The sequence below is a fragment of the Vibrio renipiscarius genome, assembly GCF_000827885.1.
Lineage (GTDB): Bacteria > Pseudomonadota > Gammaproteobacteria > Enterobacterales > Vibrionaceae > Vibrio > Vibrio renipiscarius.
On record NZ_JTKH01000003.1, the window covers coordinates 1 to 115343 of the forward strand.

Here is a 115343-nt window from a genome sequence, read left to right on the forward strand (position 1 = left end):
GCTCTTCGCAGTAATCGATAAGAGTTTCTAAGTACTTAATATGATCTTGTGTTGTCTTGCTGCTGCGCTTGTATTTCTTAAGACGGAGTTGCATCTCAAATGCCTTGCAGTAGAGCTTGAGCATTTCCCATGCTGAGCCTTCACCCCAGTTACAAGTCATTCCATTAGGTTTGAGAATCGCTTCACGCCCTCGCCCCATAGCTACAGAAGACATGCCACGAATAAATGAAAGCTCATTTTCACGGTCAACCATGTGGTTACGTGTCCAGTCGATAAGAGTTATTTCCGCGCCATTGCCTATGAGTGACGATGACTTACCATCCGGAGTTTGACGGTGATAAGCACGAGTGTTTTTAGTGAATGGCGGCAGGTCGTATTTTGCGAGAATGTGGTTATAAATTGCGATGCAATCATCGAGAGAAGTTAAACCAAAAAGATTATCCATGCGTTGCCAGCGGGACGGATTGCCCTCGACGCGGATACGATTGCCATTACAGCGAATAGTGAGTTTGGTACTAAATGAACCTTCAAGAATTTTTTGGTTAACGCTGGGAGGAAGCTTTTCGCCAGTTTCCATATCAACACGCTCAATAACATGAGTGCCGACGAATGGAAGCCCACCGTCGGGATGATCTTGTTGAATGAAAAGTTGGTCAATAAAGAACACTGGGAAACCCTGTCAAATACATTTTCGTACACCTTAAAAGTACATGATAGTAAGTGTCAACAGTTTTGTGTATAAAGTAGGGGTTATAATTAAATAAAGGGATACCAAAGTGGATAATGACATGCTGCAAGATGTACTTAGAAAGGCGCGTACTGAGCTTGGTTTGAAACAGAATGAAGTCGCGGAAATGGTTGGAGTAACCCAACAAACGTATTTAAAATGGGAAAATGGGAAGTCTGAACCTAAGATAAGCCAAGCAGGAAAGCTAGCATCAGCTCTTAAGGTATCTGAAAAAGAACTATGCCAAGGTGAGTTTCACAAACAAAAAATGGATACGTTAGAATTTATTAGAAAAGTAGAAACCCTATTGCAACACGTACCGCAATCTGAGTTTTTAATTGGGATACAGGAATACATACATGATGAAGAGGGTTTTATCGACTTTCTACGTAATGCATCAGATTACCCTTTTGAGCTCTTCAATATTGAAAAAATCGACAATGCTAGGTACATGTTAGAAATGGTAGAAAGCGGAGCTTTTAAGTTTGAAGACCCACGTACTAAAGAAATGTTTATTGAACAACAACAGAAAATAATCGCAGAAAAATCGAAATAGAAAACTAGTTTAAATTCCGGTTGTCCGGAGTTAGTTCGGGTGTAACAGGAACCCGAACCGCTTCGCGGTGAAATCCGGCAGCCTAGGGCGTTCATTTTTGAGTGCCCTTTTCTTCGTTTAAGCTCGTTCTTTGTCGGCAAATCGTGGCTGCGGTGTGTGCACCGTTGCTCGGGACTCGCAGCATGCCCACACACCCCATCCATGCTAATGCCAAACAATGAATTGCGCTGACTAAAACAAAAAGCATCTTTGCAGGAAGGTGGTGTGTTTTTTCTTGAAGTGATTTGGACTACTGACCGCGCCAGTTTGGAATGTCGAGGAAATGGCCTTTTGTGGGTGGCTTGGTGCCTCGTTCGCGCACGCGCTCTCTTATCCCTACGGGTTTAGATACGACGCAATAGAAAGCAAATATGAGAACCATTCCAACAAGAAGCTGAACGCAAAAGAAAAAAATCATACATCTCAAAATTGAACATGGTAATATGACACTAGAAACGCAAAAAACACCATGTCGCTAGACATAGTGCATTTATTAGCATCACAAAGGAGAATTTCGCCCTTGTAATATATATATCATATCGTCTGAGAGTTACGAGATACTCTCAATCGTTTTCAAACTGTACGCCGGCAAGCAATCTCAGTTTGAGTAAATTCACAACATTTACAGAGGTTTTCTTATGAAATACCCGTTTTTGCGCGATCTTGCAAAGTTCGCAATTAAACAGTTTATCATTCAACTGTTTAAAAATTTCCCATATAACTAGAAATTTGACCTTTATAGTTATGTTTTGATTATACACCCAATGACGTTAGAGTCAATATCGTCCTCTTAGTGGCGCATTGTGCAGTTTATGTGTAAATGCGCCCTTTGGGCGGTCGCCAGTGCTAGCGCAATGGTACTGACCACTAAACATTCAACATAAACTCATAACCATAATGCGCACTTAAATATGGTGCTTTGAAAGGTCACATTTCTTATCTTTTCATTGATTTTTCTTGGTTTAACTATTCAGTCGTTGTTTAGCTTAATGCTATCAAAGTGCTTGTCATGATCATCCGATTACGGTTTGCACAATGCTTTTCTTTTCTCATGACTCGACAAGTTCAGCCTGCTCGCTGTTCTTGCGTTGTCTCGACTCGTTAAGCCGATTTGATTTACACAAGAATATGCTTAGTTATTTTGGTCATATCGAAAACGCCAATTTTCTATCTAACTATCTAACTATCTAACTATCTAACTATCTAACTATCTAACTATCTAACTATCTAACTATCTAACTACGATGCTGATTGTTGATTCATCGTTCTCGCAAGGCATTGTTCACACATAACCAATGTCTTGCGTAGAATTTTCGCTGTGCCTTGTCGTTCAATTTAAGTTTGAATCCACTATGTCGTTTACTGATGTTGAACTGATTTTTTAGGTCTTCAATCTATGATATTTCTCGCTTTAACGGCTATCTCTATAGTTTTGTAAACTGGGTTATCTTGGTGAATCAGCCTAAACGACTCAGTTTTACTTAAAAATTGAGCTGTATGGACGCATTCATTGAGAATCCCCACCTGCTAGTGACGCTGTCACACTTTTCTAAGCTAACCAAACGAAGGTGTTCTTCTTATTCAAGGCATCATTGTGTCGCGATTTATTGGTCCGCCTGCATGAATGCACGCTATGGTCGAATGTGCAGGCGTATTAGATTTGCCGGTGAATCATAACGAAACTTACGGCCGATTTTTATGCCGCTTTTGCTGAGCTTACAAAGTTGATGATTTCCATTTGTTCTTACTGACTTAACGACTGCTGTTTTACCTTTATGCTTCATGGTAATAAAGAGATCGCAAAATCCCTCTACATCATGAGCTTTGGTGACTTTTTTCATCACTGAATGTTTGAGCTTTTTCGCGATGGGATTTCGTTCACTATCATCCATGGCAACGCTAGATGCATGAAAGAGTAATAACGAAATTAGAATTGATAGTCTCATGCGCACCTCCTCATTTAACATAATCAATATGTTTATGGATGAAAAGTTTGGTGCGCTGATCTTTGAATGCAGGATTCTTTCAATGTAATTGAGCGATAGCTAACTACGCTTTTTTGTTTCCTTTCGACGCAAATCCTTGATGAGGAAATACGTTTCTAATTCTCTGCTGTACTTTTTTAGGAACTGATTTAGAGAATGACAATTTGTGTCCTGTTCTTTGGCGATAAACTTTAAACTCACCATCAAACGGTTGATTTTCAGCAATCTCAAGCACATTGTGCTTAAACTTTGCCGGAAAATGCCCCTTACAGCTTTCAATATGCCCTGCTTTAAACGACACTTTGAGCGTGGGTCTATCAATGGCAACAAGCCAAAAAATAAGAATCGCGGCAATTATGACGACATATATCATTCACTACACTCCTTTAATCAGCAAGCAGTTTACTTAAATCTTCTTTTAAGGTTGAAACCGTTTGTGAAGCCTTTTCACTGCGTGATGCTTCCGACAATAAATATTCGATCGCATCAGACAATGTACAACCTAATTCACCCGCGCGATAAGACAGTTTTTCCCATACGCGATAATCTAAATCGATCGATTTCTTCTTAGTATGTATTTGTTCAGCATTGAAATGGCGCTTACGCTTAGCGCGAATTGCTTGCTTTAATTTGTTATCGAGATCGAACGCCATGTTCTCTTCGATCCACTCTAAAACCTTATTTGGTTCATGTTCAAGTAGGCGCAGCTCTTCTACTGCCGTTTTCTCTTCACTGCTGTCAATATGGCGCGTTATTTTGTCGCCATCTTTCCACTTTTTAATGAGATATTTCCACTTCCATCCACACTCTAGATTTTCAAGTTGTTGATATTTCATTTTTAATCATCCAATACATACTTGGGTGACAGCGTAACCCATACTCGATGATTTCTCAATTGAGAACTCTACAATTATCGACTCAGATCTATTATCGTCCATGTCGAATAGTCGCAGTAACCGCTATAACAGTCGCGACTTTTTCTATATACTTTCTACCCTTTTCTAGTAACTGAAAGTAGCTAATGATCCAAGAAAAATGGCAAGCCGTCACGCCACAATATAACGAATACAACGATTATATCGATAACGTTGCTTCTCTTCCTCTTATCAACTTTGGTGAAGCACAGCCTAGACTTTCAAAAACAGTAGAAACATTTACTCAACTCGCCGGCCTAAATAAATTTTTAGTGCTCAATGTTCCCGACAATGCATTTTATCGTTCTCTGCTAGAACAAGTCGTCATTGAAAAAACGGAAAGTAAAGTTCTACTGACAGAATCACTTGATACCAAAACCTTGTTTGGAACTTACAGTGCAGATCACGACGGGAATCTCACTGTTCGTAAACCAGGTTTACTAGAAATCGCCGACAATGGTTTTATCATCTTACCGATCAATGTCCTTTTAGCGAATCCAGCCAGTTGGCCTGCTCTAAAGGCTGCTGTGCTTACCCATACTGCGCAAGCTATCAATTCAAATCCGACGAAACCGGCGAACATCGAACCTGCATACCCGGTAGCATGCAAAATTATTCTTGTTGGCGATCGTTCTCAAATTGCGGACTTAGAATATCTTGAGCCAGACTTGTATATGGGATTAGCCCTGTACAGTGAGTTGGAACTTGAAATGGTGTTAACCGAAGACACGGTTCAACGCTACCTAGGCCACATCAGTTGGATATTGAACCATTTCGAGTTGCCACCTTTAACGCCTGAAGCCATTCACCGTTTAATGACCGCCGGTGCACGTTATTCTGAAGACCAACGTTACATGCCTTTAGATGTCATGTGGTATTTGAGTATTTTTAACGAAGCCGCGTTGAACTCGAATCAACAGGCGTTAACTGAACCCGATATTGATGGTGCGTTCGAAGCTAAATATTACCGTGAAGCTTACTTACCTGAGCGTGCTCGTTCCGACATTCTTGATGGTCAAGTGATTATTGAAACACAAGGCGAATGTGTTGGCCAAGTGAATGGACTAACGGTCATTGAAGTGTCTGGCCATCCTCTCTCATATGGCGAACCTGCGCGTATTTCATGTGTGATTCATTTTGGTGATGGCGACATTTCGGATGTTGAACGCAAAGCGGAACTGGGTGGTAACCTTCATGCCAAAGGCATGATGATTATGCAGGCATTTGTCGCTAGCGCCTTGAATCTTGAAGAGCCGTTACCCTATTCTGCTTCTGTTGTGTTTGAGCAATCGTACTGTGAAGTGGATGGCGATAGCGCCACGCTTGCCGAGCTTTGCTCATTCGTCAGCGCCCTATCAGAATATCCAATCAATCAACAAATTGCGGTAACCGGTGCTGTTGACCAATTTGGTAAAGTGCAAGCGGTCGGTGGCTTGAATGAAAAAATTGAAGGCTTCTACCATGTATGTAAGCACCAAGGTTTCACTGGAAGCCAGGGTGTCATTTTACCTAAGTCAAACCTGAAGCATTTAGCACTGCATAAAGACGTAGTAGAAAGCATCAAAAACAATGAATTTCATATTTGGTCTGTTGAAACCGTCGATCAAGCGATTCCGATTATCATGGGTCAACCTTTCCGTGGTGATGATGAAGATAGCGTGATCAGCAAAATAGCTCAACGTATTGAAAACTTTGAAAGAGATGTGCGACCGCTTTCTATACTCGAACGCATCAAAAACTGCTTCGTTTAGGACTGATCGGACTTGTTTAGCGTACACGTGTTCTCTAATATGCATGTATCAAAAATTGGAGTAATTGATAATGCAAAATAGACGTGAATCCTACAATCGCGAAGATCTTATCGCATCGAGCCAAGGTGAACTATTTGGTGAGGGCTACCCTCAACTGCCAGCACCAAATATGTTAATGATGGATCGCATCACCAAAATGTCTGAAACAGAAGGCGATTTTGGTAAAGGCTTGATCTTAGCTGAACTGGATATTACTCCGGACTTGTGGTTTTTTGATTGCCACTTCCCTGGTGACCCAGTCATGCCAGGTTGTTTAGGATTGGATGCGATGTGGCAATTAGTGGGCTTTTACCTTGGTTGGGTTGGCGGAAAAGGTAAAGGACGTGCACTGGGTGTTGGTGAAGTTAAATTCACAGGCCAAATATTACCAACAGCAAAAAAAGTGACTTATGAAATCCACATGAAACGTGTCGTAAATCGTCGCTTAGTCATGGGACTCGCGGATGGTCGCGTACTTGTTGATGGTAAAGAGATTTACGTAGCAAAAGATTTAAAAGTGGGTCTTTTCCAAGATACCTCTGCATTCTAGAGATGATGATAATGAAGAGCGGCTCACTAGAGTCGCTTTTTTGTTATGGCCAATACTAGTTATAGTGCGTTAGCTGTGCTGTATAAAGCCCCTTTCGGGGCTAGAGTCCTTGAATCGGATTTGAAGAGAGAGTGTTATTTATATAGTCCAGACATTTTGTCATCTCTGGCATCACGCCAACCGCCAAGCCAGTATGAACGTGCATCCATCTGTTGATATGGGCAATTTTCGGTTGAACGGCCATTAAGGCCAGCCTTGTATCCTTGAGATTGCGCTCGTTCTAGGCGGTCACGCTTTTGTCTCTTCATAGTGTCGTCCTCATACAATAATGGTGTTCTTAACGTACTACTATTAAAACTGTGTGGCATTTTATTTTCACCACCATTAAAGAATCGACCAAAATGCTCAGTTTCTCAAGGTATAAAAAAAGCACAGGTTCAAATTTGTGAACCTGTGCTCTCATTTACAATTTCGTTAGTTATTTTCTTCTGAAACCCAACAGAGCTAACAGACCCAGAGCAAACCAACCTAGTGAACCACCTTCGCGTTCAACTTTAGAGCTTTCTGTTGCTCGAGGTTGAATATCACTCGCTACGCTTCCTTCAATAGGAACAAGCTTAACAGCGACAATTTTTTCTGCTCCTGGTGTTCCGCCATCACAAAGCGCATTACTCGCTTCACTATCGTAGCCATTAGCACAATATAAAGCGGTACCCGAAATAACGCTAGCGTCATTGATATCCGTCGCATCTATAACGCGGAAACGGTTATTCTCCGTATCTCCCGCCGTGAGATCATCTAAGTAATAGGCGCTATTTTTAAATGGTGCCAATGACTCGCTCTTATCTCCAATAACGGTAATGAATGCACGTTTAGATCTTGGCACACCGTCACTTTCACGGTGGCGCTGAAAATCGACCTGACCTACAACTTCGTTGTTATTGTTGATAGCGCCAGCTTTGCCGTTTGCATTACTGAAGAAAATATCACCACTAAAACTATTGCCCGTTAATGACGATGCCGTTATGTCAGAAACGTAAAAAAGAATATTAGCGTATACTCCATCTGGATTTTGGCGGTTCTTAGCGGTGCCAATCGCGATATTGTTTTCGTTTACTGAAGTCAATACAGAATTGAGATAAACATCATCATCACTATAAGTATTCACAAATTTAGTGGCTATATTTGTGAGATCTGTGAGGTTAAACACCGCAGCTAAAGGAACCTCGTCTGAAGTCGAGTTATAACCAACCGCATAACGACCATCTGGTGTAATCGCACGTGCACTGCCTTGCGGCATTGACTCTTTATCTTCTCTACCTTCAGTAGGGATAGCTGTAAGGACGCTGCCATTCCATATTGCGGCTTGTGACTTGAAATATCTCTCTGGTGAATAACTCGACGGTTGAGATACGCTGCCAACAGTAATCGCCCCTGCTTTTTCCCATGCTTTACTTTGCGTAAAGGCTGTCCCCGCTATATCTAAAGGGGTATCAGAAAATGCGATGGTGCGCTTAGACAAACTGCCGCCATAATATGTACCAATTTGAGGCGTAACACTATTGATAACGACGTTATCTTGCCCTGATTCGATTTTAGTGCTTTCAACATAAGCAGTTACATTTTCAACGTCACCGTTAACCTCATTAATGTAACCATTGGTATACTCACGTAACACCCAATTATCACATTCGGCGTCAACATAACCTAGAAAACTACTGCAGTAACGTTCGAAACCATCGATGTCATCTTCTAATAATTCATAACCAAACTCATAGAAAAATGGCGCTTCATCACGATAACTAAAACCTTGCGCAAAGCGTTGCTCTTCGATGCCCATCTTATGGGCGGAGCTTTGAGTCAATTGGCAATCCGTTCCAGCCCAGCAATTATCATTTGACGTTTCCATTGCGACGCCAAATGTTTGCGAGCTAGAGGCTACCGGCTCATAAGAATAAACCTTATAAACTGCCGCTTGTGCCCCGAAGGATGCCGCGATAGTCGCGGCAACTGCTGATAATTTAAATACGTTACTTCTCATTTAAACCTTAACTTTCCTGTTGCATCGCTTCGAGCTCTTCCCATCGCTCGAAGGCGATTTCAAGCTCCTGCTCTAAAGCAGTTAGCTTATCTAAAATGGTTTGAGTTTGCTCAACGGGTTGTGCGAAGAAATCAGCACTGTTCACCGTCTGTTGCATTACCTCAATCTCTTCTTCCAACTGCTCAAGTTTTAATGGCAGAGTTTCAAGTTCGCGCTGTAGTTTATAGGATAACTTCTTAGGCTTAGCCGTTACAGGCGCGGATTTGAGACTTGCCTCAACTACTGGCTTCGCTTTTGCTGGTTTTTCAGGCGCACGAGATTTTAAAACTTGTGAACGTTGTTGCTGAGCATCATGGTAGCCACCAACAAATTCCTCAATTTTACCGTTACCTTCAAAAATCCAGCTGCTCATTACTGTGTTATCCACGAACTGACGATCGTGGCTCACTAACAATAATGTACCCTGATAGTTGGCAAGTAAATCTTCTAAAAGTTCCAACGTTTCGATATCCAAATCGTTGGTTGGTTCATCGAGGATCAGCAAGTTGTTAGGTTTTAGGAAAATACGAGCCAATAATAGACGGTTTTTCTCACCACCTGACAACGCTTTCACTGGCGTACGAGCACGGTGCGGTGCGAACAAGAAGTCTTGTAAGTAGCTTAATGCGTGACGAGGTTTACCATTGACGGTCACTTCCTGCTTGCCATCAGCCAGGTTGTCGATCACGGATTTTTCAGGATCAAGAATCTCGCGGTATTGGTCGAAGTAAGCGACTTCCAATTTAGTACCGCAATGTAAACGACCAGAGTTAACTTCAAGATTACCCAGCAGAAGATTTAACAACGTACTCTTACCGCAACCGTTAGCACCGATAAGGGCAATACGATCGCCGCGCATAATATTGAAAGAGAAATCAGAAACGATTGTCTTCCCTTCAATTGAGTAATTAATATTTTCAGCTTCGAAAACGATCTTGCCTGAACGGCTCGCGTCATCAATTTGAATGTTTGCTTTGCCCTGTACTTCACGGCGGTCTGAGCGCTCTTCACGTAAGGCTTTTAACGCACGAACACGACCTTCATTACGGGTACGACGCGCTTTGATACCTTGGCGAATCCACACTTCTTCTTGAGCAAGTTTCTTATCAAACTCAGCATTTTGCATTTCTTGAACGCGAAGCATCTCTTCTTTATCAACAAGGTACTGTTCATAGTTACCAGGGAATGAAGAAAGCTGACCACGGTCTAGATCGATTATGCGTGTCGCCATCGACTTGATGAATGCACGGTCGTGCGAGATGAAAATAATCGAACCGCGGAAATCTTTAAGGAAGTTTTCAAGCCACTCAATGGTCGTAACATCCAAGTGGTTCGTTGGTTCGTCGAGTAGCAATACATCTGGATCACGAACAAGCGCGCGAGCAAGTGCTGCTTTACGCTGCCAACCACCGGATAAATCGGTCAGTTTCGTGTGTGCATCAAGCTTAAGAGACTCCAACACGTTATTAATACGATCTTCAAAACGCCACGCATTCAAATGGTCCAATTTTTCTTGGACACGAGAAAGCTTGTTGATGTTCTTTTCACTTGGATCGATACCAATCAAATCCAAAATGTCGTGGTACTCTTTTAAATACCCACCCACTTCAGCCAATCCGCCAGACACATAGTCAAATACGGTGCCTTCTTCATTGCGCGGTGGATCTTGTTCTAAGCGAGAAACAACCACATCTTGCGTAATGGTGAGCTTACCGTCATCCATCAATACATCACCGGCAATCACCTTCATTAGGGTGGATTTACCAGCGCCATTTCGACCCACAAGACACACTCGCTCATTTTCTTGTAGGGCAAAATCTGTTTTGTCGAGTAATGGGTGGTCGCCAAATGCTAGCGAACCATTATTAATTGTAAGTAATGCCATTGTTGTCTAACCAAATCTGTAATTGTGGTAAATCGAAAGGCCAATTGAGTTCATTGCCTTGATAATTGAGGACGGGAATAGTGACCCCGTAACGTGAGAATAGCTCATCGTCGAATGCGATATCAACCACAGCAACCTCGACCTGAAGTTGCTGTGTTAACGCAAATGCCATCTCGCAGAGATGGCATCCTTCTGTACTATAAAGCGTAATCAATCCCTTGCCCTTATAGTGTTAAGCGTTTTTGTGCGTCACAAGCCAGCAGTTGTGGATGTGTTTATTACGAGAGAAATCTAAAGGCAACGTTTGCGATGAGATGTTCTTCGCTTCTAGGCCTAGCTCTTCAAGTTGTTCAAGATCCATTTTGAACTGACGCTTGTTGTTTGAGAATACGATCGTACCTTGAGCTTTTAGTAAGCGCTTAAGGTTTTTCATCAACTGAATGTGATCACGTTGAACATCAAACGATTGTTCCATACGTTTTGAGTTAGAAAACGTTGGTGGATCGATGAAGATAAGATCATAACTTGTCGTCGCTTTCTCTAACCACTGTAGACAGTCTGCTTGAACATATTGATGCTGACGACCGCCTTGGCCATTCAGCTGCATGTTCTCTTTCGCCCACTCTAAATAAGTGTTCGACATATCAACCGTTGTGGTTGAGCGAGCGCCACCGTTTGCTGCATGAACCGTCGCTGAGCCAGTGTAAGCAAATAGGTTTAGGAAATCTTTACCTGCCGCCATTTCGCCTAGACGTCGACGAGTCAGCTTGTGATCCAAGAACAAACCGGTATCTAGGTAATCATGCAAGTTAACAATCAGCTTCGCACCATACTCGTTAACTTCAAGTTTTTCAGACTGCTGAGACAGTTTCTGGTATTGCGAGCGGCCTTTTTGCTTCTCACGTGTTTTCAATACCACTTTGTTCGCGTTGGTACCGGTCACTTGGATTGATGCACGAATGATATCCGTCAGGCGACGTTTCGCTTTTTCTTCAGGCACGTCTTTCGGTGCTGCGTACTCTTGAATAACCAACTGATCAAGATAAACATCAATCGCTACGTTGTATTCCGGCAAATCGGCGTCGTAGATTCGGTAGCAATCTAATTTTTCTTTGCGAGCCCATTTAGCAATCTTGCTGATGTTCTTCTTAAGGCGGTTTGCAAAATCAGGTGCAATGACCGTCTCAGTGACATTGTCACTTCCCGCTTCCACCACACGCGCTGAGATCTGATAGTTCTTCTGGTGACACGGTAACGCACCATTATTCAGTTTGAACTGTTTATCTGCACGCATACGCAAACAGCTCAGCAACTCATCTGAACCAGAGAAGATTGACGCTTGGCATCCACCAAATTCAGATTTAAGTTGCGCACCAAACGCAGTGTAAAGCGCGATAAGACCAGGATGCGTGCCTAAACGCTCACCGTATGGAGGGTTACAGACGATAACGCCTTCACCAAACTCTTGTGGCTTTTTAAGCAACGCTGCATCGCCTAATTCAAAATTGATTAGGTCTGCAACACCCGCACGACGCGCGTTGTCACGAGCCGTTTTCAATACGCGTTCATCGTTATCGAAACCGAAGAATTTAGTGTCAATTTTGTTGACGCCACGGCGAGCTTGTACACTGGCTTCAGATTTGATTTCAATCCAAGTGTCCGCATTGAAGTCTTCTAATGACTCAAAACCCCATGTTTTACGGTTCACACCAGGCGCCATGTTCGCTGCCATCATCGCAGCTTCAATCACAAGCGTACCTGAACCACACATTGGGTCTAGGAAGTTTTTGCTTGCATCCCAGCCACTACGCAGAATAACCGCGGCAGCCAGTGTTTCACGCAATGGTGCGCGACCTGCTTCTTCACGGTAACCACGTTGATGTAGACCGCGACCAACCATATCGATACCAAGAATCGCTTTATCTTTATGAAGACGTACGTGAATACGAAGATCAGCAAAATCTTTACTGATCGACGGTCTTGGAAGGCTCTTCTTAGTAAAGCAATCCACTATCGCATCTTTTACTTTCATTGCGCCATATTGGCTGTTGCGGATTTCATTGTTGGTACCGTTGAAATCAACAACCAATTTTTTGGAGCTATGGAAATGGTTTACCCAGTTCACAGCAGACGCTGCTAGGTACAAATCCATGTCATCCTGACAGGTAAATTCAGACAAAATACGGACAAAACGAGATGCAAGGCGACTCCACAAGCAACAACGGTAAATCTGTTCGTTGGTTGCTTTGAATCTCACCCCAGCCTGCACTGGTTTTGCATTGGTTATGCCTAGTTTTGTTAGTTCTTCTACCAACAGGTTCTCTAACCCGTTTGAAGTTACCGCAAGATATTGATGCATAGTGTTCTATTGTTTGTTTGAAATGACCTCGCATTATACCCGACACAACGCACATTTCGTTAATTGATTCGCATTTTTCTCACTCAAAATCCCCTATACGCTCATCAATCCACCAGCAAAACCATCATCCGTGCATTTCCGGCTCGTCTCCACTCAATCTTCCAAAGCCCATAAGACAAAATCACACAAGAATGACGCTTAAAACCGAAGTGAATACTCATTCACCACTAAATTGGTCTACACCAGTGCCTTTATTTAGCTGTAATTTAGCAACCAAAAGGGCTTAATTGGGGAATTTAAATGATTATGGATTCATATGTGTGGGATAAACATTGAGCAAAAGGCGTGTGTTTTGTTAATTTTTGGGAGTGTTATCACGGTCGTTATAATGAGCCCCCCTCCTTTTCATTGGGTTAGTCAATGCTATTTATGCCGGTCGATGGCAAAGAAAAGGCATAAAAATTCGACACGGCTATACCCAATGAGATATGTCCGAAGAAATATAACCGATAAAATCAAGTAAATGCATGGCCTAACGAATAGCTGAAAAGGCCAAATCTCGTTAAGAGACTGCCCTGTCTAATACCAATGAGTGGTGTTGTAACCGTAAAGCGAGGCGATAGAAAAGCGTGACACTGAAATGGTGTTTTATTGGGGGCTTAATAAAGGGGTAAATGATGCGACGAGCAATATCGATATGTTATCGCAGCGCTAAGCATCTGTAGGAATGAGAGAGGTTCAAGACTGAGGCGATTTAGAGTTAGCCGCCTAGCTTAGCCCACCAGCCTCATTGGTTGAATGAGTGCCTGGTTAGACATAATTTGCATACGGTCGTGCATGACTTTAATGGCTTCGCCGTATTGAATGGATTTTGACCCATTCAAATTAAACTCGTTCAAATTAATTGACGCACAAAGGCTGGCACACGGCCCTGCTTCTAAAACAATAAACACGCCGTCACCGTAGCTATTTTCTAATCGAACAAAGTCCCCTTCTTCTGGAACGCATGAACCATCAGATAAGCAATCGAAGAACCAACTTTTCGGTTGAACCGGTTTATGGAAACGCTTAGCCGCTACGCAGTAAAGTGCAAGTTGGGCTTGTCTCGGTTCAGATAGGTCAAGATGAGCAATTTGCTCTTTATACGTTTGGTAGGCCGATGCATCATCAACAGAAAACTCGTTGACCCCAATCGCGCACTCGACCATGAGTTTACGAGAAAGGTTTGTTTTAAATACCATGTCGTTACCCAGATCAAGCATCAAGTGCTGATCCGTATCGTCATAGTACCAAGTCCATTTGTCGCTAGGTTTGAGCATCATTCCAATCTCTATGTATGGGTTAATATAGGCAAAACGCTTAATTACCTTCCTACATTTAACAAAAGTGTATGCTGAGAGAGGAAAAAAAAAAGAGGAAATGAGCTTTCACTTCCTCTTTGATAGAGTTTATGCAATTCAATAATTTAGTGTGACGCCGTCACCAAAGCTAGATGTTTTTTACGATCTCTTTAACAAGGCCTGGGCCATGATAAATAAAGCCCGTATAAACCTGCACTAACTTTGCACCCGCCATCATTTTTTCTTTCGCTGAAACATAAGAGTCGATACCACCTACTCCGATGATTGGGAGTTTATCACCCAACTCTTCATGGAGACGACGAACGACTTCTGTGCTACGCAATTGAACAGGACGACCACTTAAGCCCCCCATCTCTGTTGCGTGTTTCATGCCTTCAACGATCGAACGATCCAATGTCGTGTTCGTTGCAATCACACCATCAATATTATTCGCAATCAAAGACTGACAAATTTGAACAATTTCATCATCGCTCAGATCCGGTGCAATCTTTAATGCTATAGGAACATACTTACCGTGTTTTTCCGCAAGTTCCGATTGTTTCTCTTTTAACGAAGAAAGCAATTCATCTAATGCTTCACCGTATTGCAGAGAACGAAGTCCCGGCGTATTGGGTGAGGAAATATTCACAGCAATATAACCCGCATATTGATACACCTTATCCATACAGATAAGGTAGTCTTCTGTGCCCTTTTCAATTGGTGTGTCTTTATTTTTACCGATATTAATGCCAAGTACGCAATTGAATTTTGCTTTCTTAACATTTTCAATCAGATTATCAACACCTAGGTTATTAAAGCCCATACGGTTAATAATACCTTCTGCATCAAGCAGACGGAAAAGACGAGGTTTATCATTACCTGATTGTGGACGCGGAGTTACCGTGCCGACTTCAATGAAGCCAAAGCCCATTGCATCGAATGCTTCAATACATTCGCCATTCTTATCCAGACCCGCAGCAAGACCCACAGGGTTGCGAAAAGTCAGCCCCATGCATTCTACTGGTCGGTGTGGAAGTTGTTGACGATAAAAAAGATCGAGAGGAGTGCCGTTGAAACGTTTGAAGTTTTCGATTGCAAGATCATGTGCCTTTTCGGCATCAAGTTGAAAAAAGCCAGTCCTGGCTAGACGGTAAAGCATTGTGCCTCCGAAAGAAAAAAGCCCCGTATAAACGGGGACTTATTATTTACTCATTTGAGGAACAATTCAAATTTAAAAGCATTAATTCCCGCAATGCGACCGAGAATTTTGCAAATTCATGCACTGCGCCCACTTTAAACTCGTTCAAAATGTTTTCCCAACGATGTAAAGAGATTTCATTCGACGCGATCCAATCATTGAGTGCTTGAATTTCATCCAATCCTTGAGGGTGGCAAGCGCAACCTAAAACCTGACCGGTTAGCTGTCTTTGTTGCCAATCCAGATCTTCTCTAAATGCAGCACGAGCCAATGCTTGCCAATGATTATCAACCGCTTGTCCGTTAATTTGCTTTAAGAACCAATGCAAAGACAATCGATCCCCCAGATTGAAGTAAAGTTTCGCCGTTTGTTCAACCGTAATGCCCTTTTCACGAGACACTGTGGATATATCCAGTACTGAGTATAAACTTGTCAAACGAGCGACATAATTTGCAAGTGCAGCATCAATTCCTTGTTTAATCCAAACATTCGCTAAATCATCATGTTCTTTCACTTCATGCTCGACTAAGAGAGTATCTAAAGATGCTTTTACTTTAGCGACATCGGCTTGATACAGTTCAATAAGGGCTGTTACCGACTGTTTGGCACTGCGATTTCGGATTAACCAACGAGACAAACGACGTAGTGTTCGTCTTACCGTAAACATCATTTCATATTGAGCAGAGGTCGATGCGGTATTGTCTAACTCCCTTAGTTGTTTCAGTACATCCCCTAGTCCAAAGATTTCTCTCGCGGCGGCATAAGCATTGGCAATATCCACCACATGCGCTCCGGTTTCTTCTTGCAGACGAGTCACGAAATTACAGCCCATTTCGTTAACCATTTCATTAGCCAGACAAGTCGCGATGATTTCTCGTCGTAGAGGGTGGTTATTCATTGCATTTTGGTAGTGACGTCGTAACTTCGTTGGGAAGTATTGGACTAATTGCTGAGCGTGATACACATCATTGGCAATATCTTCATGCACCAACTCTTCTTTCAATACCATTTTTCCGTAGGCAATCAGAACAGACAGCTCTGGTCGAGTAAGGGCAAAGCCCTGCTTCTCACGCTCTAATAACGTTTCATCATCTGGAATATACTCAAGCGCACGATCCAAATGTCCCGCTTTTTCCAAAGTATGGATAAAACGTATCTGCTCTTTAACTAAAGAGACGCCTTGATACTCAGTAACCGATATCGTCTCCGCTTGGCAGTAAGCATCATCGAGAACAATCTCACCAACTTCATCTTCCATCGATTCCAAGATCGTGTTGCGCTGTTTGATCGTCATATCGCCGCTTGCAACGAGACTGTTCAAGAAGATCTTTATATTGACTTCATTATCCGAACAATCTACACCGCCAACATTGTCCACGAAATCGGTATTCACTCGTCCACCAGCGAGGGCAAACTCGATTCGCCCTAGTTGAGTCATGCCTAAGTTACCGCCCTCCCCAATAATTTTTGCTTGCAGATCTCGTCCGTTCACTCGCAGCATATCATTGGCACGATCACCGACATCGGTATGTGTTTCACTGTTTGCTTTGACATACGTGCCGATCCCGCCGTTCCATAGCAGATCCACCTTCATGGTTAAGATCATTTTAATAAGATCATTAGGGGGTAATGAGGCTTTCTTCGTTCCCAGTAGCTTTTGAATCTCAGGCGTTAAGCTGATCGATTTTGCTCGACGCAAGAAGATACCGCCTCCTTTAGAAATCAACGCCGAGTTATAATCCTCCCAGCTTGAGCGCGGCAAGTTAAATAGCCGTTCACGCTCTTGCCAACTTGTAGCGGCATCGGGGGTTGGGTCGATAAAGATATGCATGTGGTTAAACGCGGCCACCATTTGGGTATGTTTCGATAACAGCATGCCGTTACCAAAGACATCTCCGGCCATATCCCCAATACCTATCGCAGTAAAGTCTGTTGATTGGCAATCTATGCCCATTTCACGAAAATGTCGCTTAACGGATTCCCATCCGCCCTTAGCGGTAATCCCCATGGCTTTATGGTCATAACCATTAGAACCACCTGACGCAAACGCATCCCCTAACCAGAAGTTATACTCTTCGGATACAGAATTCGCTAAATCGGAGAATGTCGCCGTCCCTTTATCGGCAGCCACAACTAAATACGGATCATCTTCATCGTGTCGCACAACGTGAGGTGGCGGAATCACTTCGCCTTCAATAATGTTATCAGAGACATCGAGTAGCGCTCGAATGAAACGTTTATAGCAACGCTGCCCTTCGGCAAAGATTTCATCACGTGACGTTAAGCTCGGTTGACGTTTACAAACAAAACCGCCTTTTGCGCCGACGGGCACAATCACAGTGTTCTTAACTTGCTGTGCTTTCACTAAGCCCAATATTTCCGTACGAAAATCTTCTTGTCGATCCGACCAACGTAAACCACCACGAGCGACTTTGCCGCCACGTAGGTGCACGCCTTCAATATCAGGGGCATAGACGAAGATTTCATAAACCGGGACGGGTTGTGGGATCTCTGGAATCTCGCGCGGTTTCAGTTTGAGAGCCAGCCATGGCTTAGGCTGTTTATTCTCATCAAGCTGATAATAGTTCGTTCGTAGGGTTGCCGAAATCATCTCCATATAACGGCGAATAATACGATCATCATCCAAGCTCTCAACGGCATCGAGCTTCTTCATGATCTTATCTCTAATGTCAGCTTGTCCTTTCTCCCTATTTTTCGCTTTCGGATCAAAACGTTTTACGAATAATTTAACGAGTTCACTGGCAAGATCGGGATGGTGAGTTAAGGTATCTTCTATATATTGCTGGCTAAAAGGAAAGCCGACTTGACGCATGTAACGAGCGTAAGCGCGCAGAATTGAAATTTCACGTCCCGTTAGCGATGCGCCTAAGACCAAATGGTTAAAACCATCGCTTTCTAAGTTACCATGCCATACGGCCGAGAATGCTTGTTGGAAACGATCTCGAGCCTCACTAAGGTCAACGATCTTTTCGCTCTTATGAAGCATCGAGAAATCTAAGATCCAATAGATCTGCCCATTGGCTTTTCTCACTTCATAAGGTGATTCACCGATCACGCGTAACCCTAAATTTTCGAGCATTGGCATGACATCCGACAAATGAATCGGTTCATCACGATGATAGAGCTTTAAACGCACCGCTTTCGATTGCTTACCGAGCTCTTGAGGCCGATAAAACAACATACCTAATTTATGATCATCGCTGAGTGATTCTAAACGTTCAATATCCGCAACGGACGAACCAGGCATCACGTCTTCTTTATAAGAGCGAGGGAATGCGCGCATGTATTCTTTGGCAACCGGCAATCCCTTACTCTCGCCAAAATTGGCAATAATCGCTTGAGATAAACGGTCATCCCACGTTGAAGAGGCTTCCATTAGGTTTTGCTCGATTGTTTTAACATCTATATCCATATTATTGTTCTCGACACGAACAATATAGTGCGTTCTGGCTAGCGGGCTTTCGGAGAAATACGTGGTGAACTCCACTTCTTGCTCACAGCCAAAATACTGTTTAAAGATCCGTTGGGTTTGACGACGTAATTCGGTGTTATAGCGCTCCTTGGTGATATACACCATACAGCTAAAGAAACGACCAAAAGGATCGCGGCGCACAAACAAGCGCAACATATCTCTATCTTGCATTTGTACAACCCCCATCCCAACCTCCAGTAATTCCTCTTCTCGAGCTTGAAGCAATTCGTCGCGTGGGTAGTTCTCTAAAATGTTATGTAGGGCTTTGTAGGAGTATGATCCATGACGATAGCGACTGGCGGTTAGAATACGTTCCACTTTTTCACGTATAAGAGGAATGCCCCCGACGCTTTGGTTATATACCGCTGAGGTATACAGACCGGTAAAGCGATGCTCCCCAATCACCTTGCCATCTTTATCAAATTTCTTAATCCCAATGTAATCGGTATACGCTGGACGATGAATCCGTGATGGCGTGTTGCCCTTAGTGATAATCAGCAAAAAGGGCTTTTGTGCTTCTAAGCGAGCTGAATCCGGGAAATCGGACAGTTTAACGCTTCTTACTCTGCGCTGATCCGAAAATAGACCTAAACCTTTCTCTTTGGTTGGACACAATTCAAGTTCGCCATCACTCCGAATAAGGTCATATTCTTTATATCCCATAAAGGTAAAGTTATGATCCCCGAGCCAGCGGAGAAACTTAATGGTCTCATCATAATGATCGCGCTCGATCGCTATCGATCCTTGCTGCTGTTCCACTTGATCGGTGACGAGCTTGAGCTGATCGACCATCAACTTCCAGTCGGCCACAACCATTTGCGTATCCGTCAGTATCTTGACTAATTCTCGCTTCAGATTCCCCATTGCGTCTTTATCGCTAAGGCGGTCGACCTCTATATGAAATAAAGAAAACAATTCCCCTTCACCACTGTTAATCCCCGCGATCTCGCCTGACGTTGAATGATGAATTTGAGTAGGACCGTGGAGCATGAGATGGGAAGTTAAATCGAGACGATTTAGTGCCATTTTGACTGAATCAACTAAAAACGGACTATCGATAACCACGATCTCTACAATCGTATGGGTCGATTTCCATCCCTGTCGGCTGACCGTTGGGTTGAATACGCGCACGGAAAATTCATGAGGGGGTTTGTCATTGATATGGTGCCAAAGGCTGACGACGGCTCCATAAAGATCGGATTCGTTGCGTTCAATTAAATCGTCATGGGCAATATTACTAAAGAGATGTTGAGCAAGCTGGTTGACTAAAGGTTGTTGAGCGAGTTCCAGTTTATCCTGGATCAGCTGATACACTTTTTCGAGCAGAACCGGTATCAAAGTATCGCGCACAGTCATAATCACACTCCACTATTAGAATTTTATTTTGTAGGGATGTCGAAGAGCACCATTGTTCTAATGTCTTATGAGGCTATATTTGTCTTAAGCATAGCGTGTAAGCCAAATATAGCTGTCTTATTGTATCGGGATTGTTGATGGGCGGTTAATGCTTTGGCGGTATTGTTTGTTAAAATGTCTAATAATGTGATTACAAACCTGTTTAAATTTCTACTAAATCAGCCTCTCACAGAACTTCTAACTTAACAAATTTGTTATTTTGGTCAGTTGTTAATCTAAATCGTCCCTTTAGCCCAAGCTGTGTAAGGAAAGGTCGAAAACGTGCAGCAGGCAGCTGTAACCGCAAACCGGTTTCAGTGACAACCAATATGGTTGTTGCCACGCCACTGTAGTGTGCGAGATACGCTTGATAGGAAATATTGAGTCTGAAGTGATAATAATTCATATACTGTATAAATAAACAGTACCACGTAAAAGTGGCACTGTTTGGTTATGGGCTGTTCTATTAATGCGCAAATCCGCGATTTTTTATTCAATATCCAGCCTATTGAACAACGTTTAAGCGTCGAGTGCTTTACTCACCTTCTCAAACAAATCTTTCGCAAGGTTATCCATCGCTTTTAGCTGCTCTAACTCGGCACGAATTAGGCTCTGTCTTTGCTCATCGTACTTACCCAATTTTAATAATGGGTCAATGAGACGAGAAGCCACTTGTGGATTGCTGCTGTTCAACTCACGTAGGATTTCACCCGCAAATTGATAGCCTGAACCATCTTTAGCGTGGAAATGAACCGGGTTCATATTCAAAAATGATCCGATTAAGCTACGGGTGCGATTCGGGTTTTTCAAACTAAACGCTTCATGTTCCATCGTCTGCTTGATCACCGTCAGCACATTGTCAGCAGGATTGGTGCCTTGTAAAGCAAACCATTTATCCATCACTAAACCATCATGCTTCCATTTAGCACTGTAATCAGCCATTAACGTTTCACGACAGGCAAGTTGTGCAGAGTTCGCTGCACTCATCGCCGCCATTGTATCGGTCATATTGTTCGCGTTGGCATATTGCTGCTCGACTAAGGAGTTACCTTGGTCAGTCATCGCCAAGTAAGACAATGCCGTATTGCGTAATGAACGTTTACCAATTGCGTCATGATCGATGGTGTATTGATCTTGAGCCAAGCTAAAGTAAATCGCACTAAACTCATCTTGAAGCGCAAACGCCAATTGCTGCTTAATCGCTTTAAGCACTTGAGCAATCGCATCAACATCGACAACTTTATACCAACCCGAGACTTCATTGTGACTTGGTAATAGCAACACTTCAGCAATGAATGCGGGCTCGAGTTCTTGACTCAGCAACACGCCGCGGAAAGCATCAACCACCGCATCCGGAAGTTCCACACTGCCGCCTTGCTGCATCACTTGTACGTTATGACGAATGTATTTCGCCAACAACATTTGACCGGCATCCCAACGAGCAAATTCATTACGCGCATGAACCATAAGGAAAGTTAGCTCTTCATCAGTGTAGTCATACTCTAACTTCACTGGCGCAGAGAACTCACGCAGTAATGATGGGATTGGTTGTTCCTGAACATTTTCAAAGACAAAGGTTTGCTTGTCTTGAGTCACGTTCAAAACATGATGTACTTTTCCTCCGTTACAGCGTAACTCAACAACCTCACCTTGTGGCGTATAGAGCTCAATATCAAAAGGAATGTGCAATGCTTGCTTCTCTTTTTGATCTTGCGTTGGTTCTGTTGATTGCTCTATCGTTAAAGCATAAGTGTTTTGCGCTGAATCAAATGCACTTGAAACGCGAACGGTTGGTGTGCCTGATTGGCTGTACCATAAACGGAATTGAGTTAGGTCAACGCCTGTCGCATCTTCCATTGCCGAAACGAAATCTTCACAGGTTGCCGCGGTACCATCATGGCGCTCAAAGTACAGTTTCATGCCTTTCTGGAAACCGTCTTCACCCAATAGCGTGTGGTACATGCGGATAACTTCACTGCCCTTTTCGTATACGGTCAAGGTATAGAAATTATTCATTTCTATTACTTTGTCAGGACGAATAGGATGCGACATTGGGCTCGCATCTTCCGCAAATTGTGGACCACGAATAATACGAACGTTACCAATACGATTCACCGCACGTGAACCCAGATCGGATGAGAATTCTTGATCACGGAAAACCGTCAATCCTTCTTTTAAACTCAACTGGAACCAATCACGGCAAGTGACTCGGTTACCGGTCCAGTTATGAAAATATTCATGCCCAATGACTGCTTCAATACCTAAGTAATCGATATCGGTTGCCGTTTGGTCGTTTGCCAAAACGAATTTAGAGTTAAAGACGTTAAGACCTTTGTTCTCCATGGCGCCCATATTGAAAAAATCAACGGCAACAATCATGTAGATATCAAGATCGTATTCAAGGTTAAATCGGTCTTCATCCCACTTCATTGAATTGATCAGTGACACCATCGCATGATTCGCGCGATCTAAATTGCCTTTATCGACAAAAATTTCAAGGTCGACCAAACGGCCAGAGGTGGTGGTGTATTGATCACGCAGTACATCAAAATCGCCTGCGACTAAGGCAAACAAGTAAGAAGGTTTTGGATGAGGATCTTGCCACTGCACCCAGTGACGACCATTGTCTAACTCACCTTGGTCAACGCGGTTACCGTTGCTAAGCAAAAATGGGTAATGGCTTTTATCGGCAATTACTTTGGTGGTGTATTTCGCCAGAACGTCTGGACGATCAAGTGAATAGGTAATGCGGCGGAAACCTTCGGCTTCACATTGAGTGCAATAAGCACCCCCTGATTTGTAGAGACCTTCTAATGAAGTATTTCCTTCAGGATTCACTTCCGTCACGATTGCTAAAGAAAAAGAATCTGGCAGCTGGTGGATGTGTAGCCCATCTTCAGCTTGTTCATAATGTTCCCAAACTTGGCCATTAATTTGAACGCTCTTTAAAACAAAGCCCTCACCATCTAATACTAATGTCGTGCTCTCTTTTAATTGTTTTACTTGCGATATTGCCGTCACAATCGTTGCGGTATCGTGCAAATCAAACGTTAAATCAATATCGGTGATGGTATGAGATGGTGACTGATAGTCTTTACGGTATTTGGCTTGAGGTGTATGAGCCATGACTAAATCCTTCTAATAGATATTTTTGTTCAGTTAGCTTACAACTCTGAAAACAAAAAAACGAGGCATTCTCTATGTTTGCCTCGTTTTTTTACTAGTATTTGATTGTCATGCCAGCAGAATGTCTATTCGTTAGCCGTTCTCTAGTGTTATCGGATGCGGTTGAGTACGGCAAACATTTCGCCTTCTTCCGTTTCAATCGTCAACGTATCTTGGTTCAATTTATAACGAGTGTTGTGCTCGCCGTTTTCATATAGCAAGACCAAATGATCGCCTTCCGTATAGTAAACCCCTTGGTGAATGGCCTCATCACCTTCTTTATTACTCACTTTAAACTGGAATATAAAATCAGGTTGTAGAACGAGATCCATTCGGTTTACATCACTTTCATCGATATCGTGACCAGACAAGTGCGCACTTGACCACATGCCCGCTAAAGAATTCGAGAGTGCTTTCGTAAACATCACGCCATTCAAATTCAATAAATTGTGATTACCCGAGTATTCATAGACTTGAGGTTGATCGGTCTGAAGTCCCAAAATAATGGTTTCTTCATTCGCCGTATAAAGACCTTCCCAATGATCAACGGTGTAATCTCGTTTTTGAATATCGATGGTGAAATTATAATTTGAGTCCAACGTCAATTTAATTGCGAGGAAGTTTTCTGGTGACTCTTCTGGGTTAGGGTTAACCAAGTACCAGTCCCCGAGTAAGAAAGGATGATCGAAATAGCTTAACGCATCCGATTCTTTTGTCGTTGAACTCCATGCCGCCAAACTAAAACACGCCAGTAATATCCCTAATATCTTCATATCGCTTCCCCTTGCTTTTCAATTAAGCTTAGGTGCAACTCTCAGAGAAAGCTAAATATATTGATCTAGATCACGTTATTTATTGGCAAAAAAAAAGCGAGCTATAAAGCTCGCCTTAAATATTATGTGCTGATTAATTGATCATCTTAACCATAATGGCAACAGATTCGTCTAAATAGGCGTCTGGTGCTTCATAGTCTTTAGGAATATCATCCAACGTTTTATAAGGTTTTAACCCTGCCGCGGCTTGACGTTCATTCACACGAGTTAATCGCAATTCGTCGGCTTCATCACTGATACGTTGACGTTCTTTCTTGTTTAGTGAAATCGCGTTATCTTCTTTTTCCGCTTTATAGCGTTCAATATCTTCAGCGATGAAACTGAATTCCAAATCATTGGCAATTCGCGCTTTATGATCGGCATCTAACTTCGCAATCAATTTGTCGTTACGTTGTAACTCTTTATAATTAGCTCGGTCGATACTATCCCAAGGCAACGCATTATCTTCTACGCTCTCTCCTGTTTCAGCAGGATCAATCGGCGTTGGATAAGCAATGTCCGGCACGACGCCTCTGTTTTGTGTACTGCCACCATCAATTCGGTAAAATTTCTGAATGGTGTATTGTACATAACCCAGTTCTTTATCAAACAAATCGTAGATATGATTGAGTGAGCGGTGTTGTTGAACGGTCCCTTTACCAAAAGAGTTTTCACCCACAACAATACCACGACCATAATCTTGCATCGCTGCCGCGAAAATTTCTGACGCTGAAGCACTGTATCGGTTAACCAAAACCATTAATGGGCCTTGGTAACTGATCACGTCATCAGTATCAGAGTTCACACTGACTCGACCATAACTATCACGCACTTGAACCACGGGACCGCTGGTAATAAACAAACCCGACAATGCTGTCGCTTCTGTTAATGCGCCACCGCCGTTATTACGCAAATCCACAATAATGCCGTCAACATTTTGTGCTTTTAGATCCACAAGTAATTTGTCAGTATCTTTAGCAAGGCCAACATAAAAACTTGGGACTTCTAGTACACCAATTTTTTTGCCATCTTGTTCAATGATTTCTGATTTTACTGCTCGATCTTCTAAGCGAACTTTATCTCGGGTAATGGAAATGATTTCGCTCTTAGCATCTTTACCTTCCGGTAAGATTTCTAATTTAACCGTTGTGCCTTTTGGCCCTTTGATTAGTTGAACGACGTCATCCAGTCTCCAGCCGATAACATCCACCATATCTTCACCTTCTTGGCCAACGCTGACAATGCGATCGCCTTCGGTGATTTGCTTACTTTTCGCGGCAGGACCGCCCGCAACCAATGAACGAATAATCGTATAGTCATCCGTCATTTGAAGAACCGCACCAATACCTTCAAGTGATAAATTCATCTCTTGTTGGAATTGATCCGCACTGCGTGGTGATAAGTAGCTGGTATGAGGATCCACTTCACGAGCAAACGCATTCATGTATAGCTGGAATGCATCTTCATTGTGAGTTTGAGTGAGACGTTTCAACGCATTGTTGTAACGCTTACCAAGCACCTCTTTGATTTCATCCCAATCTTTACCCGTGAGCTTAAGATTTAACGCATCGTATTTAACGCGCTTACGCCAAAGCTCATCTAGTTCTGCTTTATCTTTCGGCCAAGACGCTTCACTACGATCAAGTTCAATCGATTCTTCCAAATCGAAATTCATTTCTTTGTCTAATAAAGACAATGCGTATTCAAAACGCTCATAGCGACGCTTGATTGACTGATTATAAATATCAAAAGCGACTTGGTTGTCACCTGACTTTAATTGATCATCAAGAGATTCTCCCCAGGTGTCGAATGTGTTGATATCCGCCTGAGTGAAGATGTTCTTGTTGTAATCGAGCAGTTCAAGATAACGATCAAAAATTGCTTGAGACAATTCATCGTTAAGAGTGAAGTGTTTGTAATGAGATCGAGTAAATCGAGAGGCAACGCGTTTACTTGCGGTCTTGTGCTGTGCTTCTGGCGCAAGAACGGGTAAATCGGTTAACTCGACGTTTGCTTCGAGAGCTTGAGCTGGATTTGCTGCTAGCAATAAGCTAGCAGCAATCAGAGAAAAGTTTAAACGGCATTTCATGCGTAGGAGGCTCTCCTTTATGCGCGAAGGTGCTCCGCTTTCACAACCATTTGTAGGCCGTTAGACAGTTGAACTCGCACATCTTCCTTATTGATTTCAACGATAGTCGCTGCCATGTTGCCTTTGCCCATGTTCACGTTTACATCGTTGCCAACACGTACTTCGTCAGCAGTCAATGCGCGTGTTTCTACTGGCGCTTGGGCTTTAGGTGCTTTATTCGCCTGTGGGCGACGAGCTTGCTGAGGCTTCTTGCCTGCAGGTTTCGCTTTTGCTTTACCTTCTTCACGAGCTTTTTGCGCTTGCTCTTTCTTACGAGCTTGCACTTTTGCCTTGCTTTCAGCTAGTGCTGTTTTAGCGTGTTCAACGTGCTCTTCTTCTAGTTCGCCACATGGGTTACCGTCTAGATCGACACGTACTGCACCTGGTTTAACACCGTGTAGGTAGCGCCATGATGAAGTGTACTGTCTTAACGCTGCACGAAGCTGAGTCTTACTTACTTTCGGATCATCTGATAGACGATCCGCAAGATCTTGAAAAATACCAATTTTGAGTGGTTTGGCTTCACCTTCTAAAGTAAAGCACTTAGGGAAACATTCAGCAACGTATGCAATGATTTCTTTGCTGTTTTTTAACTTTTCAGTGTTTTCCATGTGGGTTCCTGGTTCGTGCGGACGTTCCGCGAGTATCATTAAGATAAATATTTCAGGTATTATAGTGACCTGAAAGCGAAAAACCACACTCAAACGCGAATTTATGCCTTGATAGCGTGTGAATTGAGCAGGTTTTCTACTTCAGCCATCAAAAATGTCAAACCTTGCTCGTCTTCTTCGCTGAAACGACCAACATTTGGACTATCGATATCTAAAACTCCGGCTATTTTACCATTAATTGAGAATGGAATCACAATCTCTGAGTTACTTGCCGCATCACAAGCGATGTGTCCTTCAAACTGATGCACATCATAAACGCGCTGAACGGTGTTCGTCGCGGCAGCAGTGCCACATACACCTCGCCCTAAAGGAATTCGCACGCAAGCAGGTTTTCCTTGAAATGGCCCCAAAACGAGTTCGTCGTTGTCCATCAGATAAAAGCCAACCCAGTTTAAGTGTTCTAATTCTAGGTTGAGTAACGCACTCAAGTTCGACAAATTAGCGATAAAATTGGTTTCCGCTTCTAATAATGACAACGCTTGCTTGGTGAGTCGCTGGTAATGTTCTATTTTCATATTATCTTCCGTGTGGATTTTTCTGCTTGAAAACATGAGACTTCTGCTGAGATTCTACGTACAATTATTCTAACTCTTAATAATAAGCATTATCACTTAATGATTGCAGAAGCTACCACTATTAGCCGTTCTTGGCTTATAACTCAAGTAAAAAAGAACAAGTCAAAGTTGCTTGTGGCCAACCTTATTGCCGTTCTTGCCACGTTGATTAGCGTTCCTATTCCACTCCTTATGCCCTTGATGGTCGATGAAGTGTTGCTCAATAAGCCAGGAGAAGGTTTAGCGTTGATGAATCACGTTATGCCTGATTCGATTCAAACACCGACCGGTTACATCTTCTTTACGCTCTTTTTAATCATTGTCATGCGCAGTGTTGGGCAAGCCCTCAACATTTTACAAAGCCGCCAATTTACCTTGGTGTCAAAACTGATCACCTATCAGATGCGCAGTAAAATGATCGATAAACTGGGTCGTATCAGTATTCGCCAGTATGAAACACAAGGGAGCGGTGGGATTAACGCGCACTTAGTCACGGATATCGAGACTATTGACCAATTTATTGGATCAACCCTGAGTAAATTCATCATCAGCTTGCTCACAGTGCTTGGCACGGCCGGCATTTTATTGTGGCTCGATTGGCGACTTGGTCTCTTTATTTTACTGGTAAACCCGATTGTGATTTATTTTTCTCGCAAATTGGGCAGCAAAGTGAAGCATCTCAAAAAAAGAGAAAACCAATCTTTCGAGCGCTTCCAGAATCGCTTGGTCGAAACACTTGATGGCATTTATCAGTTGCGCGCGGCGAATCGCGAGCGCGAGTTTCTGACAGAATTAAAGATCCAAGCCAACCAGGTGCGCTTAGATTCCGACAAATACGCATGGCAGTCAGAAGCGGCAGGCCGAGTGTCGTTCCTTCTTTTCTTACTTGGTTTTGAGCTGTTTCGCGCGGTAGCTATGTTAATGGTGCTATTCAGTGATTTAACCATTGGCCAGATATTCGCGGTCTTTGGCTACCTTTGGTTTATGCTTGGCCCAGTGCAAGAATTGTTGGGCATCCAGTTTTCATGGTACAGCGCCAAAGCCGCACTTGGCCGAATCAACACCTTATTACAGCTCGAAGAAGAATATCGCCCCGTGAGCAAGGTCAATCCTTTTGTGGCTGGGCAAGAAGTCGATGTATCGATCGAAAATGTACACTTCTCCTATAATGAAGAAACTAAGGTGCTCAATGATCTGAGTCTTCATATCCCCGCGGGCAAGAAAGTGGCGCTCGTTGGCGCAAGCGGTGGCGGCAAGTCAACGTTGATCCAGCTGCTTATTGGTGTCTATCGACAAGACTCTGGCAACATTCGATTTAACCAAGAAACGACGGATGACATAAGTTTCAATGTAATCCGTGAACAAATAGCCGTGGTTTTACAGCAACCTATACTATTTAACGACAGCTTGAGGCATAATCTCACCCTTGGCAGTGTGTGCAGTGATGAACAACTTTGGCATGCGCTTGAAGTCGCGCAGATGCAAGATGTCATTTTACAGCTGAGTGATGGCTTAGATTCGCAAATTGGTCGAAATGGTATTCGTCTTTCTGGCGGGCAACGTCAACGCCTTGCTATTGCACGCATGGTATTAAGCGATCCGAAGTTTGTGATTCTTGATGAAGCCACCTCAGCACTCGACACCGCAACTGAAGCAGCATTACACCGTGCGCTAACTGAATTTTTATGTGGGCGGACAACACTGATTGTCGCGCATCGCCTATCGGCAGTTAAACAAGCTGACCTAATCTACGTACTGGAAGATGGTCAAGTTACACAGTTTGGAACTCACGGAGAGTTAGTTGAACAACAAGGCTTATATCAAACCCTTTATGGCGCAGCACAATCAAACGGTTAAACTATCGACTTTATTGACGCGAGGGCTCAAATGAGCCCTCTTGCGCATCGTTGTAAAACCAGCAAGGTCCGCCTCTGCCAAGGCTGTGAGCTTCCCGTTGACGTTGTCGAAATCAAGTTGGGCAAAAGTGCCTACTGCCCTCGCTGCCGTTCGCAACTCTACCGTGGAGGCCAGCCTTCCCTTTCCGGCAATCTTGCTATTGCTGTCACCTGTTTGCTGCTTTTTATTCCATCACATTTTTTCAATTACCTGAGCATTCGCCTATTTGGCCAAATGATCCCTGCGACACTGCCCTCTGGTGTGTTTTCTTTATTTGGTGAAGGTTTTATTTTCCTGGCATTGCTGATCTTTTTTTGCAGCTCTATTGCACCCTTGATGGTGTGCAGCTCTGTGATGTTGGCGCATGTCGCGCTCAAAACGAGTCATTTTAAATTACTCAAATGCACTTTGTGGGTTATTCAGCACTTAAAACATTGGGTGATGATTGATGTGTTTCTCATTAGTGTGGCGATTTCCTGCTTTAAGCTGCAAGACTACTCGGACATTTTTGTTGGCCCAGGCCTCTACGGACTTATCTTATTGCAGATTTTCACCGTCCTGCTGATCAGTCGAGTGAGTACTCGTCGTTACTGGGAGGCGTATCGTCAAGAAAGCCATTATGCGTTTGAAAGAAAACAGGTGCATTGTTTATGCTGCCATCTTTCTCAACCTGAAGCCTCACACTGCGTCCGTTGCCAAAGCACGATTAGCCATCGCCGGCCTAACTCAATTCAAAAGACTTGGGCGTATTTAATTGCCGCTTCTATCGCGATATTTCCTGCCAACTTAATGCCCATTTCGGTGTTACTGACCAACGGTAAACGCTTAGAAGACACCATTTTTTCGGGTGTTGCCGCATTGATTAAAAATGGTATGACCGGTATTGCCATCATTATCTTTGTCGCCAGTATTGTGGTGCCCGTCGCTAAGATCATTGGCCTGACATATATTCTTTTGGCGATTAAATTCAAACGCCAAATATTTCATCGACAACGGATGATGATCTATTTCTTTGTTAAATGGATTGGTAAATGGTCAATGATGGATCTGTTTGTTATCTCCATCATGATGACCTTAGTTGACCGGGGTCAAATCCTTGATTTTACCCCGGGTTATGGTGCTGTTGCTTTTGGTTGCGTTGTGGTATTAACCATGTTGGCCGTCGAAAGTTTCGATCCAAGATTTATATGGGATAATTATCGAGATACCCCTATCGATGCCCCTATCGATAATAGTACGCTCGAAAACTGCCCCGACAATGTGTCTAAACAAAAAGAGTCTTTGAATGAGTAATTCTACGTCTTCGCAACCTTCTTATTCTCCCGATGTGAAGCGCAATAAGGGGATCTCCCCACTTTGGATTTTGCCCATCATCACGATGTTGCTGGCTGGCTGGCTGGTGTTTAAAGCCATCCACGATTCTGGTCAAAAAGTGCAAATTCACTTCTCTGATGCGCAAGGTCTTATCGCCGGCCGAACCACGGTTCGCTACCAAGGCTTGGAAGTGGGTATGGTCCGCTCTATTAATTTGAGTGAAGATTTACAAAGTATCTATGTTGAAGCGGATATCTACCCAGATGCCACCAAGCTATTATCCGACAAAACCCGTTTTTGGATGGTCAAGCCGACCGCGACGCTGTCTGGCATTTCGGGGTTAGATGCCCTTGTGTCTGGTAACTATATTGCGATTCAACCTGGCGAGCAAAAAGGCAAGCCAGAGACCGATTTTGTCGCTCTAGAGAGCGCCCCTGTTGATCTGTTCGCCAGCGAAGGGTTGAACATTAGTCTTAAATCTCGTGATTTAGGCGGCATTTCTATCGGTTCAAAAATTCTTTACCGTAAGATTCCTATTGGTGAGGTTTATGCCTACCAATTAGATAAAGACAACAAAGACGTTATTATCCAAGCGTCGATTAAAGACGAATACCGTTCAATCATCACCGATGAGAGTCGTTTCTGGAACGTCAGTGGCATTGGCGCAAGTATCGGGTTCTCTGGTGTCGATGTTCGTTTGGAAAGTTTAGCGGCATTAATTGGTGGTTCCATAGCGGTCGATTCACCAGACCGCGGCGAACCCGTGCAAGATAGCCAGCAATTTAAACTGTATCCTGATCTTAAAACGGCCGGTCGCGGCATTCCGATTAACATTGTGTTGCCGGACGACAATAAAATCAGCCCATCGGGCGCTCCCATTATTTATCGTGGTTTGGAAATTGGTCAGATCACCGATTTACATCTAGACCAAGAACGCAAACAAATTATTGCAGCCGCAGCCGTTCAGCCTGCCTTTAGTGACATGTTGACCGATGGCAGCCGTTTCATTCTTGAAGAAGCCGAGCTATCGCTCTCTGGCGTCGAAAATTTGGGGAATCTTGTCAAAGGTAACTTCTTGACGATTGTTCCTGGTGATGGCTTACGCTCGCGCAGCTTCACCGCCATTCGTAAAGCGGAATTCAACAAACAACAAGCTAAATCGATTTCTCTGCAACTGACCGCCGATAACTCGTTTGGTTTGGAGCAAGGCACAAACATTCTATACCGCGGCATTACCGTGGGCGAAGTGACTCGAGTGCAACTCGACCAAGAACAAGTTCGTTTTGACGCGCTCATTGATGTGCGTTATCAGCATCTGATTCGTTCGCAAAACCGTTTCTTTGTCACGGGCAGTGCGAGCGCTGAGTTAACCGACACTGGCGTCAACATCACCATTCCGCCAGCGAAACAGTTACTGGCAGGATCGATCAGCTTCGTTAGTGAAGGAAGCGGTAAAACCAATCGCGAATACCAACTCTATCAGAGTCGCTCATTAGCAGAACTGGCTAAGTATCGTTTGTCCGGCTCACAAAAAATCACACTGGTTACCGATGAACTACCGCCGATATCCAAAGGCAGTCCACTACTCTACCGTAATCTACAGGTCGGCAGTGTCTCTGACTTCAAACTGAACCAAGACAGCGTCTTGGTTACTTTGAGCATCGAAAACCAATACAAACATCTTCTTGATTCACAGACTGTGTTTTGGAATCGCTCTGGGATTGAGGTTGATGCGAGCTTAGCGGGCGTCACCGTCAAGGCCGACCCAATAAAGACATTAATTAAAGGTGGTATCGCCTTTGATTCTTTGCCTGGTGTGGTTAATCGTCACAACGACCAGTGGTTGTTATACAAAGACTTTAAGAGCGCTCGAAAGTCAGGTTACGCGGTCACATTAACCGCACCGGGAAGCAGCAATGTAACCATTGGTACTGCGATCAAATACAACAATATAAAAGTAGGTGAAGTCACGGATGTGATACCCGACTTTCAGCATGACAACGTGGAAATCAAAGCACAAATTCTACCCGAATATGCATTGCAAATCGCTCGTCAAGGCGCTTACTTCTGGCTACCACAAGCTGAAGTGGGATTGAGTGGCATTAAAAACATCAACAACCTGCTAAGCCAATCTATTAGTGTGCGGGTTGGCAAGGGGGAGCTGCACAACAACTTTACTCTGCATGAAAAACCGAAATCGACGGATGGTGTCATCTTTACTATGCAAAGTGAAACTCGCGGTTCACTCGTTGAAGGAACGCCCGTTCTTTATCGCCAAATGGAGGTAGGACATGTGACTTCTGTTGAGTTAGGTGAATTTGCTGATCGCGTTATCACCACCCTTTCAATCGATGCGCAATATGCCTACTTAGTGCGTCAAAATAGCGTATTTTGGAATACCTCCGGCGTAGATGTCTCAATCGGTTTAACGGGCGCGAATATTAAATCCGGTACTTTAGAGAGTTTACTACGAGGCGGGATTACGTTTGCTACGCCAGAGCAGGCACAACTGCAGCCAATAGCAAAATCAAACCAGTCCTTTTATTTATACCCAGCGCCAGAAGAGGCATGGACGAAATGGCGAACAGCCATACCGAAACCATAATCACCTCCTCTCTCGATTAAACGCAGCATTCGCTGCGTTTTTTCTAACCATACAAAGGGAGAATTTCCTTCTCTTCTACGTCGATGCTCGCACGCCGTTATCGTAAAGGTTATAATTGAGTATAAATTATTTCGTCGAGACAGAACCTTGCATCAGAACGTGTACTTACCTGAAAATTTTCTTACTGAAATGGCCGCTATTCTTCCTAAATCATTAAACATGGAAGACTTTATTTCGGCATGCCAACGTCCCCTGCGTAAAAGCGTTCGTGTTAATACCTTAAAGCTATCTGTCGACGCATTTTTACTGCGAGCAAAAGAAAAAGGCTGGCAACTGACGCCAGTGCCTTGGTGTCAAGACGGTTTTTGGATTGAGGCTGATGAGTCAGTTGTACCGCTCGGAAATACCGCTGAACATATGGCCGGCTTATTTTACATTCAAGAAGCCAGCTCAATGATGCCAGTTTCTGCATTGTTTATGAATAACCCTAACTATGACGCCGTATTAGATATGGCGGCCGCACCGGGTTCAAAAACCACGCAAGTCGCCGCCTGTATGCAAAATAACGGCGTGTTAGTGGCCAATGAGTTTTCAGCGAGCCGCGTAAAAGTGCTTCACGCCAATATCGAGCGCTGTGGTGTTCGTAATGCCGCACTCAGTAATTATGATGGCCGTGTGTTTGGCGCGTGGCTACCTGAACATTTTGACGCCGTACTTATCGATGCGCCTTGTTCTGGTGAGGGCACCGTCCGTAAAGATGCCGATGCCATGAAAAACTGGAGCAAGAGCTCCGTACTTTCTATCTCTGAAACGCAAAAAGACTTAATTGAAAGCGCCTTCCACGCGTTAAAACCCGGCGGCGTCATGGTTTACTCAACCTGCACCTTAAGCATTGAGGAAAACCAACAAGTTTGCCATCACCTAAAAGAAACCTTTGGTGATCTGGTTGAGTTTGATAGCTTAAAAGATCTATTCCCTGAGGCAGAAAAAGCGCTTACAGAAGAAGGCTTCTTACATATCTTCCCTCAAGTTTATGATTGTGAGGGCTTTTTTGTCGCACGCATCCGTAAAACTGGCTCAGCTACCGCGCCTGAAGTGAAAAAGCGCTTAGGGAAATTCCCATTTACTAAAGCTAACGACAAAACCCAACAAGACATTGCTCAACAATTACTTGCGGCATTAAACATCGAACTGCCTGAGCAAAGTCAGGTTTGGTTACGCGATAACGATGTCTGGCTGTTCCCCGCGTCTCTTGAACCGATGCTCAGTGAGTTTAAATTTTCACGCATGGGAATTAAGATTGCGGAAGCCCACAAAAAGGGTTATCGCTGGCAGCACCAAGTGGCTACCACGCTTGCAACAGGTAATGGTACAAATAACGTAGCACTTTCGATTGAAGATGCTCGTGAATGGTTTATGGGCCGAGATGTTCGTCCAGATGTTCAACCAGGTAAAGGCGAAGTCATCGTGACTTATGCTAACGATGTGATTGGGCTTGGAAAATGGGTGGGAAATCGAGTTAAAAACGGTCTACCAAGAGAATTGGTTCGTGATAAGAACTTATTTTAGTAGGTATGAGGTTAGTTGCAAATTACTACAATATCTCGCACATCCAAAATATTGCACTATAGTTAGTCTTATAAGTAGATAGATATTGTCTCACGCCGCATAGATTAGATTAGGCTCTAAGAGAGCCATTCCCCTAGGCCTGGATCAGGATAAGATCTGGGCCTTCTTTTTATCAGGCGCGCTCTGGTTAGAAACGCACCTGAACTTAAAGAGACCTAAACGTTAGCTCAAGCGAATGCCATCTTGTTCGATAGTAATTTTGCCCTGCTTGTAAAGACCACCAATCGTTTTCTTAAACGTGCCTTTACTGGTACGGAACGCAGAGAAAATGGCTTCTGGCGTTGACTTGTCGTTTAGCGGTAAGAAACCACCTTTTTTCTCTAGTAGCTCAATCACACGAGTGCTTAGCTCGTCCATTTTTGCTACGCCAATTTTTTGCAGCGATAGATCAACCTTGCCATCCGCACGCACGGCTTTCACGTAGCCTTTCAGTTTCTTGCCTACAAACAACTTACCAAACACGTCAGAGCTGAAAATCATGCCCCAGTGCTCACCATTAACGATGGCTTTATAACCAAGCTCACTGCGTTCTGCAATAAGCAGATCCACTTGTTGGTTGCTCTCGTAACTCGCCGGGGTTTTGTCTAACCATTTATTGAACTTCGTCGTGCCCACGATACGACCAGACGCTTTATCGGTGTACACATACACCAAGATAGATTGACCAACGGCTAGGCGACCGCGTTGCTCACTGAATGGGATCAGTAGATCTTTATCTTTCACGCCCCAGCTTGCAAAAGCACCAGTGCTGTTAACACCACCGATTTCCATCAAACCCCATTCGCCCACTTGCGCGATAGGTGTTTCCGTCGTCGCAGCAATGTGATTGTCAGAATCAAAATACAAAAATGCATCAATAAACTGACCTACTTCAATCCCTTCTGGAGCCAAGCGATTAGGTAACATAGTGGTGCCGTATTCGCCTGCATCAAGAAAGACACCAAACTCTGCTTTTTTAACAACTTCTAGGTGGTTTATTTGACCAACATTTATCATCGTATTTTTTCTCAGTAACACTTAATTTAGCGCGATTATAGCGAAACTCTGATATGCTTGCGCCAGATAATTAGAACTTTTTTCCTCTTGGAGCTTTCTCTTGATTACCGTTGATAAGCTAGACGGCATCACCCTCAAGATTTCTCACTCTATGGCGTCCAGCAAGAAAGCCGATCTTGACCTCTATTTTTTCGTGCCGGGTGAGTTAGGACTTTGTCCTGATGTATTAAAAGAAACCGAATTCTATTACGAGTCGATTGTCCAAAAACGCGCTTACTACAGTGATAAAACGCTGTTGCCTCTCGTGCACAGTCGCCTAGCAAAACGTGGCCGCCTGTCTTCAACTCAATATCGTGTTAGTTTGAGTTTGTTCGCCTATCAATATGTTATTGCCTTAGACAAGGCCGTGAGTGAACTGAATAAACACGATCGTGAATTAGTCACCGATGAAGAAATCGATGCGGTGATCGAGCTTGCCATCGACATTCTAAAAAAACTGCGCCGTGCCATTCCTTATGAAGAAAATCTAAAGCGTTACTATGCCAATATTGATAACTATCTCTCTTGGTATACCGAGCAAAAGTTTCTTTCTTTAGTCGCGCACATGCCGCGTGAAGGTGAATACAAAACCTTAAAAGAACGTTTGATCACGATTGTTGAAAAAGAAAAAGCGCACCGCAAACTGAACAACTACAACTCAGCAACAACACGTGACGACGTCACGCGTATGAGTAACAAAATGCGTTTACTGCGCCGTTTAATCGAGCACCCTATCGTTCTTAAAGAGCGTACGACCTCGCTTGGTAAAAACATGAAACGTGCAGTAAAAGGGATTGCGACTGGTTTTGTGATGGTCTTCGTGACCACGACCGCGATTCTTGCTCGTGATTACTGGGGTGAAATCACCGCCTCATTTATTATTGCGATGTCGTTTGTTTACGCGCTGCGTGAGATATTTAAAGATGACTTGCGTGATGTGTTATGGCGCTGGTTCCGAAAAGGCAAACCAAAATGGCGTCGACGTTATATTGACCCAACAACCAATAAAACGGTTGGTCAAAAAACGGAATGGCTCGACTATACGCAGTTAAATAAACTGCCTGACCGCATACAATTTGTACGAAAAAAACGCACCGCACAACGTGAAGAACAGATCCTGCATTACCGTTCACACATTGAGATGGCAACATCTAAATTCATGAGCGGTTACGAAGAAACTCGCGAATCTATGATGATCAACCTGCGTTCAATTACACGTTTGATGGATAAAGGATCCAATAAAGTCTATCTACTAAACAATGGTCAAGTCAGTCGAGAATCGGTAGAGAAACGCCATTTGATAAACTTAATCGCCCAAGAAAACCGTTATGATGGAAAACCACGCTACCATCGCTGGAAAATCATCATGAACCGTTCAAAGATTGTCGCGATAGAAAAAATCGATGTCGACCCAAATATTCCACTGCCATAGAGCATGACTTGGGAACATTACTTACGTAACGTTTTTTTAATCGATAACGTTAATTGAAATACCGCCATAGGCTCATCACCATGCAATGTTGGGCATGTGGCGGTAATCGTGACGGCTTGATTGACACGTTGCCCAGTGGCAATGGTTTGATCCAGCATTTCATCAATTAATCGGCCATCTTGACAAGTAAAGACCACATCCGCTTCAGGACGTTTTAAAAAGTCAGCTTGTACGGCTTTAAACGCTAAGCTAATACGTTCTCCCCGCATTTGGCTTTTGCTCATCGCCATAAAACCCCCAGCGACATCCGCCCCAATAGCCAGCACACCAAAATAAAGACTGTTGAGATGGTTTTTGTTACGCCGCTTTAACGGAATTAACACCTCTACTTTATCATTATCGAGATGAATAATTTTTGGTCGGCAATACCAAATAAGTGGCACCTTAAACATGCCAAACAATTTAAGGTACAAGTTGGCTTTTTGTAATGGCGAAAGCAAATTTGACTTCATAACGAACTGGTCTGATGTGTTTATTGAATTTTCATTAAAGCTGAATTAAACCAACTGTCAACATACCGTTAACACTTATGAGACTTACCACCGCCCCATGAGTTACATTGTCACCTTATTTAAGCTGTTTATTTACTCGGTTATAAGTTAAATCTTAAGAATTTGTATAATTGGTTTATTCCTTATGGCGTTTCCGTTATCTTTACTGCTTCGCAATAAAAAGAATAGGCTGTGGTATGCCACTTAAAACCGACGAATTAAGAACCCAACCATTGGGCCCAATGCCAGCTCCTCTTGAGTTGAGTAACGCTTACCCAATTACGGACGACGTTGCAGAACGCATAGCTCATTCTCGTCGCCAAATTGAACGTATTCTTAGCGGCCAAGATCAACGCTTACTCGTAATTGTTGGGCCTTGCTCAGTACACGATACTGAAGCAGCGCTAGATTACGCAACCCGCCTATCAGCAATCCAAGAACAGTACAAAGATCAACTTTTTGTTGTTATGCGTACTTACTTCGAAAAACCTCGCACTGTCATAGGTTGGAAAGGATTAATTACGGATCCAAATTTAGATGGTTCGTATGCATTAGAAACCGGCCTGCATAAAGCGCGCAAATTGCTGCTTGATATCAATATGCTTGGCTTGGCAACCGCCACTGAGTTTCTAGATATGGTTACGGGACAATACATCGCAGACCTCATTACTTGGGGTGCGATTGGCGCGCGTACAACTGAATCACAAATTCACCGCGAGATGGCGTCGGCACTGTCTTGTCCTGTGGGTTTCAAAAATGGCACCAACGGTAATATTAAAATTGCCATTGATGCTATTCGAGCTTCAAAAGCGTCGCACTATTTCTACTCTCCAGATAAGAATGGCCGTATGACCGTTTATCGCACGAGTGGTAATCCTTTCGGCCACGTTATTTTACGTGGTGGCGAACAAGGTCCTAATTTCGACGCTCAATCAATTGAAGCTGCTTGCAAACAATTAGCCGAATTTGATTTACCGCAACGCTTGGTTGTTGATTTCAGTCATGCAAATTGCCAGAAAGATCACCGCAAGCAAATGGATGTGGCAAAAGACATCTGTGAGCAAATAAAAAGCGGCAGCACTTTCATCGCCGGCATTATGGCTGAAAGCTTCATTATTGAAGGCAACCAGCCAATGGACGATCTCACTTCCCTAACCTACGGCAAGTCGATTACCGATCCTTGCTTGAGCTGGGAAGACACTGCGAACATGTTGGAACTATTGGCGAACGCTGTTAAAGCTCGCCCATAAATTTACTTAGAGGATATCTACATGCCATCTTTTGATATTGTTTCTGAAATTGATAGCGTTGAACTGCGCAACTCAGTAGAAAACGCGTCTCGTGAACTTTCTACTCGTTTTGACTTCCGTAATGCGACCGCTGAATTTGAGCTACAAAAAGATGAAACAGTAAAACTCACAGCGGAAGGAGACTTCCAGCTTAAACAAATGCGCGAAATTCTTCGTGGCCACCTTGCAAAACGCGGCATTGACGCTGGTTCTCTTGAATCAAAAGAACCAGAAGCGACGGGTCGTAGCTGGCACCAAGTGATTGTGTTTAAGCAAGGCATCGATACACCAATGGCGAAAAAAGTTGTTAAGTCATTGAAAGATGCCAAGTTAAAAGTACAAGCGTCAATCCAAGGCGAAAAAGTACGTGTAACGGGCAAAAAACGCGACGATCTTCAAACGGCGATTGCACACATCCGTGGCGCAGAGTTGGGTCAACCATTCCAGTTTGAAAACTTCCGCGATTAAGTTCAAACAAGATTAAGCTCAATCAATATTGAGCCGATTAAAAAACCCGCCACTCGGCGGGTTTTGTTTTATATCCATCAGGACACGTACTGAAGCGCAATTTTATGTCAGTATGACAATGCCTGACGCTGATGAGTGTCATTGACTTGCTAGCTTTAAATGCATCGCTTGTTTGATCAGCAAACTGAACTTGGTCGAGGTTTGCGGAATAAGCACCACAACACGTAATTGTGCTTTCTGCGCCTGTGCGAGCATCGTTGATAGCGCCACTTCATCAGCGAAAGCAAGACGCTCCGCATCGCGGCGTACAGAATCGATGAATACAAACGGGCAATCTTGCGCATAAAGCACTAACTCCGCTTGTTGCATCAACCGAAGAGCTTTTAGCGATAACAGTTCAACATCATCACCAAATTCAATCCAAGTAATTTGCCCTACCTCGGTATTCGGCTGATCAATTAAGTGTCGATAACATGACTCAAGCACCTGGTGTGAAGTCGCCACCTCGACTTCGGGCAAGTCAAAAAAGCGTTCCCAAAACTTTCTTCTCGATTCAACATCAGGCAGTGCTTGTTTAATATCGTTGCGTTTCGACGCTGCAAAATCCGCTTGAATATTTAAGTTCTGTGGTAATTGAGCTTCGAGTCTTTGTCGAATATTACGCACCAAGACCGGTGATGCGCCGCCACTCGAGATCGCAACTTGAATACGGCCACGATTGATCATAGAAGGCGTGATAAAGTCACAATACGGCTGATCGTCGACCACATTCACTAACAAACCCAATTGCTTTGCGTCGTGATGAACTTGGTGATTAAGTTCTGGGTTATCCGTCGTCGCCCAAACTTGCACATAGCGCATGCTTAGCTGATCTTTTGAGTAAAAGTTTTGAATCCACTGGCATTCATTTTGCTCAACTAACGTTTTTAAGTAGCGATCAATTGTTGGCGATACAATGGTGACTATCGCCCCTGCGCGAACTAAGCTATCCACTTTTCGACACGCAACCTCTCCTCCGCCGACAACTAAAACGGACTTGGCTTTCAGATCTAAAAATATTGGAAAATACTGCATCGGACTCCCTGATACTTCGATGTTGCGCTCTCATACGCCTAAAAAGAACCTTATCAGTTCATTCGCGACACAAGCAATGTAAAGCAAACCCTATGATACTGATTTTACTTCTTAACTGCGAGAGAATCGGACAACCCTTCAATTACGACTTAAGTATTATTTACATAAAATTAACAACTAAGCATGATGATAGATGTCTAGGTTTGTGATTTCGCTCAAAATACTATTTAAATTATACATTTGAGAAACAACAATTCCTTACCTAGGCTTACAACTGGTTCAGTTAGTATGTTGTGAAATTTTACAACTATCAATAAACCAATAACAAAGTACGTAACGTTTTTTGCGTTGTTTCAGGCGCAGTCCTGATTAACATGGAACATACAGGAAGTAGACACATGGCTAAAAAACTAACACTTCTTGCTTCAGTCGCAGTTGCATCTACCGCTTTAATGTCAGCTCAAACGCTTGCAGCAGATAGCACGCTCGATAAAGTAAAGAAACAAGGATTTATCACTTGTGGCGTAAGCACTGGCTTGCCGGGATTTTCTAACCCTAACTCTAAAGGTGAATGGGAAGGTATCGATGTTGAGTACTGCCAAGCACTCGCAGCCGCCGTATTAGGCGACAAAACCAAAGTTAAATATGTACCATTAACCGCAAAAGAGCGTTTTACCGCCCTTCAATCTGGCGAGATCGATGTTCTATCACGTAATACAACGTGGACTCTCCACCGTGACACTTCTCTTGGTCTTAACTTTGTCGGCGTAAACTACTACGACGGACAAGGTTTCATGGTGAAAAAAGATCTTGGTGTTACTGGCGCAAAAGAACTTGATGGCGCCGCAGTTTGTGTTCAATCCGGCACCACGACCGAGCTGAACCTCGCCGATTACTTCCGCAACAATGGTATGAGCTATAATCCTGTCGTCTTTGATACCGCGGCTCAAACATCAAAAGGTTTTGATGCAGGGCGCTGTGATGTACTCACGACAGACCAATCTGGTCTTTATGCTCTACGTTTGAATCTGGCGGATCCAAGTTCAGCCATCGTACTGCCTGACATCATTTCTAAAGAACCTCTTGGACCAGTCGTGCGCCAAGGTGATGACAAATGGTTTAACGTTGCTAAATGGACGTTAAATACGATGGTCAATGCCGAAGAGTACGGTATTACATCAGAAAACGCGGATGAAATGCTGAAATCTTCCGATCCTAACATCAAACGTATCCTTGGTGTCGACGGCCCTAAAGGTAAAGGACTGGGGCTAAATGATGATTGGGGCTACCAAATTATCAAACAAGTGGGTAATTACGGCGAAAGTTTTGACCGTTCAGTCGGTGAAGGTTCTCCACTACAAATTTCTCGTGGTGTGAATGCACTATGGAATGCGGGTGGTTTCATGTACGCCCCACCAATCCGATAGTCACTATAACGATAATGATACAGGGCGGTTCTTCCGCCCTTTTATTACCTTTGATGGATTAGAGGTTAATGCAGTATGAAACCTACCCAGACTGGGGCGCCAAAAGAAAAAAATTCTGTGGCCAGCCTTGTTTATAATCCCACTTTTCGCTCAGTCGTTTTCCAGATCATCGCGGTCAGCGCACTTGGCTTTTTCTTTTACACCATTGTTAACAATGCACTTTCCAATCTCGAATCGCGGGGTATTGCTACGGGATTTGATTTCCTCAATCAAGAAGCTGGCTTTGGGATTGGCCTAACACTGATTGAATACGACGAAACCTACTCATACGGCCGTACCTTTATCATCGGTCTATTAAACACCGCAATGGTCTCTTTTTTAGGTGTTATCTTAGCGACCGTTCTTGGTTTTACCATCGGTATCGCCCGACTGTCGTCCAACTGGCTTGTGAGTCGACTCGCTGCCGTTTATATCGAAGTTTTCCGTAACATCCCACTGCTGCTGCAAATCTTTTTCTGGTACTTTGCCGTGCTCCAAGCACTGCCTTTGCCGAGACAAAGTTTAAACATTGGCGAAGCCGTGTTCTTAAATGTTCGTGGACTGTATTTCCCCTCTCCGGTATTTGAAGCCGGTTCGAGCTATATCTTCCTTGCGCTTGCGATTGGCATTGTCGTTTCGATCGCCATTAATACATGGGCGAAAAATCGCCAAAAGATAACTGGCCAACAAACCCCAATGCTTCGCATCGTATTGGCCCTATGTGTCGCGCTTCCAGTGGCTGCTTACTTTCTCACTGGTTCACCTATTTCAGCCGAATATCCGGCGCTTAAAGGCTTCAATTTCAGAGGGGGTTTGAGCATTATTCCTGAACTTGCCGCACTGCTACTGGCGTTAAGTATCTATACCGCCTCTTTTATTGCTGAAATCGTTCGCTCTGGCATTAATGCGGTAAGTCACGGGCAAACCGAAGCCGCAATGTCACTGGGATTATCGCGTTCAAAAACGCTTAAGTTAGTCGTGATCCCTCAGGCGCTGCGGATCATCATTCCGCCCTTAACCAGTCAGTATTTGAATTTAACCAAAAACTCCTCACTAGCAATGGCGATTGGTTATCCCGATTTAGTGTCAGTGTTTGCGGGCACAACACTCAATCAGACCGGTCAAGCAATCGAAATCATTGCTATGACGATGGCCGTTTATCTCAGCTTAAGTCTCATCACTTCAGCCTTGATGAATATCTACAATCGTAAAGTCGCTTTGGTGGAGAGATAATATGAGTACACATCAGTTTCAACCTGACCTACCGCCACCAGCGAATACCGTGGGTGTGATCGGCTGGTTACGACGTAACTTATTCAATAACGTTGCCAACTCTATCGTCACTCTTATTCTTGGTTACTTCGCCTTTATTGGCCTTTGGGGCGCACTCCAATGGGCCGTACTTGATGCAGATTGGGTCGGCAGTACTCGCGACGACTGCTCACGCGTTGGTGCATGCTGGGTCTTTATTAGCGTTCGCTGGGATCAGTTCATGTTTGGCTTTTATCCTCAAGCAGAGCTTTGGAGACCACAATTATTCTATGCCACACTAGCGATTTTTACGGTGCTATTAGCCTATGAAAATACGCCTAAACGCACCTGGATTTGGCTGTTTTTTGTTAATGTCTATCCATTCCTTGCTGCAGGCTTACTTTACGGCGGTGTTTTTGGTCTAGACGTCGTAGAAACGCACAAATGGGGCGGCTTACTCGTCACTCTAATTATCGCGTTGGTTGGTATTGTGGTGTCGTTACCGATTGGTGTCGCGCTCGCTTTGGGTCGTCGATCGGATATGCCCATCATTCGCAGTATTTGTACGGTTTATATCGAAGTGTGGCGTGGCGTTCCACTGATCACCGTCTTGTTTATGGCTTCGGTCATGTTACCTCTGTTTCTCTCTGAAGGCTCAGAGACTAACAAGCTAATTCGTGCACTTATTGGGGTAGTCTTGTTTAGTTCGGCGTATATGGCCGAAGTAGTTAGAGGCGGTTTGCAGGCCATACCTAAAGGGCAATATGAAGCCGCCGATGCTCTGGGATTGAGTTACTGGAAAAAGATGGGCCTCATTATTCTCCCCCAAGCACTGAAAATCAGTATCCCATCGATCGTTAATACGTTTATTGGCCTATTCAAAGACACCAGTTTAGTGCTCATTATCGGTATGTTTGATGTCCTCGGTATCGGACAAGCCGCGAATACTGACCCTCAGTGGTTAGGGTTCGCCACCGAAAGTTATGTGTTTGTCGCCCTTGTGTTTTGGGTATTTTGTTTCGGCATGTCGCGCTATTCAATCTGGCTTGAAAATAAACTCCATACCGGCCACAAACGATAATGAATGCATATAAGGAAGTATGATATGACTCAGAAAGATTACATGATTGAAATTGATAACATGAACAAATGGTATGGCGAATTCCACGTTCTAAAGAACATCAATCTTTCCGTAAAAAAAGGGGAGAAAATCGTCATCTGTGGACCTTCAGGTTCAGGTAAATCCACCATGATTCGTTGCATCAACCGGTTAGAGGAACACCAACGCGGTCATATTTTCGTTTCTGGTAATGAGTTGACTGAGGATCTCAAAAATATCGAGGCGGTGCGTCGTGAAGTCGGCATGTGTTTCCAGCACTTTAACCTCTTCCCTCATTTGACGGTGCTCGAAAATTGTACTCTCGCTCCGATTTGGGTTAAGAAAATGCCAAAAGCCGAAGCGGAAAAGATTGCGATGCAATATTTAGAACGAGTTAAGATCCCTGACCAAGCGGATAAATATCCAGGGCAGCTTTCTGGCGGCCAGCAGCAACGTGTTGCCATCGCACGATCGCTGTGTATGAACCCGCAAGTCATGCTATTTGATGAACCAACGTCAGCGCTCGACCCTGAAATGGTAAGAGAAGTGCTTGATGTTATGGTTGAGTTGGCCGATGAAGGGATGACCATGCTTTGTGTCACCCACGAAATGGGGTTTGCGAAAGAAGTCGCCGATCGCGTTATCTTTATGGATGCTGGTGAAATCATTGAGGAGAATAATCCCATCGATTTCTTTGAAAACCCGCAATCCGATCGTACGCAAAATTTCCTCGCCCAAATCTTACACCATTGATCGTTAAGGGGCAGTCATCTGCCCCTTTCTTTTAGGTGCTTTCGTTTTCATCACCCAAATAATCTCCTTATTTTTTATTAACTTATTCTCGCCATTGTCTCTTTTCTCAACATACACACGTGTTAAACTAACTGCGTTTGACGATTTTATGCCAGAATCGGTTAAATTGTGTTACATCTTGAACGTTACATAAGCGCCTATTTCTATTATTATTTTTGAACGATACAAACATGAGGCTTGATCTTTTTCATGAACACCCTCATAAATGTAGTTATAAGCATAAAAACCCAATGAGGAAGATTATGAACAGCCCTATGTTTACCCGCTCAACCAGTGCGAACCGCACTCTTGAGATCAACAAAACACTTAGAAATACCTATTTCTTACTATCGATGACACTCGTCACCAGTGCTATTGCGTCTGTCGTAACAATGGCCGTCGGTATCTCGTCAATGATGGCTCTAGTCATGCAACTAGCCGCGATTGGTATTCTATTTTTTGCCTTGCCTAAGAGCATTAACTCATCAATGGGTATTGTTTGGACGTTTGTGTTTACCGCTCTAATGGGTGGCGCATTAGGTCCAATGCTGACTTACTACGCATCGATGACCAATGGCCCTTCAATCATCGCACAAGCGCTTGGTTTAACCGGTATGGTATTCCTTGGTTTGTCTGCTTATACCATCAGCAGCAAGAAAGACTTCTCTTTCATGCGTAATTTCCTGATTGCCGGTCTGATCATTGTTATCGTTGCTGCAATCATTAATATCTTTGTCGGCTCTACGATTGGTCAACTCGCTATCAGCAGCATGTCTGCATTGGTGTTTTCTGGCTTTATTCTTTTCGACACGAGCCGTATTGTACGCGGTGAAGAAACGAACTACGTGAGCGCAACGATTTCAATGTATCTGAATATCCTTAACCTGTTCACAAGCTTACTGGCTATTCTTGGCATTATGAATGACGACTAATTAGTCATTACTGTTTAAAAAAAGCCCGATGGTGTAATGCTATCGGGCTTTTTTATTGAGCAAAGTGTAGAGCTGAGCTACCCTATTTCTGAACTAATCGATTGGAATTTTATAATGTTCGAATACAACGGCAAAACCATTGAAACGGATGCTCAAGGCTACCTATTAGATTCAAAACAATGGGAAGAAGGTATGATTGAAGTGCTCGCGGAACAAGAAGGCATTTCACTTACTGAAGCGCACTTAGAAGTCGTTCACTTTGTTCGTGCATTCTATCTAGAGTTTAATACCTCTCCCGCGGTAAGAATGCTGGTAAAAGCAATGGAAAAAGCGCACGGACCAGAAAAAGGGAATAGCAAATACCTATTCAAACTGTTCAAAGAAGGCCCAGCAAAACAAGCGACCAAGCTAGCCGGTTTGCCTAAACCAGCAAAATGCTTGTAACACTCAATCCTGTAGCTTGCTACAGGATATTAAATCCATTATAGCGCTTAGCCGTATCGACTATCTCTTCTTTCACCACGCCATCAACTCTTGATCCTCGTGGACCTTTTACTAAAAATTCCGCCATCTGGACTAACTGCGTATCCGTCCCGAACGCGACAACTTCAACATCACCCTCTACAAGATTTTTGGCATAACCTGTCAGGCCAATCGACAGCGCAAAATACGCAGTATGGTATCGAAACCCTACCCCTTGAACCTTGCCACATATCTTAAATTTCATACCTTTAGGCATCATTTTTATACCGCCTCTTTTGGCTCAGTGATATAGTACTTTAGTTTATTACCCACCATTGGATTCAGTGGGTTACCTTTATGGAATTATCATTATGAAAGAAATACCGTTTCGCTGGATTGACAAATATCTCATTCATTTAAAGCTACAAGAAAAATTCTATCTACTCTTCTTGCTGCCTATTTTGGCCTTAGTTATTTTGACACTCGTGTTTGATAGCGCTTCAAACGCCATGCTCAATCACCTCTATCAAGATGAATTACGCCTATTAAGCCAACTCATTGAAACGGGTCAACTGAGTCAAGCACAAGTCGCTGACATGATTCGTGGTTCACACACTATCACCTTTGGCCAAGGTGAAGGTTCGATTGCCATTAATGGTGGTGAATTTAGTCTTATCGCAACACACGACCAGAACATTTGGTCTAGCTTATCGACCATCCAGATCACGATTATTGTGGCAACGCTATTGTTCATGGCTCTTTCTGTTTACTACATCATGACATTCATTGGCGGTGCCATGTTTACCATGAATAAAGCCCTGAGTACGCTTGCCGATGGCGATCTAACAAGCCGGATGAATTTCTTCAAAGTTCGTGATGAGTTTAGCGAAATCGCAATCACCATTGATAGTCTGGCACAACGTGAGCAAAACATGGTGCTCTCGATTCAAGCTTCAATCGCCTTAATGCAGCAGATCAGCTCTGAACTCAATCAATCTACCCAAGAAAGTGCACAAGTATCAGGTCAGCAGCAAGAACATCTCAATTCTCTCGCCAGCGCGACAGAGCAGATGGCCTCAACAATTCGAGAAGTGGCGACATTAGCCCACGAATCAAGCTCACAAACTGATGAAGCTCGTAGTGTTACTCAGCAAGGTCAAGTCAAAGTCCGCCATACGCTCAGCTCAATTTCCAGCCTATCCTCCGAAATTCAATCCGCTTCAGAGGCTGTCGCAGAACTCGATGCCAACGCGGCAAAAATTGACGAAGTCGTCACCGCGATTAATGGTATTTCTGAGCAAACAAACCTACTGGCACTGAATGCAGCGATCGAAGCGGCCCGCGCCGGTGAACAAGGTCGTGGCTTTGCCGTGGTGGCTGATGAGGTGCGCGCACTTGCTGGCAGAACGCAGCAAGCCACCGTCGAAATTCAGTCTATGATTGAAGCACTGCAACGCAATAGCCAATCTCTGACTCGTTTGATGGAAACCACCGTTGCTAACGCCAATAGCGGACAAACTTTGATGTCGGAAGTGAATCATGAAATCGGTGAGTTGGCCGATAAGAATCAGAGTATTTCTGACAGCTCGACGCAAATCGCAACCGCGGCGGAAGAGCAAGGTGTGGTCGCAGATAACATTGCGGCGAGCGTCGAAGAGATCAGACACCAATCTGATACCGTGTGCTCAATGCTTAATGACACTCAATTGCATATTGAACAGCTGCGAAATCAAAGCGCCAGCATGGAAGAGATGCTCACGGGTATAAAAGCCTAACCCTACTCTGCGTATCCATCATAAAGAGCCATCTACGGATGGCTCTTTTATTTGCTTTTCATGGGCGCTTGCTCGACAATACCTCTCCTTTCAGAACAACCAATTGAGTAACCCAATGACCCCAGCAATTTACCTCGTTAAAGGCCGCGACAAATCACTTCGCCGTAGACACCCATGGGTATTCTCCCGTGGTATCAGCAAAGTAGAAGGCGAGCCAGAATTAGGCCAAACGGTAGATGTGTTTGCTGACAACGGTCAGTGGTTAGCAAAAGCGGCGTATTCACCAAATTCTCAAATTCGTGCTCGTGTATGGAGTTTTGAAAAAACCAATATCGATAAAGCGTTTTTTGTAAAACGTATCCGCGACGCACAACTGATGCGCGAAGAGATCATCGAACGTGATGGCCTAACCGGTTACCGCCTAATTGCTGCTGAATCTGATGGCTTACCAGGTATCACCATCGATAAGTACCAGAACTTTTTGGTATGCCAACTGCTAAGTGCTGGTGCAGAATTTAATAAGCAAACGCTTGTTGAAGCGTTGCTAGAGGTTTTCCCTGAAGCCAATATTTACGAACGTTCAGATGTCGCGGTGCGTAAAAAAGAAGGCCTGCCAGAATCTACCGGCGTTTTACACGGAGAAATGCCACCTAAGTCCGTTGTTATTGAAGAAAATGGCGTAAAGATCAGCGTTGATATTGTGGGTGGCCATAAAACGGGTTTCTACTTGGATCAGCGTGATAGCCGTTTGCAATCAATGAAATACGTGAAAAATAAAGACGTACTTAACTGCTTCTCTTACACCGGTGGCTTTGGTCTTTATGCACTTAAAGGTGGTGCAAAGCGCGTCATCAATGCGGATGTGTCTCAACCTGCACTTGATACGGCGAAATTCAATGCAGAATTAAACGAATTTGATATTTCAAAGAAACGTGGCGTATTCCTAAACGCAGATGTGTTCAAGCTACTACGTGAATACCGAGATCAAGGGACCAAATTTGATGTCGTGATTATGGACCCACCTAAATTTGCTGAGAGTAAAGCTCAGTTGAATGGTGCATGTCGTGGCTACAAAGACATCAACATGCTTGCAATGCAGATCCTTAACCCAGGCGGCACGCTGCTGACTTACTCGTGTTCTGGTCTAATGGACCAAGTGCTGTTCCAAAAAATCATTGCGGATGCGGCAGTCGATGCGAATCGTCAGGTTAAATTTGTTGAGCGTTTTGAGCAAGCAGCCGATCACCCAACAGATACCGCCTACCCAGAAGGTTTTTACCTTAAAGGTTTCGCGTGTAAAGTGCTGTAATATAGTACTTTAATAAAAGCGATATATAGACTTGATGTTGATTTAATCGCGTCGTCTTTATCAAACAAAAAGGGCCTTTCGGCCCTTTTTGTTTGTCTACTGCTCATGTTTAAGTTGCAAACTCATTCACTGCTCAAGTCGCGACTATTCTGGCAAATTGATGAACAAGTTTTCGACGAGAGGAGCAATCACATCGCCGGTTTGAGGGCCTTTGTTATAACCGCCAAATTCCGACCCCGTGCCTTCTAACATAATCGCGATATCTGTATCACCATCTCGAATGACCACTTCAACATCTTGACGAGTCACTTTTTCAATCGAAATATTGTCTAGAAGATCCTGCATCGAATCGATGTCGCCCAGCAATTCTGAAATGTCTAGCTTATCGACACCAACTTCAAAATCCTTGATCACATCGTTGTCACTACGAGCAGAATCGCCTTGGTCGACCCACTTAAATATATCGGCACCTAAACCGCCGGTTAAAATATCATTGCCTAAACCGCCAATTAGGATGTCGTTACCCGTTCCACCATCAAGAACGTCGTTACCCGAACCGCCTCTTAAGCCATCCACGCCCTCACCACCTTTAAGGATGTCATCGCCTGAACCGCCAAAAATCGCATCTGCACCATTTTCGCCAAAAACACGGTCATCGCCGCCGCCAGCATGGGCAACATCAATATAAGCGTTACTGACGGTCGAAGTGTTTAATGCACTGTCTTCACCCCAAGCAGCCGACAACAATTGATCGCCATCCGAACCCGACATAAAATCCGCGATTTTGGCTTGAGCATTCTGCTGATTTTCAACTGAATAAGCGTTTTCATCCAATTTCGCGTGGCTATCTCCGAGTTTGATATAGTCGTCGCCATTCCCCATGAAAACATCATCACCGGCATCACCCACATCAATCATCAAGCCATCTTGTTGATTGTAATCGCCTAGTTGGTAGATCTGTGCTTGATTGATTGCTGCAGCAGACGCAGACCACACATACTTGCCATGACCTTGCATGTAATGGACCGTGTCAACATAATCGCCAGGAGAAACCACATCAATAATTGCGGTGTCGCCATCATTTAAGATGTCTCCCAAAGCCGATTCATTGTCTATCGTCAGTCTATAGCTTTCCGTTGGCTCAAATTCAATATCATTCACCGTTGGGAGAAAGACCTCAAATTGCACCACGCCTGAAGGCACAACGAGCTGCCCTAAATCATTAACGGTGACACCATGAGAAAAAGTGACGTTATTTAAATCGACATCGTAAATGTTCGCACCGTTTTCCGGTGTGAATGAATAATTAAAGATAGAGGTTTCCAATGTCGCTTGGTCCAACGCCACCGTGTAGACTAGTGTTTGTCCTTCGTCGACTGCACTGCCAGTAATGCTCTCAATTTCAGCAGGGGCAGGCAGAGGGTTCACAATCACATTCACTTTGGCAGAATCAACACCGCCATTGCCATCATCAATTTGGTAAGTAAATTGCGTCTTGCCGACAAAACTATCGTTCAGATCAAACTCAACCATATCTCCAACAATGGTCGCGACGCCATGTTGCTCGCCATTCACATAAGTGATCGTCAATGTGTCGCCATCAAAGTCATAATCGTTCGCCAATAGCTCACTAAGAGGAATGCGTAACACATCCCCTTGATTCACGGCATACGAACCATCTGAAGAGACTTCAATACCCGCTAAGAAATAGTCAGAAGAGTCATTGGTGGTATCGCCTTGAATACCGTTACTGTATTCCGAGGCTTGAAAAACGATTTCATTAAATGCTTTACCATCAGTATCAATACTAAAGATGGTTTTCTCACCTTTATACGACCCCTCAAACACGCCACTCGCAACGGGATTTCCATCCAGATAAGCAATCCAAACGCCGACTTCATTATTATTCGAGCCTTCTCCTTCGTCAGCAATCAGGTTCGTTGTTGCAAATTTTCCGCTTGTTGCCGGTTTATCAAATTTAATACTGAGCTTTTCTGATTCACCTTCGACTCTATCGTATTGAAGCTGATCCGATGGGCCAGCATAAGGGGCTCCATCTGTCACACCTAAGCGGTCGGTCTCGTCAATATCAACATTGACGGCGTTATCCTTATAAGAGCTTGATAGTGTTACGTCATCCCAGCCCACGCCGTTAACACTCGAATCAACAGACATGTCGCCTTGAACTAAGGTATATTCAACCGGATCATTCACTGCGATTGGCGCTTTATTTACTGAACTTACTTGATTGCCATTTTGAGCTGATTGATTCATCACATTTCCATCCTTTGATTGCTAAAAGCACGTCTACAATATTGTTATTCATCTCTTCTTAATGGAGATAAATGAAGACTCTGCCTATGCGAATGATTAAAGCCTTTAACTAAGTGCGTTATACTGCGGCTTACTTAACTTATTACCTTGCCATTATTAACCATTTTGTCATCTCAAAATTAAGACAGACAAATAAAATCACCCATCAAATTAGCATTAATACCAAGCATCATTAGCACAGCAATGAATAATGTTATAAAAAAGGCCTTACGGCCTTTGAAAATATAATGAACACATTAGATTTATTATTCTGGGAGATTGACAAACATCGTATCAACCAGGTTTTTTAAATTATCACCGGCTACGGAACCTTGAGTAATAGAGTCAAATTGACCATTTGAGTTATCAAGCGCAATGTTCAGTGACTGAGTTGAACCATCCGAAAAATTAATATTCATTTGCGCGCCATTTTCAACCACAATATTGGACAATATGCTCTCCATAGTGTCATCGTGAGCAATAAGATCTGAAATATCCAATTTATCCTTACCTATCTCAAAATCAGTCACTGTATCTTCATGGGCCATATTTGTATCAAACTCTAGCCACTTAAAGATATCCTCGCCTTTGCCTCCCGTTAAAACGTCATCCCCTAGCGAGCCAATTAATATATCATTACCCTCACTACCATTAAGGATATCCCCAGCGTCTGTACCGATCACAACATCATCGTATTTTGTGGCCTCTGCATCGCTGGGAATACGATGAAGCGACGCCTCACCAATGGCAATATTAATACCGCCATCAACCGCGACCTTATCGCCATCGATATACAGTTCAAACTCCCCAACTCCGACAGGTACCTCAATCACCATTGGGTTATCGCCGATAACGTTAACACCATTGGTAAAAGACAAATCCGCCATCGCGTCAATAGGCAGTTCCGCGCCGCCGTCTAATTGAGATAGCTTAAAATCGTATTGCATGGTTTCTAAGGCGACTTTATCGAGTGATACCGTGATTGGAAAATCATCATCGCCGTCAACGTAGCTTGGAGACAGGGCCATCGAGGCGATCACCGCTTCACTTGGTGCTCCCGCCAAATTCACCGGAATTTCGCCGACGCTAATCGCGCCATGCTCATCCACAACCTCAAACGTAATGGTGGTTTCGCCTTTATAAGAAGTGCGAGAATAAAACTCGATGTAACCGTCGACTATTTTTACTTTACCGGCTTCATAAGGCACTGAAATATCGCCAATACGAAGTTGGTCGCCCTCCCGATCTGAAACATTTTCCAATAGTAACGCCGTGGAAATACGCAGAGTCGTGCCTCGAACAATATTAAAACTGTCTTCTGCTTTGACTTCTATGCCAGCTAGGTAGTAATCGGACGAATCATTCATATGATCCCCTTGAATCCCTTGGCTGTATTCCGTCGCCGAGAATACTATTTCATCAAAGGCGTAACCATCCGTATCAATCTCAAATGTTCCTCGATTGCCTCGCCCTAGCCCTTCCCCGTCAAAGCTGCCACTGGCGACGGCAACACCATTCAAGTAAGCAACCCAAGTGCCCGCTTCATGGTTATTTAATCCCGCGCCTTCATTTTCAAATAGGCGTGAAATAGTAAATGTTCCGGATGTTGCGGGAGAGCCTAGCTTTATACTGAGCGTTTCAGACATGCCCGTTTCACGGTCATATTGGATCTGGCCTGCCGGTCCTGCGGTGTTCGCACCATCATCAATACCGACGAGGCCGGTCCCATCTTCAATATTGGCGTTTGAGGATTGTCCGCCAAACTGTGCATTTAGAGTGACATCTTGCCATTTAGATTCACTCTCAAAATTAGGTCTAGAATGACCCGTTCCATCGAGTGTCACATCACCCTGCACCAATTCATAGGCAAAAGCGTTCTCTTTTATTTCAGGAGCAGTATTGTTTAAAATCGTACCGGTCGCCGAAGCGTCAACGGTATCACCAGTGTCACTTTCTGACCCAACCGTCAGTATCAACGCTTCTACGCTTTCATCCACGCCATCCAGCACCGTTGTGACATAGGTATCAAACTCCTTCACACCATCGGGCACCACAAATTGATAACTCCCGGGGTTATCTGGGTCTTCTCGCACAGTCACACCATTCGTAAACACTAGCGCAGAATAGTCTTGACCGAATGTCACATCGCCACTTCCCGCCGTGCCGGAAAAGAAAAAATCATAGAATGTGAGACCCAGCGTTGGCTTATTCAGTACCGTGGTATAGATAAAGGTTTCACTCTCAGACACCTCAATACCTTCTTGTTCTCCGCCTTGGGCATTTCGAAGAAAAACGCCCTCAACAAGTGCATCTGTTGGCGCGGGATTGACGATGACATTAATATTGGCGTTCGCAAAACCACCATTGCCATCCGTAATCTGGTATTCAAGCTGTGTCGGCCCCGAATGGTTTCCATTCGGCACAAAGACAATCTCATTGCCCTCAATGCGCACTTGGCCGATTGATGCATCCACATTAACCAATGTGATAGATAACGTATCACCATCAATATCGCTGTCATTTGCCAATACTTCAGATATTGAAATTCTTAATTCTTCGTTCTGATTCGTCGCATACGTCGTTGCGGAACTCACCTCGATACCGGCAATATAAAAATCAGACGAATCATTTTCCGTATCGCCAACAAGACCATTACCATACTCATTCGCTTGAAAGACCACTTCGTCAAATGCAAAACCGCCAGTCTCTATGTCGACAAATGCCTTACTACCTCGGTTACTCGCATCAATAACCCCGCTGGTCACCGCTACACCATTAAGATAGGCAATCCAAGTACCTACTTCATGGTTCTCAGCCCCTTTGCCCTCATTGGTGTACAAGTTTGTCACCGCAAATCGTCCCTCAGTAACCGGATGAGGAAAAGTGATACTCAATTTTTCTGATTGACCCGATTCTCGGTCATATTGCAACTGCTCTGAAGGGCCTTGGGCCGGAGCTCCATTTGTCACTCCCACTCTTCCATCATCAAGAATCCCTACCTCAGCAGCCAAGCCATTAAACTGACTGCTTAGCGTTACATCGTCCCATCCTACGTTTACTGTCGTTCCTTCTGACATGTTCCCTTGAGTGAGAGAAAAGCCGATCGGGTCATCTAGCGCAATAGGCGTATTAGAGACTTCTTCAACGGGATCGGTGGGCTCGAGAGGGTCAACGGGGGCAATAGAATCAGTGGATACCGTTCGAAGAATAAAGTCTTCAAACCCTTGGCTTTGGGTTCGAGACAAAATAAGTGGAGTACCCCCTTGGGTAATAAATTGCGTTTGAGCGATGGTTTCTAATGCATCACGCGCCACACTACCCGACAGCCCAAGACTTGAGCCTTCAAGGCCACCCGCGGCTGGGGCTAATTCGGGGTCAACTTGTGTCGGATCTTGTCCTTGTTCAATCGCTGAAATAATCTCTGTAATCTGCTCTGACACATCAATAATTTGACCGTCCGGTGAGACTTGCTGTGCCAAAATATCATCTGCGGCGGCTTGAGGTAGTTGTTGAGGCAGTTGAATAACTAATTCACCAGGTAGCGCTTGTTCTCCGGGATTAAGCATTCTTATTTTTCCGTTAATATCGATGACGACCACTTGCCCTGCCGCCAAATTTGCAAACGATAAAACACCACCTAAACCCATAAATAAAACCTCAACTTTCGCGCATAATATTGGCAAGAAAACCAAACAACGAATTCAATTAAACTTGGCCATTGAATAAACACAAAGTAACAGTGCGAAGTGACACACAAAAGTTATTTTACATCTAATCACCCCGCTGTAGCATTATTGAGAAATCTCATTCCGTGAATATAAAAAACAAGCATTAACACCAAATAAAAACCCTACGCAACTCGCAATTATCACCTTAACAAGGTGTAAATTACAACGTATCCCAGCCGTAACGATTTATTACTTAGTCCATTTCACGATCACTTTGAATAGCACCTAATTTAACCATCTAGTATTTCATCAACCTTTAGATTAGATTGTTAGTTCTCAATAATGAGATGTATTTTTGAGTAGTATCCTTCAGCAGGAGCATTTCTAGGAGAATAAGGGTGAATATAAAACAACTCAGCACGCTCAGTTTACTTGTCGCTGCGAGCTTAAATGCTCATGGTCAAACTTTAGAGCAAGCCGTTTCAATTACTTTAATAAGTAATCCAGAAATAAAAGCATCATTTAATGAATTTAAAAGTAAATACTATGATGCAGAAGCCTCAGTTGGCGCTTATCTACCAAAACTAGACCTGGATGCAGGTATTGGTTACGAAGCTGTTGATTTAGCCTCAGGTATAGAAGACGAACTGACTCGTAAAGAAGCAACGCTGAGTTTGACCCAATTGCTATGGGATGGAAATGCGACACTGAATGACATCGATAGGACGGCCGCGGACGCCGAATCCGTTCGTTATCAACTGCTCGCGGATGCATCCGACCTTGCTCTTGATGTTTCCAAAATCTATTTAGATGCGACCAAAGCCTACGACGTATTAAAGCTTTCTGAAGCGAACTTAGCCGTGCATAAAGAGATTCATAAGGATATCAAAAAACGCGTCACATCCGGTATTGGTTCAACGGCGGATCTATCACAAGTAGAAGCTCGTATCGCGAAAGCTCACGGTAATTTGATTGCTGCTCAAAACAACCTTTTTGATTCGCACACTCAATTTAAACGCATCGTTGGCCAAGCCCCTCAAGGCCTTGTGTTTCCAAGAGCGGATCAAGTCGCCCTACCTTACACACTTGAAGAAGCACTCGATCTCGCGCAAACACAACATCCGGTGATTAAGATTTCACTGGTTGATGTCGATGCGGCGCGTTTTCAATATGACCAAAGTAAAGGCGTCAACTACCCAACCCTATCGGTAGAAGCGGCGCAAATTTGGCGTGATGACGCGGGTGGAATTGTCGGTGAAAGCGATGAGTTTTCAGCCATGCTTAGATTGCGCTACAACCTATTTAACGGGGGGTCGGATGCCGACCGGACACAAAGTGCAGCGTATCAATTAAATAAATCCAAAGATCTACGAGACCGTACTTATCGTGCCGTAGAGGAAGGATTGAAACTGTCTTGGAGTGCACTTGATCTTACTGTACAACAAAAAGAATTTTTAGCCGACCACGTTGACTCAGCCTCTGAAACGGTCATTGCCTATGAGAAGCAATACAAAATTGGTCAACGCACATTACTCGATGTCTTGAATACAGAAAACGAGCTCTTTGAAGCACGAAAAGGTTATCTAGACGCTAAATATCAAGAGCAATTTGCTAAATATCGAGTGCTCAATGCAACGGGCAGTCTATTGGCGGCACTAAGAGTCGATACACCGAAAGAATGGCACGACGCGGTGGAGTATTAATACTATGAAAAACATCCTCACCCTATCCTTGGTCACGTTAAGTCTCACCGCTTGCGTGAACCGTGACAATCAATACGACTATATTGAAACGCCGCAGCCTAATCAAGTCGCCGACTTACAAGATGATGATACCGATGGCGTGATTAATGCGCGCGATTTATGCGTTGCCACACCGGATGAGTCAGAAATCAACAACGAGGGATGCGGGATCATTATCACCTCATCCAATGAGCGACATCTACATATACTCTTTAGCAATGATTCCGCTGATATTCAGCCTATATTCAGTAGCCAAATTCGACAAATGGTCGAGTTTTTAGAGTTATACCCAGAAACATCCATTGAAATTCAAGGCTATGCCAGCAAAGTGGGCAATGAGGAGTACAACTTAGCCTTATCCAAACGTCGGGCGGAAGCCGTTGATCGTAGAATTGAGTCTATGGGTATTGCGGCGGATCGTGTCACGGTCGTTGGCTACGGTGAAACCCATCTAGAGTATGATGGCGATGATGAAATGAGCCATGCTAGAAACCGAAAAGTGACTGCCAGTGTCGTCGGTTATCAAGGAGATATAAAGAAAGAATGGACGATTTTCTCCCGTCTTCCTAAATAATGTTCATTTTTTCACTTAAGGGAGCAATCGCTCCCTTTTTTATTGGTATCAAAGCAAACCCGGTGCTAACCTTACGGCAATTCCACCTATGAGAGTAACACTATGAGCAAATTAACGGCTGATATCGAAGCGAACCTGGCACTTTTTATTGAAGAAACCACTGCATCTCAATTGGTATGGGGCTTACGCAACGAAGAAGGTTGGTTGTCTTGCGATTCAACTGAGTTTGAACAAAGTGAAGTTATGCCATTTTGGTCATCTAAAGAAGATGCTCAAACACACAATGTTGAAGAATGGGCAGATTTTGAAGTACTTGAAATCCCGCTAGATATTTTTGTTGAAGACTGGCTTCTCACTCTTGCTGAAGATGGTGTTTTAGTAGGCACAAACTGGAATGCAACGTTAGAAGGCAAAGAAATGGAACCTTCTGACCTAGCAAAATTGTACCTATAATTCTGTAATCAATTACCGTCAAAAGCGCCCTTTGTGGCGCTTTTTTTGTTTTTATCATTTATTCATGAATAAAGCCTGCGATTCAAATCACACTTCTATTTCAATCAACCATGAATCGTTTGCTATTGATTGTTCTATTGGCTTCGCTCGCCTAGTATAGCGCCGTGTGAATCGCCTTATTTAGTTTATTGTCACCATGAAACAACGCCTACTTAAACTGCTTTGCGTCTTCTCTTTTTTAATCACGACCCCAGTCTATGCTCTCAATGATCTGAATCAGTGGGAAGGCATCTACGCCAGTGCGCTTAAAGAAGACAAATTACGCGCACTTTCTTTATTACAAGATCGCTACAACGCGCTAAAACCTGGCATCGAAAAGCTATACATCAGCAGTAAATTGCATGGTTTCATGCTACTTCATGGCCAGCCATATCATGGCAACCCTAACTCTTTTGATCCTGTCTTTGGTGAATTAGAAGCACGGTTCATTGAGGCGTTAAATAGAGAGGAAAAGCTGGATTTTTTATCGGCGAACGAAGGCTACCTATCGCTACTTGATCACGCGAATAAACAAAACTCCATGGATGGTCGAATTCTGTTTGAATACCATTTATGTCGAGTGTTTAATCGTCAAGCAAAATACCATCAGGCGGCAATCTATTGCTCATCACTCAAAACTCATTTACTGGATAGTTCAACGTCTGTTATCCCCCCGCATATGGCCTATCGCGTGATCGCCAACAACCAAGAGTTTCTTGGTAATTACCATGCAGCTTTGGATACTTACGAAACGCTTCTATCCAATATTCCACCGTACGTCGACTCTTCTGGTATTTACAATGATGCCGGATTACTTCTCGCCACATTAGGCCATTTTGAAAAAGCAAAAGAATACATCAATATCGCCCTCGATATGCGCGGCGGCGGTCAATCACCATTAGAGTTAGCCCAATCCCATCACAGCATGGGGAAAACGCTTTTAAAACAAGGGAATTATCAAGCGTCTATCGAGCATTTTGTGGCGTCCAAAGCGCTGGTTAAGAAATACGACCATCTTATTGGCCTTTCCTTCGCACAACTCGGATTAGGCCAAGCGTATATTGCTCAAGCGGATTATCAGCGCGGTACACGTTATTTACTGAATGCGTTAGCCAGCGCAGACGAACAGGACAACAACCAGATCCGCGGCGAAATTTTCCTCGCTCTTTCTCAAGCCTATAAAGAACAAGATAACTTATTAGGGGCACTGGATTTCGCGCAAGACGCGTTAAATTTAGCAGAATCAATCGGCAGTGAACGCTTGCGAAGCCAATCATTAAGATTACTGGCTGAAATAGCGGAAGCTCAGGACAACTTTAGCCTGGCGCTTGCCTATTACCGAAGCTATTCGCAATCAGAGCTAAGCAAGCGAGATAGCGATAACCGCTCTGCATTTGTCGCACTTGACTTAGCCAGTCGAGATTATGCAAATCAAATTAAGATCGACTCTCTCTCTGAGTCCAATCAATCGTTACGCGAAAAGATTCAGCTTTTAGAGAGCAACCTACAGTACGCGTTTATAGCAATGTTAATACTCGCCTGTACCTTTGTCGGTTACATTTATTATTGTCGAAAAATATCGGCACGTTACGATATGGACCTCTTAACCGGCGCATTAACCCGCTCGGCCATGATACGCGAAGTAAGAAGTAAGACGACACAAAGTGCTGATGAGACAAATTACGTCATGATGCTGATTGATTTAGATGATTTCAAATCGATCAACGATCAGTTTGGTCACCCGACAGGGGATCGCGTCTTACACCACGTGATTGAAGTCATTAAATCCAAAATGGAAACCAATGATATTGTTGGTCGATTGGGCGGAGAAGAGTTTTTAATCTTGCTCAATGATGTGGATGAGCTTGATGTGAACGAAAGAGTAAAACAGCTTCATCAAGCGATTGCCAATACACCGTTTGTTTCAGAGACTCAGCAGTCACTTTCCGTGACAGCCAGCCTCGCCTACTTAGCAACCTCTAAGGCTTTACACGACTTTGATGAGCTCTATTCCATCCTTGACCAAGCGCTTTATCAGGCAAAGCGTAATAGCAAAAATTGCATTGTGGACGCGTACAACGATCCTATTTATTTAACGACTTAGCGACGCCTGCGTGCGTTTAAACCCAGGCATGCGCTTCATTAAATAGTTTCAGAAACGATAACGGCACTGCTTATAGTGCCGTTCAGTCCGATTTCTATTCTTTTTCTGCATAGATGTAGAAGAATAGATCTAAACGAGCTCTCCTTCTCCTGCACCTTGTATTGAACGCTGGCTATTTTCAACCAAAAACACGGTTGCGTTCTGTTTCAAGGTTGCCCATTCCGCATCATCAACAAATATGCCATCTTGCCACGCTCCTTGCAGGGCTTTTTGCAGCTCTTGCGCTTCAATATGCGTTGAATACTCATTTACGCTGAGCGGTAAAGTAAAGTCCTCAACGGACAGTTCAATCGTCAGTGAATGTAAGCTCGCTTCCTCCTGCGTGGCAAGTTCGGAGAAATAGAGCTCCGGAGCAATACAGCCACGATTCAGGACATACAATATACGCTTTGGCGAAGAACCATTGTCCCAACTTGCACGGCAAGCTATCCCTTTAGCCGCCAACTTGACTAATTCACTGTAGGCTAACCAACGATTATGACAGCGACTTAAAGTAACACTCACCGATTTAGCGCCAACCATCTGCTCCAGCACATAATCAATCACCACGGGTAAGTGACACGCAATGCTGCCGCCATGCAAATCGATATTCATTTTGCCATCGGCGAGGCTCTCAATATCAACCGGACTATCATCTTCAAGACCAAGATAACGACTGGCGTTATTAAAATGATAGACACCATTCAGACCAACCATTTGTAGGTCTGCAACCATGGTGGCGATCACGTCACCTTCACCACAACTACGACGCATGCCCATAAACGCCTTGTTGACTGCCGCCACCAATTCATTGTGCGAAACGATCATCGTGTTGCTCCTCCCTCGCCTTGTGCCACATCACCGTTAGCCGCATTCTGATTATCAAAATAGGCGTCGTTGAAATAGACATCATTTGGCAACAACGGGAATATCCAGTTGTCTTGGTAACTCGGATCTTGAATTTCGTCGAGCAACGGCGAGCCCTGGAAGAAAGTGACTCGCACCCAACGATCAGATCGCGGGTCAAACTTTGTGGCGCCAAACATGGCCAACTTACAACGCAATAGGTGCATAGGCAGTGCATCTTCGCGTAACACGTTCATCTGAATATCGCCCATCTCTTTATTGCCAAGCGTCCAGACACGGCGTGCAATGGCGCGGTATTTTGGCTCGCGCAGAAGAAACTCAGCCAACGTCGTCTCTGTTGGATGCGCGCCTAGTGCCAGGTATAAACGATTCACTTGGCGACCGATATCAAGTGGCAACTCGCGATCTTCTCCAATTTCTTCACCTCGCACGCCCATACGCGGCTCTTCTTTGTCTTGCGATCGATACCAGAACCAGTAGTTATTCTCAGCCAGTGTAAAATCAGCCTCAATCGCCCAGCGATACTTCTCTTCCATCAATACCAGCAAGTCCGCTACTTTTTTTCCGTTCGCAAGAGATAAACTTTCATCACAATTCATTTGCTCAGCGAAGACATCAACCCATTCAGGGTAAAGTTCAATAAGGCAAGACAGAAGCATCTCCTGTGTTTCTAAACTCAATATCTCGGTTTGTTTCACCAACTCACACCACGTCGCGCATTGTTGGATATGGTTGTCGAGCTGCCGATTTAACTGGGCAAGCTCATCGATCGCTTGTAGGTTAAGCTGATTTTGCGCAGGATTAATGGTGATCACTTGTTGCAAATGAGACTGTGCTTTGGCCAATAGATCATACAACGGCGCGTAATATCCCATTTCGCATGGCATCGATAAGACGAGGGCAAGCGCGCGTTCACGGGTCGTCATCCATTGATCCACCACACAAGGGTGATTGATCAAATACGGCGCCATACCAAGGCCTGTTGCGTTACCTACACCTAAATAACGTTGTAGCCCGCGGTGTAGGGTTGCCGCTTGGGCGCCACCTTGTTGTTCTGCCAAATAATGAACCCAGTCTAAGCTGAACTCTCGAATCAAGTAGACGGCGCACATTTGCGCGCTAAAGGATTGGCTGAAATCAGCGTTGTTCTCAAGCAATTTGAAATCGGCAATACCGAACTTGCCGTTGCCATACACGGCCGTGGTACGCAGTATGTAACCGACTTCGGCCAGCTCTTGTGGCTCAGGCTGAATACCTTGCGCCAAGCGAGAGACGATGTGCTCAAACACTCGCACACTTTTGTTAGCACGTGCGAGCACGAGTACCTTGTTAGGGTTACGCCCCGCTTCTTGTAGCGGCACATTCGCTCGTAGTTGTTCTAGCAAAGGAATATCAACATCACCATAGACCAGCGCAAACGTCACATCCCACTTTTCCGCAATCACGCGATCATTACGTTCACGGTCCGCAATTTGGTCACAAAACACCACCAAATGGTAGACGTGCTCGGGCGTAACCAGCTTATAAATCACATGGCCAAAACCTTGTGGGCATAGCTGCCATTCATGCTTGGTCACTCGCCATTGTTGCTGCGCCATTTTTCGAATCAAACTGCGTACAAAACTGATTCGACTTTGATGCATAGCGCCTAGCCTTTCAGGGGCCATAACAATCTCTGCTTTACGCAGAACTGCCTGAGAATCTGTTGAACGATGTGCATCCATTTTGCTCACCACCTAATTCATTATAAGTATTGTGATACCGGCTGATGGCATTATTGATTCATCAGGCCGGTATTAGGTTTTATGCGGAAGAAACTCGCCCGCGTTTCACGTTATTGGGTTGCCTTTAGCGCAGGCTATAAGCCTTGTTCTTTCGCCATCTTGACCGCAATTTTCGGCGCGTTCCACAACGAAGGCAGCAAGATAAGCGACACCGGTACCGCCGTAATGACGATGAATGATTGCAAGGCAGAGATCCCCCCGGATCCGAGCGAAATCAAAATCAACGCCGTTACCCCCATCATGACGCCCCAAAAGGTACGAATGATGGCATTCGGTTCAGTTTCACCACTGATCACCACACTAATGGTGTAGGTCATTGAGTCACCCGTGGTAACAATGAAGATGGTGGTGAGAATCAAAAACAGAATTGAAATCACCATCGGCATTGGCAGTTGTTGTGTGACTGCTAATAGCGCCCCCGGCAGATTAAAGCCTTCAAAAGCGGCGCTGACACTGCCCGGATTCGTAATTTCAAAGGCGAGACCTGACCCACCAACAATGGTGAACCAAAAACAGGTCGCCAATGGCGCAATAATGCTGATGGTGACGATAAGTTGGCGAATGGTTCGGCCACGAGAAATACGCGCGATGAAAATCGCCATCATAGGTCCATAACCTAAGAACCAGCCCCAGAAGAAAACCGTCCACCAGCTTAGCCAGCCTTCATCACCACGATAGGTGGCCATTGGGATGAAGTTGTCGAGCATGCTGCCGACGCCTTGAATGTAGCCATTAAAAATAAAGCTGGTTGGGCCAAAAATGAGGATATAAGCCATCAACGCAACCGCCAGGATCACGTTGTAGCGGCTAAGCATTTGCATGCCACGATTCAATCCACTCAATGCCGATAAGGTATAAAGGGCAATAGCAAATAAAATAATGATCAGCTGAGTGGTAAAGCCATCCGGAATTTCAAATAAAGCATTCAACGCGTAGCTCACCTGCAGGCCTAAAAAGCCGATCGGTCCAATCGTGCCTGCCGCCACGGCAACAATACAACACGCATCAATCAAGGCGCCGGTATGCCCTTTTAGCGCGCGTTCACCCAATAATGGATAAAGCAACGTACGCGGCTTGAGCGGTAATCCTTTTTCATAGTGCAGATGCATCACCACAATCGAGGTTAAGCTACCCACGATAGACCACGCCAAGAAACCCCAGTGCATAAAAGATTGAGAAAGTGCATTCACTGCGCCTTGCTGTGGGTTTTCTTGCACACCGTATAACGGTGGCGGGTTCACATAGTGCGCAATAGGCTCTGCCGCCGCCCAAAAAACACCACCGCCGGCGAGCAGCGTACAGAAGAGGATCGCCATCCAACGAAACCCGTCCATTTCAGGCTTGGCAATGCCGCCTAAGATCACTTTGCCTGTTCGTCCTGCCGCTAATCCAAGGCCAATAAGAAAAGTAAGAAGAAGGAGCAATTGCCAATAGGGACCGAAGACTTTTACCGCCCAACCAAATCCAGAATTTACCAGTGAGGAAAGAAGCTCGCCATCATACAAAGCGAGGCTAACAAACAGGGCGATAAACCCGCCGCTGTACCAAAAGGCAGGATTATCCAACCCTAGTTTTTCTATCGAGCTTGCGCTGCTTTGCGCGGGTGTTCCTTGCGTATTTGAAGATTGCTTCTGTGAAGATGACTTCGTTGAAACGCTTTTCATGCTATCAGATAAATCAGACATACTCTGACTCCAGAGGTTTTATGCAGCGCCAATGCCGTGAAGAAGCATTGGCTGGCAACAAAAAGTGTATTTCACACCTGCTCTATATACCCAAACAACTTGAAGATACAGGTCGGCGACAAGCGAACAAAGCCTCTGAGCATAGATACACTATGTGATGAGGTTTGAGAGTGCCAGTCAACACCGCTGTCACTTCAAGTAGGACGGGTATAATTATGATTGTGGCAGCGTGCATTAATGGCTTTTAGCTCGGCTCTAGCCCTTGTTGTAAAAAGCGGAACCAGTTATCTCCTATCACTTGGCCAGCTTCAGATTCATTGAATCCATGTTGCATCAAGCCGTGGTAAATATTCTCCATCCCCTGACTGCCACTAAACCATGGCAAGGCATCAGGCCATCCCGAATTACTCGCAGAACCTTCACCGTAATCCATCGCTTTTGACCAGCGGCCATTGCGCATCCACTCCAGCACTTGCTGTGGTTGGTTCAAGCACAAATCACTGCCAATACCTAAATGCTCAACACCAACCATGTCGGCTGTTTTCGCCACCATTTGGCAGAAGTCGTTTAAGCTACATTGGCTGCCATTCGGCAAGTGGAATGGGTACAAACTAAAGCCAATCAAGCCGCCACGCTCAGTCAGCGCTTTGATCACCGCATTGGATTTATTGCGTAAGGCTTCATGAGCAAAGGTAGGATTTGCATGGCTGATGCAGATTGGACGAGAGGAAAGATCGATCGCTTCAAGCGTTGAGCGCTCAGCGCTGTGGGACATATCGATGATCATGCCAACTCGGTTCATCTCTGCAATGGCTTGTTTGCCAAAGCGTGTTATGCCCGTGTCGTGCTGCTCATAACACCCCGTCGCCAATAAGCTTTGGTTATTATAGGTTAATTGCATGATGAGCAAACCTTGGCGGCGCATTACTTCAATCAAGCCAATCTCATCATCAATCGGAGAGCAGTTTTGGGCACCAAATAACACACCCACTTTGCCTAGCTGCTTGGCCCTTTCTACGTCAGCCATGGAATGTATCGGCATGATCAGATCGGCGTTTTGTTCAAAACGTCGATTCCATTCGGTAAAACGCGTTAAGGTTTCACGTGCATTTTCGTGATAGACAATCGTCGCATGCACGGCGGTAATGCCACTCGCTTTCAGCGTTTGGAAATACTCTCGATCCCAATTGCAGTATTGCAATCCATCTATCACGATCCGTTGCTGGTACATAGCTACCCCTCTATCCTATCCATTTCTAACGCATCCATTCCTAACGCGCCTATTTCTCACTCATCCATTCTCTACGCCATTCCTAGTGGCAGTGCCTTAACCGCAGTTTTAATCGACTAATAAGGACGTTGATAAGCGGTTTTCACCACGGTGTAGAACTCTTTGGCGTATTGGCCTTGCTCACGCGGGCCAAAGCTTGACTCTTTACGGCCACCAAATGGCACGTGGTAATCGGTTCCTGCTGTCGGTAGGTTCACCATCACACAGCCCGTTTGAGCTTGTTGTTTGAAGATGGCGCTGCTACGCAAACTTTGCGTTATGATGCCGCCTGTCAGGCCAAAGCGGGTGTCGTTAACGGTCGCGATAGCTTCATCCAGATCCGCTACGCGAATCACGCTTGCCATCGGTGCAAACACCTCTTCTTGGTTTACTTCCCAGCTATTTTTCGTATTCAAAAATAGCGTTGGTGACATGTAGTAGCCTTCGTGTGGCATAGTTAATCGCTCACCGCCAAACGCCAATTCCGCCCCGCTACCTTTGGCTTTTTCAATCCACGTTAAGTTGGCATCCAGTTGCTTACCATCTACGACAGGCCCCATAAAGATCCCGTCGTCAAGCGCATGCCCGACTTTCAGCTCGCTCATGCGTTTAATCAACGCGTCGACGTAAGCATCGTGAATGCTGTCCATCACCACCAATCGCGAGGAGGCGGTACATTTCTGCCCTGCGCCAGAGAATGAACCTGCAATCGTTGCTTCAACTGCAATTTGAATATCGGCATCATCAGCAATCACCAAGGCGTTTTTACTGCCCATCTCTAACTGGCAACGAATAAAGTTTGGCGCGGTTGCCGCGGCGACTTTACGGCCTGTATCTACCGATCCAGTAAAGCTGACGCCGTTGATCTGTTTAGAGTGAATCAGTGCATTACCAACGGTTGAACCACCACCTAAAACCAGGTTAAACGTGCCTGCTGGTAAACCTTGGCGATGAATAATTTCGGTTAAGGCAACCGCACTCGCTGGCGTCAAATTGGCAGGTTTCCAAATCACACTGTTACCAAAAGCCAGCGCAGGGGCGATTTTCCAAGCAGCCGTTGCGGTTGGGAAGTTCCATGGGGAAATAATGCCAATCACCCCCACCGCTTCACGAGTGACCTCGACCGACACGCCCGGGCGAACTGACGCAGCGTTATCACCAATTTGACGCAGCACTTCTGCGGCAAAGTATTGGAAGAACTGACCGGCACGATAAATTTCGCCACGACCTTCGGCAAAAGGCTTGCCCTCTTCACGCGCCAGCAGCGCACCAAGCTCATCACAACGCCCAATCAGTTCATCACCGATCGCTTGTAATACTGCTTGCTTGCGCTCAATCGGCGTTCGTTCCCACTCAGGTTGCGCCTGCTTTGCCGCAGAAATGGCTTGCTGAACGTGATCTTCACTCGCTTGCGCAAACTCGCCTAAATTCTCAGTGATGTCAGATGGGTTAATATTGCTTACGGTACTCACGCCAGATTGCCATTCACCCGCGATGTATAGCGACTTTTCCGCCGCGACATTGGTGATCTGAGTAAACGTTTTTTGTGTGTATTGATGTTGAGTCATGATGCTTTCCTTGTTCGCTCTGGCGGATACCGATCTTCCTAACCAGTTCATAAACGATTAAATGACAGACTTAGTTGGGTATGGCGTGGTCGTTATTGCGGCTGTGAGGCACTCGCATAGACAACAAACTCCACCAGCATTTCCTCACGAGCAAGCCCTGCAGCCACCATCGCTGCGCGATTTGGGTATGGCGCTGAAAAATACTCGGCATAAACTTCATTGACCGTTTTTAGGTATTCTCGGTCAGTCACATAAATCAGCACTTGCAGCACCGAATCTAACGACTCCCCTGCACATTCCAAAGTGTGAACGAGGTTGTTAAAGGTTTGACGCGTTTGTGCTTCAATACCGCCAGCGACGACAGCACCAGTGTCATCGATTGGGATCTGCGCAGTATAGAGGGTGCCATTATTAACAATCGCCCACTCTAACGGCGCTTTAGAAGCAAACAATGCGGTTTTAACTGGCGTCTTTTTATTGTGTTTATTCATCAATCTTCACCCTTGCAACAAAAGATGTAATCAATATGTTTCTCGATAGTTAAATATTGCACTTTGACATTCGATAAATCTAACGGTAAATTTTTTTCATTTGATTAGTTTTATTTATCGCCTTAAACAAAGTAAGGTGAACAAAGGGCTGGCAGGAGTCGTACTGATGAGTATTAAGCTGCAACAATTAAAGCATTTTGTGATGGTGGTAGAAGAAGGAGGATTTCGCGCGGCGTCGAATCGAGCGAATCGTTCACAAGCCGCACTCTCAACTTCGATAAAAGAGTTGGAAAAACTGCTCGGCCAACCACTGTTTGAAGCGGGGAATAAGGCTAAGTTAACCCCCTTTGGTGAGATCTGCGTACCGAAGATCGTGCAGTTTTTGAATGTGTACAGTGCACTCGACAACGATCTACGGGCTGCTGCCGCCGGCCAACAAGGGAAAGTTCGAATTGCGAGTGTACCGTCTGTCGCCGCCAAATTGATCCCGAGCGTACTCGCCACATTTTGTCGGCAATACCCTGAGGTTGAAGTGAGTTTGATCGACGACAACGCGGCTGGTGTCGCGAACCGTTTGTTGTCTGGTGAAGTCGACCTAGCAGTAGGTAATTTTACCTATATGAATGACCGTGCCATTGACTTCACGCCGCTCTTTTCCGACCCTATTGGCGTCGTCTGCCTGCGTGACCATCCCATCGCGGCCCATCCACAGGGTATTGGCTGGCAAACGTTACTCAAGCAACCTTTTATTCGCAATGGTACTTGTACCCTACTTGACCCAACGCCCGCACGGGTATTAAGCGAGCAAGCGCTCTATTCCGTCGAAAACATCACTTCGCTATTTTCAGTGCTTGAGCTTGGTATTGGCGTGACAACACTACCGAAAATGGCCTTTCCAACCAGCGAAACACGCTTAGTGTGGATACCGCTTATCGATCCGCCATTAGAGCGCCAGATCGGCATCTTCCGTTTAATGGATAGAACCATTTCACCGCAAGCGCATGCTTTCCATCAGCTGTGTCTTGAGTATCTGCGCTGTTAATTGAGTGTTTGCGTTCAACGTTAGTCTTCGGATACAAAAAAGCCACTGCAAGAGATAAAACCCCTGCAATAGATAAAACCAAAGTGATTGACGGAAAGTTTGCTTGCTCGATACACTACCGCTCAGATCATAGTGCTGTACACATTAAAGGATGACTTATGACTACAACAAAGGCACTTGTCGTGTTTTCTGGCGGGCAAGATTCAACCACTTGTTTAATCGATGCTTTGAATACATACGATGAGGTCCATGCAATAACGTTTGATTATGGTCAACGTCACTCTAATGAAATCGAAGTCGCTCTTGAAATTGGCAAAGAACTTAACGTGAAAAGTCACAAGGTGCTTGACGTTACCGCGATAAATGAACTTGCGATAAGTTCTCTTACTCGAGATAACATTCCTGTTTCAAATGAATTGAATGACAATGACCTGCCGAACACCTTCGTGCCTGGGCGCAACATCGTCTTTCTCACTTACGCCTGCATTCACGCTTACCAACTGGGCATAAAGGATATTATTACGGGCGTGTGTGAAACCGACTTCTCTGGTTATCCTGATTGCCGTGATAATTTCATCCGTGCATTAAACCTAGCGTGTAATCTAGGTATGGATAACAACGTGAATATCAAGACGCCTTTGATGTGGCTAAACAAAGCTGAAACATGGGGACTGGCGGATAAGCACAACATGCTCGAGTATGTTCAGAATAAGACATTGACCTGCTACAACGGCATTTTGGGCAAGGGTTGCGGCGAATGCCCTGCTTGCCTGCTAAGACAAAATGGATTGGACGAATACTTCGCGAGTAAGTAAGGTTTCAGCCGATAACATTGATTGTCAACGAGAGCGCTCGTTGACAATCAACATCCACCGCATGCAAATCCTAGCGATTCACTCAATAGGCAACCGACTCGCCTATTCACCTAAATTTCTGATTAAAACGGCTTAAGCGATTTGTAGATATTTGTGCGTTTGAATAGAAAGACGCCAATTACGTTTAATACACGTTTCAATACAAAGTTGAGTCGCACGTTCTTTCTGACTGATTGGCTGCAATGCAATAATGCGTTGAGGATCGAAACAAACAGAAGCCAATAAATCGTCTAGAATATCGATATCTTTTTGCGTCGCGACCGGATGCTTTATTTCATTCGCTCTTACTAATGCGCTGTTAAGTATCGGCAAGCGCCCTTTCATGGCGACTTTAGGTGACACCGTAACCCAAGTATTTGGCGTTGTCCGAATCTCAGAGGTACCACTGGTTTCAATTTGGCAGACACACCCCAGCGTTTCAAATGCACTCGTTAATGGCGTCAAGTCATACAGACAAGGCTCGCCACCGGTGATAACGATGTGCCGTGCAGTATAGGTGGCCTGATACAGCGATACGATATCTTCCACACTGACGTTACACCAATGAGCAGAATCTTGCTGCTTTGCCATCACATCGACAAGTTTTACCTCATCTTCTGGATCTGCACTCCAAGTCTGTTTTGTATCACACCAAGAACAACCAACATCGCATTGCTGCAGCCGAATAAACACTGAAGGAACGCCAGTAAATGCCCCTTCCCCTTGGATGGTTTCAAACATTTCGTTTAATTTGTACACTATCGCTAACCATTACTGATGAATTACTCGGTTCGAGACCTTATAGCACTCAATTGTCGAGGTCAAACTCAAGCCGCTTCCTCGGCGTCATTTTTCCAACAATTAGAGAAATGAACGAAAAACACTTCATGAGTTTGCATATTATTCAAGAAAAACAACAGTGCAACATGATGCATTTCAAAATAATTATCACCAATAATGAATATTAATTGTTACCATCAATATTAGTTGCAAGAAAGGGGTTTTACCCTACGAGATTCTATTATTTAAACGCGTTACAATTATGTTGCTCAAGCTATTTTTATTTTAGGAAACAAAATGTTGCGCAACCTTACAGTAAAACAAAAGATCACTTTCCCTCTCATTGGCATCATCGTGCTCTTTTCTGTTAGCTCGATTATTAACGTCGTAATCTCGAAACAACAGACTCGACTCACCAGTGAGTTAAACGAAATCATTATGCCTGCACTTTTGACGATGGAAGACGCTTACCGTGATCTTTACCAAGCCACATCGGCAATACAAGGCATCGCACTTGCCGATGGCAATCAAAAAGATACTGATTACCATCTTTTCGAGTACGAAGACAATGCCTACAAAGCCATTCCGAGGATGGGAAAAATACATAATGTTGTCGACACAGGCCAATTACCTCCAACCGCATCCAATGCCATCACAGCGTTAGTGGATAAAGGAAATCAATGGCTTAATAGCTATGAACAATTATTGTCCAACCCTGAATCTCAGTGGCTACCTATCTATCAAGCGAACAAGGCATTGTATGAAAAGCAATTTGTCGCCACGCGTCAGCAATTAAATACCGTAAAAGATCTTGTTGAAGCAAGAAAGCTACAAATACAAGATGAGATCAAGGAAGCCACGGTAAAAGCGGAGTTGGTTATCGAGTTAGGGACACTTGCCGTTATTTTGCTCGCCATTGCCACCGGTTTTATTTTGATTCGCGTCATTGTTAAGCCCATTGAAGATATCCAACTGGCGATGAGTGAGATTGCATCAGGCGAAGGTAACTTGAATCAAACGATTGAATCAAAATCTAACGATGAAATTGGGCAACTCGCGAACAGCTTCAACCAGTTTGTGAGTAAAATTAGAACCACGATTCAACAAGTGATTACCACTAACCAATCCGTTAGAGCCGAGCTCACCAGTCTAAACAGCGTTTCCCAAACGATTGGTTCACAAACAATTTTACAGCAACAAGAAAGTGAAATGGTGTCGACCGCTGTGAATGAAATGCAAGTAACCAGTGCGGTCGTCAGCAACAACGCAAGTGAGGCGGCCAACGCAAGTCAAAATGCAAATCTAGAAGTTCAATCAGCCAATCACACTCTTGATCAAACCGTAAACTCAATTCGTACGCTCGCGACCGATATTGAAGAAGCCAGCAGCGTCATCCACAACTTAGACTCTGATGTAGGCAACATTGCCTCTGTTCTTGATGTCATTAGAGGCATCGCCGATCAAACCAATTTATTGGCGTTGAATGCCGCAATCGAAGCGGCTCGTGCCGGAGAGCAAGGTCGTGGATTTGCCGTTGTGGCCGATGAAGTGCGATCTCTCGCTAGCCGCACACAGCAAAGCACTGGAGAGATCCACGCTATGATTGAGAAGCTACAACTTGGCGCACAAAAAGCGGTAAACGTGATGGAATCAAGTCGTCATAGCAGCGCGAGTACTATCGAATCAGCCGGTCAAGCAAGCCAATCATTGCAAGCCATTCTCACGGCAATTGCGAGCATGAGTGATATGAATACTCACATCGCGGCAGCGGCAGTACAACAAAGTGAAGTCAGCGAACAAGTGACTGAAAACATTGTCCGTATTGCGACCAACAGCTCAGCCGTCGTCTCTGTCGTGCAGCAAGCTGAACGTAACATTGAGACGCTCAACCAACAGAGCGAGCAACTCGACCACCTGGTGTCTCAGTTTAAGTGTTAACGGTCTATCTCATCTAATCGACAAAATGAGATGAGATAAGATGAGATAGACAAGTAAAAGCATAATGGCCTTTTACTGATGAAACATGCCACAGCCTAACGATGTTAGGCTTTGGCTTAGTCTTGGTTTTATGGGTTGGTTTTGGCTTTGGTTTTATTCAGTATCAAAGACATCGCCGATACCAAAATCATGACTGGCCACTGTAAACTCTTCACCACCAATGCAGAACCGTTGCTATCACTCACCTGCCCATGAAGGGCAAACATCACACCGCTCGTGACCAGCAATCCCAACATCACCGTCATCATTGAACGTGTATCCATCTTCTGTGGAAGGTTGCCTTGTAACAAAGCAATGACCACCAGCGATAGCACAAGGCTTAACAACGTTGGGGTTTGCCACCAAAGTAACACCACAACATAACCAACGACCAGCAACCACCAAACGCCCTTGCGATGAAATAGTCCATCACTGTCTTGGCCAAGCTTTTGATCTAAACGCATCATATGCCAAGCAGTCAATAAGCCCACGATACCGCCAGAGACACCATCAAGAATAAAGGCACTACCGCTGTAATACAGGCCTAGAGTCATCCACACCAGTACCACGATCACGACCAACGACACTTTATTCCAGCCCAGAAAATGGCTCTTTTTCATCAACATTGTCGCCGATGCCACCCACAGAGCTAACGCCAAATTGGGTAATCCAAATCCGACTTCACTCGCTCGATTTAAGAGCGGTAAGAAAGCATAAGGTCTTGGTTGTGCAAAGCCTTGTTGACCAATTTGAACAAGCAGAGTCGTCATCATTAAAGTAAAAAGGAGCTTAAGCGTGAAATCTCGATCCAAGTAACGGTAACAGACGGGCAAAAGGAAAATGAGCCACCAACTAGAGGTAAAGACCAAACCCGTTAAAAGGAAACTATCGACAAAACGGCTGACGCTACTTGGGAGATTATTCACCCATAGTTGCAGTGCCAACAGGCTATTCAGCTCTACTTGATGGTAGCGAGAAGTCGCATCAAAAAGATTATTCACATAGCTTACCGGCTGAGCCGATGTTTGTTTAAACAGTTCCTCAACATAAGACCACTGTTGTGGATAACGATACTCAGCCGCATCGAGTCGCGCAGGGTCAATCAGGCGAGCGCCCGAAACTTCGATTCCATAATGCGGAGCAAACCAGTTAGGCAATGTGCGACTGCCCTGGTTATCCTGCTGAGCAAATACGATGATGTCGGAATTAGACACACACTGATAATAGATCGCCTTTTCACTGCGGCCTAATTCACGTTCAACGGAGACGACCAGCCCTGTCTCTTCCCACGCTTCACGTTGTGCGGCATCTTGAGGAGGCTCATCATCCGCAATAGTGCCCGCCGGCAGCGAGACTTTCCCCGTCAGAATTTCATCCACCACGACAATTTGATTATCGGCATTGATAATACAAACCGCCCCTTTCGGTTGGGCGAAAGAAGAAAAACTACTGAATACCACAGCAATAAAAAGCGCCCATAAACAGGCGAACTTGAGGGCAATACGAGCGTTCATCGAATCACCTTTCTTAACCAATGAATGTGATGGCCAAAACCAGAGTTGGTATAAAACTGGCTTGCGCTTTGGTTAAAATGCCACACCTCAACAAAGACTTCTTTTACACCATACTCCTGAAAACGCTGCTCAAGCGTGGAATAGAGTTGCTGAGCGATGCGCTGTTTTCGATATTCAGGCGCAACGTATAACTCATCAATACTGCCCATCTGAATAGGCTTACTGACGGTTGAAACGAGTTCACAGAAATGCCCCGTAATAAACCCAACGATTTTCTCGTTTTTTTTGGCCACAAAGACCAAGCATTCCGGATCATCAAGATAGCGAGCAATGCTCTTTTCTTGTTCAATTTCTTCGGCTGTTTTAAAACTGTCTGGGGCTTGTAAATGGTGCTCATGATGCAATTCATACATCAATACGTCGAGCTCTGGAAGGTCGCTATCACGCGCAGAAAGGATATTGAACACAAGACTATCTAACAATAAGAGAAAAGATGCCCACAGTTTGCTCGGAAGGCGCAGGACAATCAATCAAAACAGCGAATATTGACGCCAAATCTTACAATCGAATCTGACTATGCGAACGAAGACATACGAACGAACACATGAGAACGAAGACAAACAAAGCGATACGAACAGAGCCATCAAGGTTAATACCCCGCCGTCTTACGGATTTACCGCGATTGACTGACATCTAGCGACATAAAAAAGGAGTGACAAGCACTCCTTTTACTCCCTCGTTCACAGTAATGCTAAGCAAACTCTGGACGATTTATATATTGAGCAATATCGACATGATCGATTTGTTTTGGCGGTAAATACTGCTCCGCATATTGCTGAAAGCCACCGCTGGTTAAGAACAACAAAAAGAGATCTTCATCGATATGTTTATCCAGTGCCATCTTATGCATGATGTCTATCGCAACACTCAGCGGCTTCGCCTTCTTGTACGGTCGGTCAGCCGCGGTTAGCGCTTCAAATATGTCGGCAATAACCAAAATTCTCTCCGGAATCGACAAATCAACGGCGCTCAGCTTTCTCGGATACCCTTTTCCATCCATCGTTTCATGGTGAGTGGACGCGAAACGAGGCACGTTTGATAACTCAGGTGGAAATGGCAACGCTTCTAGCATCTTAATGCCACTGATCATGTGCTCATTGATCTTGAATCGATCTTCCGCCGTCAACGTTCCCCGCGAAATGGTCAAATTATACACTTCACCATAATTATATTGATACTCAGGAACATCCATTTGAATACCGTATTTTTCATCAAACTCGATTTCGCGCACGCGATGTGTAATGTGCTCTTCCTTGTCGGCCAATAACATTTCTTGCACTGGCAACGCATTATGCTCAGGCGATGATCTCAACTCTTCAAAAGGCGACAAGCCAAGTCGATTATCAAAATGGCGTAACCAAGTTTGCTTGGCGATGAGCTTCACACGTTCGATCTTATCGTCACTCATAAATTCGCCACCCACATTGGCTTTGGCGATAAATTCAAAGTCCTGTTTAAGCTCTGATTGACGACTGTGCAATCTTTCAAACGCCGTCGCTTTATCGCTACTGCCATCCAATAATGACCGTAAATACTCAATTTCCGCATCGCGCCACAACACTTCAAAGCGTGTGCGCACCTCATGGATACGGTTATAGTTCGCCTCAAGTTTGGTGCCCTTATCCACCACGTGTTCCGGCGTGGTGATCTTACCGCAATCATGCAACCACGCAGCGATTCTAAATTCTCGACGCTCATCTTCGTTTTTAAAACGAAAATCTTTGTATTGACCCGAGTTCGTGTCTTCGGCAATTTTAGCCAACATCATTCCCAGCTCAGGCACACGGTTACAGTGGCCAGCCGTATAAGGGGATTTATCATCGATGGCTTGGGCGATAAGGCAAATAAATGCGTCAATGAATGCCTCTCGTTCATTTTGATGGCGTTCTATCTCACTCGCCATTTCGATCATCGACAAGGACAGTTCATGCACTTCTTTAATGCGAGTATCCACCAAGCGCACTTGATTGAACTTGCGTTGTTTGATGCGCAAAGTTTCTCGTCTTAATTGGCTGATTGGTCGCACTATCGGCGAACCAAATACCCACGCGATTGGGAGCAATAGTAACATCACGCAAATCGTAATACTGATTGAGGTCATTAAGCGCTCAACCACTTGCTTAGTAATCACATGTGTGGGGACGACAACTGCAAAATATTCTTGCGCCCCACTATTGGACACCGGCGTCACATACAGAAAGTGCTTGCCACTCTCTGAGGGAATCATTTGGTGATGCTGTGTTGGGCGAAGCGACAAATTGTAGAGTTCAGGATAAGGCAAGAACCCGGCTTTCGAGACGCTTTCATCCAGCCATTTAACCGTCAGGGCGTTATTCTGCGCCGGGGTAAATTGATTGATCGCCTGCTCTATCATCGGCAATAAATGCGCGTGGTCTTGTGACGTATAGAGATGGAAAGGGACCTGATTCAGCTCGCTGAGTGTGCCGACATGAATCGCATCCGAAGTGGCGGCACTTTTCATTTCATTCAGCGCGAAATAGCTATCAACAACAAAATCAACCTTGCCTTCTAACAACAGGGATTTCGCCTGCTCAAAACGCACTACCGGTTGAATCTTCACTGTGGGCATGAGGTTTTTAATCACTTGCTCAACACCACGCCCCTCAATCACCGCAATCGTACCTTGCTGTAACTCAATCATCGTGTTGGGTATGCTTGTCCCTTTTAGGGCGGCTACACCAAGGGGCGCCGAATACATTTTCACCCCCTTTCCTGAATGATTCAGTGGATGTTCGGCGGCAAGCGAATGAATAATACCCAAATCGCCTTGATTGAATTTATTGACGAGATCTTGAGTGGTGAAGCCATTCACGAACTCAAATCGTAAGCCGGTCATTTGCGACACAATATTGAGTTGATCAATTGAATACCCTTTCGGCTCGCCAGCTTGTGCAAAATCATACGGTCCCCAATTGTTTTGATTAGAGACTTTGATTGGTGCCGCATGTTGTACGTCGCGAATTTGTTCATCGCTTAATGCCATCCGAACACCGGCAGGAACGCTCGCGGTTGCCTGCTGCTCTAGATTTGTAGCGATTACCTCACCGTTATGATTAAACAGAAAGGCTTCGATGCCGTCTCCACCATATATCCCTTTGGCATCCGCGCTGATCTTTGAACTGAGCGATGACAAAACGATGTCGACACCAATCACAGAATGTTTACTGCGGATAGAATACGTCTGGCCGGTGATTTTGAGATGCTTAAACAAGTATGGATCAGTTTTAAAGACGTTATCCTTGGTTGCAGAACCATACCAAGGGCGTTGAGATGGGAAATAATTGCTTTGTTCCGACTTGATTCGAGTGCGTTTGAGCGTATCGCTGTAATACTCAGTGGTGCGAATGCGCTCTGCGCCTGACCCCTTGATCTTAATAATAGCCCAGCGATCGTGCTCAATGGCGTCGATTCGCTCTCGAACAATCGGCGAGGATTCTAAATTAATGATTTGATAAAAATATTCTTCATCATTACCGTAGTAAAGGCTATAAAACAGAGGGTTATCTGTCAGTACTTGAATAAAAATATCGCGTATTTCTTTCTCACTAAACTGCTTTTCTGCCGCCGTCGAAACCGTGCGGAGTATCTGCGCACTGCTGGTGGCATTGACATCAATTTGCTGAATATAGTCACTGATTTCAGAACTGGCGATGGTCAATTTAGACAACACATGTTCTTCCGTCATCTGCCGACTAAAGTAGTATTGCAAGCTAATGGCGAATATAGCGGTAAACACAGTAGCAAAAAGAAACATACTACCGACAGTGAAGCGAATAGAAAATTTTCTAGCTTTTTTTGACGAACTCTTCATCGTGATTTTTGCCCTCCTTTGGCATCAATCCGGTAAGTCATTTTTATTGATCTTATCTTTATTTTTATAATGTTAAGCCTGTTGCGCCCCTCTATACCCAAACAACGTGAAGAGGCAGGTAAGCGACAAGCGAACAAAACCTCTGAGCATAGATGCGTATGCGTTGAGGTTTGAGAGCGCCAGTCAACACCGCTGCAACTTCAAGTAGAACGGGTTTGATCATCCTAGTTAGAATGGCCTTCAACATATAACACTAAGCTAGTATTCAACTTGTCGACAAAAGTTTAGTATTCCAGCCGGTATCATTCATCCATAAGTGCAACAAAAGCCTCACATTTATGCAAACATGTCGCACTATACACATTGATGCCTACCAATTTAGAGTATATACTCTAAATTATTTTCCCGAGCATTTGCCATGAAATTGCGTTCCCTTTCAATGCTAATTAGCTGTATCGCCTTGGCACCACTGGCACATAGTGCCGAAATCAGTTTTGATGAAGCATGGCTATTACTCCAAAAAGACAACAACTCCATTGCCGCCCAGCGTGCCAATCTTGAACGATACCAACATCTGCAAGATGCCAGTGATAGCCTTAACTTGCCTAACGTAACCATTGGGGCGAATTACACCCGTCTCGATCAAGATGTTACCGTGTCAGGAAAACAGCTGTTTGATAGCACCGGAGCGCACCTACCCGCTCTTCCACCTATCGCAGGGCAGATTGCATCTCAACTAGGTGCCGTCACATCCACCATTTCTGAACGTGATGTGTTCACCTCTTCTATTCGTGCTATTTGGCCTATATTTACCGGCGGGCGTATCAGCGCCGCTCAAAGCGCTGCGGAAGGAAAAACGGATGAAGCGATCAGCCAGTTGGCGATGGAAACTCAGGCTCGTTACGAAGATCTCAGCAAATACTATTTCAGTGTTTTATTGGCCGAAGAAGTGGTTAACACGCGCCTATTAGTTGAAAATGGGTTAACGAAGCATCGTAATAACGCCCTCAAACTTGAGCAGCAAGGCCAAATTGCCCGTGTTGAACGTTTGCAAGCGGAAGCCGCGTTAGACAAAGCCACCGTTGAGCGTAAAAAGGCGCAAAAAACGCTCATCATTGCTCAATCAGCATTGAGCGAAATACTCAATCAAACGACGCAAGTAGAACCACGCGATCGTCTGTTTATAAACCCTAACTTACCGCCACTGAGTGCGTTTGTTGATCAAACCCTTGCCACCTATCCTGGTCTCGATTTACTCGATGCAAAAGAAAAACAAGCCGACAGTTTGATCAAAGCGGAACAAGGTAAATACTACCCAGAAGTTTACCTATATGGTGACTATAGCCTGCATGAAGATGATTCACTGGCAAGCCAAATGAAACCCGATTGGTTAGTGGGCGTTGGCGTGAGTGTTCCCCTTATTGATAACAGCGGCCGTAGCGAACAAGTCAAAGCGGCACACAGCGCCGTCAATCAGGTCAAATATCTCAAAGCACAAGCCAAACAAGATCTCTCCGTTCTGGTGAAAAAGACCTATCTCGAAGCCCAACAGGCACAAGAAGAAGTGCTCGGCCTTGCCTCTAGCCTCGATTTAGCTCAAGAAAATCTTAAATTACGCGACAAAGGTTTCTCTCAAGGTCTGTCTACCTCAACCGACGTAGTCGATGCACAGCTTTACCTTGCTAGCATTCAGACACAGCGCGCGGCGGCCAGCTTTAATTATCTCATTTCCCTTGCGAAACTATTGGCCTTATCCAATCAAATGAACAGTTTTCCTCAATATCAGCATACTGCCATCGCGACTCAAAGCCTGTAAGGAACAGACATGAACAATAAAAAAACTCTCGTACTTTCCGCAGCGGCAATTGCTCTGGCTTCTTGGGTTGGTTACAGCTTCTATCAAGCCTACCAACCAAAACCGATTCATCTGCAAGGTCAGATCGAATCTCAGCAATACAGTATCTCTTCCAAAGTGGCTGGGCGTATAGACCAAGTACTGGTCCGCAAAGGTGACGCCGTCACTAAAGATCAGCTAATTTTCACCATTCACAGCCCTGAAATAGAAGCGAAATTAGCACAAGCGAAAGCCGGTGAAAAAGCGGCGGATGCTCTGGCGAAAGAAGCCGAAAAAGGCGCTCGTAGCCAGCAAATTCAAGCCGCAAAAGATCAATGGAAAAAAGCCAGCGCAGCCGAAGATCTTGCTGAAAAAACCTACCTTCGCGTCAATAACCTGTATAACGATGGTGTTGTCGCAGAGCAAAAGCGCGATGAAGCACACACTCAATGGCAAGCCGCGAAATACACCCAAAGTGCCGCTTTCCAAATGTACCAGATGGCACAAGAAGGCGTTCGCGATGAAACCAAGGTTGCTGCCGCGCAAAAAGCACGCATGGCAGCAGGTGCGGTTGCTGAAGTTGAAGCCTTTGCCGCAGACACTCAAGTAAACAGCTGGTTTGATGGTGAAGTATCACAAGTATTACTCCAAAGTGGTGAATTAGCACCACAGGGCTTCCCTGTTGTCACCGTGGTGGATAGACAAGACTCATGGGCGGTGTTGAACGTTCGTGAAGATTGGCTCAAACACTTCAAAAAAGGCGCAACCTTTAACGCATACCTACCCGCTTTAGATAAAAATATCGAGTTTACTGTTACCCACATTGCGGTCATGGGTGATTTTGCGACATGGCGTTCTACCGATGCTTCTCAAGGGTTTGATTTAAGAACCTTTGAAGTTGAAGCTCGCCCAACAAAGGCGGAACCAGAACTGCGTATGGGCATGAGCGTAGCGGTTGAATTGTAATGACAACTGATTCACATTCTATCAGCCAATGGCAAATTGTTCGGCGGGACGGCTGGCTGCTCTCCTGCCTAACATGGCTGCCGATCGCTCTTGCGCTGTCAATTTGGGCCGTTTTCTCGCATGGGATCGCTCGCGACTTGCCGATTGCCGTGGTGGACCTTTCTCATAGCGAGATGTCTCAAACCTTAACGCGCTACTACGATGCCACCTCAAGTATGGCCGTCACTCAGCAGCTGCAAAGTGTTGAACAGGCCAAACAAGCGTTGGTGCAAGGCGAAATCTACGCTTATGCGGTGATCCCTAGCCACTTTGATCGCGACGTATACAAAGGCCTAATGCCACGTGTGTCGGTATTTTATAACAGCCAAACCATCCTGATTGGTAAGTTAATGAATTCGGCCTTTTTACAAGCACAAGGCACATTTAACGCTCAAGTCACCACCATGCAAAACCTGGCGCAGGGTAATCAAACCATTACCAGCGCGATGGCGAGCGCCGTGCCTATTCGTACGCAAATTACGCCACTGTTTAATAAAAACAGTAATTATGCGCAGTTTTTAGTGTCCGCGGTAGTGCCCGCACTGTGGCAAATCGTTGTGGTCGTGAGCACGATTTTGATTCTGACCGCCAATCACCGCATGCGCGGTTTACAACCTTGGCTAAGTGACCATCCGGCGAAACAAATCTTAAGCACGTTAGCGCCCTACTTGCCGGTTTTCGTTCTGCAAGGCTTTGCCTTTTTATGCTGGTTTTATATCGGCTTGAAATGGCCCATGAACGGTAGCTTAGTGCTGCTCGTGGTCGGTCAACTCGTCACCGCGATAGCGTGCATGATCATGGGAAGTTTCTTCTTTTTTATGACACTCGATCCGGCTCGCGCAATGAGTTTCGCGGGGGCATTTACGGCACCGAGTTTTGCCTTTATGGGGATAACCTTTCCAGTCACTGACATGAACAGCTTGGCGCAATTCTGGCGGAGTTTGTTGCCCATCAGCCACTACATTGAATTGCAAGTCAACCAAGTCAGCTACGGAGAACCGTGGCCTGTCGCGATCCACGAACTTTTACCGATGCTTGGCTATGCCCTGCCACTAATGCTCACGCTTGTACTGGTGAAAAAGCATTTAAAGCAGGAGCAAACGGTATGAATCTTTGGTCATTAATTCAGGCGGAGCTAAAAGCGCTGCTAACCAACCCTGTGGTGATGTTAACCGTATTTGGGGGTGTCGTTTTCTACTCCTTCTTATACCCATTACCCTATAGCCATCAGACCCCACTTGAGCAAAAAATCACGGTGGTAAATTTAGACCTCAGTCAAACCAGCTATCAGCTGGAACGCATGGTTGATGCCACACCTCAAGTCAACATTGTGCGTAGAGACAGCTCTATCATCGGCGCCAAACAAGCGTTCTTAAACGGGGATGTCAGCGGTATTTTAGTGATCCCAGAGCACTTCTACAAAGATCTGTTGATGGGTAAAAGCCCAACACTCGCTTATGCTGGCGATGCTTCCTATTTCTTGGTCTACGGCACAATCGTTGAAGGGTTAGCTCAAGCTGGCGGCACGCTGGCGGCCAAATCAACCGTCAGTAAGTTGGTTCTTGAAGGGACGCCGATTGAAGAAGCGATGAACCAATACGCACCGAGTCAACTCAACATGAAACCAACGTTTAACCCGCGTATGGGTTATATCGACTATGTTGTACCAGCGGTTTTTGTTCTGATCCTACAGCAAACACTCGCGATGGCTACAGGCTTGCTCGGGGGCACACAAAAACACGGGAAAGGGTATTGGAGCCGCACGACAGCACTTAAGCTGATCAGTGTTCGCACCGCTATCTTGGTGATGATTTATTACCTACTTAGCATGTACTACTTCGGTTCCAGCTTTAGTCTGTACGGCGTCAATCAGCTCGCCTCTATCGGCCAACTACTCGCAATGCTACTGCCGTTTTTGATTGCCACCACGGCTATCGGAATTTGGTTGGGGCAGCTATTACCGCGTCGTGAATTAGTCACACTCGTGGTGCTCATCAGCTCAATGCCATTGATATTTAGCGCCGGTTTCATTTGGCCGACTCAATCTATCCCTGCCCTTGTGCTTTGGTTGGCAAATCTCTTTCCAAGCACACCCGCGATACAAGGCTTCTTGGCGCTTAACCAAATGGGGGCGGATTGGCAACAAGTCGCACCGCACTTTACTCAGCTTTGGTTGCAAGCCGTTGCTTGGTTTGGTTTGGCCGTTTGGTCGATGCACAGAGCAAACAAAAAAGTTCGCTAAATCAGCAACCCGAAAAACCATAAGCTAGAGCAGTATCAACTCAAACCGTGAAGACATGAAAGCGAGGTGAATAAGCCGCTCTTTCATGTTTTCGCGCAGCTATTTCCACGATTGCCAGCGGCTGCGCATCTTATCGATGACCGCAGGTGACACCCCATGGATATTCTGAAATCCGCCTGTGCATTCAATGACTTCAAACGTCGCTTTGAGTTTTTTCGCCATCTCAAAATACGGCTTGATCTCCCAGCGACGAACAAAAGTATTTGAGACCACCACATCTTGCCCTTTTCGCAAGGCATGCTCCGTTTGCTCTTGGCACCATTTATGCGCTTGTTCTAATTGCAGAGGGTCAAATTGATACTGGCCTGTCGCCAAAGCAAAGTACATGTCGGCTTCAAAATGCGCAGCATGATAAGTACTCGCCAAAGTGCTCTTTCCCGAACCGGGTAAACCCCGAATAAGCGTTAATTTAGGCATGTCGTGATTTAAACTTGTGATTTAGAGGGGCATTGCCGGCAATTATACACTCAAACCACTTAGAGAGGCAGATAGGCGACAAGCGAGCAAAGCCTCTGAGCATAGATGCGCTATGTGATGAGGTTTGAGAGTGTCAGTCAACAATGCTGCAACAGCAAGCAGGACGGGGAGACTTAAATTTGTTATCGACATCTCAAATTGATTCAGGTAAGTTTGGATGTATAGACGTCTAAAGCTGCTTTAGGGAGAAAGCTGTGCCGATTAGGATCCCCGATCAATTACCCGCGTCAGATGTGTTACGACAAGAAAACATCTTCGTGATGCCGGAAACGCGTGCTGCCACACAGAACATTCGTCCGTTGAGGGTGCTCATCCTCAATCTCATGCCGAAAAAAATCGAGACGGAAACGCAATTTTTACGCCTGTTGTCGAATAGCCCACTACAAGTCGATATCGAGTTGTTGCGCATTGATAATCGCCCAAGTAAAAACACACCAACTCAGCATCTTGATACCTTCTATCGTCAATTTGAAATGGTCAAACAACGCAATTTTGATGGCATGATCATCACCGGAGCCCCTCTGGGTCTGGTCCAATTTGAAGATGTGATTTACTGGGATCATCTAAAAAGCATCATGAGTTGGGCGAAAGAGCATGTGACATCAACGCTGTATGTGTGTTGGGCAGCCCAAGCGGGTTTAAAGTTACTGTATGATTTACCCAAGCGCACTCGCAAAGAGAAACTATCGGGTGTTTATCGACACCAAGTGCAGCAGCCTTTTCATCCGTTGCTGCGTGGGTTTGATGACGAGTTTTTAGCGCCCCACTCTCGATATGCTGATTTTTCTTCTCAATATCTTTCTGAGCACACCGATCTCGATATTCTCGCAACGTCCGACGTGGCCGGCGTTTACTTAGCCTCAACGAAAGACAAGCGTAACGTCTTCGTCACTGGGCATCCTGAATACGATGCGCATACTTTGCATAATGAATACATGCGCGATCTTAATGAAGGGATGGAACCGGTCATTCCCGTAAACTATTACCCAAATAATGACCCTGAGACTCCCGCGCCCGCAAGTTGGCGAAGCCATGGGCACTTATTGTTCGCCAACTGGCTCAATTACTGTGTCTACCAACAAACGCCATTCGATCTCGAGCATTTTAGTGAAGCTAACTTTACTAAAGATGACTAAATTCATCATCCGCTAACCGGTAAACACTCTGACTAAGGCCATATTATTTGGCCTTTTTTTCTGTCTAGATGCCGCTTCGCTCGCATCTAACTCATGACAATCACCATCGTTGCGGCCACCAGCATATAATTTGTTGTGTCACGAAAGGATATTACCCATGCACAAACAAATGAAAACGTGGTTTTTGACCTCCCTAGCAATCACAGCGCTATCAGGCTGTGTTACGGTTGAAACGAGCAGTGAACCCGAAATCTATAGCAACCCACAAGAGAAAGCAGAAGCTCGATTGGCGTTGGGGATGGGCTACCTTCAACAGGGAAACATGGGTAAAGCCCGCGAGAATTTAGAAAAAGCGATGCAGCATGCGCCCGACTTCTATCGTACTCAAATATCACTAGCGCACTACTACGAGCAAGTTGGTGAAGACGACAAAGCACGGAAATTGTATAAAAAGGCGAAAAGCGATCACCCTAGTAATGGTAACGTGTTGAATAACTACGGTACTTTTTTGTGTAAACAGGGCGAATATAAAGAAGCCGATGAGCTGTTCAACAAAGCCATCGCACAGCCTTATTATTACCAAATCTCCGGTAGTTATGAAAACGCCGCGTTTTGTGCCTTAAAATCTGGTGATGAACTCAAAGCGATGGATTACTTTGCCAGAGCCATCGACTATGAGCCTGCACGCTATCGTTCTACGCTTAATTTAGCCAAACTCGAAATTGAACATGACAAGTTGCTCGACGCTCGTATCCGCCTGATGAAGTTTAGCCAAATGTATGGCGTTAAAAGAGAAGCGCTGCAACTCATGGTTGCTTTAGAAGCGAAGGCAGGCAATCAAAGTTTGGTTGAAAAATACCTAAACCAACTCGCCGCGTTAGGCTAACCGTTTCGATACCCTGACCAAACACACATAAAAATGCCTGCAAATTTGCAGGCATTTTTTATTCCACCACCACTCTAAGCGTGGCTTTAGGCGCAGCCGTTATCGTGATTTTAATGCTAACCAAGCTTGACGCTGAGCTTTGTCTTTAAAGCTCCAAGCGACAAAGCGGCTGATTTTTTGCCCTTGGCTCATTTCAACGATCGTCACTTGTTTGGCCCCCGCGATTTCCAACTGTTTACACAGCCAGCTCACGTTGTCTTTTTTCGAAATTAGCGTTGAAAACCACAAGACTTGCGCGGCGAATTGCGCGCTCTCTAATGCTAGGTTTTTAACAAACGTCGCTTCACCACCTGGGCACCATAATTCTGCTTTTTGACCACCAAAGTTAAGCGTGGCGGATTTCGTAGATGAAGCCTGTGGTTTGGTTGGCTTCACGTTCCCCCGCTTCGCTTTGTGAGCATTCAGATTGGCGATTTTTCGCTCCGTGCCTTTTTGCGCTTCTTCTAACGAGCTATGAAACGGCGGATTGCACGTCGTGACGTCGTAATATTCGCCCGGCTGAATAATGCCTTGGAAGAAATGACGACTGTCACTTTGTAGACGACATTCGACCTTACCGGCCAAAACGGCATTCTCCGTGGCAATGCGGTTTGAATTTTCAACCGATACCGCATCAACATCACTACCAATGCATTGCCAGCCATATTGCGTCGCGCCAACAATCGGGTAAATACAGTTCGCTCCAACCCCCACATCAAGCGCTCGGATCAGCTTATGATTGAGTTTAGGCGCTTCGGATGCCACCAGATCCGCTAAACGGTGTATGTAATCCGCTCGACCTGGGATCGGTGGACACAAATACCCTTCAGGAATATCCCACTGCGTGACACTGTAATGTTCAGCCAATAGCGCCTTGTTCAGTAACTTCACCGCAATAGGATCATCAAAGCGGATGGTCGCTTCACCGATTGGATTTTTAACCACGTGCTTAGACAATGCTGGCAAGGCTTTCACCAAGCGTTCAAAATCATAACGACCTTGATGGACATTGCGCTTGTGTAACCCTGATTGCCCTTTCAATTGGGTAATATTGGTGACGATGTTCGACGGGGATTTTTCACCCTTGAAGCCTTTTATGCCCTTGTCTGCGCCTTTTTTTGGCGGACGTGGCGACGCGGGTGATTTCTTAACGGCTCTTGGGGTGCGCTTCGCGCGCGGCGTATCATTTTTACTCATAGCGAATTCGTTATTTTAGTTCTCGATAGATCATAAACAAACGAGCATCCAGCTCTAATTGATGATATTCCGGTTCCATATGGCAGCAAAGTTGATAAAAAGACTTGTTATGATCTTTCTCTTTTAGATGAGCGAGTTCATGCACCACCAGCATACGCAATAATGGCTCTGGGGCATTTTTAAACATACTCGCAATGCGAATTTCATTTTTCGATTTGATCTTGCCACCGTGCACCTTGGCAGTATACGTGTGTAAACCAAGGGCGTTATTGATCAGGTGGATCTTGCTGTCATACACCACCTTGCTCAGCGGCGAGGTTTTCTTCATGTATTGGTTTTTTAGCGCCATAGTGTATTCATACAGCGCTTTTTCACTTTGAATCGCGTGGCGCTCTGGATAACGTTTTTCAAACCAAGCACAAAAACGGCCAGATTCCAGCATTTGTGACACTGGCGTGAGAATATGTTCAGGATAACCTTGGATATAGCGCAACACAGGATTCATAGAGACTCGACAACGTAATCAATTACCGGCCAAGTTTACCCCAATTGCTCGCGCGCATCACTCGAATCATTGTCGCTTGCGCGCGATTCGCCTATACTCCAGCCAATTTCTTCCTCCCTGATTTAAAAAGGCTCAGTATGAAAAGAGTTGTTTTATACGTCGCTGATAAGTGTCCGCATTGCAAAGACGCTCAACGCTACCTTGATTCTAAAAAAATCATGTACCGGTTAACGAACGCAAAAATGGAGCGAGGCCGTAAGGAACTCCAAGCCATGGGCGCACGTTCAATCCCTGTTCTAAAGATTGGCGATCAAGTAATGGTTGGCTGGAATCAGAAGACTTTCGATACTATGTACAATAGTAAGAATTAACAAAAGCCCACTTAATGTGGGCTGTTTATTTAAAAGCTAAATAAGCTAAAGTACGACGGTATATGATTATACTGGCTTAATATTTGAACCCCCACACGGCATCAATCAGCTTAATCATCAGATCTTTCGAGATCGCTTCACTGTCCTTTTCTGGTAGGTATTCAACAAAATCGGCACCAACAAACTTAGAGTGTTGAGCAATACCATAAACCAAATGCAACGCTTCGCGCGCGGTCAAACCGCCCACATTCGGCGTGGCACATGCGCGGAATAAACTACCGTCTAGCGCATCGTAATCAAACGATAAGTAAACGCCGTCATACTTTTGTTCAACTATGTTGAGTAATTGTTGTAATACCCCATCAATGCCCTGTGATTCAATCATCGCCATATCGAAATTAACCATGTTATAACGCTGTATCATTTGGTGCTCATTAGGCATCAAATCACGCACTGCCACGTAGTAGATATCGTCAGGCTTCAACACCAGTTCTGGCTCGACTTGCCAAACATTTTGCCGATATTTATCCATCAATAACGCCAGTGGCTTACCATGCAAATTACTGGCAAGACTACTATTACAATCGGCATGGGCATCAACCCAAATCACCGCAACTCGCTTACCTTGCTGCTTTTGGTAGTAATCTAATGTCGCTTGAACCGTTCCCACCGCGATTGAATGATCCCCACCAATAGTGATAGGGATGCGTTGACTTTGATACGACTCAAGCACTTTACTTTTGAGCTCATCACAATAGTGCTTAAGCGCTGACTCTTTTTGCTCTTGTGCTATCAAATCAAAGACTTTCTCCGTCGGTTGTACATCACCAAGGTCTTTAATATCGGCCCCCCAACGCTGATTTCGCACTGCCATCCATTCGGTCAGACCCATCGATGATTTTTCGCTTAATCGTCGCAATCCCTCAACGGTATTTTTCTTGGTTGGATAACAACCGAGTTGATTAAAGGGGGCACCGACAATATCGAAGGCTCTTGCCATAATCGCTCTCCTGAATGGAATGAATTGAGTGTCGCTTTTTGAGTACGTCGTTTTGACTACTTCAATCTTGATAACGCGCTCAGTGTTATTCAGCCAGTAAAGAGCGATACGTTAGCGACTCGCTTCACGTTTTGAGGCGTTCTATAGATGGAGCTAAGCGAGAACTCATTATTACCATCGGCTTATCGATTCACCATATTGATGCCACCGCCAAACAAGATCAAAACCGCGAATTTGAATTTATATTCGCTAAATACAAAACAACTGTTGACAAGTGTGAGCTAGGTCTTTAATATCCGCCGCCAGCAAGTAAAGGATTTCAAAAATTACTTGTTTTACAACGCATTACCAGCGCAAGTTCAGCTGATCTCGGTCAGTTGTCTTTCTATTTTTTTAAAAGTAGAGAGACAACAAATTTGAGATTCGGCATGAACACACAAACTACCTCAGCTCCAGCTTCAATCCAAAGCCAAACGACTTGGCAATCTAAAGCAATTCTTAGCGTAGCCATTCTTAATGGCGACCACTTCTGTTGGTCCTGGTTTCCTTACGCAAACTGCAGTATTTACCAACATCTACAAAGTCGACATGGCCTTCCCTGTTTTCGCTTCGATGTTTATCACCTTCGGTATCGTGATGAACTTGTGGCGCATTGTTGGCGTATCTGGCTTACGCATTCAAGATATTGCAAACAAAGTCGCACCGGGTATGGGCTACGCAGTCGGTATTCTGCTTGCGCTTGGCGCCGTCGCCTTTAACTTTGGTAACGTCAGTGGTGCTGCACTAGGTATTAATGTTCTTACCGGCGTTGATACAACTTGGGGAGCGCTATTTACTGGCTTAATCGGTAGTTTACTGTTTGTCGTCCACAACGCGTCAAAGCGTATGGACCAAATGGCGCGTTACCTTGGTTTGTTCATGATTATTCTCATTGCCTACGTGGCGATGACGAGCCTACCGCCAATGGGCGAAACCATGAGCGCAGCGGTAATGCCGTCTGACTTTGGTAGCCTACTTCTTCCGACTCTGACCATCGTAGGTGGTGCGGTTGGTGGTTACTACACAGGCGCACAGCGTTTGGTTGATATTGGCCTACAAGGCAAAGAAAACATCCCATCAATCAAAACAGCGGCTTGGGCAGGTATCTCTATCGCGGTTGTGATTCGTATTCTTCTGTTCTTAGCGGTATTCGGTGTTATCTCTGCCGGTGCTGTACTTGATAGCTCAAACCCAGCGGCCGATGCTTTCCGTCAAGGCGCAGGTGAAACAGGTTACTTCATCTTTGGTTTGGTTCTGTTTGTCGCATCGATTACTTCGGTAGTGGGTAACTCTTACATGGCTATCTCACTAATCAAAACCCTATTCCCTACCGTAGCGCGTAACGAAAAAGCATGGTGTGTGGCGTTCATCCTAGTGACGAGCCTTGGCACCGTGACCATGAACATGCCAATTCTACTGTTGATGCTAGCTGGCCTAGTGAACAGCATCATCCTACCAATCGTGTTGGGTATCGTACTTGCTGCAACCCGTCGCAAAGACATCATTGGTGAATACAAGCACCCTGTATACCTAACGGCAATCGGTGCAACAATTGTGGTGGTAATGGCAGCATCAAGTGTGACCAACATTGGTAACTTCGTGAGTAAGTTTATCGGTTAATCTCATCCCCGACACCCTACACTGTCCAATCTAAAAAGAGTCGTTCGCGGCTCTTTTTGCTATTGATGAGCGACAAGCCCCCTAGCCATTTAGCCATTTAGCCATTTAGCGTAAAGCTTTTCACAAATTCAATGAATGTGCGGTCAGCAATAGAAAGATAACCGTCTTTACGCCAAGCCAATGCCAAATCCAGCTTAACCGGTTGTTCAAATGGAATCCCGACCAGATCAGATTCATAGTGAGTCACCAATTCCAGCAAGGCGGTTATGGCAAATTCGCGGCGAACAATGCTTAAGATAAGTGGCAACAAGTTGGTTTCAAAGCCACATTGCAATTGATGGTTATGCTGCTTCGCTTTTGCTTCAATATAATCTCGATGAAAATAGCCATCTTTAAACATCACCAACTCTTGTTGGAAAAAATCATCAAAGCTCAATGATGAGCGATCGGCGAAAGGATGTTCACGCCCGACAACCGCCACCATTTCAGAGCTGATCAAGTGATCGGTTTCTAAATCTTCCGGTACGTTATCTTGATTGATCACACCAATATCGAGTTCGCCATCAAGCAACATTTGACGAATGGAACTGGTGCCCGCATCAATCAAAACTAGCTTTAAGTTCGGATAGTGACTTTTAAATGCCATTAAAACCTGCGGAAAAAAGTACGAGCCCATCATGCTGGGCGCACCCAGTCGCACTTCACCTTTCTCTAACCCTTTCAATTCATCCATCGCCAGTTTCGCATCTTCAATTTGTTGCAAGACCCGTTTAGCGTGTTCAAACAACACCCGCCCTTCGTCAGTCAATTCGACGCGTTTTTCATTTCGGTGAAACAACACCATACCCAGTGTTTGTTCAAATTTCTTGATTGAAATACTCAGCGCAGGCTGAGCGATGTGCAGCGCTTTGGCGGCTTGCGTAAAGTGTCCAAATTCGGCGACCGTAACAAAATGGCGGAGCTGTTTTGAGTTCATGATATAAAAATTATATTGAGTGCATATTTTTAATATATTTTATTTATCCCTGTTACACTGATAATTTGATCACAATTGCTCTCAACAATCAGATGATGTCATGATTGAATATCGCTCTCCTCAATATCATAAAGTCACGTTAAGCCTCGCCCTTGGCTCGTTTCTGGTTTTCTGTAACTTATACCTATTTCAGCCCATGTTGCCTTATATGGCGGGGCACTTTGCCGTGTCAGAAACGCAAATCAATTGGATTTTCGCAGCCAGTACCCTGGCCCTTTCACTCTCACTGATCCCTTGGGCGGTCAGTTCTGAGCGCTTTGGCCGTAGAAATGTCATGTTATTTGGGCTGCTGGCATTGCCCTTCATCAGCGGCGCGATGTTATTCACCGATTCGTTAATCGGCTTAGTGTTGTTACGAGCAGCAATGGGCATTGCGCTGGCCGCTTTCGCTTCTGTGGCGGTGGCTTATATGGTTGAAGAGCTGAGCGGAAAAGCCTTTAGCCAAGCGATTGGCACGTATATCGCCGCTAACTCATTGGGTGGGATTTGTGGCCGTATCCTTGGCGGCGTGCTGACTGAACATTTAGGCTGGCAATCAGCCGTACTGACAATGGCCATCGTTACCATTATCGGCACACTGCTCGTCGTATGGCTACTGCCGCATCAACGTCATTTTAAAGCGCAAAAAGGTCGGTGGCGTTACCACCATCGAGCCCTATTATCTCATTTGAAAAATCGTACGATTTGGTTGGCGATGGTAATTGGCGGATTGAACTTCGCGCTATTTGTAAATCTCTATTCTGTGATGGCGTTTCGCTTAGTTGCACCGCCTCATCATTTATCCATTGGCATCGCCTCGATGATTTTTTTGTGCTATCTCGCGGGGACATTAAGCGCCCAACTCACCGCAACATGGAATCGTCGTTATAGCGCCGTTAATGGCATGCTGCTTGGCACGACTATCAGCTTATTGGGCATGGTCGTGGCCTACTTTGATCACCTAATATGGATGGTTGCAGGGTTACTGTTGATCAGCTTTGGCGCGTTTTTCACCCACACTCTGGCTTACGCCTGGGTTAGCCAAAAAGCCAAACGAGCTAAAGCCACGGCGACCGCCCTCTATCTCGTTCACTATTACATTGGCGGTAGTTTAGGTGGGTTCTATCTTATCTATAGCTGGCAACATAGTGGCTGGATTGGAGTGATGATGGCGGGAAGTATCCTTTACTTGGCCCTCTTCGGATTGTGCTTACGCCTACAAGCAAAACCTAAAAACCAAATGACGAAATCTGGTATCATGGCCCGGTAAAACTAGCCTCATGCCATTATAAAAATTCAATCGGCATGCAAACATCAGGAAACACAATGAATTGTCCACACTCAAGCCAAGCCTCAGCTCAACCATCGAATGAGAGCACCGACGTCGCTGCACAAGTGAATCAATGGCTTAACGATGTTGTTATTGGATTGAACCTTTGCCCTTTTGCCGCAAAGCCACAACGCAACAAACAAATTGATATTTTCGTCAGCTCAGCGAGCAAAGAAGAGGCGTTGTTAGAAGATATTTTTAACCAGTTTCTCAGACTTGAGCAAACACCCGCGGAAGAACTTGAAACCGTATTGGTCGCTATTCCTAATATGCTGGCTGATTTTTGGGATTACAATCTGTTTATTGATTGGGTTGAAGGACTAATTCACCAACAAAACTGGGATGGTCAATTCCAAGTCGCGACTTTCCATCCGGATTATTGTTTTGCTGATTGCGAACCCGATGATGACTCGAACCTAACCAATCGCTCACCCGTGCCGGTTTTCCACTTGATTCGCGAAGAGAGCATGGCGAAGATTTTAAAACACTACCCTGATCCAGAAGCGATTCCAGAGATCAACATTGCACGTGTTGGCGCGCTCACTGACGAAGAACGTAAACAACTGTTCCCTTACCTATTCAGTTAAGCCAATCATCATGATTGTTAGCGCCGACACGCTGCGCTAACAATCTATTTAATCGCTCACATGACTAAATCACAATGGTGCTGATGCGCCTCATTCCTTTGCGAAGATCGCTACGTCATGACATTATCTGATTAGTCATGTACAATTAATGCAACTAACAAGAGGAGCATTGATATGGCCAATACCTCAAATTCAAAGCGCCAAAAAGCCACGTTTACCCCTAGCTTAAAGAACTTCACAACCAGCTTGGGTTATGAAGGTATGATTATAAAGAAGAAGTCAAACTCATCTTTATCCTTGGCTACACTATCGAGTGGCCTACCATCACGCGACAAGAATGGGTTGATGCAAATATAGCTGGCGTATCATTTAATTTAGAGCCACTAATTAAAATATTTCATTTAGCCCTATCTAGAGAAAAACAAGACTAAATTTTATGTGATTGCATTAGTTGGAATAGCCCAGACTCAAGTGCTGGGTTTAACCAGATTTTTGCTGTGGTATATAACGGGGCATTTGGTGTTTCACCCCCTTGTCAGCACACCTTTGGACAGTTCCGTGTTACGACTGCTAGTTGATATCGGACTTTCGGATAGATTTTGCTTTGGTAAAAAGAAAGACGTCACCAGAAATTTTTCAGTTCACATCAAAAAACATCGGCACCCCTTGTCCGGACTATAAAATTAAAACACTTGAGGACCCTGAGATTCGAAAGAAGTTTAACTCTTCCTTTCTGAACTTGAAACCAGACAGCCGCTAACCAAACTTACTAAAAGTGATTGACGGCTCTAGTTGCTTTTATAAATTGTCAATAAAACCGACCGGCAGGCCATTTGCTCTTTCTGAACTATATTGTGCAACGATAAAACCTGACAAATCACTGACTATATGATCGGGGACATCATTATCTACCAGAATAACCTGACTAACTTTATCTCTGTTCTCAAATTTTTCCGTTAGCCCAATGATGAATTCATAGATATTCTTATACTTCATTGGATCAGACACTGCCTCTATCTCGTCTTCCACTTTCTCATCAGAGCTGATTTCATAATTCTGCTCCTTCGTTTTGCCAAGGTACTTACCTACAGTATCTATCATGAGAAAAGAAGGGTAATTTATATTCGACTCCAAAGACGCCTCTAATAGCGAGCACAAATACCCTATACTTACGATAGTCCTCAAGCCACCTGACGTGAGATTTGAATATTCGATACCTCTGACCTTTGCAGAAAAGCTAACTGGGTCAAAGGAAATATCACTTGGTGATTTGATTTTTACAAACTTCAGATAATTGTCGAGATAATCTCCAAGATCACTCAACACCTCAACCATGGAAGGTGCTGTTTTCTTCAAGTTATCAATTTCTTCTTGTAACTTACCGATTCTAATTTCTAAAGACTTAATATTTGTTGAAAGGTGCTTGTGCTGATTTCTAACTTTAAGCCTGTTAACTATATCCTTTCTTTTTTGCTTCAGTTCGCCTAGCTGTAGAGTATACATATCTCTCTCAGCCAAATATGGACTTGTTAGCTCCTTTGTGTTCTTTTCTTGCAATCTCAATGCTTCACTTTCAACATCATCAAGTTTCTTTAGTTCAGAGTTAGTATTATCCAACTCTTGTCTAGCCTGCGAAACAATGGATTCAGTATCCCTTATTCTCCGCTTTAACAAGTTTATCTCGTGAGAAATCTTATCTTTCTCATCAATCGTGAACCGTTCTTTAACAACACTTACATCTAATGTACTATCACAAATGGGACATAGCTCTACTTCTTCATTTATCGCCCCAATTGTACTTCTGGCAGAAATAGAAGCTTTAAACTTATTAACATCATTTACATAATCATTTTTAAGCCTAGTGAATTTTTCAATTTTTAATTTTGTTTCTTGTGATTTCTGAAAAAAGCTTTTCCTCTCCAGAGAGATCTTTTCCAACTCGGATTTTATTATTTTGTATATTTCATTATCGCTGACATTTGATTTATTTAGCTCTGTTAAAGCCGTCTCAACTTCTATAATCTTTTGGTCAATTTTGGTCACGCCATCGTCTAGAGTACTAAGCGTTTCAAATTCTGATTCTCTAAGAAACTCTGCTACCATATTGAATTTATTCTCAATAGCCTTTCGTTCTCTAATCCTATCAGAAAGAAAGCCCTCCAAAGTACTTAGGTTGTTATCAAGTGCATTAAAAATATATTTAAAAACTTCTTTATTCTTAGTTTGTACTACGTAGTTATCTGGTTTAAGAAATGATTTATTACCCAGTGTATCTTGATCTACATAACAAAATTTAAAAATATCTCTAAAGCTAAGTCTAACGAGTTTTGAGTCATCTTTTGTTGGTGACTCCTTCAGCTTAATTTTCGGCAAATCTAATGAATCTAACAGAAAATCAGAATAAAAATCAAGCTCACCATGAGCGGAGGTCTTAGCAAAGCTAGGAAGGTATTTTTTACAAGCGTGATTATCTACAGAATCAAAATTGCAAGGATAGACTTCAATTGGTTGGTTAGGCTTGAATATATCTCTTTTTATTGTATATCTAGTACCATTTAGCTCGACGTCTAAAGCAGCATATTTACCGGAAGCTTCAATTTCTGGGTAGAGATCAAACTTCTTGGAACCAAGCAGGTAATCAATCAGATTTAGTATACTTGATTTACCGGTTGCAGAATCCCCATAGATAATATTTACGCCTTTAAAAAATTTAACTCTATAGTTTTTCTCATGGCCAACAACAATTAGCTCATTAATTAAAATACTACTTGCCATTAAAAAACACCTATTGTAATTAACTTATTTAAAATAGAATTTAACTGAGAAACATTTATACTGAGCGTCGACACTAGCTGTTTAGCGTACAGTTTAATTTCCGAAAAGTACTCCCCTTCTAGTTCCTCAACGATCTTTATCCCAGACTCCGTTAATGAGTACATAAATCCCTCTTTACTTTTATAGCTAACACATACAAGTTTTTTCTGGGACAAAATTGTCAGAATATACTTCATTCTATCTCTGTCAAACAATGGATCTAAATTATATGATATTGCAGATACAGAGTAGTCGTCTCTATTTACAATTAGATTTCCTTTACCTAACTGACGTAAGACATAACTAAGTTTCTGTGGATTTCTAACTAGGTATTCATATAAATGAATTCGTTCATTATTCATCTTCAATACTCCACGTTTAGTAGAGCTTAGGTAATATATAATTATCAGAACTACACTTATGTTTAGATAAATATCGTCATCTGGCTCAACGAACGGTAGTTTCATCATTTCACCTTGTCTATCGACTTATCTTTACACCACCAAATATCACATGTACTATCATTAGCCATTTGGTGTAGCATTCCTTTTTTATGAAAATTCTGAAGTGAAGGGATTAACGACTTGAGTAGAAGTGAATCCTGCTCGGTTATCTTCGTATGTACTTCAGAAAGTAAGATCCCCGAATTAACACTATTATCTGCAAGATATTTATCGTAACTATCTTTATATAGCTGTCGAATATTTACAAATAATCTTTCCAACTTTTCTTTATCATGCCTTGAGTTAAACAGCTTTCTTACAAACTCTGCATTATAATATAACTCTTTAGCGTTATCTTGAGTATCTTCTTCTATATTAGCAACAATTAACTTTAAGACAAAAAGTTCGTTATCCAAATCAGAACCATCTGAATCATTTAACTTTTGAAATCCTATGTCACTCAACTCTTCATTCTTAAATTGTTCTTTAATAAATTTAAGTACACTGAGATATACAATAGCCTGATTATTTTCAGGTTTACAAATTGTAGTATGATCTTCAGCAACTGAAACAATGTCTTTTTCAATTTTGTCGATAGCAACTGCACTATACTTAGTAACGATATTATCGTAACCTCCGTAAAAGTACTTTGTGATTGGCTTGGAATCTAGATATACCCAACTTTGATTGAGCTCGGTAATAAACTGTTCCACAGGGTTTAGGTTTGAAATTTGTAAGTTGCTACTAATAATACTTCCCAAAACTGCGCTTGAAGCACCTTGATGCGGAACAGCCAATGAAATGAAGAGTTTTACCTTGGTGTGACTGTTGAGGTTGAGATCGTTTTTAATCAAGCTTTTAGTAATCAACCCTCCCATACTATGGGCAATCACATAAATATTATCGTACTGCTCTAGAGAAAACCTCAAATGGCTAGATAGATTTTTGGAAAGCTCGTCTATATCAAGATTTCTTTCTTTTTTGTGGGTCCTTCTCCTAATCAAATCTCGAATGCGTCTTGCTTTTTCTTTAGTGTCAGCAAAAAGATTTAGTAGCTCAGTGAAGTAATTATATGAAGCAACATCGAAGTTATCTGAAATCGTTTCATCAGCTAACAAGAGCTCCGGAAACGCAGTACCATTTGCATTCGTCCAAGTTTTCTTTGAGTCTCCTGTAAACCCGTGTACGAACAACACAAGATTGCGACACCCTTCTCTTTTCTGGTAAAAATCAAAATCTTGAGCCATCCTCTTGTACTCCTAATGACAACATGGCAAACAAAGTAGTGACAATATATCAATTAGTTAGGAAGCATAACAGCATCTAGTTGATTATGGTTCAAAAAACCTTACTTTCCGCACGGCTTACCTGTTACAAACTCATGGGATCAGGTCTCGCCTTTTCGTCTCTCGTTACTTTTTGTATATCAAAGTTGACTAGGTATCATCATTGTTTTACTTGGAGGCGTAACTCACAATGGGACAATTCTGTGTTATGAAGTGCCAACTGTGAAGGTTCTGGGCAGAACTTCCCCATTTGAAGGGGATTTCAATGCGCCCAAGATAAATACTACTCTAGGCAAAAATGCAGGACGCATTTTTAGGTTTTCGGCGTCGGGAACGCCTAAAACCGACCGAACAACGACTACCGAACCAAAGCGCCTTTCTGATTACTCTTTGGCAAGGCAAAGAGTAATTGGGCCGCTGATGAGTAGGCTAATAAGAGGCACATAAGTAACAAGCGGAACATACTTCGGATCACAAACGTGTTAGCGGTAAGCTCCCTGCCAGCCAAATCGCTCCCAAGTTTATGCCCTCTCCCATTTGAAAAGCAGACTGACTCATTTCACTCAGCGTGAAAACCATCCAATACCGATAAGTGGATGCGCTTGGTGTGCTTTCTTACTCGAACGAACGACTAATTCGCCCCAAGACATAGCGAGGCGAGCGCTCCTTTGCTAAAATTGCGCGATATTGTTTTTGCCGGATTAAGCGCATGTATTTATCAAAACTGACTCAAGAAATTTTCGATCACCTATACCGTGATATTAACGAATTCCGTAGCACCTTCGACCTACCGGTTGCGGCGCCAGAAAGCTTAGACGACAAAGCCGATACCCTGCACACTTCACTGGCAATTGAAGAGCTTACTGAGCTTGCTGAAGCTGACTCTAAAACAGAGCAAGCGGATGCCATTATTGATAGTGTTTACGTTTTAATGGGTCGCCTTGTGCACCTTGGCCACGAGAAAGTGGAAGACAACGTTGCTATTAGCTACCTGATTGACTTGCTGCTGAATGTTGCGGTTAACCGCGGCATCGAGTTCCTGCCTTGTTGGGACGAAGTACACTCAAGCAACATGAGCAAGGTGTGCCGCAACGAAACGGAATACGCTGAAACTGAAGCGTTTTACGCTGAGCAAGGCATCAAACTGATGGCGGTGACCAAAGGCGATTACATCATTGCTAAGTGTGCTGAAGATTTTGTTTCAGAAGGCAAAACGATTCGCCAAGGCAAAGTATTAAAATCTGTTCATTACCGTCCAGCGGATCTTGTCCCTCTGACGCGTTAATCGAGCTGAAAAACAAAAAACCGCCTTCATGGCGGTTTTTTACTCTCTGCAATCTGCGAACGAAAATAGCCATACTCGCTACAATCGCTGTCTCAAAGCGGCGCCAGCCCAATCAACACTAGTCAAAAACAAGAATACTCTTATCGGCCAGTTCAACACGTTCTACTTGAGTGTTAAACACGCGCGACAATAAACTCGGAGCCAGTACTTCATCGACACAGCCAAACCCTTGCAGTACGCCTTTATCCAGTAAGAGGGCTTTATCCGCATGTTTTAGTGTTCGATTTAAATCGTGATTCGACATCAAAACAGTCAGACCCATCGCAGCGACTTTATCAATTAAACGGTAAAGCAATGCTTCTTGACCAATATCGAGAGGGGCTGCGGGTTCATCCAAAATCAACCATTTTGCGACGGGATTGAGTGTTGGCCAAATTTGCAAACAAATCGCACACAATCGTACTCGCTGCCATTCACCACCAGACAATTGGTGGATGCTTCGGTGTAGCTTATCGTGAAGTTGCAAACAATCTGCAAGTTCATTTATCGCCTCTTCTATTGCCTTCGTGTTGTGCTTTGCCGGTGCAGGGATGGACAAGGCGAGATAATGCGCCACCTCCAAATTAAACACCGGACGATCCGACTGGGTTAAAAATGCTCGATAATCCGCCAGTTGAGAAAGAGAAAGTTGCTTGATATTCATATCCCCCATTCTCACTGAACCTTGCGATTCTAATAAACCCGAAACAGCACTCAATAAGGTACTTTTTCCGCTGCCATTCGGACCAATAACATGGATAATTTCGCCCGGCTTTGCCTCAAACGACAACGGCAACAATCGCGAGCCAACATGGATTGAATTAATGTGCATCATGATTTTTGACCAACATCCAAATAAAAATCGGCGCACCAATGGTCGTCGTTACGACTCCCAGCGGTAATTCAGCCGCATCAAGCGCGGTACGCGCAATCAAATCGGCAAACACCACAAGCACTGCACCAGACAACGCCGAAATTGGCAACAAGTAGCGGTTTTCACTGCCCAATGCCAAACGGAGCAAATGCGGCACGACTAACCCAACGAAGCTAATCACCCCCCCAAGCGCGACGGCCCCGCCTACTAAAATGGAGATGCCCAAAATAAGCTTCCAACGTACCGATTCAACATCAATACCCAGTTGTTTTGCGTGCGTTTCTCCCATCATCATTTTATCGAGTAGCGCACCTTGGCAACACAACCAAATAATCACAGGGATCATCACAAGCGTCAGAACGTGCTGATACCAACTTGCGCCGCCAATACTGCCCATCAGCCAATAAGTTAAAATGCGCAAGCTCAGATCATCGCTAAAATAGAAGGCCCATGTGACCACTGCGCCCGATAGAATCCCCAAGGCGACCCCAACCAGTAACAAACGGGTCGTGGTTAATCGAAGAGCACGTGTCATGACCACCAGCAATAAGGTGAACACCATTGCGCCAAAAACCGCGGAGACCATAAAACCAATTGGCGTTGCGTACGCAGGCAAGAAAAAGAGCAGCAGAACCATCATCACGCTTGCGCCACCTGAAATACCCAGCACGCCCGGCTCAGCCAAGACATTACCCAGTAATACCTGCAATACCGCGCCAGACACCGCCAATGAAGCGCCAATTGCAACCGCTGATAGCAAACGAGGGAGACGTAATTGATGAATTAATTGTTGCTCTAGAGAAGAAAGCGTCTCGAATGGATTGATAAATAACTCACCCACCATGAGATAAATGCCGCTGATGATGACTAGCGATACCGCTACCCATGCAATTGTTTGTTGCCATCGTTTATGCTTGCGTACAAGCAGTTGAGTAAATTCCATAATAAGCGGTGTTAAATCCGTATCACGTACGATACTTAGAGCAAAAAATAATGGCCCAACGATACCGTTAGGCCATTAGAATAGAAAGACAAAACTGGTATGCCGTGTTTAATCGTAGACGATTTGGTCATCTTCAAAGCGCACTTGTACGGGGCAAATCATTAATGCCGCACGCTGACCAATTTCAACATCATGATTCGGAAAGACAATCGCTTCCTCCTCATTTTTGGCCATCAACGGTTTATCGCCATCGTGACCAAACACTTCACCGTGTTTAAAGCTCGTGAAATTTTCAACATTGTCATCAAATAAGAAACCAAAATCTTCGTGAATGCGCACAATGGTCCGACTGACTCGATACATGATTGGCTTACGAGGAAAATGCTCCGCTTCACTCGCGCTTATTAGGTCTCTCAACGCCAAATCAAACGCTACGATTTTGCGTAAATCGTTATCCCCTATTCTCGCAACACTGCCTAACTCCACCGTCAAGGCTTGCGCGGCAAACATATCGGCACTGAACCAACTGAATGTGCTCGATGGCGCATTAGAGAATAGTAAGGCTTCTAAATGGGCGCTGCACACGAACGTCATTAACGCTCGGCTACGAACCGGATGGCGAGTCTTCGGGCTTACCGCAAATGAGTAGTGTTTCGATGGGCGAATGGCACAATGTAAATCAAAATGCCAACGCTGGCTTTCTTCCGTTCCGATATAGAACGCGCTCACCGATTCCTTTAATTGCTCGGCAATCGGCAATTCTTTACTAGGCGCATGCGGCTTGTTATCAAAGAGTCGATTAAGATTCGTTTCGATGCAACGCGTGTGAGCATTCGTTGCCTCAGGATAGGCAATGATAAAGAGCAATCGCTCTTTGACAGGCTGAAAACCAGTTTCGATATCATCAATAATCTTGTCAATCAGTTCCATCGGCGCGGTTTCGTCACCATGGATGCCACACGAAATCACCACGTGTTTACTGTTTGTATCAAGATGCGCGGGGATCACTTCCAAAACACCGCGCTTGTGAAGTTTAAAACGCGTACCTGACGCAACAACCGCTTCGCCCGCAGGCATGTCGTTGGTTAGGTCTAAGCTGTCAAAAAGAAAAGATTGTCGAAATAATTTCTTCGTCATGCGTTACTCCTCTATTGCACAGCGATATGTTAATAAAATGTTTCAACCAATTTTGTTGCGGCGATCGCACTTATGAATAGGGATCACGTGCTTCATCCAAAAAACAAATATTACCACACTACATAAATCTCAGATTCATATAGAGAAGAAAGCAAATACGGTACTAAATAGCCGAGTAATGACTCGGCTAAATGATTGTACCATAAGATAAAATGAAAATTTGTTGATCTAAAACGGATTCCTTATCGAGTTTCGTCTTGCTGCGCGAGTAATGCCTCAAATTGAGTGACTTTTTCATTCACCATTTGAAGGCTCTGCTGCCAAAATGCGGGCTGAGTCAGATCCATCCCCAAATGTCGCTCCACCACCTCTTCCGCCATCATCGAGCCGGTATCTCGTAATAGCTGCACATAATCTCGATAAAAGTGCTCACCTTTCTGCTCGCGTTGCGCATACACGCCTTTACTGAATAAGTAACCAAACAGATACGGATAATTATAAAAGCTGACCTCTGAAATAGAGAAATGCAGCTTGCTCGCCCAAAAATACGGGTCGCTTTCGCTCATTGAATCGCCGTACCAATCACGCCATGTTTCATCCATGAGTTCACAAAGTTGCTCAGCACTTAACTCTCCGGTTTGGCGACGTTCATAGAAACGCTTTTCAAATTCAAAACGAACCGGAATGTTCACAATAAGCGCATACGCAGAAGATAACTCCTCCCACAGCATTTCCAGTTTTTCTTGGCGCGTTTGTGCTTTCGCTAGCAAGAAATCACGAACAATATTTTCAGCAAAAATAGACGCGGTTTCCGCCAGCGTCATTGGGTAGCGAGTTTGACACAATGGCATATCACGCATCACCCAGTTGTGGAATGCATGCCCCAATTCATGGGCGAGCGTCATAAGATCTGAACGGCTCCCACCCCATGTCATAAAGACAAGCGGAGTGCGTGTGGCCGCAAACTTGGTGCAATAAGCGCCTAAGCGTCGATTCGGTGTCGGTTTTGCATCAATCCAACCATTTTCAACCATCAAGTCGACAAAGTCTGCCATTTCTTGATCGACTTCCGCAAACGCTTGTTTGATGACGGTGATGGCTTGATCAAATGAATACGTCTCTGGCGCATCACCGGATAAACTTGGCATACCCGCTAGGTGATTCCATGGTTTCATTTGTTCTAAACCATGTACTTTTGCCATCAGTTGACCGGCCTTTTGACCGATCTCTCGTTGTGCTTTCGTGGTTTCAATCAGCGCGTTAAGCGTCTCTGGTTGAATGCGGCTTTGATGTAAACTTGGGTCAAGGAAGTGGACGTCAGTGGCATAAGAACGTTTTTGATATTCACTCAAACGCCAACCCGATAGCGCATTTAGAATCGCGGCAAAACTCTCTTGATGAGTTTGCATCGCTTTTTGAATGCCACGCCACGCAGGCTCTTGCTTTTCAAAATCAGTGCCGTAAAGCAAGCTAGCCGCTTGTGAAAAACCTAATTGAGTACCGTCTTCGAGGTCGATCTGCAACGCGCCAGTCAGGTTATTGTACAATCGCCCCCAGGCATCGCGTCCATCAACCCCCATTGCGGTCAACAATTGCTCCTGCCCGACACTGAGCTTGGTATCGGCGATCTGACGATCGCATGCAATCAAAAAAGCTTGTCCATAAACATCACCGCTATCGTGATCCAAGACTTGTTGAATTGTGGCCAGCGGCGCGTTGGCCAGTGTCTCTTGATAAGGTGTGTACGCTTGCGACAATTGCGAACTGAGTTTCGCAATTTGCCCCACTAACCCTTTCGCCTCTTGGTTAACCGCATCAATAGAAGCATGGCACTGAGCAAAGGTGTTGATTGTGGAGAGCAGTTTACCGGCCGCCTCTTTCGTCTGAATCGCATTTTGCATCACACTGATCGCCTCACGACGCTCAACATGTTGCTCAAGCACGTCAATACACTGCTCAATTAAGAGAATATCTTGGGCAATTTTTGCATCATGAATATCTTGATAAGCAATAGATAAGTTCCAACTCGGTGTGGTCATTATTTTTCCTTTCTCATGCTGGCTCACTCAATGGAGAGCGGCGATCCTATCGAGCATACTTGAGTATATATTTGCTCTGAATGGGTTATTTTTATATGTGATATTGATTGATTGCCGATTTGCAGAATGGAGAATAACGCCGGATTTCGCCAATCTAGACCCAGCACTCTGGCCAAAATCATGCGTATCGTACCGCCATGAGCAATCAATAAGGTATCTTGCGTTAATTGCGAGGTTAGCGCATCCCAACCGTCTGAAACGCGGGAATAAAACGCATCTAAAGGCTCAGCCCCAGGCAATGGATGATGAGCAGGATCTTGCCAAAACCGCTCTAAGACATCCCAATGCTGAGTCAAATGGTCAAACGGTACCCCGTCAAACTGGCCAAAGTTCATTTCCTTAAATGCCGCGTCAATGCTCAGCGTCAACGCGGAATTATTATTTGTTAAGCCCTGTCCCACCTCTAAACAACGTTTCAATGGTGACGTCACCACGTTTTCTACCGAAGGAAAACGTGACCGTATATCGCGACAAATCGATTGTTGCGTTAGAGGGGCAACCTCGACATCCGTATGACCATTTAGAGCGGGTTCACCGAGCGTCTTCCCATGACGTAGAAGATAAATGTTCACCGTTTTCATCGGTATTATCCTTTCAGCGTCATGGGTAAACCCGCGGCGACAAATGTGACTTTATCAGCCACTTTCGCGATCGCTTGGTTCATCCACCCCGCGTGATCAACAAATAAACGAGTGACTTCCCCCATCGGAATAATTCCGAGCCCCACTTCATTCGAGACAACAATAATAGTCGCAGGACTAGAGGCTAATGCGGCGACAAGTCGATCGACATGTTGTGTGATAGCGGCTTCATCGGCCGTTTCGCCTCCCTCAAAAATCACATTGCTCATCCAAAGCGTAAGACAATCAATCAAGATCACATCGTGTTGGTGAAAGGATTCGATTAATGTGGCGACTTCCAGCGCACATTCATGTAATTGCCATGACTCGTCTCGTCTTGCTTGATGATGCGCAATGCGATGTGACATTTCATCATCGCTTTTGGTGGCCGTCGCCACATAGTGACGATGCTCTTGAGGGAATTGGAGTACGCAAGATTCCGCAAAACTCGATTTTCCAGAACGCGCACCACCGAGTACTAAATGAAGACTCATAGGATATGTGTAAACCACGCCAGTATTATTAAATAGCTTAGCAGTTCCATTAACTGCTGCGCCGCCCCTAAACAATCGCCCGTAAAACCGCCAATGCGCCGGATTAGCCACGTTTTAAACAACGCTCTAAAGATGACAGCGGCAATCAATAACAAAGCCGCGAGCGCGACAGGGAGCAGTAAAGCACTCAAGACCGCGGTGGCGATAAGAACGGCTAAATCCGTTTTACTTTGTCGGTTCGCTAATGGCTTACTTTTGCTGCTGTCTAAATCCGCCACATAAGGCATATCAAAAATCAATGAAGCGGCGACACAACGGCTCAGGGTGTAAGTAACCAGAATCGTCAAAAACATGGACGTGATAGACGCAACTTCCGTTAATAACACATATTTCGCCAATAACGCCATCACAAGCGTTGCCGCGCCGTAGGTGCCAATGCGGCTGTCTTTCATTATGGTCAGACGACGCTCTAACGTCATGCCACCACCAATGCCATCCGCCATATCGGTCAGGCCATCTTCATGAAAGGCACCTGTCAGCAATAAACTGCTGGCCATTGTGAGTAAGACCGCCACATTCGCAGGCCAAAGCAGGTTAAAAAGGCAATAAAGCCCGCCACAAATAGCGCCAAGCAGTACACCAACCACGCCAAAATAACGGCCCGCTTGGTTCATGCGTGACTCTGAATACGGGGTAGAACTTGGAATCGGCAAGCGAGAGAAAAAGCCCAAAGCAAGCCAAAACAATTGAAGCTGATATAACGCGGATTGTCGCATTACATTTCTACCCCAGCTTGTTCAAAACTGGCCATATGATTGTAAAACTCAACCGTGGCTTTAATCATCGGTACCGCCAATACCGCTCCCGTGCCTTCTCCGAGACGAAGAGACAAATCAAACAACGGCGTTGCCGCTAACTCTTGCAACATGAATTTATGGCCTGATTCATGGGACTGGTGAGCAAACAGCATATACTCTCGGCAACTTGGCTGTATTTTCGCCGCTACATACGCGGCCGCCGTCGCGATAAAACCATCGACGATCACAGGCGTTTGATGTTTTTCGGCCGCGAGAAAAGCCCCGACCATTTGAGTGATCTCAAACCCGCCTACCTGACGCAGTATTTCCAGAGGTTTCTGCCCGCGACAACGATTCACGCCGTGTTGCACAAGTCGGCGTTTTAAGCGTATCTGTTGATCATTAATCCCCGTCCCATAGCCAACGCATTTTTCCACGCTGCGACGAGATAACGCTGCCAGTATCGCGGCGGCACTGCTTGTATTACCAATCCCCATTTCACCGAACATAATGAGGTTTGAACCCGAATCAATCACTCGCTTAACGATTTTTTCGCCAAACTCTAAGCCTTGGTCCACTTGCTCTTTTGTCATGGCCGGTTGCTGGGCGAAGTTCTCTGTCGACTTACCCAAGCGTTGCGAGATCAGCTGCGCAGAATCGCTCTTTACTGGCTCAACGATCCCTGCGTCCACCACCAACATCTCAACATCATTTGCGCGGCAAAAGCAGTTAACGGCAGCACCACCCGCAAGGAAGTTTTTCACCATTTGTTGGGTCACTTCTTGAGGTGCAATACTCACCCCTTCACGCGCAATACCATGGTCGCCGGCGAACACAATTACGGTCGGTTTATTGATTGTGATGTTCGTGACGGCGTCACGTTTATTCTGACTTTGAATCAATGCCAACTGGTGAGCAACACGCTCTAACTTGCCTAAAGAACCCAGTGGTTTGGTTTTTTGGTTTATGCGATGCCAAATGGCATCAGAATGGGATTTATCTAACATCGTTTGTTCTACTTATTTCGGCCTAGACACTGAAAAGGTCTTTTCTAAAACTGCATAATCGCCGCCACCAAGACGGCACAAAGGGTTGACATCCATTGCGTCAATTCTCAGACGATCGGTTTGGTGGTCAATAATGCGTGGATCAAGATAAGCCTGCTCAATTTCTGCAAAAACAAGATATTGAGGGGCATCACCCAGTTCTTTGATTTCGTAAAGTTTGCATGCAAATGCAATCGAGCACGCTTTTACTCGCGGGAGTTCAAAGCCTTCAAATTCGCACAATTCAAGTTCGCACTCCTCCACTTCAGATTCGCCATGTGGCAAGGAGGCTGCGGTTTGAGTCACTGTGTTGGCAAGATCAGCGCTCGCAATATGGATAACCAATCTTCCCGTTTCCAGCACATTACGCACCGTGTCTTTCATTTCACCGTCCGGCTTATGCCCAACGGAAAACATCAATAAAGCCGGTTGGCTCGACACTGGCGCAAAATAAGAAAAAGGCGCGAGGTTATAATTGTCACTCCCCGATTCGGTTAATACCCATGCCACGGGGCGTGGAATTATCGCTTGAGTCAACAAATGGTACACCTGCGAAGGTGCAAGGGTGCTCATTTCAATATTCATAGACGTCCTTGACTTCATTGAATGACTATACACAAGTCACTTGGCGTTTCAGGTAGGTGGCAAACGGATGAATCCCCATGAGCATAGATTAACTCGATGATTGAAATAAGCGTTGCCAACACCACGACGACTTCAAGCAGAACGGGTATATAACAAGTCAGCGCCGCATCAATTCAGCACATAACATTGCTTAAGTGTAACCGTTGAAACGCTTTATTCTCTAGTGAATCCTGATTTACCCATCAATAAATCCATCAATTATCACTCTTTTTGTCATTATTGATGTTCATTCTCTTTTACTATCCCCAAACAACTTAAAGATGCGGGTAGCCGACAAGCAAACAAAACCTCTGAGCATACCGAAGCGTTGAGGCGCGATAGAATGAAGCATGAAGGTGCCGATCAACATTGCGACGACGGCAAGTCGGACTCGGCCATTTGATATTGTTGGTAGTACACGCGAGTTTAATCACCCGATGTCAGGCGGTTTGAATGGTCAAATTGCAATGCAAAAGAAGAAACGCCACACGCTCTCTCTAGGTTGCTGTTTTATCGAGAATAAAAGTTGGCCCGTTTTATGATTGTTTTACTCTGTACGCAACCCTTTGATCGCTAATCTCATCCATTGACATGGAGAGAAGCGACGAAGCAATAATGACGTGGAGGAACAAATGTTAGCGAACCAAAGCCGCAGACCGGCAAAACCCGCGCCTCAAAAAAACAATAAAAAACGCACGGTGCCACTTTCACTGACTTAGTGAGTTTAAAATACAATCACAAAACCAGCCGAAAGGTTGGTTTTTTTATACTTCATCATAGACTTATCCATGCGGATCATCGATGCTTAGGAAAAAATCAAATGGAATAAACGCATGAGTAAAGAACAAGTCGTCATCATTGCCGGCGCAACCGGGCTGATAGGTACGGAATTATTAAAACTCATGCTCGCAGAGCGCGCGATTGACCACATCTACGCGCTGACTCGCAAAGGATTGGCGTTTACTCATCCGAAATTAGAAGAAATACGCGATTCTGAATTACGTATTCTCGATTGGGACGAGACCCTTCCAACGCCTGAAAAAGGCTATATCTGCCTTGGAACAACACGAAAACAAGCCGGTTCTAAATCCGCGCTCGAAGCGGTGGATTACCATCTTGTTTGTGATGTAGCGAAAAACATGGCTTTGCTTGGCGTGAAGCACCTCACCGTCGTTTCAAGTTATGGCGCGAATCCTCGCTCCTCTTCTCACTATCTGCGTTGCAAAGGCAAAATGGAATTAGCGTTGGAAAACCTTGGGTTTGAGCATGTCACCTTTGTTCAGCCAGGGCCTTTAGTCGGATTGCGCGATACCCCGAGAAGCGACGAAACCATCTTACAAGGCCTACTTAAAATCCTTCGTCCTATTATGATTGGTCGCTTAGCGCGCTTTATTCCTATCAAAGCGGAATTAGTCGCCAGAGCCATGTTGTATGCCTCGTTCGCCTCTAACCCACGTCCTATCGAAGTTTTTGATAGTGTCGCGATGCGTGAGCTGCTCAATAAATACAAATAATTTCGTGGAATCCAAGTGATTCTGCTTAATTTATCGGCACGCATACCTTTTAATAACAAAACCTTATAATTCATACGTTTTTGTCATTTCATTCTTACCCACTAAATCATTACCTTGTGACGCCTGTCTCCATTTCTGGTCGATACTGAAAAGCGGTATCCGGCGCCAGATCTAAATCCAATAAGGTATATCAACATGTCAGTTGCGGTTCTCGCATCGCTTGCGATTTTTATTGGCTTGCTTTTTGTTCTCTATTCCCAACAGCAAAAGCAGCATACCCTTTCTCGCTTAGTCCTTTTAGGTCTGGTTATGGGCAGCTGTTTTGGCTTAGCAACGCAATTAGTGTTTGGCGAAGGTAGCCAAGAAATCGGCCAAATCCTTGAGTGGGTAAACATCGCCGGACAAGGTTACGTGAGCCTGCTTAAAATGGTGATTATGCCACTTGTTCTCGTCTCAATGATTGCTGCGGTAGTCAAGCTAGAAAAAGGCGGTTCACTGGGCAAGATTTCCGGCGTCACCATCAGTATTTTGCTTTCCACAACCGCACTGTCGGCATTAGTCGGCATCTCAGTGGCTTATGGTTTTGGCCTTTCGGCTGAAGGATTAATCGAAGGAGCGCGTGAAACCGCTCGTATTTCGATTCTTGAAAATAGCGCGACGAACGTCAGTGACTTATCCATCCCGCAAATGCTGTTGAGCTTTATTCCAACCAACCCGTTTGCTGACCTGACTGGCGCCCGATCAACGTCCATTATTGCGGTGGTGATCTTTGGGGTACTCACTGGCATTGCTGCCCGTAAAGTGATGAGCGAAAAGCAAGAACTTGAAGCGCCTATTCGCACCTTTGTGGAAGCGATTCAATCCATTGTGATGCGTTTAGTGAAGATGATTATGGCGCTGACACCGTATGGCATTGCGGCGCTCATGGCGAAAGTTGTTGCCACCTCAAATGCGGCAGATATCGTTAAACTACTCGGCTTTATTGTGGCGTCTTATGTCGCGATCTTCATTATGTTTGTCGTTCACGGACTGCTGGTTTCTTTGGTTGGCGTGAGCGCTAAAGAGTACTTTAAGAAGATTTGGCCAGTCTTAACCTTTGCTTTTACGTCTCGTAGCTCGGCGGCAACGATTCCACTCAATGTGGAAGCACAAATTACTAAGCTTAATGTGTCACCAGCCATTGCTAATTTGTCGGCTTCGTTTGGTGCGACTATCGGCCAAAACGGCTGTGCCGGTATCTACCCTGCCATGCTTGCGGTTATGGTTGCGCCAACAGTCGGCATCGACCCAACTGAGATAAACTTTATCTTGTCGTTGATTGGTATCATTACCATTAGTTCATTTGGCATTGCAGGTGTTGGTGGTGGTGCAACCTTTGCTGCGCTTATCGTGCTACCGGCCATGGGATTGCCCGTGACGATCGCTGCGCTACTGATTTCCATTGAACCCTTAATCGATATGGCGCGCACGGCGCTGAACGTGTCAGGCTCAATGGCCGCAGGTACGATCACCAGTCGCCTCTTAGACAACCGTGCCGAACATGCGAATGACGAGCAAGCCGTCACGACAAAATAAAACATTAATCGCACACTGGATGAAGAGGTTGTCGAAAGCGACAACCTCTTTTTGCTTCACGTCATTATGCGTCACTCGTTGTCCGTAAATCGTTGCCCGTAAATCACTTCTTATAAAATCCAATCAACCTAGAGCGCGTCACCGCAATGCCCTCTCTACTATAATTTTTCGCCGACTTAGTCATTGTGGATCTCGTCATCGTTCTCATCAGTCGTTCACTAGCGTCTCGACACCCACCAACTCACTCACTAATTCAATCACCAACACTCGCTCACTCGCCAGAAAAGCGTTGATCATGTGATATTGACTCTCACGAAATCCAGTTCGATTTAAATGCCCGTTTGATCCTTTTTCCGCTCGAAGATCAATATTCGCTTTATTAATATCGTACTGTACGGTACAGTTTGATAAAAGAAACGCATCGAGACAAGTAAATGAAAAAGAAACTGACCATCGCGACCCTAATCGTAACCTCTTTTGTCGTTGCAGGGCTGTCGCTCTACCATCCAAACCAAGTCACTACCGATAATGCCTATGTGCACTCCGATGTCACAGCCGTCTCACCTCAAGTTGCGGGGCAAGTGAGTTCGATCTTTGTCAAAGACAATCAATGGGTAAAAAAAGGCGATCGTTTATTTTCTATTGATGATCAGGACTTTATCGCCAATCAAGCTATTGCGGCTGCGGCACTCGATGTGAGTAATGCCGCGCTGAGCGCCAACCAAACAAAAACTGACATGCAATCCGTCAAAATTGCGCAAGCTAAACAATTGATTCGCCGTGCCCAAGCTGGCGCAGACCATCAATCAGCGGAATTAAAACGCCTAACTCGCCTAGTCGAAAAACAGTCGATCAGTAAAAACCAGTATGAAGCTCAGCGCACCCGTTCAATCGAAGCGAGCAGCGAACTTGAAAACGCGAAACTCACTCTCGCGGTAGAGAATAAACAATACGCGGCATTGCTGACGGATAAGCAACAGTTGATTGCGCAAAAAAAACAAGCCGAGGCCGCATTGCAGCTCGCCAACATTGCCTTAAAACGCACCGTGGTCACCGCCCCTGTTGACGGTTTTATTGCGGATAGACAAGTTCAAGTAGGCAAACTTGTGCAACCGGGAATGGGATTGATCGTGATGGTACCTGACTACATTTGGGTCGAAGCCAACTTTAAAGAAACACAACTAGAGAAGGTTTCAAAAGGTCAATCGGTAGAAGTCGTATTAGACATGTTCCCTGATACTCCGCTGCAAGGCACAGTCAGTTCCATTACACCGGCAACCGGGGCGCAATTTAGTTTGTTACCACCACAAAACGCGACGGGTAATTTCGTTAAAGTGGTACAACGCATCCCAGTGCGGATTGAATTGCAGGTGCCTAGTACCCTAAAACAGAAAATTTACCCTGGCCTCTCTGCTGAAGTGACCATCAATACAACACATCAAGGTTAATGGCATGAACGCACGTAAGCCTTTTCCAATAGTGGCACTGTGTTTATTAGCGGTGTTCTCATTGACGGCCTTTGGATTGTACTCTGCCATGTTCAACGAACTTGGCTATGAAATGGCGGCGCGGGCTGGTCTTTCGATGGATGAATTAGATCGCGTCAAAACCGGATTCACGATCAGCCAAGTTTGGGGATTTATCCTCATACCGCTCACCCTTCGCAGAGTCGGTACCGATTCAATCTTGATGGCCGCACTCGGTTTCGGTTTGTGCTCGAGTATTGCTTTGGCGATAGGCGTCGAGAACTACGCGTTATTCGCTGCAATATGGCTACTGAATGGTTTGGTTGTCAGCACATTACTTGTGGTGATCAACTTATATTTACTCGATAAGCTGGCCAATAAATGGCTGCCAGCCGTCATCTCCGGTACTTTAATTTTCTCAACCTTACTTCCAATGGGCGCTTATCCATGGCTTATGGCACAGGTATTAGAGTCATTCGATTTGAGCGCATTTTATGTCGCGTTGGCGTGGCTGTTCTTTTGTTCTTTAACGATCGGTTTGGCTTTTCCGCTCGGCCGTATTTCGATTAAGCCGCAGGAAAAGTCTTCGCTGTGGTTTTATAGCGCGATGCTGATCACCAGCGCATTGGTGATCTATTTACTGATGCGTGGGAGTTATTATAACTGGCTAGATTCAGACTTTTTTGTGAATTTAACCCTCATCGCAGCTAGCTTAACGCTTCTCACGGTCTTTCTTTTGATGAAATTGACTCGTCAACCAACCGCGTCAATGCAACTGCATCGTCAATTGAAAGCCAATGTGTTTATGTACAATGCTTTCTTAGCCGGCTTTGCCGTGATAGCCAGCACCGCATTATTTAATAGCGCTTTGAAAATGGTGCTGCAATACAATGCACTAAATAGCGGCTTTGCTCAGTTGCCCGCCTTTTATGGCATGTTGATCGGGATGGCATTAAGCGTAGCCGTCTATTATTTTCGCCGCCCGCTTAGTGATGCAATTGTGCCAATTGGCGTGTTGATGATACTCATCTCGGTGTATCTTTTTAGTCAATTACCAAGCAATGTGGGGCCGGGGTCGTTACTGATTCCGATGCTTTTACGTGGCTTTGGCGTTGGTTTACTCAACGTTTCGGTAACGATCGCCGTTTTACTCTATTTTCATCGTGATGAACGTATTGAAGGGATCAGTAACTTCTATTTATTTCGAACATTAGGCGGTTTGGTTGGAGGGGCATATTTCTCGCGGGTTATGCAGACTCATAGCGCGCAAGCTTCCGGAGAGGTGGGGACGACTCTAAATGGTGCGAGTACCAACTTTGCTCACTATGAACAGCTATTGAATCAGGTTTTACTCACACAAGGCCACCTACCTAACTCGTCACTTGGTATGAGCCAAATCAGCAGCGTCGTTAAACTGCAAGCAACGACTCTCGGCCTTAGTAATGCTTTGTTGGTGTTTATTCTCTCTATATTCGCCTTGGCCCCAGTATTAATTATTGGTAAAAAACTGGTTGCGAAACAGGCTATCGATGCCCAGCGTCCGAGATAAGAGATAAGAGATAAGAGATAAGAGATAAGGGATCACATCAATGATCCCTTCTGCGTTTACTTCTGATATAAGGTCAGAAAAGCAGCCACGGCTTTTTGTGTATGGACGATACGTTGTGTTTGATCGGGTAATTCAATCCCCAGCAACGCCATATTTTGAAAGTCGGCCTTCACTAGCGCGAGTAATTGGCTGCAAGCGAGTTTTGCATCATCGATATCTAACTGCGCTGAAACGTCTGCCGTTTGCAGAAAATCAATCATATACTGATGGATTCGTAACGGACCGGTTTGCCAAAACTGCCATGCAACCGAATCGTGCTTATTAAAATCGGAGGCAATAATTCGATATAGGCCCAGCATCGGGTTAGAACAAATACCCGTAAGGTACTGTAATGCAAACTGCTCTAACGTACTTTGCAGAGATTGCTGATGGGATTCCGATAACCTAAATACTGACTCTAAACTGGTTTTCGTGTTGTAGCCGAGCACCGCTACAAATAAGCCTTCTTTATTGCTGAAGTAACGATATAACGTCTGTTTTGACCCACCACAAACGGCCACAATTTGATCCAAAGACGTCTCTTTATATCCCTGTTCTATAAATAGCGCTGTCGCAACTTCAATGATTCGGGTTCTTTTTTTCTCGGTGGAGGCTCGCATGACAAAATCCGCTCTACAATACTGTTCAGTACAGTACCACTATTCTCAATATGAGCACAC

Annotated in this window: 91 protein-coding genes and 2 pseudogenes; 41 read left to right on the forward strand and 52 right to left on the reverse strand. The window is 44.6% G+C overall.

Going from position 1 to position 115343, the window contains the following annotated elements:
* Positions 1 to 667 (reverse strand): phage/plasmid replication protein, II/X family (locus tag OJ16_RS00345; protein WP_040986276.1); only part of this gene is annotated, 667 nt, incomplete at its 3' end.
* Positions 668 to 776: 109 nt separating this feature from the next.
* Here OJ16_RS00345 and OJ16_RS00350 point away from each other — a divergent pair.
* On the forward strand, positions 777 to 1283 hold the full coding sequence (locus tag OJ16_RS00350) for a helix-turn-helix transcriptional regulator (RefSeq protein ID WP_040986277.1): 507 nt from the start codon (positions 777 to 779) through the stop codon (positions 1281 to 1283).
* 1670 nt (positions 1284 to 2953) lie between these two features.
* Here OJ16_RS00350 and OJ16_RS00360 read toward each other — a convergent pair.
* The 3 genes from OJ16_RS00360 to matP all read right to left on the reverse strand — a co-directional run bounded on the left by OJ16_RS00360 (position 2954) and on the right by matP (position 4143).
* Positions 2954 to 3268, reverse strand: a complete 315-nt coding sequence (locus OJ16_RS00360; protein WP_040986279.1) for a hypothetical protein — start codon at positions 3266 to 3268, stop codon at positions 2954 to 2956.
* 103 nt (positions 3269 to 3371) lie between these two features.
* Positions 3372 to 3680: a DUF3634 family protein gene (locus OJ16_RS00365; RefSeq protein ID WP_040986280.1), complete on the reverse strand. Its 309-nt coding sequence runs from the start codon at positions 3678 to 3680 to the stop codon at positions 3372 to 3374.
* A gap of 13 nt (positions 3681 to 3693) precedes the next feature.
* Positions 3694 to 4143 carry a macrodomain Ter protein MatP gene (matP, locus tag OJ16_RS00370; protein ID WP_040986281.1) on the reverse strand — a complete coding sequence of 150 codons (450 nt, stop codon included), beginning with the start codon at positions 4141 to 4143 and terminating at the stop codon, positions 3694 to 3696.
* A 185-nt stretch (positions 4144 to 4328) separates the two neighbouring features.
* Here matP and OJ16_RS00375 point away from each other — a divergent pair, with 185 nt between their 5' ends.
* Positions 4329 to 5972, forward strand: coding sequence for a S16 family serine protease (locus tag OJ16_RS00375; protein WP_040986282.1), 1644 nt, complete (start codon positions 4329 to 4331; stop codon positions 5970 to 5972).
* 70 nt (positions 5973 to 6042) lie between these two features.
* Positions 6043 to 6561, forward strand: a complete 519-nt coding sequence (fabA, locus tag OJ16_RS00380; RefSeq protein ID WP_040986283.1) for a bifunctional 3-hydroxydecanoyl-ACP dehydratase/trans-2-decenoyl-ACP isomerase — start codon at positions 6043 to 6045, stop codon at positions 6559 to 6561.
* 134 nt (positions 6562 to 6695) lie between these two features.
* On the opposite strand, the gene rmf is transcribed toward fabA, so the two are convergent.
* The 14 genes from rmf to OJ16_RS00445 form a co-directional block, all read right to left on the reverse strand.
* The gene (gene rmf / locus OJ16_RS00385) at positions 6696 to 6869 is read right to left on the reverse strand and encodes a ribosome modulation factor (protein WP_005597413.1); all 174 of its coding nucleotides are present in this window, start codon (positions 6867 to 6869) and stop codon (positions 6696 to 6698) included.
* Positions 6870 to 7039: 170 nt separating this feature from the next.
* The gene (locus OJ16_RS00390; protein WP_040986286.1) at positions 7040 to 8602 is read right to left on the reverse strand and encodes a DUF3466 family protein; all 1563 of its coding nucleotides are present in this window, start codon (positions 8600 to 8602) and stop codon (positions 7040 to 7042) included.
* A gap of 7 nt (positions 8603 to 8609) precedes the next feature.
* A complete protein-coding gene (locus tag OJ16_RS00395; protein WP_040986288.1) occupies positions 8610 to 10526 on the reverse strand; it encodes an ABC transporter ATP-binding protein in 1917 nt (638 codons plus the stop codon).
* Positions 10507 to 10740 carry a glutaredoxin family protein gene (locus OJ16_RS00400; RefSeq protein ID WP_082030193.1) on the reverse strand — a complete coding sequence of 78 codons (234 nt, stop codon included), beginning with the start codon at positions 10738 to 10740 and terminating at the stop codon, positions 10507 to 10509. Before OJ16_RS00400 ends, OJ16_RS00395 begins: the two co-directional genes overlap by 20 nt.
* An 18-nt stretch (positions 10741 to 10758) precedes the next feature.
* A complete protein-coding gene (gene rlmKL, locus OJ16_RS00405; protein ID WP_040986293.1) occupies positions 10759 to 12885 on the reverse strand; it encodes a bifunctional 23S rRNA (guanine(2069)-N(7))-methyltransferase RlmK/23S rRNA (guanine(2445)-N(2))-methyltransferase RlmL in 2127 nt (708 codons plus the stop codon).
* 773 nt (positions 12886 to 13658) lie between these two features.
* Entirely contained in the window at positions 13659 to 14204 is a 546-nt protein-coding gene (locus OJ16_RS00410) for a cell division protein ZapC (RefSeq protein ID WP_040987061.1), read from the reverse strand.
* A 169-nt stretch (positions 14205 to 14373) separates the two neighbouring features.
* The gene (pyrD, locus tag OJ16_RS00415) at positions 14374 to 15384 is read right to left on the reverse strand and encodes a quinone-dependent dihydroorotate dehydrogenase (RefSeq protein ID WP_040986295.1); all 1011 of its coding nucleotides are present in this window, start codon (positions 15382 to 15384) and stop codon (positions 14374 to 14376) included.
* Positions 15385 to 15430: 46 nt separating this feature from the next.
* A complete protein-coding gene (locus tag OJ16_RS00420) occupies positions 15431 to 20272 on the reverse strand; it encodes an NAD-glutamate dehydrogenase (protein ID WP_040986296.1) in 4842 nt (1613 codons plus the stop codon).
* 226 nt (positions 20273 to 20498) lie between these two features.
* Entirely contained in the window at positions 20499 to 20717 is a 219-nt protein-coding gene (locus OJ16_RS19670) for a DUF2835 domain-containing protein (protein WP_082030194.1), read from the reverse strand.
* Between the two features lie 113 nt (positions 20718 to 20830).
* Entirely contained in the window at positions 20831 to 23437 is a 2607-nt protein-coding gene (pepN, locus tag OJ16_RS00425; RefSeq protein ID WP_040986299.1) for an aminopeptidase N, read from the reverse strand.
* Positions 23438 to 23586: 149 nt separating this feature from the next.
* Positions 23587 to 24249, reverse strand: a complete 663-nt coding sequence (locus OJ16_RS00430; protein WP_040986300.1) for a hypothetical protein — start codon at positions 24247 to 24249, stop codon at positions 23587 to 23589.
* Positions 24250 to 24382: 133 nt separating this feature from the next.
* The gene (gene prc, locus OJ16_RS00435; RefSeq protein ID WP_040986302.1) at positions 24383 to 26377 is read right to left on the reverse strand and encodes a carboxy terminal-processing peptidase; all 1995 of its coding nucleotides are present in this window, start codon (positions 26375 to 26377) and stop codon (positions 24383 to 24385) included.
* A 17-nt stretch (positions 26378 to 26394) separates the two neighbouring features.
* Positions 26395 to 27027 carry an RNA chaperone ProQ gene (proQ, locus tag OJ16_RS00440; protein ID WP_040986304.1) on the reverse strand — a complete coding sequence of 211 codons (633 nt, stop codon included), beginning with the start codon at positions 27025 to 27027 and terminating at the stop codon, positions 26395 to 26397.
* Positions 27028 to 27128: 101 nt separating this feature from the next.
* Positions 27129 to 27602 carry a GAF domain-containing protein gene (locus OJ16_RS00445; protein ID WP_040986306.1) on the reverse strand — a complete coding sequence of 158 codons (474 nt, stop codon included), beginning with the start codon at positions 27600 to 27602 and terminating at the stop codon, positions 27129 to 27131.
* Positions 27603 to 27701: 99 nt separating this feature from the next.
* Between OJ16_RS00445 and OJ16_RS00450 the strand changes: the two genes are divergently transcribed.
* From OJ16_RS00450 to rsmF, 4 genes are all read left to right on the forward strand, one after another.
* On the forward strand, positions 27702 to 29498 hold the full coding sequence (locus OJ16_RS00450; protein WP_040986308.1) for an ABC transporter ATP-binding protein: 1797 nt from the start codon (positions 27702 to 27704) through the stop codon (positions 29496 to 29498).
* 30 nt (positions 29499 to 29528) lie between these two features.
* Positions 29529 to 30830, forward strand: coding sequence for a paraquat-inducible protein A (locus OJ16_RS00455; protein WP_040986310.1), 1302 nt, complete (start codon positions 29529 to 29531; stop codon positions 30828 to 30830).
* A complete protein-coding gene (locus OJ16_RS00460) occupies positions 30823 to 33456 on the forward strand; it encodes an MlaD family protein (protein ID WP_040986312.1) in 2634 nt (877 codons plus the stop codon). Before OJ16_RS00455 ends, OJ16_RS00460 begins: the two co-directional genes overlap by 8 nt.
* Before the next feature lie 147 nt (positions 33457 to 33603).
* Positions 33604 to 35025, forward strand: a complete 1422-nt coding sequence (gene rsmF, locus OJ16_RS00465; RefSeq protein ID WP_082030195.1) for a 16S rRNA (cytosine(1407)-C(5))-methyltransferase RsmF — start codon at positions 33604 to 33606, stop codon at positions 35023 to 35025.
* 222 nt (positions 35026 to 35247) lie between these two features.
* Here the strand turns inward: rsmF and OJ16_RS00470 are convergent, their stop codons facing one another.
* Positions 35248 to 36081: a CvfB family protein gene (locus tag OJ16_RS00470; protein WP_040986316.1), complete on the reverse strand. Its 834-nt coding sequence runs from the start codon at positions 36079 to 36081 to the stop codon at positions 35248 to 35250.
* A gap of 100 nt (positions 36082 to 36181) precedes the next feature.
* Here OJ16_RS00470 and OJ16_RS00475 point away from each other — a divergent pair, with 100 nt between their 5' ends.
* On the forward strand, positions 36182 to 37552 hold the full coding sequence (locus OJ16_RS00475; protein WP_040986317.1) for a hypothetical protein: 1371 nt from the start codon (positions 36182 to 36184) through the stop codon (positions 37550 to 37552).
* Between the two features lie 17 nt (positions 37553 to 37569).
* Here the strand turns inward: OJ16_RS00475 and OJ16_RS00480 are convergent, their stop codons facing one another.
* Positions 37570 to 38052, reverse strand: a complete 483-nt coding sequence (locus OJ16_RS00480; protein WP_173425040.1) for a PaaI family thioesterase — start codon at positions 38050 to 38052, stop codon at positions 37570 to 37572.
* Between the two features lie 248 nt (positions 38053 to 38300).
* Between OJ16_RS00480 and OJ16_RS00485 the strand changes: the two genes are divergently transcribed.
* The gene (locus OJ16_RS00485) at positions 38301 to 39353 is read left to right on the forward strand and encodes a 3-deoxy-7-phosphoheptulonate synthase (RefSeq protein ID WP_040986321.1); all 1053 of its coding nucleotides are present in this window, start codon (positions 38301 to 38303) and stop codon (positions 39351 to 39353) included.
* 21 nt (positions 39354 to 39374) lie between these two features.
* Positions 39375 to 39860 (forward strand): YajQ family cyclic di-GMP-binding protein, encoded by a 486-nt coding sequence (locus OJ16_RS00490; protein ID WP_040986323.1) that lies wholly within the window; start codon positions 39375 to 39377, stop codon positions 39858 to 39860.
* 138 nt (positions 39861 to 39998) lie between these two features.
* On the opposite strand, the gene OJ16_RS00495 is transcribed toward OJ16_RS00490, so the two are convergent.
* A complete protein-coding gene (locus tag OJ16_RS00495) occupies positions 39999 to 40934 on the reverse strand; it encodes a precorrin-2 dehydrogenase/sirohydrochlorin ferrochelatase family protein (RefSeq protein WP_040986325.1) in 936 nt (311 codons plus the stop codon).
* Between the two features lie 398 nt (positions 40935 to 41332).
* On the opposite strand from OJ16_RS00495, the gene OJ16_RS00500 reads away from it, so the two are divergent.
* The 6 genes from OJ16_RS00500 (at position 41333) to OJ16_RS00525 (ending at position 46918) form a co-directional block, all read left to right on the forward strand.
* Positions 41333 to 42361: an amino acid ABC transporter substrate-binding protein gene (locus OJ16_RS00500; RefSeq protein WP_040986327.1), complete on the forward strand. Its 1029-nt coding sequence runs from the start codon at positions 41333 to 41335 to the stop codon at positions 42359 to 42361.
* A gap of 75 nt (positions 42362 to 42436) precedes the next feature.
* Positions 42437 to 43633 (forward strand): amino acid ABC transporter permease, encoded by a 1197-nt coding sequence (locus tag OJ16_RS00505; protein WP_040986329.1) that lies wholly within the window; start codon positions 42437 to 42439, stop codon positions 43631 to 43633.
* 1 nt (position 43634) lies between these two features.
* Entirely contained in the window at positions 43635 to 44732 is a 1098-nt protein-coding gene (locus OJ16_RS00510; protein ID WP_040986331.1) for an amino acid ABC transporter permease, read from the forward strand.
* 24 nt (positions 44733 to 44756) lie between these two features.
* Positions 44757 to 45503 (forward strand): amino acid ABC transporter ATP-binding protein, encoded by a 747-nt coding sequence (locus tag OJ16_RS00515; RefSeq protein WP_040986333.1) that lies wholly within the window; start codon positions 44757 to 44759, stop codon positions 45501 to 45503.
* A 302-nt stretch (positions 45504 to 45805) separates the two neighbouring features.
* Positions 45806 to 46474 (forward strand): Bax inhibitor-1/YccA family membrane protein, encoded by a 669-nt coding sequence (locus tag OJ16_RS00520; RefSeq protein ID WP_040986335.1) that lies wholly within the window; start codon positions 45806 to 45808, stop codon positions 46472 to 46474.
* Positions 46475 to 46588: 114 nt separating this feature from the next.
* Positions 46589 to 46918, forward strand: coding sequence for a TusE/DsrC/DsvC family sulfur relay protein (locus tag OJ16_RS00525; protein WP_040987063.1), 330 nt, complete (start codon positions 46589 to 46591; stop codon positions 46916 to 46918).
* Between the two features lie 19 nt (positions 46919 to 46937).
* On the opposite strand, the gene yccX is transcribed toward OJ16_RS00525, so the two are convergent.
* Positions 46938 to 47216, reverse strand: a complete 279-nt coding sequence (yccX, locus tag OJ16_RS00530; RefSeq protein WP_040986337.1) for an acylphosphatase — start codon at positions 47214 to 47216, stop codon at positions 46938 to 46940.
* A 91-nt stretch (positions 47217 to 47307) separates the two neighbouring features.
* Between yccX and OJ16_RS00535 the strand changes: the two genes are divergently transcribed.
* Together OJ16_RS00535 and OJ16_RS00540 are read left to right on the forward strand one after the other, a co-directional pair.
* A complete protein-coding gene (locus OJ16_RS00535) occupies positions 47308 to 48711 on the forward strand; it encodes a methyl-accepting chemotaxis protein (RefSeq protein WP_040986339.1) in 1404 nt (467 codons plus the stop codon).
* A 115-nt stretch (positions 48712 to 48826) separates the two neighbouring features.
* Positions 48827 to 50020: a class I SAM-dependent methyltransferase gene (locus OJ16_RS00540; RefSeq protein WP_040986341.1), complete on the forward strand. Its 1194-nt coding sequence runs from the start codon at positions 48827 to 48829 to the stop codon at positions 50018 to 50020.
* A 144-nt stretch (positions 50021 to 50164) separates the two neighbouring features.
* Here the strand turns inward: OJ16_RS00540 and OJ16_RS00545 are convergent, their stop codons facing one another.
* A complete protein-coding gene (locus OJ16_RS00545; protein ID WP_152613803.1) occupies positions 50165 to 52294 on the reverse strand; it encodes an Ig-like domain-containing protein in 2130 nt (709 codons plus the stop codon).
* A 305-nt stretch (positions 52295 to 52599) separates the two neighbouring features.
* Positions 52600 to 55980, reverse strand: a complete 3381-nt coding sequence (locus OJ16_RS00550; protein WP_040986345.1) for a cadherin-like domain-containing protein — start codon at positions 55978 to 55980, stop codon at positions 52600 to 52602.
* Positions 55981 to 56399: 419 nt separating this feature from the next.
* Here OJ16_RS00550 and OJ16_RS00555 point away from each other — a divergent pair, with 419 nt between their 5' ends.
* The 4 genes from OJ16_RS00555 to OJ16_RS00570 all read left to right on the forward strand — a co-directional run bounded on the left by OJ16_RS00555 (position 56400) and on the right by OJ16_RS00570 (position 60913).
* Positions 56400 to 57704, forward strand: a complete 1305-nt coding sequence (locus tag OJ16_RS00555) for a TolC family outer membrane protein (RefSeq protein ID WP_040986347.1) — start codon at positions 56400 to 56402, stop codon at positions 57702 to 57704.
* Positions 57705 to 57708: 4 nt separating this feature from the next.
* Positions 57709 to 58317: an OmpA family protein gene (locus OJ16_RS00560; protein WP_040986349.1), complete on the forward strand. Its 609-nt coding sequence runs from the start codon at positions 57709 to 57711 to the stop codon at positions 58315 to 58317.
* Between the two features lie 102 nt (positions 58318 to 58419).
* Positions 58420 to 58770, forward strand: a complete 351-nt coding sequence (locus tag OJ16_RS00565) for a DUF2750 domain-containing protein (protein WP_040986351.1) — start codon at positions 58420 to 58422, stop codon at positions 58768 to 58770.
* A 196-nt stretch (positions 58771 to 58966) separates the two neighbouring features.
* Entirely contained in the window at positions 58967 to 60913 is a 1947-nt protein-coding gene (locus OJ16_RS00570; protein WP_040986353.1) for a diguanylate cyclase, read from the forward strand.
* A 129-nt stretch (positions 60914 to 61042) separates the two neighbouring features.
* Here the strand turns inward: OJ16_RS00570 and OJ16_RS00575 are convergent, their stop codons facing one another.
* From OJ16_RS00575 to OJ16_RS00600, 6 genes and pseudogenes are all read right to left on the reverse strand, one after another.
* Positions 61043 to 61780 carry a DUF3726 domain-containing protein gene (locus tag OJ16_RS00575; protein WP_040986355.1) on the reverse strand — a complete coding sequence of 246 codons (738 nt, stop codon included), beginning with the start codon at positions 61778 to 61780 and terminating at the stop codon, positions 61043 to 61045.
* Positions 61777 to 63543, reverse strand: a complete 1767-nt coding sequence (locus OJ16_RS00580; protein ID WP_040986356.1) for a hypothetical protein — start codon at positions 63541 to 63543, stop codon at positions 61777 to 61779. Before OJ16_RS00580 ends, OJ16_RS00575 begins: the two co-directional genes overlap by 4 nt.
* A 134-nt stretch (positions 63544 to 63677) precedes the next feature.
* Positions 63678 to 65180 (reverse strand): annotated as a pseudogene (locus tag OJ16_RS00585) (BCCT family transporter); the annotation flags it as partial.
* Positions 65181 to 65532: 352 nt separating this feature from the next.
* Positions 65533 to 66519, reverse strand: coding sequence for a membrane dipeptidase (locus OJ16_RS00590; RefSeq protein WP_040986360.1), 987 nt, complete (start codon positions 66517 to 66519; stop codon positions 65533 to 65535).
* A gap of 116 nt (positions 66520 to 66635) precedes the next feature.
* A complete protein-coding gene (locus OJ16_RS00595; protein ID WP_040986362.1) occupies positions 66636 to 68126 on the reverse strand; it encodes an aldehyde dehydrogenase family protein in 1491 nt (496 codons plus the stop codon).
* Between the two features lie 92 nt (positions 68127 to 68218).
* Positions 68219 to 68617: a RidA family protein gene (locus OJ16_RS00600; protein WP_040986364.1), complete on the reverse strand. Its 399-nt coding sequence runs from the start codon at positions 68615 to 68617 to the stop codon at positions 68219 to 68221.
* Positions 68618 to 68783: 166 nt separating this feature from the next.
* Here OJ16_RS00600 and OJ16_RS00605 point away from each other — a divergent pair, with 166 nt between their 5' ends.
* Together OJ16_RS00605 and queC are read left to right on the forward strand one after the other, a co-directional pair.
* A complete protein-coding gene (locus tag OJ16_RS00605; protein ID WP_040986365.1) occupies positions 68784 to 69659 on the forward strand; it encodes a LysR family transcriptional regulator in 876 nt (291 codons plus the stop codon).
* Positions 69660 to 69817: 158 nt separating this feature from the next.
* Positions 69818 to 70474 (forward strand): 7-cyano-7-deazaguanine synthase QueC, encoded by a 657-nt coding sequence (gene queC, locus OJ16_RS00610; RefSeq protein WP_040986367.1) that lies wholly within the window; start codon positions 69818 to 69820, stop codon positions 70472 to 70474.
* A 132-nt stretch (positions 70475 to 70606) separates the two neighbouring features.
* Here queC and queE read toward each other — a convergent pair whose 3' ends face one another.
* Positions 70607 to 71272, reverse strand: coding sequence for a 7-carboxy-7-deazaguanine synthase QueE (gene queE / locus OJ16_RS00615; RefSeq protein ID WP_040986368.1), 666 nt, complete (start codon positions 71270 to 71272; stop codon positions 70607 to 70609).
* Between the two features lie 318 nt (positions 71273 to 71590).
* Here queE and OJ16_RS00620 point away from each other — a divergent pair, with 318 nt between their 5' ends.
* Entirely contained in the window at positions 71591 to 73231 is a 1641-nt protein-coding gene (locus tag OJ16_RS00620; RefSeq protein WP_040986370.1) for a methyl-accepting chemotaxis protein, read from the forward strand.
* Positions 73232 to 73359: 128 nt separating this feature from the next.
* On the opposite strand, the gene OJ16_RS00625 is transcribed toward OJ16_RS00620, so the two are convergent.
* The 3 genes from OJ16_RS00625 to OJ16_RS00635 all read right to left on the reverse strand — a co-directional run bounded on the left by OJ16_RS00625 (position 73360) and on the right by OJ16_RS00635 (position 78676).
* Positions 73360 to 74784: an NUDIX hydrolase gene (locus OJ16_RS00625; protein ID WP_052810430.1), complete on the reverse strand. Its 1425-nt coding sequence runs from the start codon at positions 74782 to 74784 to the stop codon at positions 73360 to 73362.
* Positions 74781 to 75197, reverse strand: coding sequence for a GNAT family N-acetyltransferase (locus tag OJ16_RS00630; protein WP_040987068.1), 417 nt, complete (start codon positions 75195 to 75197; stop codon positions 74781 to 74783). Before OJ16_RS00630 ends, OJ16_RS00625 begins: the two co-directional genes overlap by 4 nt.
* 338 nt (positions 75198 to 75535) lie before the next feature.
* Positions 75536 to 78676 carry an HD domain-containing phosphohydrolase gene (locus OJ16_RS00635; RefSeq protein WP_040986372.1) on the reverse strand — a complete coding sequence of 1047 codons (3141 nt, stop codon included), beginning with the start codon at positions 78674 to 78676 and terminating at the stop codon, positions 75536 to 75538.
* A gap of 418 nt (positions 78677 to 79094) precedes the next feature.
* Between OJ16_RS00635 and OJ16_RS00640 the strand changes: the two genes are divergently transcribed.
* From OJ16_RS00640 to OJ16_RS00655, 4 genes are read left to right on the forward strand one after another with little or no spacing between them, the layout of a single operon-like run.
* Positions 79095 to 80492, forward strand: a complete 1398-nt coding sequence (locus OJ16_RS00640) for a TolC family protein (RefSeq protein WP_040986375.1) — start codon at positions 79095 to 79097, stop codon at positions 80490 to 80492.
* A gap of 9 nt (positions 80493 to 80501) precedes the next feature.
* The gene (locus tag OJ16_RS00645; RefSeq protein WP_040986377.1) at positions 80502 to 81476 is read left to right on the forward strand and encodes an HlyD family secretion protein; all 975 of its coding nucleotides are present in this window, start codon (positions 80502 to 80504) and stop codon (positions 81474 to 81476) included.
* Positions 81476 to 82624, forward strand: a complete 1149-nt coding sequence (locus OJ16_RS00650) for an ABC transporter permease (protein WP_040986379.1) — start codon at positions 81476 to 81478, stop codon at positions 82622 to 82624. The genes OJ16_RS00645 and OJ16_RS00650 overlap by 1 nt, the downstream gene beginning before the upstream one ends.
* Positions 82621 to 83757, forward strand: coding sequence for an ABC transporter permease (locus OJ16_RS00655; RefSeq protein ID WP_040986381.1), 1137 nt, complete (start codon positions 82621 to 82623; stop codon positions 83755 to 83757). The genes OJ16_RS00650 and OJ16_RS00655 overlap by 4 nt, the downstream gene beginning before the upstream one ends.
* Positions 83758 to 83856: 99 nt before the next feature.
* Here the strand turns inward: OJ16_RS00655 and OJ16_RS00660 are convergent, their stop codons facing one another.
* A complete protein-coding gene (locus tag OJ16_RS00660; RefSeq protein WP_040986383.1) occupies positions 83857 to 84234 on the reverse strand; it encodes an ATP-binding protein in 378 nt (125 codons plus the stop codon).
* A gap of 254 nt (positions 84235 to 84488) precedes the next feature.
* Between OJ16_RS00660 and metA the strand changes: the two genes are divergently transcribed.
* Together metA and pilW are read left to right on the forward strand one after the other, a co-directional pair.
* Positions 84489 to 85430, forward strand: coding sequence for a homoserine O-acetyltransferase MetA (gene metA / locus OJ16_RS00665; protein ID WP_040986385.1), 942 nt, complete (start codon positions 84489 to 84491; stop codon positions 85428 to 85430).
* A gap of 157 nt (positions 85431 to 85587) precedes the next feature.
* Entirely contained in the window at positions 85588 to 86316 is a 729-nt protein-coding gene (gene pilW / locus OJ16_RS00670; RefSeq protein ID WP_236688470.1) for a type IV pilus biogenesis/stability protein PilW, read from the forward strand.
* Between the two features lie 99 nt (positions 86317 to 86415).
* Here pilW and rlmF read toward each other — a convergent pair whose 3' ends face one another.
* Positions 86416 to 87552 (reverse strand): 23S rRNA (adenine(1618)-N(6))-methyltransferase RlmF, encoded by a 1137-nt coding sequence (gene rlmF / locus OJ16_RS00675; RefSeq protein ID WP_040986387.1) that lies wholly within the window; start codon positions 87550 to 87552, stop codon positions 86416 to 86418.
* A gap of 10 nt (positions 87553 to 87562) precedes the next feature.
* Positions 87563 to 88057, reverse strand: a complete 495-nt coding sequence (locus OJ16_RS00680; RefSeq protein WP_040986389.1) for a M48 metallopeptidase family protein — start codon at positions 88055 to 88057, stop codon at positions 87563 to 87565.
* A 137-nt stretch (positions 88058 to 88194) separates the two neighbouring features.
* Here OJ16_RS00680 and OJ16_RS00685 point away from each other — a divergent pair, with 137 nt between their 5' ends.
* Positions 88195 to 88428 carry a glutaredoxin family protein gene (locus OJ16_RS00685; protein ID WP_040986391.1) on the forward strand — a complete coding sequence of 78 codons (234 nt, stop codon included), beginning with the start codon at positions 88195 to 88197 and terminating at the stop codon, positions 88426 to 88428.
* A 76-nt stretch (positions 88429 to 88504) separates the two neighbouring features.
* Here the strand turns inward: OJ16_RS00685 and OJ16_RS00690 are convergent, their stop codons facing one another.
* Positions 88505 to 89428, reverse strand: a complete 924-nt coding sequence (locus tag OJ16_RS00690) for an arginase family protein (protein WP_040986393.1) — start codon at positions 89426 to 89428, stop codon at positions 88505 to 88507.
* A 428-nt stretch (positions 89429 to 89856) separates the two neighbouring features.
* Between OJ16_RS00690 and OJ16_RS00695 the strand changes: the two are divergent.
* A pseudogene (locus OJ16_RS00695) lies at positions 89857 to 91087 on the forward strand (NRAMP family divalent metal transporter).
* 97 nt (positions 91088 to 91184) lie between these two features.
* Here OJ16_RS00695 and OJ16_RS00700 read toward each other — a convergent pair.
* Complete coding sequence (locus OJ16_RS00700; protein ID WP_040986395.1) at positions 91185 to 92063, reverse strand: LysR family transcriptional regulator; 879 nt, start codon at positions 92061 to 92063, stop codon at positions 91185 to 91187.
* Positions 92064 to 92163: 100 nt separating this feature from the next.
* Between OJ16_RS00700 and OJ16_RS00705 the strand changes: the two genes are divergently transcribed.
* Together OJ16_RS00705 and OJ16_RS00710 are read left to right on the forward strand one after the other, a co-directional pair.
* On the forward strand, positions 92164 to 93372 hold the full coding sequence (locus OJ16_RS00705; RefSeq protein ID WP_040986397.1) for an MFS transporter: 1209 nt from the start codon (positions 92164 to 92166) through the stop codon (positions 93370 to 93372).
* Positions 93373 to 93428: 56 nt separating this feature from the next.
* Positions 93429 to 94019, forward strand: a complete 591-nt coding sequence (locus tag OJ16_RS00710; protein ID WP_040986398.1) for a DUF1415 domain-containing protein — start codon at positions 93429 to 93431, stop codon at positions 94017 to 94019.
* Positions 94020 to 94817: 798 nt separating this feature from the next.
* Here the strand turns inward: OJ16_RS00710 and OJ16_RS00715 are convergent.
* The 3 genes from OJ16_RS00715 to OJ16_RS00725 are packed head-to-tail and all read right to left on the reverse strand — an operon-like array spanning position 94818 to position 98523.
* The gene (locus OJ16_RS00715) at positions 94818 to 96794 is read right to left on the reverse strand and encodes a hypothetical protein (RefSeq protein ID WP_040986400.1); all 1977 of its coding nucleotides are present in this window, start codon (positions 96792 to 96794) and stop codon (positions 94818 to 94820) included.
* On the reverse strand, positions 96794 to 97303 hold the full coding sequence (locus tag OJ16_RS20270; RefSeq protein ID WP_408063493.1) for an ABC-three component system middle component 4: 510 nt from the start codon (positions 97301 to 97303) through the stop codon (positions 96794 to 96796). Before OJ16_RS20270 ends, OJ16_RS00715 begins: the two co-directional genes overlap by 1 nt.
* The gene (locus tag OJ16_RS00725; RefSeq protein ID WP_040986405.1) at positions 97300 to 98523 is read right to left on the reverse strand and encodes an ABC-three component system protein; all 1224 of its coding nucleotides are present in this window, start codon (positions 98521 to 98523) and stop codon (positions 97300 to 97302) included. The genes OJ16_RS20270 and OJ16_RS00725 overlap by 4 nt, the downstream gene beginning before the upstream one ends.
* Positions 98524 to 99271: 748 nt before the next feature.
* On the opposite strand from OJ16_RS00725, the gene OJ16_RS00730 reads away from it, so the two are divergent.
* Positions 99272 to 99847: a nucleoside triphosphate pyrophosphohydrolase family protein gene (locus OJ16_RS00730; protein WP_040986407.1), complete on the forward strand. Its 576-nt coding sequence runs from the start codon at positions 99272 to 99274 to the stop codon at positions 99845 to 99847.
* A gap of 118 nt (positions 99848 to 99965) precedes the next feature.
* Here OJ16_RS00730 and btuD read toward each other — a convergent pair whose 3' ends face one another.
* The 9 genes from btuD to OJ16_RS00775 form a co-directional block, all read right to left on the reverse strand.
* Positions 99966 to 100721, reverse strand: a complete 756-nt coding sequence (gene btuD / locus OJ16_RS00735) for a vitamin B12 ABC transporter ATP-binding protein BtuD (protein WP_040986409.1) — start codon at positions 100719 to 100721, stop codon at positions 99966 to 99968.
* The gene (btuC, locus tag OJ16_RS00740) at positions 100708 to 101703 is read right to left on the reverse strand and encodes a vitamin B12 ABC transporter permease BtuC (RefSeq protein ID WP_040986411.1); all 996 of its coding nucleotides are present in this window, start codon (positions 101701 to 101703) and stop codon (positions 100708 to 100710) included. The genes btuD and btuC overlap by 14 nt, the downstream gene beginning before the upstream one ends.
* Before the next feature lie 108 nt (positions 101704 to 101811).
* Complete coding sequence (locus OJ16_RS00745) at positions 101812 to 102840, reverse strand: succinylglutamate desuccinylase (RefSeq protein ID WP_040986413.1); 1029 nt, start codon at positions 102838 to 102840, stop codon at positions 101812 to 101814.
* Between the two features lie 242 nt (positions 102841 to 103082).
* Positions 103083 to 104879, reverse strand: a complete 1797-nt coding sequence (locus OJ16_RS00750; protein WP_040986415.1) for a M3 family oligoendopeptidase — start codon at positions 104877 to 104879, stop codon at positions 103083 to 103085.
* 23 nt (positions 104880 to 104902) lie between these two features.
* Positions 104903 to 105520, reverse strand: coding sequence for a histidine phosphatase family protein (locus OJ16_RS00755; protein ID WP_040986417.1), 618 nt, complete (start codon positions 105518 to 105520; stop codon positions 104903 to 104905).
* A gap of 5 nt (positions 105521 to 105525) precedes the next feature.
* Positions 105526 to 106053 carry a bifunctional adenosylcobinamide kinase/adenosylcobinamide-phosphate guanylyltransferase gene (gene cobU, locus OJ16_RS00760; RefSeq protein WP_040986420.1) on the reverse strand — a complete coding sequence of 176 codons (528 nt, stop codon included), beginning with the start codon at positions 106051 to 106053 and terminating at the stop codon, positions 105526 to 105528.
* The gene (locus OJ16_RS00765) at positions 106050 to 106829 is read right to left on the reverse strand and encodes an adenosylcobinamide-GDP ribazoletransferase (protein WP_040986422.1); all 780 of its coding nucleotides are present in this window, start codon (positions 106827 to 106829) and stop codon (positions 106050 to 106052) included. The genes cobU and OJ16_RS00765 overlap by 4 nt, the downstream gene beginning before the upstream one ends.
* Positions 106829 to 107857 (reverse strand): nicotinate-nucleotide--dimethylbenzimidazole phosphoribosyltransferase, encoded by a 1029-nt coding sequence (cobT, locus tag OJ16_RS00770; protein ID WP_040986424.1) that lies wholly within the window; start codon positions 107855 to 107857, stop codon positions 106829 to 106831. The genes OJ16_RS00765 and cobT overlap by 1 nt, the downstream gene beginning before the upstream one ends.
* 12 nt (positions 107858 to 107869) lie before the next feature.
* Entirely contained in the window at positions 107870 to 108481 is a 612-nt protein-coding gene (locus OJ16_RS00775; RefSeq protein WP_040986425.1) for a flavin reductase family protein, read from the reverse strand.
* 389 nt (positions 108482 to 108870) lie between these two features.
* On the opposite strand from OJ16_RS00775, the gene OJ16_RS00780 reads away from it, so the two are divergent.
* The 5 genes from OJ16_RS00780 (at position 108871) to OJ16_RS00800 (ending at position 114624) form a co-directional block, all read left to right on the forward strand.
* Positions 108871 to 109062, forward strand: a complete 192-nt coding sequence (locus tag OJ16_RS00780; RefSeq protein WP_040986427.1) for a hypothetical protein — start codon at positions 108871 to 108873, stop codon at positions 109060 to 109062.
* 291 nt (positions 109063 to 109353) lie between these two features.
* The gene (locus OJ16_RS00785) at positions 109354 to 110034 is read left to right on the forward strand and encodes a Rossmann-fold NAD(P)-binding domain-containing protein (RefSeq protein WP_040986429.1); all 681 of its coding nucleotides are present in this window, start codon (positions 109354 to 109356) and stop codon (positions 110032 to 110034) included.
* Positions 110035 to 110229: 195 nt separating this feature from the next.
* Positions 110230 to 111609 carry an L-cystine transporter gene (locus OJ16_RS00790; protein WP_040986431.1) on the forward strand — a complete coding sequence of 460 codons (1380 nt, stop codon included), beginning with the start codon at positions 110230 to 110232 and terminating at the stop codon, positions 111607 to 111609.
* Between the two features lie 434 nt (positions 111610 to 112043).
* Positions 112044 to 113057 carry an HlyD family secretion protein gene (locus tag OJ16_RS00795; RefSeq protein WP_040986433.1) on the forward strand — a complete coding sequence of 338 codons (1014 nt, stop codon included), beginning with the start codon at positions 112044 to 112046 and terminating at the stop codon, positions 113055 to 113057.
* 4 nt (positions 113058 to 113061) lie between these two features.
* A complete protein-coding gene (locus tag OJ16_RS00800; protein WP_040986435.1) occupies positions 113062 to 114624 on the forward strand; it encodes an MFS transporter in 1563 nt (520 codons plus the stop codon).
* Positions 114625 to 114680: 56 nt separating this feature from the next.
* On the opposite strand, the gene OJ16_RS00805 is transcribed toward OJ16_RS00800, so the two are convergent.
* The gene (locus tag OJ16_RS00805) at positions 114681 to 115283 is read right to left on the reverse strand and encodes a TetR/AcrR family transcriptional regulator (protein WP_040986437.1); all 603 of its coding nucleotides are present in this window, start codon (positions 115281 to 115283) and stop codon (positions 114681 to 114683) included.
* Positions 115284 to 115343: the final 60 nt, after the last annotated feature.

Coding starts and splice junctions, on each gene's coding strand:
- OJ16_RS00545 (WP_152613803.1), bottom strand. CDS start 52,294: ATGAATCAATCAGCTCAAAATGGCAATCAAGTAAGTTCAGTAAATAAA.
- OJ16_RS00525 (WP_040987063.1), top strand. CDS start 46,589: ATGTTCGAATACAACGGCAAAACCATTGAAACGGATGCTCAAGGCTAC.
- OJ16_RS00535 (WP_040986339.1), top strand. CDS start 47,308: ATGAAAGAAATACCGTTTCGCTGGATTGACAAATATCTCATTCATTTA.
- OJ16_RS00625 (WP_052810430.1), bottom strand. CDS start 74,784: ATGAACGCTCGTATTGCCCTCAAGTTCGCCTGTTTATGGGCGCTTTTT.
- OJ16_RS00580 (WP_040986356.1), bottom strand. CDS start 63,543: ATGGATGCACATCGTTCAACAGATTCTCAGGCAGTTCTGCGTAAAGCA.
- OJ16_RS00550 (WP_040986345.1), bottom strand. CDS start 55,980: ATGGGTTTAGGTGGTGTTTTATCGTTTGCAAATTTGGCGGCAGGGCAA.
- pyrD (WP_040986295.1), bottom strand. CDS start 15,384: ATGCTTTACCGTCTAGCCAGGACTGGCTTTTTTCAACTTGATGCCGAA.
- rlmF (WP_040986387.1), bottom strand. CDS start 87,552: ATGAGTAAAAATGATACGCCGCGCGCGAAGCGCACCCCAAGAGCCGTT.
- OJ16_RS00755 (WP_040986417.1), bottom strand. CDS start 105,520: ATGAAAACGGTGAACATTTATCTTCTACGTCATGGGAAGACGCTCGGT.
- OJ16_RS00540 (WP_040986341.1), top strand. CDS start 48,827: ATGACCCCAGCAATTTACCTCGTTAAAGGCCGCGACAAATCACTTCGC.
- OJ16_RS00365 (WP_040986280.1), bottom strand. CDS start 3,680: ATGATATATGTCGTCATAATTGCCGCGATTCTTATTTTTTGGCTTGTT.
- OJ16_RS00660 (WP_040986383.1), bottom strand. CDS start 84,234: ATGCCTAAATTAACGCTTATTCGGGGTTTACCCGGTTCGGGAAAGAGC.
- OJ16_RS00775 (WP_040986425.1), bottom strand. CDS start 108,481: ATGAATATTGAAATGAGCACCCTTGCACCTTCGCAGGTGTACCATTTG.
- btuC (WP_040986411.1), bottom strand. CDS start 101,703: ATGGAATTTACTCAACTGCTTGTACGCAAGCATAAACGATGGCAACAA.
- OJ16_RS00485 (WP_040986321.1), top strand. CDS start 38,301: ATGCCACTTAAAACCGACGAATTAAGAACCCAACCATTGGGCCCAATG.
- OJ16_RS00790 (WP_040986431.1), top strand. CDS start 110,230: ATGTCAGTTGCGGTTCTCGCATCGCTTGCGATTTTTATTGGCTTGCTT.
- cobU (WP_040986420.1), bottom strand. CDS start 106,053: ATGAGTCTTCATTTAGTACTCGGTGGTGCGCGTTCTGGAAAATCGAGT.
- OJ16_RS00595 (WP_040986362.1), bottom strand. CDS start 68,126: ATGACTCAACATCAATACACACAAAAAACGTTTACTCAGATCACCAAT.
- OJ16_RS00490 (WP_040986323.1), top strand. CDS start 39,375: ATGCCATCTTTTGATATTGTTTCTGAAATTGATAGCGTTGAACTGCGC.
- OJ16_RS00745 (WP_040986413.1), bottom strand. CDS start 102,840: ATGACGAAGAAATTATTTCGACAATCTTTTCTTTTTGACAGCTTAGAC.
- OJ16_RS00780 (WP_040986427.1), top strand. CDS start 108,871: ATGAAGGTGCCGATCAACATTGCGACGACGGCAAGTCGGACTCGGCCA.
- queC (WP_040986367.1), top strand. CDS start 69,818: ATGACTACAACAAAGGCACTTGTCGTGTTTTCTGGCGGGCAAGATTCA.
- OJ16_RS00605 (WP_040986365.1), top strand. CDS start 68,784: ATGAGTATTAAGCTGCAACAATTAAAGCATTTTGTGATGGTGGTAGAA.
- OJ16_RS00785 (WP_040986429.1), top strand. CDS start 109,354: ATGAGTAAAGAACAAGTCGTCATCATTGCCGGCGCAACCGGGCTGATA.
- OJ16_RS00455 (WP_040986310.1), top strand. CDS start 29,529: ATGAGCCCTCTTGCGCATCGTTGTAAAACCAGCAAGGTCCGCCTCTGC.
- OJ16_RS00395 (WP_040986288.1), bottom strand. CDS start 10,526: ATGGCATTACTTACAATTAATAATGGTTCGCTAGCATTTGGCGACCAC.
- rlmKL (WP_040986293.1), bottom strand. CDS start 12,885: ATGCATCAATATCTTGCGGTAACTTCAAACGGGTTAGAGAACCTGTTG.
- OJ16_RS00795 (WP_040986433.1), top strand. CDS start 112,044: ATGAAAAAGAAACTGACCATCGCGACCCTAATCGTAACCTCTTTTGTC.
- OJ16_RS19670 (WP_082030194.1), bottom strand. CDS start 20,717: ATGAATTATTATCACTTCAGACTCAATATTTCCTATCAAGCGTATCTC.
- OJ16_RS00420 (WP_040986296.1), bottom strand. CDS start 20,272: ATGACTGTGCGCGATACTTTGATACCGGTTCTGCTCGAAAAAGTGTAT.
- OJ16_RS00630 (WP_040987068.1), bottom strand. CDS start 75,197: ATGTATGAATTGCATCATGAGCACCATTTACAAGCCCCAGACAGTTTT.
- OJ16_RS00710 (WP_040986398.1), top strand. CDS start 93,429: ATGAATTGTCCACACTCAAGCCAAGCCTCAGCTCAACCATCGAATGAG.
- OJ16_RS00410 (WP_040987061.1), bottom strand. CDS start 14,204: ATGCTCAAACCTAGCGACAAATGGACTTGGTACTATGACGATACGGAT.
- proQ (WP_040986304.1), bottom strand. CDS start 27,027: ATGGAAAACACTGAAAAGTTAAAAAACAGCAAAGAAATCATTGCATAC.
- OJ16_RS00750 (WP_040986415.1), bottom strand. CDS start 104,879: ATGACCACACCGAGTTGGAACTTATCTATTGCTTATCAAGATATTCAT.
- OJ16_RS00680 (WP_040986389.1), bottom strand. CDS start 88,057: ATGAATCCTGTGTTGCGCTATATCCAAGGTTATCCTGAACATATTCTC.
- OJ16_RS00600 (WP_040986364.1), bottom strand. CDS start 68,617: ATGAATAAACACAATAAAAAGACGCCAGTTAAAACCGCATTGTTTGCT.
- OJ16_RS00705 (WP_040986397.1), top strand. CDS start 92,164: ATGATTGAATATCGCTCTCCTCAATATCATAAAGTCACGTTAAGCCTC.
- OJ16_RS00495 (WP_040986325.1), bottom strand. CDS start 40,934: ATGCAGTATTTTCCAATATTTTTAGATCTGAAAGCCAAGTCCGTTTTA.
- OJ16_RS00575 (WP_040986355.1), bottom strand. CDS start 61,780: ATGATCGTTTCGCACAATGAATTGGTGGCGGCAGTCAACAAGGCGTTT.
- OJ16_RS00800 (WP_040986435.1), top strand. CDS start 113,062: ATGAACGCACGTAAGCCTTTTCCAATAGTGGCACTGTGTTTATTAGCG.
- OJ16_RS00565 (WP_040986351.1), top strand. CDS start 58,420: ATGAGCAAATTAACGGCTGATATCGAAGCGAACCTGGCACTTTTTATT.
- OJ16_RS00730 (WP_040986407.1), top strand. CDS start 99,272: ATGTATTTATCAAAACTGACTCAAGAAATTTTCGATCACCTATACCGT.
- OJ16_RS00445 (WP_040986306.1), bottom strand. CDS start 27,602: ATGAAAATAGAACATTACCAGCGACTCACCAAGCAAGCGTTGTCATTA.
- OJ16_RS00590 (WP_040986360.1), bottom strand. CDS start 66,519: ATGTACCAGCAACGGATCGTGATAGATGGATTGCAATACTGCAATTGG.
- OJ16_RS00390 (WP_040986286.1), bottom strand. CDS start 8,602: ATGAGAAGTAACGTATTTAAATTATCAGCAGTTGCCGCGACTATCGCG.
- OJ16_RS00460 (WP_040986312.1), top strand. CDS start 30,823: ATGAGTAATTCTACGTCTTCGCAACCTTCTTATTCTCCCGATGTGAAG.
- OJ16_RS00700 (WP_040986395.1), bottom strand. CDS start 92,063: ATGAACTCAAAACAGCTCCGCCATTTTGTTACGGTCGCCGAATTTGGA.
- OJ16_RS00715 (WP_040986400.1), bottom strand. CDS start 96,794: ATGGCAAGTAGTATTTTAATTAATGAGCTAATTGTTGTTGGCCATGAG.
- OJ16_RS00805 (WP_040986437.1), bottom strand. CDS start 115,283: ATGCGAGCCTCCACCGAGAAAAAAAGAACCCGAATCATTGAAGTTGCG.
- OJ16_RS00360 (WP_040986279.1), bottom strand. CDS start 3,268: ATGAGACTATCAATTCTAATTTCGTTATTACTCTTTCATGCATCTAGC.
- OJ16_RS00470 (WP_040986316.1), bottom strand. CDS start 36,081: ATGATAAATGTTGGTCAAATAAACCACCTAGAAGTTGTTAAAAAAGCA.
- matP (WP_040986281.1), bottom strand. CDS start 4,143: ATGAAATATCAACAACTTGAAAATCTAGAGTGTGGATGGAAGTGGAAA.
- OJ16_RS00510 (WP_040986331.1), top strand. CDS start 43,635: ATGAGTACACATCAGTTTCAACCTGACCTACCGCCACCAGCGAATACC.
- OJ16_RS00620 (WP_040986370.1), top strand. CDS start 71,591: ATGTTGCGCAACCTTACAGTAAAACAAAAGATCACTTTCCCTCTCATT.
- pilW (WP_236688470.1), top strand. CDS start 85,588: ATGCACAAACAAATGAAAACGTGGTTTTTGACCTCCCTAGCAATCACA.
- rmf (WP_005597413.1), bottom strand. CDS start 6,869: ATGAAGAGACAAAAGCGTGACCGCCTAGAACGAGCGCAATCTCAAGGA.
- OJ16_RS20270 (WP_408063493.1), bottom strand. CDS start 97,303: ATGATGAAACTACCGTTCGTTGAGCCAGATGACGATATTTATCTAAAC.
- OJ16_RS00520 (WP_040986335.1), top strand. CDS start 45,806: ATGAACAGCCCTATGTTTACCCGCTCAACCAGTGCGAACCGCACTCTT.
- OJ16_RS00560 (WP_040986349.1), top strand. CDS start 57,709: ATGAAAAACATCCTCACCCTATCCTTGGTCACGTTAAGTCTCACCGCT.
- OJ16_RS00765 (WP_040986422.1), bottom strand. CDS start 106,829: ATGCGACAATCCGCGTTATATCAGCTTCAATTGTTTTGGCTTGCTTTG.
- btuD (WP_040986409.1), bottom strand. CDS start 100,721: ATGATGCACATTAATTCAATCCATGTTGGCTCGCGATTGTTGCCGTTG.
- OJ16_RS00375 (WP_040986282.1), top strand. CDS start 4,329: ATGATCCAAGAAAAATGGCAAGCCGTCACGCCACAATATAACGAATAC.
- prc (WP_040986302.1), bottom strand. CDS start 26,377: ATGAAATGCCGTTTAAACTTTTCTCTGATTGCTGCTAGCTTATTGCTA.
- OJ16_RS00650 (WP_040986379.1), top strand. CDS start 81,476: ATGACAACTGATTCACATTCTATCAGCCAATGGCAAATTGTTCGGCGG.
- OJ16_RS00450 (WP_040986308.1), top strand. CDS start 27,702: ATGATTGCAGAAGCTACCACTATTAGCCGTTCTTGGCTTATAACTCAA.
- OJ16_RS00500 (WP_040986327.1), top strand. CDS start 41,333: ATGGCTAAAAAACTAACACTTCTTGCTTCAGTCGCAGTTGCATCTACC.
- OJ16_RS00685 (WP_040986391.1), top strand. CDS start 88,195: ATGAAAAGAGTTGTTTTATACGTCGCTGATAAGTGTCCGCATTGCAAA.
- OJ16_RS00655 (WP_040986381.1), top strand. CDS start 82,621: ATGAATCTTTGGTCATTAATTCAGGCGGAGCTAAAAGCGCTGCTAACC.
- cobT (WP_040986424.1), bottom strand. CDS start 107,857: ATGTTAGATAAATCCCATTCTGATGCCATTTGGCATCGCATAAACCAA.
- yccX (WP_040986337.1), bottom strand. CDS start 47,216: ATGATGCCTAAAGGTATGAAATTTAAGATATGTGGCAAGGTTCAAGGG.
- fabA (WP_040986283.1), top strand. CDS start 6,043: ATGCAAAATAGACGTGAATCCTACAATCGCGAAGATCTTATCGCATCG.
- OJ16_RS00640 (WP_040986375.1), top strand. CDS start 79,095: ATGAAATTGCGTTCCCTTTCAATGCTAATTAGCTGTATCGCCTTGGCA.
- OJ16_RS00690 (WP_040986393.1), bottom strand. CDS start 89,428: ATGGCAAGAGCCTTCGATATTGTCGGTGCCCCCTTTAATCAACTCGGT.
- OJ16_RS00635 (WP_040986372.1), bottom strand. CDS start 78,676: ATGAAGAGTTCGTCAAAAAAAGCTAGAAAATTTTCTATTCGCTTCACT.
- OJ16_RS00505 (WP_040986329.1), top strand. CDS start 42,437: ATGAAACCTACCCAGACTGGGGCGCCAAAAGAAAAAAATTCTGTGGCC.
- OJ16_RS00725 (WP_040986405.1), bottom strand. CDS start 98,523: ATGGCTCAAGATTTTGATTTTTACCAGAAAAGAGAAGGGTGTCGCAAT.
- OJ16_RS00645 (WP_040986377.1), top strand. CDS start 80,502: ATGAACAATAAAAAAACTCTCGTACTTTCCGCAGCGGCAATTGCTCTG.
- OJ16_RS00515 (WP_040986333.1), top strand. CDS start 44,757: ATGACTCAGAAAGATTACATGATTGAAATTGATAACATGAACAAATGG.
- pepN (WP_040986299.1), bottom strand. CDS start 23,437: ATGGCTCATACACCTCAAGCCAAATACCGTAAAGACTATCAGTCACCA.
- OJ16_RS00430 (WP_040986300.1), bottom strand. CDS start 24,249: ATGAAGATATTAGGGATATTACTGGCGTGTTTTAGTTTGGCGGCATGG.
- OJ16_RS00570 (WP_040986353.1), top strand. CDS start 58,967: ATGAAACAACGCCTACTTAAACTGCTTTGCGTCTTCTCTTTTTTAATC.